Annotated in this window: 96 protein-coding genes and 3 pseudogenes (1 of these 99 running past the window's edge); 52 read left to right on the forward strand and 47 right to left on the reverse strand. The window is 65.5% G+C overall.

The features are described from left to right. Positions 1-78 precede the first annotated feature (78 nt). Positions 79-1,170, reverse strand: coding sequence for a HupE/UreJ family protein (locus tag P8R42_28460; protein ID MDG2308531.1), 1,092 nt, complete (start codon positions 1,168-1,170; stop codon positions 79-81). Next, the gene (locus P8R42_28465) at positions 1,167-4,181 is read right to left on the reverse strand and encodes a hypothetical protein (GenBank protein ID MDG2308532.1); all 3,015 of its coding nucleotides are present in this window, start codon (positions 4,179-4,181) and stop codon (positions 1,167-1,169) included. Before P8R42_28465 ends, P8R42_28460 begins: the two co-directional genes overlap by 4 nt. Positions 4,182-4,294: 113 nt before the next feature. Here P8R42_28465 and P8R42_28470 point away from each other — a divergent pair, with 113 nt between their 5' ends. The 3 genes from P8R42_28470 (at position 4,295) to P8R42_28480 (ending at position 8,167) form a co-directional block, all read left to right on the forward strand. Continuing rightward, complete coding sequence (locus P8R42_28470; protein MDG2308533.1) at positions 4,295-6,226, forward strand: acyltransferase family protein; 1,932 nt, start codon at positions 4,295-4,297, stop codon at positions 6,224-6,226. A gap of 70 nt (positions 6,227-6,296) precedes the next feature. Then, the gene (locus tag P8R42_28475; GenBank protein ID MDG2308534.1) at positions 6,297-7,169 is read left to right on the forward strand and encodes an SDR family NAD(P)-dependent oxidoreductase; all 873 of its coding nucleotides are present in this window, start codon (positions 6,297-6,299) and stop codon (positions 7,167-7,169) included. A gap of 437 nt (positions 7,170-7,606) precedes the next feature. Then, positions 7,607-8,167 carry a hypothetical protein gene (locus P8R42_28480; protein MDG2308535.1) on the forward strand — a complete coding sequence of 187 codons (561 nt, stop codon included), beginning with the start codon at positions 7,607-7,609 and terminating at the stop codon, positions 8,165-8,167. Positions 8,168-8,213: 46 nt separating this feature from the next. Here the strand turns inward: P8R42_28480 and P8R42_28485 are convergent, their stop codons facing one another. After that, positions 8,214-8,393 (reverse strand): hypothetical protein, encoded by a 180-nt coding sequence (locus P8R42_28485; GenBank protein ID MDG2308536.1) that lies wholly within the window; start codon positions 8,391-8,393, stop codon positions 8,214-8,216. Positions 8,394-8,898: 505 nt separating this feature from the next. Next, complete coding sequence (locus P8R42_28490) at positions 8,899-9,717, reverse strand: enoyl-CoA hydratase-related protein (GenBank protein MDG2308537.1); 819 nt, start codon at positions 9,715-9,717, stop codon at positions 8,899-8,901. A 72-nt stretch (positions 9,718-9,789) separates the two neighbouring features. Between P8R42_28490 and P8R42_28495 the strand changes: the two genes are divergently transcribed. The 6 genes from P8R42_28495 to P8R42_28520 all read left to right on the forward strand — a co-directional run bounded on the left by P8R42_28495 (position 9,790) and on the right by P8R42_28520 (position 19,562). Beyond that, complete coding sequence (locus P8R42_28495; protein MDG2308538.1) at positions 9,790-12,138, forward strand: CoA transferase; 2,349 nt, start codon at positions 9,790-9,792, stop codon at positions 12,136-12,138. Positions 12,139-12,165: 27 nt separating this feature from the next. Then, entirely contained in the window at positions 12,166-12,798 is a 633-nt protein-coding gene (locus P8R42_28500; protein MDG2308539.1) for an isochorismatase family protein, read from the forward strand. After that, complete coding sequence (locus tag P8R42_28505) at positions 12,795-14,426, forward strand: hypothetical protein (protein MDG2308540.1); 1,632 nt, start codon at positions 12,795-12,797, stop codon at positions 14,424-14,426. Before P8R42_28500 ends, P8R42_28505 begins: the two co-directional genes overlap by 4 nt. A 137-nt stretch (positions 14,427-14,563) precedes the next feature. Further along, on the forward strand, positions 14,564-16,918 hold the full coding sequence (locus P8R42_28510; protein ID MDG2308541.1) for a DUF3604 domain-containing protein: 2,355 nt from the start codon (positions 14,564-14,566) through the stop codon (positions 16,916-16,918). Beyond that, on the forward strand, positions 16,915-17,556 hold the full coding sequence (locus tag P8R42_28515; GenBank protein ID MDG2308542.1) for a TetR/AcrR family transcriptional regulator: 642 nt from the start codon (positions 16,915-16,917) through the stop codon (positions 17,554-17,556). Before P8R42_28510 ends, P8R42_28515 begins: the two co-directional genes overlap by 4 nt. 95 nt (positions 17,557-17,651) lie before the next feature. Continuing rightward, positions 17,652-19,562: a DUF3604 domain-containing protein gene (locus P8R42_28520; GenBank protein MDG2308543.1), complete on the forward strand. Its 1,911-nt coding sequence runs from the start codon at positions 17,652-17,654 to the stop codon at positions 19,560-19,562. 39 nt (positions 19,563-19,601) lie between these two features. On the opposite strand, the gene P8R42_28525 is transcribed toward P8R42_28520, so the two are convergent. Both P8R42_28525 and P8R42_28530 read right to left on the reverse strand, forming a co-directional pair. After that, the gene (locus tag P8R42_28525; protein MDG2308544.1) at positions 19,602-20,579 is read right to left on the reverse strand and encodes an LLM class flavin-dependent oxidoreductase; all 978 of its coding nucleotides are present in this window, start codon (positions 20,577-20,579) and stop codon (positions 19,602-19,604) included. A 4-nt stretch (positions 20,580-20,583) separates the two neighbouring features. Continuing rightward, positions 20,584-21,951 carry a DUF481 domain-containing protein gene (locus P8R42_28530; GenBank protein ID MDG2308545.1) on the reverse strand — a complete coding sequence of 456 codons (1,368 nt, stop codon included), beginning with the start codon at positions 21,949-21,951 and terminating at the stop codon, positions 20,584-20,586. Between the two features lie 57 nt (positions 21,952-22,008). Here P8R42_28530 and P8R42_28535 point away from each other — a divergent pair, with 57 nt between their 5' ends. Continuing rightward, the gene (locus P8R42_28535; protein ID MDG2308546.1) at positions 22,009-23,112 is read left to right on the forward strand and encodes an aminoglycoside phosphotransferase family protein; all 1,104 of its coding nucleotides are present in this window, start codon (positions 22,009-22,011) and stop codon (positions 23,110-23,112) included. Between the two features lie 342 nt (positions 23,113-23,454). Here the strand turns inward: P8R42_28535 and P8R42_28540 are convergent, their stop codons facing one another. The 4 genes from P8R42_28540 to P8R42_28555 all read right to left on the reverse strand — a co-directional run bounded on the left by P8R42_28540 (position 23,455) and on the right by P8R42_28555 (position 26,482). Further along, positions 23,455-23,820, reverse strand: a complete 366-nt coding sequence (locus P8R42_28540) for a TraR/DksA C4-type zinc finger protein (protein ID MDG2308547.1) — start codon at positions 23,818-23,820, stop codon at positions 23,455-23,457. A gap of 21 nt (positions 23,821-23,841) precedes the next feature. Continuing rightward, positions 23,842-23,985, reverse strand: a complete 144-nt coding sequence (locus tag P8R42_28545) for a hypothetical protein (GenBank protein ID MDG2308548.1) — start codon at positions 23,983-23,985, stop codon at positions 23,842-23,844. 482 nt (positions 23,986-24,467) lie between these two features. After that, a complete protein-coding gene (locus P8R42_28550) occupies positions 24,468-26,066 on the reverse strand; it encodes an FMN-binding glutamate synthase family protein (protein MDG2308549.1) in 1,599 nt (532 codons plus the stop codon). After that, positions 26,063-26,482, reverse strand: coding sequence for a thiamine pyrophosphate-binding protein (locus P8R42_28555; protein MDG2308550.1), 420 nt, complete (start codon positions 26,480-26,482; stop codon positions 26,063-26,065). The genes P8R42_28550 and P8R42_28555 overlap by 4 nt, the downstream gene beginning before the upstream one ends. Positions 26,483-26,637: 155 nt before the next feature. On the opposite strand from P8R42_28555, the gene P8R42_28560 reads away from it, so the two are divergent. Both P8R42_28560 and P8R42_28565 read left to right on the forward strand, forming a co-directional pair. Beyond that, a complete protein-coding gene (locus P8R42_28560) occupies positions 26,638-27,879 on the forward strand; it encodes a hypothetical protein (protein MDG2308551.1) in 1,242 nt (413 codons plus the stop codon). Positions 27,880-27,895: 16 nt separating this feature from the next. Next, the gene (locus P8R42_28565) at positions 27,896-29,563 is read left to right on the forward strand and encodes an NAD-dependent malic enzyme (GenBank protein MDG2308552.1); all 1,668 of its coding nucleotides are present in this window, start codon (positions 27,896-27,898) and stop codon (positions 29,561-29,563) included. Positions 29,564-29,606: 43 nt separating this feature from the next. Here the strand turns inward: P8R42_28565 and P8R42_28570 are convergent, their stop codons facing one another. After that, positions 29,607-30,566, reverse strand: coding sequence for an alpha/beta hydrolase (locus P8R42_28570; protein ID MDG2308553.1), 960 nt, complete (start codon positions 30,564-30,566; stop codon positions 29,607-29,609). A gap of 126 nt (positions 30,567-30,692) precedes the next feature. Here P8R42_28570 and P8R42_28575 point away from each other — a divergent pair, with 126 nt between their 5' ends. Continuing rightward, entirely contained in the window at positions 30,693-31,934 is a 1,242-nt protein-coding gene (locus P8R42_28575; GenBank protein MDG2308554.1) for an aminotransferase class I/II-fold pyridoxal phosphate-dependent enzyme, read from the forward strand. Positions 31,935-31,943: 9 nt separating this feature from the next. Beyond that, positions 31,944-33,389 carry a carotenoid oxygenase family protein gene (locus P8R42_28580; protein MDG2308555.1) on the forward strand — a complete coding sequence of 482 codons (1,446 nt, stop codon included), beginning with the start codon at positions 31,944-31,946 and terminating at the stop codon, positions 33,387-33,389. A gap of 177 nt (positions 33,390-33,566) precedes the next feature. Here the strand turns inward: P8R42_28580 and P8R42_28585 are convergent, their stop codons facing one another. From P8R42_28585 to P8R42_28595, 3 genes are all read right to left on the reverse strand, one after another. Further along, entirely contained in the window at positions 33,567-34,445 is an 879-nt protein-coding gene (locus P8R42_28585) for an SDR family oxidoreductase (GenBank protein ID MDG2308556.1), read from the reverse strand. Positions 34,446-34,449: 4 nt separating this feature from the next. Beyond that, the gene (locus tag P8R42_28590; protein MDG2308557.1) at positions 34,450-35,265 is read right to left on the reverse strand and encodes an enoyl-CoA hydratase/isomerase family protein; all 816 of its coding nucleotides are present in this window, start codon (positions 35,263-35,265) and stop codon (positions 34,450-34,452) included. Positions 35,266-35,327: 62 nt separating this feature from the next. After that, complete coding sequence (locus P8R42_28595) at positions 35,328-36,932, reverse strand: class I adenylate-forming enzyme family protein (GenBank protein MDG2308558.1); 1,605 nt, start codon at positions 36,930-36,932, stop codon at positions 35,328-35,330. Positions 36,933-37,162: 230 nt separating this feature from the next. Between P8R42_28595 and P8R42_28600 the strand changes: the two genes are divergently transcribed. Then, complete coding sequence (locus tag P8R42_28600) at positions 37,163-38,599, forward strand: coniferyl aldehyde dehydrogenase (protein MDG2308559.1); 1,437 nt, start codon at positions 37,163-37,165, stop codon at positions 38,597-38,599. Positions 38,600-38,883: 284 nt separating this feature from the next. Next, the gene (locus tag P8R42_28605; GenBank protein MDG2308560.1) at positions 38,884-39,441 is read left to right on the forward strand and encodes a hypothetical protein; all 558 of its coding nucleotides are present in this window, start codon (positions 38,884-38,886) and stop codon (positions 39,439-39,441) included. 4 nt (positions 39,442-39,445) lie between these two features. Here the strand turns inward: P8R42_28605 and P8R42_28610 are convergent, their stop codons facing one another. Further along, entirely contained in the window at positions 39,446-40,510 is a 1,065-nt protein-coding gene (locus P8R42_28610; protein MDG2308561.1) for an SGNH/GDSL hydrolase family protein, read from the reverse strand. 83 nt (positions 40,511-40,593) lie between these two features. On the opposite strand from P8R42_28610, the gene P8R42_28615 reads away from it, so the two are divergent. Continuing rightward, positions 40,594-41,634, forward strand: a complete 1,041-nt coding sequence (locus P8R42_28615; GenBank protein ID MDG2308562.1) for a hypothetical protein — start codon at positions 40,594-40,596, stop codon at positions 41,632-41,634. A 534-nt stretch (positions 41,635-42,168) separates the two neighbouring features. Here P8R42_28615 and npdG read toward each other — a convergent pair. Genes npdG through P8R42_28630 form a run of 3 tightly spaced genes read right to left on the reverse strand, consistent with a single transcriptional unit; the run spans position 42,169 to position 44,183 of the window. After that, positions 42,169-42,804: an NADPH-dependent F420 reductase gene (gene npdG, locus P8R42_28620; protein MDG2308563.1), complete on the reverse strand. Its 636-nt coding sequence runs from the start codon at positions 42,802-42,804 to the stop codon at positions 42,169-42,171. Continuing rightward, a complete protein-coding gene (locus tag P8R42_28625) occupies positions 42,805-43,197 on the reverse strand; it encodes a 5-(carboxyamino)imidazole ribonucleotide mutase (GenBank protein ID MDG2308564.1) in 393 nt (130 codons plus the stop codon). Beyond that, positions 43,194-44,183 carry a phosphoribosylaminoimidazolesuccinocarboxamide synthase gene (locus tag P8R42_28630; protein ID MDG2308565.1) on the reverse strand — a complete coding sequence of 330 codons (990 nt, stop codon included), beginning with the start codon at positions 44,181-44,183 and terminating at the stop codon, positions 43,194-43,196. The genes P8R42_28625 and P8R42_28630 overlap by 4 nt, the downstream gene beginning before the upstream one ends. Positions 44,184-44,281: 98 nt before the next feature. On the opposite strand from P8R42_28630, the gene P8R42_28635 reads away from it, so the two are divergent. Next, complete coding sequence (locus tag P8R42_28635) at positions 44,282-44,881, forward strand: DsbA family protein (protein MDG2308566.1); 600 nt, start codon at positions 44,282-44,284, stop codon at positions 44,879-44,881. Between the two features lie 16 nt (positions 44,882-44,897). Here P8R42_28635 and P8R42_28640 read toward each other — a convergent pair whose 3' ends face one another. Both P8R42_28640 and P8R42_28645 read right to left on the reverse strand, forming a co-directional pair. Continuing rightward, positions 44,898-45,530 (reverse strand): hypothetical protein, encoded by a 633-nt coding sequence (locus tag P8R42_28640; GenBank protein ID MDG2308567.1) that lies wholly within the window; start codon positions 45,528-45,530, stop codon positions 44,898-44,900. Between the two features lie 8 nt (positions 45,531-45,538). Then, on the reverse strand, positions 45,539-45,835 hold the full coding sequence (locus P8R42_28645) for a hypothetical protein (protein MDG2308568.1): 297 nt from the start codon (positions 45,833-45,835) through the stop codon (positions 45,539-45,541). A 79-nt stretch (positions 45,836-45,914) separates the two neighbouring features. Here P8R42_28645 and P8R42_28650 point away from each other — a divergent pair, with 79 nt between their 5' ends. From P8R42_28650 to P8R42_28675, 6 genes are all read left to right on the forward strand, one after another. Beyond that, positions 45,915-46,868 (forward strand): hypothetical protein, encoded by a 954-nt coding sequence (locus P8R42_28650; GenBank protein ID MDG2308569.1) that lies wholly within the window; start codon positions 45,915-45,917, stop codon positions 46,866-46,868. 68 nt (positions 46,869-46,936) lie between these two features. Next, a complete protein-coding gene (locus P8R42_28655; GenBank protein MDG2308570.1) occupies positions 46,937-48,574 on the forward strand; it encodes an acyl-CoA synthetase in 1,638 nt (545 codons plus the stop codon). Between the two features lie 7 nt (positions 48,575-48,581). After that, entirely contained in the window at positions 48,582-49,784 is a 1,203-nt protein-coding gene (locus P8R42_28660) for a thiolase family protein (protein ID MDG2308571.1), read from the forward strand. After that, the gene (locus P8R42_28665; protein MDG2308572.1) at positions 49,784-50,215 is read left to right on the forward strand and encodes an OB-fold domain-containing protein; all 432 of its coding nucleotides are present in this window, start codon (positions 49,784-49,786) and stop codon (positions 50,213-50,215) included. Before P8R42_28660 ends, P8R42_28665 begins: the two co-directional genes overlap by 1 nt. Before the next feature lie 109 nt (positions 50,216-50,324). Continuing rightward, entirely contained in the window at positions 50,325-51,527 is a 1,203-nt protein-coding gene (locus tag P8R42_28670; protein MDG2308573.1) for a hypothetical protein, read from the forward strand. A 65-nt stretch (positions 51,528-51,592) separates the two neighbouring features. Then, entirely contained in the window at positions 51,593-52,510 is a 918-nt protein-coding gene (locus tag P8R42_28675; GenBank protein ID MDG2308574.1) for an oxidoreductase, read from the forward strand. 15 nt (positions 52,511-52,525) lie between these two features. Here P8R42_28675 and P8R42_28680 read toward each other — a convergent pair whose 3' ends face one another. The 5 genes from P8R42_28680 to P8R42_28700 all read right to left on the reverse strand — a co-directional run bounded on the left by P8R42_28680 (position 52,526) and on the right by P8R42_28700 (position 59,103). Next, positions 52,526-54,004, reverse strand: a complete 1,479-nt coding sequence (locus tag P8R42_28680; protein ID MDG2308575.1) for a hypothetical protein — start codon at positions 54,002-54,004, stop codon at positions 52,526-52,528. Then, the gene (locus P8R42_28685) at positions 54,004-55,032 is read right to left on the reverse strand and encodes a glutathione S-transferase N-terminal domain-containing protein (protein ID MDG2308576.1); all 1,029 of its coding nucleotides are present in this window, start codon (positions 55,030-55,032) and stop codon (positions 54,004-54,006) included. Before P8R42_28685 ends, P8R42_28680 begins: the two co-directional genes overlap by 1 nt. A gap of 65 nt (positions 55,033-55,097) precedes the next feature. Next, positions 55,098-55,946 carry a phytanoyl-CoA dioxygenase family protein gene (locus P8R42_28690; protein MDG2308577.1) on the reverse strand — a complete coding sequence of 283 codons (849 nt, stop codon included), beginning with the start codon at positions 55,944-55,946 and terminating at the stop codon, positions 55,098-55,100. Further along, positions 55,943-56,842, reverse strand: coding sequence for a nucleoside hydrolase (locus P8R42_28695; protein ID MDG2308578.1), 900 nt, complete (start codon positions 56,840-56,842; stop codon positions 55,943-55,945). The genes P8R42_28690 and P8R42_28695 overlap by 4 nt, the downstream gene beginning before the upstream one ends. Before the next feature lie 11 nt (positions 56,843-56,853). Next, entirely contained in the window at positions 56,854-59,103 is a 2,250-nt protein-coding gene (locus P8R42_28700; GenBank protein ID MDG2308579.1) for a DUF3604 domain-containing protein, read from the reverse strand. An 85-nt stretch (positions 59,104-59,188) separates the two neighbouring features. On the opposite strand from P8R42_28700, the gene P8R42_28705 reads away from it, so the two are divergent. Next, on the forward strand, positions 59,189-60,436 hold the full coding sequence (locus P8R42_28705) for an alkyl sulfatase dimerization domain-containing protein (GenBank protein MDG2308580.1): 1,248 nt from the start codon (positions 59,189-59,191) through the stop codon (positions 60,434-60,436). A 4-nt stretch (positions 60,437-60,440) separates the two neighbouring features. On the opposite strand, the gene P8R42_28710 is transcribed toward P8R42_28705, so the two are convergent. After that, positions 60,441-61,511, reverse strand: coding sequence for a nitronate monooxygenase (locus P8R42_28710; protein ID MDG2308581.1), 1,071 nt, complete (start codon positions 61,509-61,511; stop codon positions 60,441-60,443). A 106-nt stretch (positions 61,512-61,617) separates the two neighbouring features. Here P8R42_28710 and P8R42_28715 point away from each other — a divergent pair, with 106 nt between their 5' ends. Both P8R42_28715 and P8R42_28720 read left to right on the forward strand, forming a co-directional pair. Next, the gene (locus P8R42_28715) at positions 61,618-64,608 is read left to right on the forward strand and encodes a hypothetical protein (GenBank protein ID MDG2308582.1); all 2,991 of its coding nucleotides are present in this window, start codon (positions 61,618-61,620) and stop codon (positions 64,606-64,608) included. Between the two features lie 217 nt (positions 64,609-64,825). Then, a complete protein-coding gene (locus P8R42_28720) occupies positions 64,826-65,614 on the forward strand; it encodes an SDR family oxidoreductase (protein ID MDG2308583.1) in 789 nt (262 codons plus the stop codon). A gap of 198 nt (positions 65,615-65,812) precedes the next feature. Here the strand turns inward: P8R42_28720 and P8R42_28725 are convergent, their stop codons facing one another. From P8R42_28725 to P8R42_28740, 4 genes and pseudogenes are all read right to left on the reverse strand, one after another. Further along, positions 65,813-68,182, reverse strand: a complete 2,370-nt coding sequence (locus P8R42_28725) for a CoA transferase (GenBank protein ID MDG2308584.1) — start codon at positions 68,180-68,182, stop codon at positions 65,813-65,815. 4 nt (positions 68,183-68,186) lie between these two features. After that, a complete protein-coding gene (locus P8R42_28730) occupies positions 68,187-68,726 on the reverse strand; it encodes a DUF4136 domain-containing protein (GenBank protein MDG2308585.1) in 540 nt (179 codons plus the stop codon). A gap of 62 nt (positions 68,727-68,788) precedes the next feature. Continuing rightward, positions 68,789-69,166, reverse strand: a pseudogene (locus P8R42_28735) (deiodinase-related protein). A 15-nt stretch (positions 69,167-69,181) separates the two neighbouring features. Beyond that, positions 69,182-69,445, reverse strand: coding sequence for a hypothetical protein (locus P8R42_28740; protein MDG2308586.1), 264 nt, complete (start codon positions 69,443-69,445; stop codon positions 69,182-69,184). A 101-nt stretch (positions 69,446-69,546) separates the two neighbouring features. Here P8R42_28740 and P8R42_28745 point away from each other — a divergent pair, with 101 nt between their 5' ends. Continuing rightward, positions 69,547-71,187 (forward strand): hypothetical protein, encoded by a 1,641-nt coding sequence (locus P8R42_28745; GenBank protein MDG2308587.1) that lies wholly within the window; start codon positions 69,547-69,549, stop codon positions 71,185-71,187. Between the two features lie 7 nt (positions 71,188-71,194). Here P8R42_28745 and P8R42_28750 read toward each other — a convergent pair whose 3' ends face one another. From P8R42_28750 to P8R42_28760, 3 genes are all read right to left on the reverse strand, one after another. Beyond that, entirely contained in the window at positions 71,195-71,599 is a 405-nt protein-coding gene (locus P8R42_28750) for a hypothetical protein (protein MDG2308588.1), read from the reverse strand. Continuing rightward, complete coding sequence (locus tag P8R42_28755; GenBank protein ID MDG2308589.1) at positions 71,596-71,802, reverse strand: hypothetical protein; 207 nt, start codon at positions 71,800-71,802, stop codon at positions 71,596-71,598. Before P8R42_28755 ends, P8R42_28750 begins: the two co-directional genes overlap by 4 nt. A gap of 121 nt (positions 71,803-71,923) precedes the next feature. Continuing rightward, the gene (locus P8R42_28760; GenBank protein ID MDG2308590.1) at positions 71,924-72,277 is read right to left on the reverse strand and encodes a hypothetical protein; all 354 of its coding nucleotides are present in this window, start codon (positions 72,275-72,277) and stop codon (positions 71,924-71,926) included. Between the two features lie 174 nt (positions 72,278-72,451). Here P8R42_28760 and P8R42_28765 point away from each other — a divergent pair, with 174 nt between their 5' ends. The 4 genes and pseudogenes from P8R42_28765 (at position 72,452) to P8R42_28780 (ending at position 78,345) form a co-directional block, all read left to right on the forward strand. Next, the gene (locus P8R42_28765; GenBank protein ID MDG2308591.1) at positions 72,452-73,918 is read left to right on the forward strand and encodes a wax ester/triacylglycerol synthase family O-acyltransferase; all 1,467 of its coding nucleotides are present in this window, start codon (positions 72,452-72,454) and stop codon (positions 73,916-73,918) included. A 543-nt stretch (positions 73,919-74,461) separates the two neighbouring features. After that, positions 74,462-74,713 (forward strand): annotated as a pseudogene (locus tag P8R42_28770) (hypothetical protein). 46 nt (positions 74,714-74,759) lie between these two features. After that, positions 74,760-75,491 (forward strand): SDR family oxidoreductase, encoded by a 732-nt coding sequence (locus tag P8R42_28775; protein ID MDG2308592.1) that lies wholly within the window; start codon positions 74,760-74,762, stop codon positions 75,489-75,491. Positions 75,492-75,915: 424 nt separating this feature from the next. Continuing rightward, positions 75,916-78,345 carry a TonB-dependent receptor gene (locus P8R42_28780; GenBank protein ID MDG2308593.1) on the forward strand — a complete coding sequence of 810 codons (2,430 nt, stop codon included), beginning with the start codon at positions 75,916-75,918 and terminating at the stop codon, positions 78,343-78,345. Positions 78,346-78,354: 9 nt separating this feature from the next. Here the strand turns inward: P8R42_28780 and P8R42_28785 are convergent, their stop codons facing one another. Next, a complete protein-coding gene (locus tag P8R42_28785) occupies positions 78,355-78,690 on the reverse strand; it encodes a hypothetical protein (GenBank protein MDG2308594.1) in 336 nt (111 codons plus the stop codon). Between the two features lie 135 nt (positions 78,691-78,825). After that, positions 78,826-78,969, reverse strand: a pseudogene (locus P8R42_28790) (TetR family transcriptional regulator). Positions 78,970-79,184: 215 nt separating this feature from the next. Here P8R42_28790 and P8R42_28795 point away from each other — a divergent pair. Further along, entirely contained in the window at positions 79,185-79,316 is a 132-nt protein-coding gene (locus P8R42_28795; protein MDG2308595.1) for a hypothetical protein, read from the forward strand. A gap of 3 nt (positions 79,317-79,319) precedes the next feature. Here P8R42_28795 and P8R42_28800 read toward each other — a convergent pair whose 3' ends face one another. After that, the gene (locus tag P8R42_28800; GenBank protein MDG2308596.1) at positions 79,320-82,277 is read right to left on the reverse strand and encodes a M4 family metallopeptidase; all 2,958 of its coding nucleotides are present in this window, start codon (positions 82,275-82,277) and stop codon (positions 79,320-79,322) included. Between the two features lie 144 nt (positions 82,278-82,421). Here P8R42_28800 and fbp point away from each other — a divergent pair, with 144 nt between their 5' ends. Next, entirely contained in the window at positions 82,422-83,447 is a 1,026-nt protein-coding gene (fbp, locus tag P8R42_28805; GenBank protein ID MDG2308597.1) for a class 1 fructose-bisphosphatase, read from the forward strand. A 28-nt stretch (positions 83,448-83,475) separates the two neighbouring features. Here the strand turns inward: fbp and P8R42_28810 are convergent, their stop codons facing one another. The 3 genes from P8R42_28810 to P8R42_28820 all read right to left on the reverse strand — a co-directional run bounded on the left by P8R42_28810 (position 83,476) and on the right by P8R42_28820 (position 85,712). Beyond that, positions 83,476-84,276, reverse strand: a complete 801-nt coding sequence (locus P8R42_28810; protein MDG2308598.1) for an SDR family oxidoreductase — start codon at positions 84,274-84,276, stop codon at positions 83,476-83,478. A gap of 50 nt (positions 84,277-84,326) precedes the next feature. Beyond that, the gene (locus P8R42_28815; protein ID MDG2308599.1) at positions 84,327-84,455 is read right to left on the reverse strand and encodes a hypothetical protein; all 129 of its coding nucleotides are present in this window, start codon (positions 84,453-84,455) and stop codon (positions 84,327-84,329) included. 138 nt (positions 84,456-84,593) lie between these two features. Continuing rightward, positions 84,594-85,712, reverse strand: coding sequence for a glutathione S-transferase family protein (locus P8R42_28820; protein MDG2308600.1), 1,119 nt, complete (start codon positions 85,710-85,712; stop codon positions 84,594-84,596). On the opposite strand from P8R42_28820, the gene P8R42_28825 reads away from it, so the two are divergent. From P8R42_28825 to P8R42_28835, 3 genes are read left to right on the forward strand one after another with little or no spacing between them, the layout of a single operon-like run. Continuing rightward, positions 85,711-86,241 (forward strand): nitroreductase/quinone reductase family protein, encoded by a 531-nt coding sequence (locus P8R42_28825; protein MDG2308601.1) that lies wholly within the window; start codon positions 85,711-85,713, stop codon positions 86,239-86,241. The genes P8R42_28820 and P8R42_28825 overlap by 2 nt on opposite strands. A gap of 49 nt (positions 86,242-86,290) precedes the next feature. After that, on the forward strand, positions 86,291-87,613 hold the full coding sequence (locus P8R42_28830) for a PAS domain S-box protein (protein MDG2308602.1): 1,323 nt from the start codon (positions 86,291-86,293) through the stop codon (positions 87,611-87,613). Next, a complete protein-coding gene (locus P8R42_28835) occupies positions 87,594-88,031 on the forward strand; it encodes a response regulator (protein ID MDG2308603.1) in 438 nt (145 codons plus the stop codon). Before P8R42_28830 ends, P8R42_28835 begins: the two co-directional genes overlap by 20 nt. A 4-nt stretch (positions 88,032-88,035) precedes the next feature. Here P8R42_28835 and P8R42_28840 read toward each other — a convergent pair whose 3' ends face one another. Then, a complete protein-coding gene (locus P8R42_28840) occupies positions 88,036-89,214 on the reverse strand; it encodes an amidohydrolase family protein (GenBank protein MDG2308604.1) in 1,179 nt (392 codons plus the stop codon). An 81-nt stretch (positions 89,215-89,295) separates the two neighbouring features. Between P8R42_28840 and P8R42_28845 the strand changes: the two genes are divergently transcribed. From P8R42_28845 to P8R42_28860, 4 genes are all read left to right on the forward strand, one after another. After that, complete coding sequence (locus P8R42_28845) at positions 89,296-90,474, forward strand: amidohydrolase family protein (GenBank protein ID MDG2308605.1); 1,179 nt, start codon at positions 89,296-89,298, stop codon at positions 90,472-90,474. Between the two features lie 104 nt (positions 90,475-90,578). Next, positions 90,579-91,313: an HAD family hydrolase gene (locus tag P8R42_28850; GenBank protein MDG2308606.1), complete on the forward strand. Its 735-nt coding sequence runs from the start codon at positions 90,579-90,581 to the stop codon at positions 91,311-91,313. Positions 91,314-91,347: 34 nt separating this feature from the next. Further along, complete coding sequence (locus P8R42_28855) at positions 91,348-91,911, forward strand: DUF4126 domain-containing protein (protein MDG2308607.1); 564 nt, start codon at positions 91,348-91,350, stop codon at positions 91,909-91,911. A gap of 60 nt (positions 91,912-91,971) precedes the next feature. Further along, entirely contained in the window at positions 91,972-92,202 is a 231-nt protein-coding gene (locus tag P8R42_28860; protein ID MDG2308608.1) for a hypothetical protein, read from the forward strand. Between the two features lie 128 nt (positions 92,203-92,330). Here the strand turns inward: P8R42_28860 and P8R42_28865 are convergent, their stop codons facing one another. Together P8R42_28865 and P8R42_28870 are read right to left on the reverse strand one after the other, a co-directional pair. Next, positions 92,331-93,260 carry a sterol desaturase family protein gene (locus P8R42_28865; GenBank protein ID MDG2308609.1) on the reverse strand — a complete coding sequence of 310 codons (930 nt, stop codon included), beginning with the start codon at positions 93,258-93,260 and terminating at the stop codon, positions 92,331-92,333. Between the two features lie 9 nt (positions 93,261-93,269). Further along, the gene (locus tag P8R42_28870) at positions 93,270-93,548 is read right to left on the reverse strand and encodes an efflux RND transporter permease subunit (protein MDG2308610.1); all 279 of its coding nucleotides are present in this window, start codon (positions 93,546-93,548) and stop codon (positions 93,270-93,272) included. 985 nt (positions 93,549-94,533) lie between these two features. Between P8R42_28870 and P8R42_28875 the strand changes: the two genes are divergently transcribed. Continuing rightward, entirely contained in the window at positions 94,534-96,045 is a 1,512-nt protein-coding gene (locus P8R42_28875; protein ID MDG2308611.1) for an acetyl-CoA acetyltransferase, read from the forward strand. 68 nt (positions 96,046-96,113) lie between these two features. Further along, entirely contained in the window at positions 96,114-96,797 is a 684-nt protein-coding gene (locus P8R42_28880) for an NnrU family protein (GenBank protein MDG2308612.1), read from the forward strand. Positions 96,798-96,821: 24 nt separating this feature from the next. On the opposite strand, the gene P8R42_28885 is transcribed toward P8R42_28880, so the two are convergent. Beyond that, positions 96,822-97,421 carry a DsbA family protein gene (locus tag P8R42_28885; GenBank protein MDG2308613.1) on the reverse strand — a complete coding sequence of 200 codons (600 nt, stop codon included), beginning with the start codon at positions 97,419-97,421 and terminating at the stop codon, positions 96,822-96,824. Between the two features lie 33 nt (positions 97,422-97,454). Further along, on the reverse strand, positions 97,455-97,883 hold the full coding sequence (locus tag P8R42_28890; protein ID MDG2308614.1) for a hypothetical protein: 429 nt from the start codon (positions 97,881-97,883) through the stop codon (positions 97,455-97,457). A gap of 268 nt (positions 97,884-98,151) precedes the next feature. Between P8R42_28890 and P8R42_28895 the strand changes: the two genes are divergently transcribed. Genes P8R42_28895 through P8R42_28910 form a run of 4 tightly spaced genes read left to right on the forward strand, consistent with a single transcriptional unit; the run spans position 98,152 to position 104,666 of the window. Next, entirely contained in the window at positions 98,152-99,546 is a 1,395-nt protein-coding gene (locus P8R42_28895) for an MATE family efflux transporter (GenBank protein MDG2308615.1), read from the forward strand. Between the two features lie 56 nt (positions 99,547-99,602). Then, positions 99,603-100,469 (forward strand): SDR family oxidoreductase, encoded by an 867-nt coding sequence (locus P8R42_28900; GenBank protein MDG2308616.1) that lies wholly within the window; start codon positions 99,603-99,605, stop codon positions 100,467-100,469. Then, positions 100,466-102,268: a trypsin-like peptidase domain-containing protein gene (locus P8R42_28905; protein ID MDG2308617.1), complete on the forward strand. Its 1,803-nt coding sequence runs from the start codon at positions 100,466-100,468 to the stop codon at positions 102,266-102,268. The genes P8R42_28900 and P8R42_28905 overlap by 4 nt, the downstream gene beginning before the upstream one ends. A gap of 43 nt (positions 102,269-102,311) precedes the next feature. Continuing rightward, on the forward strand, positions 102,312-104,666 hold the full coding sequence (locus P8R42_28910; protein MDG2308618.1) for an adenylate/guanylate cyclase domain-containing protein: 2,355 nt from the start codon (positions 102,312-102,314) through the stop codon (positions 104,664-104,666). A 163-nt stretch (positions 104,667-104,829) separates the two neighbouring features. Here the strand turns inward: P8R42_28910 and P8R42_28915 are convergent, their stop codons facing one another. Both P8R42_28915 and P8R42_28920 read right to left on the reverse strand, forming a co-directional pair. After that, positions 104,830-105,846, reverse strand: coding sequence for an alpha/beta hydrolase (locus tag P8R42_28915; protein MDG2308619.1), 1,017 nt, complete (start codon positions 105,844-105,846; stop codon positions 104,830-104,832). Between the two features lie 16 nt (positions 105,847-105,862). Beyond that, entirely contained in the window at positions 105,863-106,669 is an 807-nt protein-coding gene (locus P8R42_28920; protein MDG2308620.1) for a tetratricopeptide repeat protein, read from the reverse strand. A gap of 162 nt (positions 106,670-106,831) precedes the next feature. Between P8R42_28920 and ppk1 the strand changes: the two genes are divergently transcribed. From ppk1 to P8R42_28945, 5 genes are all read left to right on the forward strand, one after another. Beyond that, positions 106,832-109,075 carry a polyphosphate kinase 1 gene (gene ppk1 / locus P8R42_28925; GenBank protein MDG2308621.1) on the forward strand — a complete coding sequence of 748 codons (2,244 nt, stop codon included), beginning with the start codon at positions 106,832-106,834 and terminating at the stop codon, positions 109,073-109,075. A gap of 112 nt (positions 109,076-109,187) precedes the next feature. Continuing rightward, positions 109,188-110,567 (forward strand): magnesium transporter, encoded by a 1,380-nt coding sequence (gene mgtE, locus P8R42_28930; protein ID MDG2308622.1) that lies wholly within the window; start codon positions 109,188-109,190, stop codon positions 110,565-110,567. A 10-nt stretch (positions 110,568-110,577) separates the two neighbouring features. Then, positions 110,578-110,799 carry a hypothetical protein gene (locus P8R42_28935; GenBank protein ID MDG2308623.1) on the forward strand — a complete coding sequence of 74 codons (222 nt, stop codon included), beginning with the start codon at positions 110,578-110,580 and terminating at the stop codon, positions 110,797-110,799. Beyond that, positions 110,796-112,580, forward strand: a complete 1,785-nt coding sequence (locus P8R42_28940; protein MDG2308624.1) for a sulfatase — start codon at positions 110,796-110,798, stop codon at positions 112,578-112,580. Before P8R42_28935 ends, P8R42_28940 begins: the two co-directional genes overlap by 4 nt. A 62-nt stretch (positions 112,581-112,642) precedes the next feature. Next, positions 112,643-113,125, forward strand: a complete 483-nt coding sequence (locus P8R42_28945) for a cytochrome c (GenBank protein ID MDG2308625.1) — start codon at positions 112,643-112,645, stop codon at positions 113,123-113,125. A 7-nt stretch (positions 113,126-113,132) separates the two neighbouring features. Here the strand turns inward: P8R42_28945 and P8R42_28950 are convergent, their stop codons facing one another. Beyond that, on the reverse strand, positions 113,133-115,343 hold the 3' portion of the coding sequence (locus tag P8R42_28950; GenBank protein ID MDG2308626.1) for a response regulator. Its footprint extends 27 nt past the window's final position; 2,211 of the gene's 2,238 nt are visible here — the last part of the coding sequence; the start codon falls outside the window, past its right edge; its stop codon occupies positions 113,133-113,135.

Genomic DNA, 115,343 nt, shown 5'->3' on the forward strand with positions numbered 1-115,343 from the left:
GAACCAAGCTTAAGTACCACCCCCACAAAACAAAAATCGCGAGACTAACCAACGTCCCCGAGTGCACCGAGTGCATCGTCACGGCGCGAAGACGCGTTCGACGACCCAGACTACGCCGGCGACGCCGACGGCGGCGGAGACCCCTGCGATCGCCGGCTGACCGAACCGCGTTCGGGTCAGGAGGGCGAAGACGGGAAATAGGAGCGTGACGAGAGCGACTTGTCCGAGTTCGACGCCGATGTTGAATCCGGCGAGCGAGCGGAGAAGGCTGCTGGCGGGGAGTTCGAGTTCGCGGAGTACGCCGGCGAATCCGAAGCCGTGGACGAGGCCGAACGCAAACGTGAGGCGCCACCGATGAGCGCCTCCTCGGCCACGAAGGTTCTGGTATGCGACCCAGACGATCGTGGCGGCGATCCCGGCTTCGACCAATCGCGAAGGGACCTCGACGATCTCGAGCACCGCGAGGGCCAAGGTGATCGAGTGTGCGACGGTGAACGCGGTGATGATCTGCAGGAGTTGGGAGAGTCGGCTCATGACGAGCAGCGCGACGAGGAACAGCACGTGGTCCAGGCCGGCCCAGATGTGCTCGGCCCCTAGTCGAACGAATCGGCTGAACTGACTCCAGGGCGAGGCGGGCGCCTCGGTGAAGTAGTCGTAGTCGGGTTCGGTCTGCGAAAAGACGATCTCGAGCCGCTCATAGCCCGTCTGCTCGATGCTCGTGAGGTTGGTGTGGCTCGAACCGAGCTCCGGCCACGTAGAGTATGCGAGCGTGACCAGGTCCGGGTGGTCGTCGATCGCGCGAACGAAAGGGAAGTCGATCAGCGTTTGCGGCCAGTCGATGGCGTCGGCCGAGGAGATTTCGTCCGGCCACACCGGCGGCTGCGGGGTGCCGAGGTCCGGACGGCCGTCGTCGAGCGAGAGGCCAATCCGGTCTTGGAGATACGCCTGCGCCATCGGTGCCGCGGCGAGCAGCTCCTCGCGCGAGATGGCTTCGTCGCCGTCACGGTCGATCTCCACGATGCGGCTGAGGACGTGCAGATCGAAGGTCGCCTCTGTCGTCACCTGCTCCGCCTCGAGGTGGATGCGCGTGTAGCTCGTATCCTCTTGATGGGCGGCAGCCGGCGGCGCGCACAGGAGGACCACGGCCAGGGTGACGGGCCCGCACCTCATGTCTCACCTTCGTAGACGACCCAGATAGGAGAGGTCCAGACCAACTCGCCGTCCTCTTGTTCGCCGCGCACGTAGTAGTGGCTCGTCGTTCCGGGAGTGACCTCGGGGTCGGTCCACTCGTGCCGGACCGACGGGTCGTCGCCTGGTGTGTACGTGTGGACTTCCTTGCCGTCCTTCACCACCACGACCTTGGCGAACGGCCCGGTACCGTCGAGGCGAATGCGCAGCTTCGCGGGCTTGGCCGAAGTGAACTCCTCGCCCATGAAGTGCTCTTCGTCCCCGCTGCCGATGCGAACGTCGGCAATGATGTCGTCCGTCGCCGCATAGACGCGTCGTGCCTTCAGTGCGGCGAGGATGGCCTCACGGCTCGGCTCGTCGACCCAGAGCATCGCGTAACTGATGTGCGTGGAGTGATGGTCGCTGCTGGAGATGAATCCGAGTCGGTGCCCCTTTTCGAGGGCGACCGAGACGAATCCCTTCTTGCGCTCGGCCTTGGCCAGGCGGCCCGTGGCCGTGCGGGGGGCGCCTGGCATCTCGTACGAGTTTCGCGAGCCCTGGTAGATCTCGACGATGGGTTCGACTTCGCTGTCGTGATTGCGCCAGTCGGTGCCCATTCTCGTGCCGGTCGTGTGCGGGGCACTGATTCCGCCGAATTGCCGGAGGTAGCGGTACAGCATTGTGGTGTCGGCGGCTGGACCGGTGGCGTCTTCCTTTGCCAGCTTGAGGCGCGGCAATGGACGAATGCCACGCCGGCCGAAGATGACGTTGCGATGTCCCTCCGGGTACGGGCGACTTCGTTCGTACGAATACATCGTCGTGAGGCGGCCGGGGATGTAGTACGCGTCGGTCGTCTTTTGAATCAGCCACCAGGGGTATTCGCGATTGTGCCCGTTGTCGTGATCGCCGTTGCCGACCCAATCGAGAGCCGCAACGTCGATCGCGTAGCGCCACATGTCTTCGAGCGGGCCGTCGGAGCCGCCGTCGGAGCTGAGTTCCGTATGGCGGTGGAACTCGCCGCGCAGGAGCTTCCACTCTGACCCGCGCACCGTCGCGGTCGCATCGCGCGCTTTCTGGGCAGCGGCGCGTTCGCTCTTTGTGGCGTCTGACGGTTTGGGGGCGGCGCTGGGCTGGATGGCGGCCGGTTTGAACGTCGGGGCCTCGGGTGGCTTCGGCACATCCAGGCGAGCCATGAACAGATCGTTGACCCACGGGTTGCTGAGGCCGTGCGTGGCGTCGAGGTCGCCCTGGTAGGTGACCCGCCTGGCTTTTCGCTCCTGTCGGTGATCGCTCGCGTAAACCAGCCGGAGTCCGCCGCCTGGCGGTGCTACTACGGCGGGGAGGCTGTACAGCAGATTGCCGCTGTCCGGAATCAGGATGGGTCCGGTCCAGGATCCGTTTTCGTAGAACGCGGCATACTCGAACCACATCGAACCGACCGTCGGTCGGAAGTCGATCGCCCGACTGCGGAAGAGGAGCCAGACGCGTCCCGTGGAATCCAATGCGAGTCTCGAGAGGTTGTGATACGGCTTGTTCAGGTAGGGCAGGGCGGCGCGGGCGGCTTCCGACAGGGGCTCGCCAGATCCGCGCTTGGGGATGACGATGGCGCGGTTCGTCGGCATCACGGAGGCGAGAGCGCCGGACGGTTCGACCCAGCGCCCGTCCAATGTCCGGATGATGAGTCCGATCTTACGATTCTCGAGGAGGCCCGAGCCCTTTCCTTTCACGAGGGCGCCGGCGTCTTTGCCCCAGGTCGCGCTACCGTCTTCCCAGGCGATCCAGAGATTGCCTTCTCGGTCGTACGTCGACGACGCGCGCGCCTGGTACCTCGGGCTATTCGCCGCGGCTTCGGCGTCGCGCGTTTTGCCGTCGATCTCGTACTCCCGAAGCCAGACGTCGTAGTCGCCTTTCTCGTACGTATCCCACACGATCGCGACGCGGGCTGTGCCCTTTGCTCCCGTGGGTGTCGCTGAGATGGCGGGCGCCCAGCTGCTGCCGGCGTGCGTGCTCACGTCTTCTTCGTCACTGAACGAACCGTCGGGGGTCTGGTGTCGGGTGCGGACGCGGAACACACCGTCGTGAACGGCCTGCCACGCGACCCAGACGCGTCCGTTCGCATCGGTCGTGGCCACTGCGGAGTGTGCGTTGCCGGCTCCGGTCGACAGACGTATCGGCGCAGCGGCGACGCCGTCCTTCACCGGGCGCGCCCAGACCTCGAAAAATGGCCCCTGCTTTTCGGACCACACGACCCAGATCCGGCCGCTGCCGTCGATTGCAGTCGCGCACCGATAGACATCACGCCCCGGCTCGGTGATCGTGACGTACGTCGGGTCGCCGGTAGCCGTGTACGTTTCGAGGATTACCTGATCGCCGAGGGGTGGCTCGGCGAAGACCGCGAAGTCGGCCGGCGCTGTTTGCAGCTCGAACACGCGCGCTTTGCCTGGGCGGTAAGGGGTGAAGCGGACCCATGCCAGGTTCGTGCGGCCCCGCGCGTCGATCGCGGCGGCAGGGAAGTCGTCCTCGGACAACGCGGAGGTGAGTTGCTGGGCGCTGGCCGTTCGCTCGACTTCGACGGCGCCCTCGAGCTCCGTCCGGTAGGTGCCGAACGGCAGGTCGCGCAGAAGGAACTCGAAGTCCCCCTGCTTGGTGGTGACGGAGATCCGAGAGTCCGGCGTCACGTCGTGAAGGGTCACGATCACGCCGTTGTCGAGGGGCGGGCCCTCGACCGTGCGCTCCTTCTCGGGCTTGTTGGTGCGCCGCTTCCCGCCCATGTGTCTCGTGGCGGCCCGCCAACCGTTCGTTCCGAGCGTCTGATCTTTCTTATCGAAGCGCCATCCGCGGACGCCGGTGGTGATGCCCGGCTTGACCGTCAGTCTGCCGGTCCAGTTCGTCGGCTCCGTGTCCGTGATACCGAATCGGAGTTTGATGCCGACCGTCTCCGCGTGGGCGGGGCTGGTCGAGGCCCCTATGAGAAGAAGGCCGATCAGGAGGGCGTGCAGGGCTACCTTCCGCATGGAACCGCAGAGCCTACCCGACCAGGAGGAAGCGGGCGAGGCGGTGACTGCTCCCCGCGCATCTTCCATGGCAGCAGTGGCTTCGGGCATGCTGCTGCCGATATAGGCTAGGGATGGGCGTCGCCAAGAACGCAGCGGCCGGGGGGAACGAGTCGCGTGCCGGGGCGATCGGCTACCAGCCGGCTCTCGATGGCCTCCGAGGTGTCTGCCTCGTGGCGGTGCTGTTCTTCCACTCGGACTTCGCGTGGATGTCGGGGGGCTTCCTCGGTGTGTCGACGTTCTTCACGCTGTCTGGTTTCTTGATCACCTCGTTGCTCGTGGGCGAGCAGGAGCAGACCGGGGCCATCTCGCTCGGCGGGTTCTGGGAGCGGCGCCTTCGTCGCCTGATGCCCGCCGCGGTTCTCGCCGTCGGGCTGGTGGTTCTCACCGCGCCGGTCTGGCTTCCCCTCGCGCAACAGGAGCGGCTGGCCGGCGACGCGGTGGCCGCGATCACCTACCTCGTGAACTGGCGCTTCGTTCAGGCGGAGTACGCATACGAGCTGATCTTCACGGATCCGTCCCCACTGCAGCACTTCTGGTCGCTCGCAATCGAAGCCCAGTTCTATCTCTTCTTCCCCCTCCTTGTCGGGGCCCTTTTGCGTTTCGGGGTCGGTGTGCCGGGCCTGACCGCGGTGCTCGGTGCGCTCACGGCGGGCTCGACGCTCCTCGCGTTGGCGCCGGGCGTCGCGGACGAGGGCCAGCACCGAATCTACTACGGAAGCGATACACGTGCCGCCGAGATCCTACTGGGTGGAATGGCTGCCCTCGTGCGGAGGCGGTGGCAGACGGTGTTGAGACTTGCCGCATGGTTCGGAGTGCCGGCCCTGGCCGCGATCGTCGCCGCCTGGTCCTTCGCGGAAGTCGACGACCGTTGGTTGTACGGCGGCGGGTTTGCCGCGTACGCCGTCGCGTCGGCCGTACTCATTCTGTCGGCGACGACACCGGGTGCGGTGACGGCGCTTCTTTCGCCGGCGTGGCTTCGTTGGATGGGGCGCGTTTCGTACGGCGCGTACCTCTATCACTGGCCGGTCTTCGTACTGTTGTCCGCGGCGCGTACGGGGCTGGATGCCGGGGCGCTCCTTCTGTTGCGTGTCACCGTGACGCTGGCTGCCGCAGGGCTTTCCGCACGCTATATCGAAGAGCCCATTCGCAAACGGCGATGGCTTTCGGGTCGGTCGTTCGGTTTCGTCACCGCGTCGGCGGTTGGCGCCGTGGCACTGGTGGCGTTCGCGCTCAGCCCGGTTCCGTTCTCTCAGAGACTCGAGGCGCTGGCCGCGCCTGCCTCACCTGCGACGGTTGCGGAGGAGGCGGGTGCGCGCCCGCAGCGGTGGGCGCTCTTCGGCGACTCTACGGCGCTCTCGCTCGCACCGGGAGTCCGCACCTTCGCTCGTGCGACACCGGGGATCCGGTCGGTTCGAGGGGATACGCAGCTCGGCTGCGGCGTTCTCGGTTCCGGCGAACTCTACAACCGCGGAGGTTGGAAGAAGGTTCGTGAGGTGTGTCGAAACCCCCCGGAACGCTGGGCGAACGCGGCGGCGCGGCGCGGCGTCGATGTGGCGATCGTTCTGACGGGCGCGTGGGAGTCGCGTGATTGGCGGTTCACCGCGAACGGGCAGCGCTTGGCGCTGGGGGACCGGCCGCTGGACGATCGCATCACCGCTGGGATCGCGGATGCGATGGATGCGCTGACCGGAACGGGCGCGACGGTCGTCTGGCTGACGGCGCCCCACATAGGGGTCCGCCCAAGGCGAAGCCAGAGGACCGCTCAGCGTTCCGCGCGGCCTGCGCGGCAGGACCGTCTGAACGAACTCGTTCATGCCGCGGCGGCCGGGCGAGACCAGGTGATCGTCGTCGACCTCGCTCGCTTGGTCGAGGAGTGGCCCGGCGGGGAGTTCGATCTGAGCTTGCGGCCCGACTCGACGCATTTCGGAGCTGCAGGGGCATCGGCGATCGTCGCGGAGGCGCTCGGCCCAGAGATTCGACGACGAGTTTCCGCGGGCCGGTAGGACTTGCGTTCCCCTACGCCGAATCGTTCTCTGCAGTGGAACCCGAAACTCGAAAGCACGGAGGAACGACATGGGACTTCTCGACGGTAAGGTAGCAGTCATCACAGGCGCAGGGGGTGGACTCGGGCGCGCGCACGCTCTTCTCCTCGCGGGCGAAGGCGCGAAGATCGTCGTGAATGACCTGGGAGGGGCGCGGGACGGCCAGGGCAGTGGCTCGAATATGGCCGACGGCGTAGTCGAGGAGATCAAGGCCACGGGTGGCGAGGCCGTTGCGAACTACGACAATGTCGCGACGACGGAAGGCGGCGTGGGAATCCTCAAGACCGGAGTCGATGCGTTCGGCCAGGTCGATATCCTCATCAACAACGCGGGAATCCTGCGTGACAAGACTCTGGTGAAGCTCGAGGAGTCCGATTGGGACGCGGTGATCGCCGTGCACCTTCGCGGCACCTACTGCGTAACGCGGCCGATCTTCCAGCACATGAAGGAGCGCGGCGGTCCTGGCGTGATCGTCAACACCGCGTCGACGTCGGGCCTGATCGGGAACTTCGGTCAGTGCAACTACGGTGCGGCCAAGGCGGGTATCGCCGGGTTCACGCGCTGTCTGCACCTCGAAGGCACCAAGTACGGAATCCGCGCATGGGGTCTCGCTCCGGTGGCTTTCACGCGCCTCACAGAAGATCTCATGGGTGGCGACGCGGCGGAGAAGGCCAAGGCGTCGTTGGACCCGGCGAAGGTTTCGCAGGCCGTGCTCTACATGGTGAGTGAGCTCTCGGGTACGAAGAGTGGCAAGTTCCTCTTCGTGAGCGGGGGCCGCGTGGCCGAACTCAAAGTCGTGGGCCCGGCCGGCATGAGGAAGGACGGCTTCACCGCACAGGACATCGCGGACAATGAAGCGGCTGTCTTCCTGCCCGAGGATCAGGGCTTCGACATGTTGGGCTAGGAGCCATCTTGGGTCAGGCTCCTAGGTGCCCGAGGGCGTGTGGCCGAACGGGACTCAGGCCTTGACCGCCGCTGAGCCACGGTGGCGACGGTACTCGCCCAACCGCGAGCCGAGTTCCCAAGCTACTCCTGCTGCCGCGAGCGTCGCGGAAACCACCAAGATCGTCTGTAACATCATCCCAGCCTCCTTTTCCTTTTTCGGGAGGAGCAACGGCCGTGCCAATTACCATTGCCCGGAATAGGTGGGGTTGCGAGTCTTTTGTGCGGAAAAGTGTCTCTCTGCGTAGACACATTGTCATCTGCTGTCCGCGGGCGGCGGATCGTGTTGCGGCGCCTGCGCTGGCGCCGCAAACCCGGGACTTGCAAGGTTCGCGCGGCCCGGGCACCAAGGAGGAGGGGGCCGAACGCCACGCCCCCCAACCCACGGAGGACGGACTCGTGAATTGGAAGCTCTGTTCGGCGGTTTCGACCGCGCTGGTGCTCGGCAGCATCATCTCCGCTCACGCCGCGTTGGACGCGGTCTGGAAGCAGAACGAACTCACGATCGGCTACCAGGGACTCACGACGAGCTACTCGTGCGAGGGCCTGAAGGACAAGGTCGAGTCGCTGCTCGTTTACTTCGGCGCGCGCGAAGACGGGATGAAGGTCTCGGCGTACGGCTGCGCAGGTGGTCCGTATCGCCCCGTCCCGGCCGTGAACCTGAAGCTGAAGTTCGAGACGTTGATCCCAGCGGAGCCGGGGGCTGCGGATGTCGTGGCGGCGAAGTGGGTCGAGCGCGACCTCTCCCCGCAGAGGAAGGTGCAGCAGAAGGCGCCGCAACACATCACGCGCGGCGATTGCGAAGTGATCGAGCAATTTGTCGCGAAGGTTCTACCGTCGTTCTCGCATGAGACGTTGCAGAACCTGACGACCTGCATCCCGCATCGCCTGGGCGGGACGATCCCGAACTTGCGGGAGAAGGTTCTCGTTCCGGAGGACACAGCGCCGCCGCCCGCATAGCGGTACGGCGCCGCGGTTCCGGTGCACGGCGTCTCGTCGTCGATGGTCAGTTCGCAGTTGCCCGTGTGCGAGGCGTGCGGACGTAGGGAACCTCGACGCCGTTGATCAGCTGCATCGACGGGACCTCGTCGAGGTCGCTGTTGCTCCCGCCGCCCTCACCCGTGGACGCCGTCTCTTCGCACAGGCCCGGTGTGCATCCCTTGAGATAGATCTCGCAGGTGCTCACCGGGTCGGCGAGGAAAATCGAGCAGTTGCGCGGAGGCGTGATGCGCTGCGACGACCTGATGTCGCCCTCACCGCCCCAGCCGAGGTTGCCCGAGACGTTGGTCGCCGTGACTTCGATGGTTCCGTCGGAGGCTTGGGTCTTCGCGCTGTACTTGCTGACTGCGTCCGCCCGGTGGCACTCACCGCGGGGGTAGCAAGAAGGCCAAATGTAGCCAGGGTGGTCCGAGCGAGGACCGGGCTCCGCTTCAGGTATCGGAAGTTCAGGTTCATGGGCTACCTCAGGGACTGTGGGAACGGCGATATGTGGCCGTTCCGAAGTTGAGTGACCGCGAAGGAGCGGGTGCGGTCTCCTTAGACGTCCGCCCGTCGGTCGAGTCGGCTCGAGTCGGATGCCTGGAAAAACAGCGAGAAAGTACACGTTCAGCGCAGTCGCGACAGCGCACCGCAGGCCTCGATGTCGAGGCGCACATCGGGCGCGTGGTCATTCACTCTATGCTGCCCCCGTACTACTCTCCCGTGAAGTTCGGTTTGCGCTTCTCTTTGAACGCGCGCGGGCCTTCGCGGGCGTCTTTGGAGGTCATCACGACGGCGGAGACTTCGTCCTCGATCTTGAGCGCGTCGGCGAGCGGGAGTCCGCTCGAGCGGATGACGCCTTCCTTGATCTTCGCCACGGCGAGCGGCCCGTTCTCAGCGAGTTTGCCGGCGAGCTCACGTGCTTTCGGCAGCAGCTGCTCTTTCGCAACGACGTAGTTGAGGAGTCCCAGCTGCAAGGCCTCCTGTGCCGTGAAGTCATCCCCGATCATGAGGATCTCGAGTGCCTTGGCGTATGGGATCTGGCGCGGCAGTCGCGTCAGAGAACCGCCGCCCGGGAGCAGGCCGCGCTTCGCTTCCGGCGTTCCGAAAATCGCGTGCTCTGCCGCGACGCGAAGGTCGCAGGCGTTGGTCATCTCGGTGCCACCGCCGAGTGCGTAGCCGTTCACGGCGGCGATGATCGGCTTGTAGATGTAGAAGCCGCGCAGGATCGCGTCGGTGAACATGGTGAGGTTCCCCATGAGCCGCTCGTCCCAATCGGTTTCGATCTGGCGTGCGCCGGTGATCAGCGGCATCGTAAGCTTCAGGTCGCCGCCCGCGCAGAACGTCTCGTCGCCGACGCCGGTGAGGATCGCGACGCGTAGATCGCTCGTGTCGCGGAATTCGTACCAAGCCTCCGCCATACGGACGAGCATCTCCGGACTGAGCGAGTTCTTCGCGTCCGGCCGGTTCATCGTGAGTGTCATGATGCCGTCGGTCTTGTCGACGAGCAGGTGCGGCTGTTGTTCGGACATCGTGCCTCCCATGGTCTGCAAGTGCTTACAGAGCAGTCGTCTTCGGGGCCAGCCTGGGCTACGAATGACGGCATGAGGCTGCTCGCAGATGTGCGTGTCGTCGACCTTGCTGGCGAGCCGGCTGCGATGACCGGGAGGATTCTCGCCGATCTCGGAGCCGAGGTCGTCCGGATCGAGCCGCCCGACGGGGATCCCTTGCGGATCGTGGGGCCGCTTCTTGGGACGCACGGGGAGGGGGGCCGCTCGCTTCGCTTCGCGGCGTGGAGCGCCGGCAAGAAGAGCGTCGTCGCGTCGGCGGACTCCGCCGAGCTTCGGGCTCTGCTGCTCGGTGCCGATGTCGTTCTCGAAACGCCGGGTTGGCCTGGCGCGTTTACGCTGGATCCATCGAGCGCGCCCCAGGCGGTCTGGGTGCGGGTGACCGCCTTTGGTGCGACCGGTCCGCGCGCGGGCTGGCGCGGCTCGGACCTCGGCGTGATGGCTGCGTCAGGGAACATGTTTTCCACCGGAGATCCGGACCGCGCACCGGTGCGCAGCACCGAGCCCTCGGCCTACGCGCACGTCGGGCCGGAGGCCGCGTTCGCGGTTCTGTCGGGCTTGGCGTCGGGCCGACCACAGGTGATCGATCTCTCGATGCAGGAAGTGGTCGCGGTCGCGAACATGTCAGGCGTGGTGCAAGCCTCACGCGGTGGGCCTGCGGGTCGCCGCATGGGCGCACAGATGGGGCGCACGCGCGAGATCTGGCACACGAAGGATGGTTTTGTGAGCTTCGGGTTGCGCGGTGGGCGCGCACGGGTTGCGAGCCTACAGACCCTCACATCGATGCTCGTCGAGGAAGGTCTTGCGACGCCCGCGTGGACGGATCGAGATTGGGAGACGTTCGATCAGGTCAAGGCGACCGACGAGGAACTCGCCGCGCTTCAGGCGCCGCTTACGTCGCTGTTCGCCTCGAAGACAATGATCGAGTTGTACCAGAAGGCGTGCGATACGAATCTCATGCTCGCGCCGGTGAACTCTCCCCACGAGATCCTCGCATCGGTGCAGGCGAAGTCGCGCGGGATGTACCGGGAGTTCGATGGATTGAAGGGCTTCCCGATGCGCTTTGCCGCGGTGGAAAGTGTGGACGGTTCGGTCTCGAGCATCGACGCTGCGCACGGTGCGCCGGCCCCGGGCGCGAATGCTCCGGCGGCATGGCGCCCACGTCGGTCCGCCGGGACGCCTGCCGGTAAGGGCGGGGCATGGGATGGCGTCAAGATCGTCGAGTTCGGCGCTGGAGCGGCCGGCCCGATCGCAGCTCGCTACTTCGCCGAGCACGGCGCGACGGTCATCAAGGTCGAGTCGAAGACGCGCCCCGAGTTCTTGCGCGCGATGTGGGCCTCCTCGAGTCCGCACGGGCTCGACGGCTCACCGCTGTTCGATGCCCTCAACGCCGGGAAGCGGAGCGTGACGCTGAATCTGAAGAACGAGGACGGGGTGGACGTCGCTCGGCGCCTGATTCACTGGGCCGACGCGGTCCTGGAGAACTTCGCGCCGCGCGCGATGCGCGGGTTCGGACTCGACTACGAGACTCTCGCGAAGGACGCGCCCGACCTCGTGATGGTTTCCACCTGCCTCAACGGGCAGACCGGGCCTCACCGGAACTATCCTGGCTTCGGCGGGCAGGGGTCCGCCTTGTCGGGCTACAACGCGGTGACGGGATGGCCGGACCGCGAGCCGATGGGCCCGTACGGCACGATCACAGATTCCCTTGCGCCCCGGTTCGCTGCGACGGCGCTTGCGGCCGGGCTTCTGCATCGACGACGGACCGGTAGAGGGGTGCACTTCGACATCGCGCAGGTCGAGGCCGCGCAGTATACGCTCGCACCGTGGATTCTCGATTACGCGAACAACGGTCGCGTCGGCCCGCGTACGGGCAACCGATCGGACCGAGCCGCTCCCCATGGCTCGTTCCCGTGTCTTGGTGACGATCGCTGGGTCGCGATCGCGATCTGGACCGACGACGAGTGGGAGCGCCTCGCACGGCACATCGGGATTGATGAGCCTTCGTTGGCCCGCGCCGAGGCGCGGCTCGCGCGCGTCGCTGACGTCGAGGACCGCATCGCGGCGTGGACGGCGAGCAAGACGCGAGAGCAGGTCACTGAGGTCCTTCAGGCCGATGGGATTGAGGCGGTTCCGGTGCAGGACTTCGTCGACGTGGGGGTGGACCCGCAGCTCGTGGCGCGGGACCATTTCGAGAAGCTCGACCATGCGTGTTTCGGCGAGTCCCCATACGAGCGCAATGGGTTCCGGTTGAGTGATGCGCCAAGTGCGTATGGACGCCCGTCGCCGCTTCTGGGCGAGCACACGTATGAGGTTCTGCGGGAGATGCTCGGACTCTCCGAGGCGGAGATCTCGCGCCGCAGAGAATCCGGCGGAGTGGAGTGACGCGGATCGGGTGGTAGGGTCGGCGGGATGCCGATTGATCTCGAAGCTCTGTTCCGGCCGAGGGTGGCCGTTCTCACTACCGAATGTCAACGCGGCGTGATTGGCCCGAATGGGCCGTTGCCGGCGTTGGTCGAAGAGGTGCGAGCGAGTGGAATCGTGCCCAACGGGGCCCGGGTTCTCGCCGCGGCGCGCGCCGCGGGCGCTCCGGTCCTACACGGGACCGTGCACCGCCGCGAGGACGGCGGCGGGGTCATGATGAACTGCCGGTTGTTCACCGTCACGGCGAAGTCCGGTGCGCCGCCGCTTCTCGCGGGTAGCGAGCAGGCAAAGGTCATCGAGGAGTTCGGACCGGTGGAATCCGACTACGAGGTGCCGCGGTATCACGGCGTATCCCTCTTCCACGACACCGAGATGGACTCGATTCTCAGGAGTCTCGGCGTCACGACCGTCGTGCTTCTCGGTGTCAGTCTGAACATCGCGATCCTCGGGACGACCATCGAGGCGGTGAACCGTGGCTATCAGGTGGTGATTCCGCACGACGGCGTCATCGGAACGCCGGCGGAGTACGGCGAGGAGGTTTTGAAGAACAGCATGAGAATGCTCGCGACGGTCACGGATTGCGATGCGGTCGTGAAGGCGTTGGGCGCGGTGGCTTGTTGAGTCTGCGGGCGATCGTAGCGTTTGCGCTTCTCGGCGTGATGGGTTTCTGCGTTCCGGTCGCCGCCGCCGGTCATGCGGCGCTCCCGGCGCCCAATTCCTTTGCCGCGGATGGTCCGTACCCCATGTCGCACCACAACCCCGCCCAGACCGACGTAACGATCGTCGACGGGCCGACGAGGGGAAAGAATCTCGACCGGGCCGATGCGCAGTTCGTCCCCGTCGTCTGGTGCTCGGCGCCGATCGTAAAGAAGGTCGGCGAGCACACGACGGTGATCGCGGGCACGCCGCACGGCGCGGCGAAGATCAACGCGACCGGCGAGTCGCTCGAACTCGTCTCGTTCATGCCGTATCCGGGTCTCGAGACCGAGCACACCGACGTCACGAGTGAGGATCTGTCGTGGTTCGTCGACAAGATCGACGAGAAGCGTCGGAACAAGCAGGACCTGCGGCTGCTCCTGTACTCGGCCTACATGATGTTCGACCTCGAGATGAATTGGAGCAACGGCGGATCGGGCGCGTACGGCGTGATCGATCGAGACGGCTACTACTACACGTTTTTCGATCGGACCCGACTCCTGAAGGCCTTCGATGGCAACGACATCGGCGCACCGCTCGAGCCGGTGCGCGACGTGAAGATCACCGACGGCCTCCCCGAAGATGTGGCGGAGGGAATCACGAGGATCCTCGGGATCTCCATGACTTACGATGGTCACATCGTCGTCGCGGCGACCGGCGCACTCTTCGTCCTTGATCGCGACCTGAACCGGAAGGACTACCTGCTCTTCCCGGGCGAGCACGTCGAGAACTCCGTCGCCGTGGACGAGAAGAGCATCTATGTCGTCACGTCGAAGAACATGCGGCGCGTCGTCTGGACCGGGGAGAAGCTCTCCATGGACGACGAGGAGGGCGCCTGGGTCAGTCTGTATGACGTCATGCCCGAGGGCGAGGCGATCGATCTCGGCGCGGCTTCACACGGGTCCGGCACGACGCCGACTCTCATGGGTTTTGGTGATGACGAGGATAAGCTCGTTCTGATTTCGGACGGCAACCCGAACGGAGCCCAACTCGTTGCGTTCTGGCGCGAGGAGATCCCGGCGGACTTCGAGCAGAAGCCGGGGACCCGTTCGCGGCGAATCGCCGATCAGATCCCCATCCCGGCGGCCACGACGACCGTCGAGGCTTCACCGGCGGCCTACGGCACCGGCGTCGTCCTCTTGAACTCGACGTACCCGGAGTCGGCACCCTTTCCGCTCAACATCGTCGGCAACGCGTTCCTGGCGGGGACAACGAGGAAGGCCCCTCTCGGCGCCCAGAAGTTCGAGTGGGACGCCGATGAGAACCGGTTCAAAGCGACCTGGTTCCTCCCGGAGATCGACAACACCGACTGGGTGCCGCCCACCGTCTCGCCCCACAACGGCCTCGCCTACGTGGCGACCAAGGTCGACGGGACCTACGAGTATCGGGCCATCGACTGGGAGACTGGGGCGGAGGTCGCCCGGTGGTCCTTCCCTGACGACAGCGTGCTCTGGAACAACTGGGGAGGAATTACCACCCTCTTGGAGGACGGCGACCTGCTGCTCGGCGGGTTCTTCGGTGTGAAGCGCTACGACATCGGGCACCTCCGCTAGGGGTGCTTTCGGGGCTCTTGCGTCTCGCATTTCGAGACCGGAGGCATTTGGCCGTTGACAAACATCATCTCTGTGATGTTTCTTTATGGCCTGTAAAGACGGGGGTCTCTCTCCGTTCGACGCTGGAGGTCCTGCCCATGAGCTCGTGTTTGCCTTCTTCCGCCACTCGTCCCTCTCTCCTCTCGAGCGCCGTGCTGGCCCTCGCAGTGCTGTGCTTCGCGCTGCCCGCAGCCGCGGGGCAGGGGCCATGGGAACGAACCGAGACACGCGACGAGTGTCTGGATTACGATTCCTTGCGGCAGCCGTACTTCGGCGACACGCACGTGCACACGGCGTTATCCATGGACGCCGTAGTCAACAGCACACCGAACTACCCGAGCGACGCGTACGACTTCGCCAAGGGCGCAGCGCTGCCCTACACCCTGGGCAACCCGGTGGCGACGGCGCAGCTGAAGCGGCCGCTCGACTATGCGATAGCGACCGACCATGGCGAGTTCCTCGGCGAGACCCAGATCTGCCTGGACCCCGGCCACCCCCAGTACAATGCCCCGGAGTGTGTGCTCCTTCGCGCCGACATCGGTCAGAGCTTCAACGGACCGCTGGATGCGGCGAGCTTTCTTGCGTTCTACTTTCCCACCAATGCACCCACGCCGCGCTTTGCGTGGTGCGGCGCCGGGAGCGTGGACTGCCTCGCTGTCACGTCGACGGTGTGGGGCAGCATCCAGTCGGATGCCGAGGCGCACTACGATCGCAGTGATGCTTGCGGCTTCACGACATTCGTCGGCTACGAATGGTCGGGGAATCCCAACTTCAACAACCTGCATCGCAATGTGATCTTCCGGAACGAGAACGTCGTGCCGCTCCCCATCAGCTACTACGAAGAGCCCCATGCGCACGGTCTCTGGAACGCTCTCAAGACGCAGTGCGAAGACGCCGGCACTGGCTGTGACGTGTTGGCCATTCCGCACAACTCGAACATCTCCGGTGGCCAGATGTTCCTTCCGCAGAACGAAGACCTGTCGCCCCACACCGCTGCGGACGCGGCGCTTCGCTCGCGGATCGAGCCCATCGTCGAGGTGAATCAGCACAAGGCAGACTCGGAATGTCACACGTTGTTCTCGCCGAACGACGAGCTGTGCGGCTTCGAGAAGACGAACATCGGTTCGCAATTGCCGTCCAGCAGCCCTGAGCAGGCGAGCTTCGTTCGGGACGCGCTTCTCGTGGGCCTTCAGGAGGATCGTCGCATCGGCGTGAACCCGATGAACTACGGGATGATTAGCGCAACCGACGGCCACATGGGCATGTCGGGCCTCGTCCGCGAGGATGAGTACTACGGCCACGTTGGGGCCTTTGACCAAACGCCGGAGCAGCAGATCATCGACAACAGCCTGTTTCACGCAGGCACGAACCCCGGTGGCCTAGGGGTCATCTGGGCGGAAGAGAACTCCCGCGACGCCCTCTTCGCGGCGATGGATCGTCGTGAGGTGTACTCTACGACCGGCTCGCGGCCGATTGTCCGCTTCTTCGCAGGTCGTCTGCCCAAGGACATCTGCTCGAGCGGTGACTTCGCGCGCGAGGGCTACGTGAACGGTGTTCCCATGGGCGGCGAGTTCGGCCGTCGTGGTCCGAAATTTGCCGTTTTGGCGACCAAAGACCCGGGCCCCTCGGGTCTGCCGGGCAACGACCTGCAGCGGATTCAGGTCGTGAAGGGCTGGGTCGACAGCGCCGGCAACAAGCACGAAGAGACGTTTGACATCGGCGGAGACCCCGACAACGGCGCAGGTGTCGACACGGCGACCTGCACGACGACCGGCACGGGCTTCGACACGATTTGCGCGACCTGGACCGATCCGGCCTTCCACAAGGAAGAACGCGCCTTCTACTACGCTCGCGTCGTGGAGAACCCGTCCTGCCGCTGGTCGCAGTACTTGTGCAACACCGCGGCGGTCGACTGCAACGGCGTCGTCCCGCCCGAGTTCGCCCTCTGCTGCGACGGAAGCCTGCCGGAGACGATTCAGGAGCGCGCGGTTACCTCGCCGATCTTCTACCGCCCGGAGACCTTCTCCAAGATGCGAGCGAAGATCCTGAAGAAGAGCATCGCGCTGGGAGACGAAGAGCTTCGTGTTTTCGCGAAGATCGTCCAGGCCCACGCCGATCTCGACCCGGATGCGAACGATCTCACGCTGGAGATCCGGGACGCCGCGGTCGTGTACTCGGTCACCGTCCCGGCCGGCACGATGGTGAAGAAGGGCACGACGTGGCTTTTGAAGGATCCGCTCGGCACGCTCGGCGGCATCAAGCTCCTCAAGGTCAAGATCAAGGGCAACGGTGGTGCGACGATCAGCTTGAAGACCATCGGCATGCCGCTTTCATCCATCGGCTTCGACGAGCACATGGTTCACGTGGTCCTCACGAGCGGCAACATGCTGCTCCGGCATCGCCGCATGTGGGTCGAGATGAACGGCGGGAAGGCATTGGGTACCAGTCGGTGAGCAACGGCGCGGTAGGTGCGTGCACGGTCGTTCGGGGTAGGCGGACCCAGGCTGAACGAAGCGCGGAGAGCCGTTCGAAGATTCTCGAGGCTGCGGTCGCGTGTATCTCTGAGCTGGGCCCCTCGGAGACGACGACCCATCGCATTGCCCGACGTGCGGGCCTCACCTGGGGTGCGATCCAGCACCACTTCGGTGAGAAGAACGTGATTCTGGTGACGGTCGTCGAGAATTCGCTTGATGGGATCGTCGCCGAACTGCAGGAGATCTCCCAGGTCCGCGGAACGATTGCCGAGCGGGTTCACGCGTTGGTCGCGGGCTTGTGGCCGCACTACAGCGGCCCCCTCTACCGGGCGGGCGTAGAGATTCTCCTCTCTGCGCGTGGAGACGAGATCCTCAAGCCGCGTGCGGACGAGGTCCGGCGGCGGGCGATTTCGGCGGTCGGGCGGGCCTGGGCGACGTTGTTCGCGGACTTCGACATCCCCGCCGAGCGCCACGCGATCGCCCAACGAGTGGCGCTGGCGATGCTCTCGGGGTTTGCCCTCGAAGTCACAATGCGTGATGAGGAGGCCGATTTCACCGGCGAGCTCGCTGCTCTGGAAGGAACGCTCGAGCGGATCCTTCGCGAAGGGGAAGGCTGATTCGCGTTTCGAAAAGACTTTCCGCCCTGTTCCCCTTCCTTCCGCTCCTCCTTGTTCCCGGCCTAAACGGCTGCAGCGATGATCGCGCACCGAGTGTGTTGCCGGCGGCCGTCGAGTCGTCCGCCCAGCCGGTGGCGCGTCAGTGTGCCGATTGGAATCCGGATCGTGACGCGTTCTTCGGCGATCTCCACGTTCACACGGCGAACTCGAGTGACGCGTGGATGTTCGATGTCCGTGTGACGCCGAACGGCGCCTATCGATACGCCTTTGGTGAGACAATCGACCTTCCGCCGAACGATCAGAACGGCGACGGCACGCGGACGGTGCGGATCGACCGCCCCCTCGACTTTGCGGCGGTCACGGATCATGCGGAGTTTCTCGGTGAGGGGGTTCTTTGCACGGACTCCAAGGCCGAGGGCTACGATTCCGGTTTCTGCGAGACCTTCCGGGCAGGCGAAGGTCGCGCTCCGCAGCTTCTCTTCCACATCATGAGCCCCTGGAACTGGCGTGACGACGACGTGTGCGGGGAGGAAGGCGAGCGCTGCGCCCGAGAGTCTGCCGCGTTGTGGAAAGAGACCGTCGCCGCGGCGGAGCGTTGGAACGACACCAGCGAGGCGTGCGAGCACACGACGTTTCCAGCCTACGAGTATAGCTCCTTCCGGATGGGTTCGAACCTGCACCGGAACGTGATCTTCCGGAATGCGAGCGTGCCCGACGAGGTGACGAGCTATCTCGAGGCAACGCGCGAGTGGGAGCTCTGGGATGTGTTGCGCCGCGACTGCATCGAGGCGGGCACCGGTTGCGACGTGCTCGCGATTCCGCACAACTCCAACATCTCCAACGGTCGTATGTTCAAGGTCGACTACCCGGGCACGTGGTCGATTGACGAGCAGCGTGATCGGGCGCGACTCCGCGCGCAAATGGAGCCGCTGGTCGAGATCATGCAGCACAAAGGCGATTCGGAATGCCGTGATGGGATCGATGGGGTCCTCGGCGGTGCAGACGAGTTGTGCGGCTTCGAGAAGTTCGAGAATCTGGCGTTCAAGACCATTTCGGGCGCAGCCGATCCCGGCCCCTGCTACGACGGCCCGCTGGTGGACTGGGTGCCGCATCTGGGCCCGAGTTGCATTTCTCCGCGCAGCTACGTGCGCCACGCGCTGGTCGAGGGGTTGAAGGAAGAGCGGCGACTCGGCGTGAATCCGTTCAAGTTCGGGATCATGGCGAGCACCGACACCCATAATGGGATGGCCGGCGGAGTCGAGGAGCGGACGTATCCGGGCCATCTAGGTATAGGCGACTTCAGCGCGATCAATCGGACGACCTACTCGAGCGAGGTTCAGGGGAACGCGTCGAACAATCCCGGCGGCTTGATCGGTGTTTGGGCGGAAGAGAACTCCCGCGAGGCGATCTTCACGGCGATGCGCCGCAAGGAAGTGTTCGGCACGAGCGGCCCGCGGATGAAGGTGCGACTGTTCGGTGGTGCCGGCTATCCGGAGGATCTGTGCGGCACCCCCGATCTGGTTTCGCGGGCCTACGCAGGTGGGGTGCCGATGGGTAGCGATCTCGGTCCGATCGACGACGCGGGCCCGTCCTTTGTGACGGTCGGCATGCGAGATCCGGGGACCGATCGTGCGCCGGGCGGATTGCTGCAGCGCGTTCAGATCATCAAGGGGTGGGCCGACGACGAAGGGGGCATCCACCAGAACGTCTACGACGTCGCGGGCAGCGCCGAGAACGGGGCTTCGGTCGATCTCACGACGTGTGAGCCCAGCGGGCCGGGGCACGATGTTCTCTGCGGCGTGTGGCGTGATCCGGAGTTCGATCCTGATCGTCGCGCCGTCTACTACGCGCGCGTCGTAGAGAACCCAAGCTGCCGATATTCGACCTGGCAGTGTCTGGAAATTGATCCGGCCGAGCGGCCGGCCGCCTGTTCGAACGACGCCCTGCCGAAGACGATCCAGGAGCGCGCCTGGTCGTCACCAATCTGGTACACCCCGCCGAACTGAACGCCTAGCGTCGGCGGTCCACCTCGCGGACGGAGGCGCCTAGCCGAGCACGGCATTCGCGAACGCGTCGAGTTCGCGCGGCACGTCCGGGCCACTGGGTGAGTAGAGGATCTCGGTCGCGCCTGCTTCCTTCGCCTCGTCGAGCTTCGCGCGGATCGCGGAGCGGTCCCCGGTCCAGCTCCAGTCGAGGAGCGCGGGGCCGGCGGACTCGATGAGAGGACGGTCACGATCGGAGACGGCGACCACGTGGCCCTCGTGGAGGGCCAGGTGGCGCTCTCCCTCCGGACGTTCCGCTTCGATGCCGGCGCGCCATTCCGGTCCGCCGGGGAGGCTCTCCATCATGTCCGGGGCCATCTCGAAGATTCCGTGGTAGCTGGTCACGAACCACGGACCCGCGGCTTCGATCACGCGCGGCGTCGTGTGATCTTCGCCCGACTCCAGCACGGTCCCCGAGACGACGAGCGTCGACCAGTCGAAGTCGGGAATGGGCGTCGAGCCGCTCATGACACCGTCGCCGATCTCCTTCGCGATGCCCGTGCCCTTCGGTCCCATGGCGGCGACGAGCAAGGGGGTCTCGATGGGGCGGGTGGGTGCGAAGCCGGGCGAGTGGATCATCTGGCAGGCGCCGCCGTCGACCACGACCGTCTCGCCTCGGAGGAGGGCGCGGAGCTGCTCGATGTACCGCCGCGTGTACTTCCAGGTGAGAGCCTTTTGGCCCAGCGCGAGGCGCGCGGTGAAGCCGGTGCCGAATGCGCAAGCGAGCCGTCCGGGAGCGAGCTCCTCGACCGAGGCTATTGCCGACGCGGTCACGAGAACATGTCGGAGATTCGGTACCGCGACCGCGGTGCCGACGCCGATCCGTTTCGTGCCTTCGGCAACGCGTGCGACGGCGATCCACAGATCTCCGTACAGTGCCGGCGAGTCGAAGATCCAGGCCCGGTCGAAGCCGAGTCCTTCGGCCTGTCGCGCGTGTTCGACGACGTTCTTCGTCGGGGGAAATCCGCAGGAGATCTTCATCGCGTCACCATTGTGGGAACCAGTCGGTCTCGTCCCCACGGAAGTCATAGCCGATCTTGAGGATGTAGTAGGTGTCGGTCTTGAGAGTGTCGGGTGGTGGCTCCGCGTTATAGTCGTACCGGAGCTCGGCCGCGATGGTGAAGTCGGCGATCAGCTTCATCTTGACGCCGGTCGCCGTCTTTAGAACGAACTGCGTTTGGGAGACCCCGAAGGTCATTGTGTCGTTGTGGTAGAGGAGGAAATCCTCGCTCCAAAGGTCCTGCTCGAAGTTGAGTGCCCATCGTAGGCCGAGGAACGTTCGGTCGAGGTCGGTCGCGAAGTCCTCGTTGACGTAGGCGGGGCCGAGCGAGATCTTCAGAAGCGTGGGCCGTTGGTTGAAGAATTTGTAGCCGACACCGGCACCCGCCGTAATGCGAAGATTCAGGTCGGCCAGTTCGTCGTTTTGGTAGGTGTTGAAGACGGTGCCGAACCAGCGGCGGCGGACGCCGAACTCGCGGTCGTACTCGGCCTGGATGGTCCAATTCGACTTGTTTACGACCCCGTCCGCCTCGGACTTGTTGTAGTCGCCGCCGATCGCGATCGTGTTGCGGCCGAACGACGGCGCGATTTTGCCGTCGATGTGGACGTCGGTCGTGTCGGTGTTGCCTCGTGCGGCGTTGAGGCCGACATTGAAGCTGCCTTCGTAACGGTAGTACGGTTTGATCGGCTTGATCCAGTCGACCTTCGCCATGTTCACTTCGCCGACCTCGGATGCGACCGGCGTCGGCAAGCCCTTCTCTAATGCGTACTCGGTCGCCGCTGCAGTCGAAGCGGACGCGGCCTCCTTGGCTTCGGTGAGTTCCTCGTCCGGCGCATCGGTCGGTTCCAACTCGGCGAGGACGGTTTCGGCTTCCGCTTCCGCGGCGTCGGCGTCTTGCGTGAGCTCCGTCGGGGCGGCATTTTCGGTGGCCACCTCGGTTGAGTCCGTCGTCGGGGCGTCGGCGGCTAGTTTGGTCGGGTCCGTCTTCGGGGTGTCCGCGACGATCTCGTCCGTCGGTGGCGGTGCGTCGGTCGCGACGATGTCCGTCTTGCCTTCGGACTCCGCCAAGCGCCCGACCTTCTCGCTTCCGTCGTCCCAGCGGACGGTGAACGGTGCCTCCGTATCCACGGCGACGATGTGCTTGGTGTCGATGCTGAGCTCGCCGGCGTAGTCGGTCTTGATGACGAGCTTGCCCTCGGCGAGCTTTTTCACCTTCCCGGTGATGACGTCGCCGTTGGCCAGCTTCACCGTGTCGGCGTGAGCGGGCCACGGCGAGCCGAGCAGAGCAAGGCCGCAGATCAGGATCGCGGTGTTGATGAATCGAATGCGGGGCCTCCGGCGGATCGTGCGCATCCGGTTGGCTCTAGCGTTGCGGGCGCGCGGACGCCATTGTTCTGGTAGGCCCAGCCCATGGTGGAAGAGCCCGATTTGCGCGAGGTCGGGGCCGCGTTCGAGATCGACGGAACCTGGCTCCGCGCGACGCGTTACGGCAGCGGTCATATCAACCAGACCTACCTCTCGGAGTTCGACCAGGGGGGGGAGGTCGTGCGGTACGTCCACCAAGCCATCAACGAGGAGATCTTTCAGGACATCCCCGGGCTCATGCGGAACGTGGACCGAGTGACGACCCACCTCCGTGAGAAAGCGGTCGCGGCCGCGGACGGGCCACGCTGGGAAGTCCCCGTGTTGGTGCCCGCTGGAGACGGGGGGCTCGTGTCGCGCGACGCTGCGGGGCGCTGTTGGCGGACGCTGACCCACATCGAGAACGTGCGGACCTACGATGCCGCGCCGAGTCCGGAGGTCGCACGTGAGGCGGCGCGCGCGTTCGGGCGCTTCGCGCGGGAACTCGCGGATCTCGACCCTTCGTCGTTGGTCGAGTCGATTCCGCGTTTCCACGACCTCGATGGTCGACTCGCCCGCTTGCGAGGGGTCGTCGCCATGGATCCGGTCGGCCGCGTGGGGGGGGTCGAGGCGGAGCTCGAGGCCGTGTACGCGCGCGTTGCGATCGAAGAGGAGTTCCGAGCACTTCGCACGTCGGGACGTCTGCCCGTTCGGGTAGCCCACAATGATACGAAGGTGAACAACGCCCTCCTCGACGAAGAGACCGGGCGCGGTGTCGCCGTCATCGATCTCGATACCGTCATGCCGGGCACGCTGCTCTTCGACTACGGCGATCTCGTGCGTACGGCCAGTTGTGGTGCGGCGGAAGACGAGCGCGACCTTCGTCAGGTCGCGGTCGACGTCGAGATGTTTCGGGCCGTGACCGAGGGCTTCCTCTCTGAGGTGTCATCGATCGCGACGTCTTCGGAGATCGAGCACCTTCTTCTCGGCGGCCGCTTCATGACCTTCATCGTCGGGCTGCGGTTCCTCACGGACTACCTCGAGGGCGACTCCTACTTCCGAACGACGCGCCCGAGGCAGAATCTCGACCGAGCGCGCACGCAGCTCACTCTGCTCCACTCCATCGAGTCCAATTCCGAGATTCTGTCTCAATGCATCGAGGCGGTTCGCTAGGCCGCGCCGCGCCGCGGCCCTGAAAATCGGCCGGCCGGACTCCGCGACACGGGAGCTACTACCGGTTCCGCGAGGTCCTCGGCGAAGGCGGGTTTCTTGTCACGCAGGGAAGGGAGCCGCCTGCGGGATTCACGCTGACGCGACAGCGACTCCCGCAGCCAGCCTAGATCAGCAAAAACTCCAGTGCCCCCGCAAAGACCAAGACGAACTACCCAAGGCTCCCACGCCGAGGTGCGACGACGAAGCCGTCACAAGAGTGACAGCTAGAGAAACCGCCGAGATTAAGGAACGTCCCTGCCGATCCCGTTGCGAGAAAGATCGCCGCCTGAGACTTGCAGGGGGTCACCTCCGCTTGCCCTCGCGGGCCCCCTGGCACTCGAGGCAGAAAGGGGTCTCGGGCCGCGCCTTCAGGCGCGGGAAGCCGATGGGTTCCTCGCACGCGCGGCAGTCCCCGTACTCGTCACGAGAGATGCCGACGAGCGCGGCGCGGACCTGTTGCAACCGAAGTTCGAGGCTCCGGCGCCCGCTTTTGGCCACCGCCTGCCTCTGCATCTCGTCCATCCGAGAGAGCCGCCCGACGGACTGCTGATCGAGCTCCACCGTGGCCGTTCCCTCGGCGGCGAGCTCGAGCGCCTGTACGAGTTCTGCGTCGAGTGCGTGCAGAAGTTCCGCGAGTTCCTGCCGCTGCGCTGCCGTCAGCTCGTCCACGGGGGCGCGCCGTGAGGACCGTCAGAAGGTGTCGCCGACACGGCCGCAGAGTTCGCGTTCCTTGCTCGTGTCGATCTGGAGGGAGCCGAAGAGATCCGCAGTGTGCGCATTCGTGAGTTGCTGATGCTTGGGCTTACCCGGTGCACGCTTCGCCTGATAGCACATGAGGTGAGCATTCGGGTTCTGTGCAACCCCGCCGATCGCATCCGTGACCGAATAGCTCGCGACTGGGAAAAAGATTTGCGTGTCCTTGCTCGTTTTCGATTTGCAGCAGACGTAATCGTTGCCACAGGCCGCCGGTGAGGAGGGGCTCGCGGTGTAGGCGCCGACGGTCGAGCAGACGTCACCGTCCTCGCAGTTCGTGCCGTCGGGAATCAGCTCGCAGCTCGAACTGCAGCGGTCGCCCTCTTCGCATTCTTCCCCGCCTCGACGATGCCGCAGACCTGGGCCAGGGCGGAGGAGGGAGCGAGCAGGCGGGCGGCGGGCGCCACCCCCGCAAGGATCACAGCACGAGGATGCGGACGGAGTCGGACGAGCATGCAGATTCACTAGGTTCCGGAGTGCCGGGATGCGGGATTCCGGCCAACCTAGCGCAACTACACGCGGTAGGGATGCAGGAATTCTGACGCTCGAGTGTAAAATCGAATCTACCAGCTCGAGGCCTGGGCCCCTTCCCAGTAGGGCTGGAGGTTCTCGCTCACGGTCCCGTCCAGGAGCTGCCCTGGCTCGAAAAATTCGTAGATCCGGCTCACCGGGCGGACGTCGCTCAGGCTGAGCCGCCACCACAGGTGGTCCGGGGTCAGGCCCGAGGGGTGGTCGAGGCCGGCGGCCGCGGTGACCTCCGCCAGGGCCTCAACGGTATTTTGGTGAAAGTGGAAGGCCCGCTTGCCCTTGTCGTCGACGTCGATCGCGCGTTGGAGCTGCTGGTTCTGCGTCGTGACCCCCACGGGGCACTTGTTCGTGTGGCACGTCTGCGCCTGGATGCAGCCTACTGAGAACATGAAGCCGCGCGCCGAGTTACACCAGTCTGCCCCCATCGCCATCGCGGCTGCGATCTCGAACCCGCTCGTGCGTTTCCCGCTCGCGGCGATCCGAAGCTGGTCGCGAACGCCGATGCCGACGAGCGCGTTGTGAACCAGGATCAGGCCGTCTCGCAGCGGGGCTCCGAGGTGATCGGAGAACTCGATCGGTGCGGCGCCGGTACCGCCCTCACCGCCATCGACCGTAATGAAGTCGGGGAGCAGCTTCGTCTCGAGCATCGCCTTGCACATCGCGAACACCTGGCCCGGGTCACCGACACACAATTTGAAGCCGACCGGCTTCCCGCCCGAGAGCTCGCGCAGTTTCGTCACGTACTCGAGTAAGCCGATCGGCGTGTCGAACGCCGAGTGTCCGGGAGGCGAGATACACGTCTCTCCGACCGCGACGCGGCGCGCTTCTGCGATCTCTTCGGTGACCTTCGCCGCGGGCAGAATGCCGCCGTGGCCGGGCTTCGCGCCCTGCGAGAGTTTGATCTCGATCATCTTCACCTGGTCGAGACTCGCCTGCTCACGGAACGTCTCCTCGTCGAACGTGCCCTGGTTGGTGCGACAGCCGAAGTAGCCCGTGCCGATCTGCCAGATCAGGTCGCCGCCGTTCTGGCGGTGGTGGCGCGAACAACCGCCTTCGCCGGTGTTGTGGGCGAACCCGCCCTTCTTCGCGCCAGCGTTCATCGAGAGCACGGCGTTGGCGCTGAGTGCGCCGAAGCTCATGGCCGAGATGTTGTACACGGACGCGGAGTAGGGTTTCTCGCAGCGGCCTTCGCCCACGAGAGTACGCAGGCTCTCGGACGGGTTCTCGGCCAGGGGCTTCGGCGCGAGGGAGTGGGCGATCCAGCTGTAGCCCTCGGCGTAGACGTCGAGCTCGGTGCCGAACGGTTTCTTGTCGCCGACGTTCTTCGCCCGCTCGTACATGAGCGACCGTTGGTCTCGCGCGAAAGGTGTGCCCGACGTGTTGCTCTCTACGAGGTACTGATGAAGCTCGGGGCCGGCGTCTTCGAGCATGAAGCGGAGGTGTCCGAGGATCGGATAGTTCCGCAGAATGCTGTGACGCTTCTGGACGACGTCATGGATTCCGACCACCAGGAGGAGCGCCGTGAAGCCGGCGAACCACAGGTAGGCCGGGGACAGAAGAACCGACAGTAGGAGCGCGCCGACCAGCAGCACGCAGACGCCTGGAAGAATGAACCCTCGAATTTGGTGGATCATGCAGCCTCCTCCTCACCGCAGATTGGCCATGAACTCGTCGCGGCAACCTTTCCATTAATCGTGCTCGCCACGGAGCCCCAGGCCTCATCTATCGACAGATTTGGCGGCATCGTGAACTCGCCGGGGCTGACGACCGCGTCGATCAGGAAAGGGCCGCCGACGTCGGCCCCTTCCCTGTTTGCGTTGTAGAGCCCGTTGATCAGGTGCAGTGCGCCCGGGCCGGCGGAGACGCCGATGCCGCCGGTGAGTTCGGCCTGGGCGGGCGCCTCGTGTCTCACGCCGATCCAGCGGAAGCGGTCGTCGGTGCGGATCGCTTCGAGCAGGGTGTTCAGCGCGTCGCTCGTGACTACGAAGATGTCTCGGACGCCGGCCGTGGCGAGAATGTCGAGTAGGCTCGTACAGACGTTCTGACTCATCGGGACTCCACCATCTCGACCGGTCGAATCACACTTGCCGAGACCGAACAAGAACGGGGCACCTCGCGGGGCGTTGGACCTGCCACGGGGGCCGGTGTAGTGCTGGCCGACGGACGGCAGGACCGGGCCACCGGCCGATGAAGGGGAGTGGTGCAATGGATTTGATGACCTACGAGCCCGTGGGCGACAAGAAAAATTCCGACTTCTTCAACGAGTACCGCTTGAAGATATATGAGCGTCGACAGGCGTCGGGTGTTCAGGACCTCCTCGGCGCGATGCGTGCGATCGTGATCCAGGTCGAGACGGGGGACTCCCTCGGATACCTGGAGGAAGTCTATCACACGACGCCGTATCGCTTGGAGTCCGTCCGCCTGGGCGAGACGCACAAGGTTCACATGCTCCGCGCCCGACCGACGTCACCGATCCTCATGGTGCTGGAACCGCTCTCGGCGCAGTTCATCGATCCCATCACCCGGCTCAATCGCCTGTACCCGCTCGCCCGGGACAAGCGGAATGCCCGCTACGTCGGTGAGGTCTTCCACACGAAGGATCTCGGAGCGACGCGTGACACGCTCGAGTCGCACAACATTCGCTTCGAGTATGCGGGCGAAGTCGAGAATCCGTTCTATGCCGCTGGGCGGTTCCTGTGGACGTTCCCATCGGACAGCACGACGAATCGTGTGGGGTACACCGACTCGAACCTCGACGACCTTGCGGAACTCCCTCTCGGGGAGACGATTCAGATCACGGCGGAAGAGCAGGCCCGCCTCGATGCGGCCGATGCGTTCGCCGAGGAGAACGGGCTCAAGTCGCTCATTCTCGGCGTCGATCACATGGCGTCGCGGATTCTGGCTGGCGAGCGCGAGGACGCGATTCTCGAGTTCCTGACGATGTCTCCCTACTACCTCTGGGGCGCCTACAACATCGCCGAACAGAACTCGTCCACCAACGTGAGCCGCAATCCGAACGTGGAAGACGACAAGGACTCGCCCGCCAAGGTGTTTACGGCGAACAACACGCCGTCCTTCGTGAACTCCTTCGAGAATCTCCCGATGCCGACGGAGGATTTCGTCCGAAACTTCGGCCGCCGCATGCATCACATCGCGCAGGAGGTGAAGGACGGCGATCATGCGAGCGGCGTGAAGAACCTCGACTTCGTCGTCGATACGCTTCGCGACTCCGGGGTTCCCTTCCTGGCGCAGGTCGTCGGGGAGTGCACGGACAAGCCCAACCTGAAACAGATCTTCTCGAAGCACTCGGCTTACAGCCTGCTGATCACAGAGTACGTCGAGCGTTGTCTGGGCTACGAGGGGTTCTTCACCAAGGACAACGTAGCCGCTCTGACCCAGGCGGCGGGGCAGGACGAGCACTACAAACACGGCAACGTGTTCGACTGATCACGAAGGGGCAATGATGAAGACCTCCGGACAGAGCCTGCGCGGACGCGAGCTCATCGATGAGCCGCTGTGGAACAAGGGGACGGCGTTCTCGGAGGGCGAGCGCGCTGCACTCGGCCTTTACGGGCTCCTCCCCCCGCACGTCGAAACGCTCGAGGAGCAAGCCTCTCGGGCGTACGAGGCGTTCGGCGGATTCGAGACCGAGATCGAACGGCACGTGTACTTGCGTTCGGTTCAGGATACGAACGAGGTCCTCTTCTATCGACTCGTCATCGACCATCTCGCGGAGATGATGCCCATCATTTACACGCCCGTCGTCGGCGCGGCCTGCCAGCAGTTCAGTGAGATCTACAGGCGTCCTCGGGGGCTCTTCGTCCCGTATCCGCATCGGGATCGAATCGAAGAGATGCTGCGCAACTACGTTGCGGAGGATGTCGAAGCGATCGTGGTGACCGATGGCGAGCGGATCCTCGGTCTGGGCGATCAGGGCGCCGGCGGTATGGGGATCCCGATCGGGAAGCTTTCGCTCTACGTCGCATGCGGCGGGATCCATCCGAAGAACACCCTGCCGATCCTCCTCGATGTCGGAACGAACAACGAGGAACGGCTGAAAGATCCGCACTACATCGGTTGGCGACACGAGCGTGTCGCCGGCGACGAGTACATCGCCTTCGTCGATGCGTTCGTGGACGCTGTGAAAAAGGTCTGGCCGCATGTCCTCCTCCAATTCGAGGACTTCGCGTTCCAGCACGCCACGCCGCTGCTTGGTCGCTACCGTGACCAGCTCTGCATGTTCAACGACGACGTTCAGGGGACGGCCGCCGTGGCTCTCGGGACGTTGTTCTCGGCGGTGAACGCCGCCGGCAGCAACTTGTGCGACCAGACGGTTGCGATCCTCGGTGGCGGTTCGGCCGGTTGTGGCATCGCCGAGCAGATCGTGGCAGCGATGGGGGAGGAGGGCCTGTCCGACCGGGAGGCGCGCGACCGGATCTACATGGTCGACCGTCCCGGATTGCTCCACGACGGTATGACCGGACTTCCGTCCTTCCAAGAAGCGCTCGCGCAACCGCAGGCGCGGCTCGAGAGCTGGACGCGCAACGGGCCCGATGGTGGCATTTCGATGCTGGACGTCGCGCAGCAGGGGAAGCCAACGATTCTGATCGGCGTGTCCGGGCAACCCGGGCTCTTTACCGAAGAGATTCTCCGGGCGATGGCGGCCCATTCCGACCGGCCAATCGTGTTCCCGCTCTCCAACCCGACCTCCCGTATGGAGGCCGCGCCCGCCGACGTGATCAAGTGGACCGAGGGTCGCGCGCTCGTGGCGACCGGGAGTCCGATCGACCCCGTTTCGTACGACGGACGCACCTTCCCGATCGCGCAGTGCAACAACACGTATATCTTCCCGGCGGTTGGACTCGGCGTGATCGCGTCGGGTGCGAAGCGTGTGACCGATGAAATGATGCGTGCCGCGGCACGCGCCCTGGGGGCGGCCGCGCCCGCCAGCAAGGATCCGACGGCGGCGCTACTGCCGCCGCTGGCCGAAATCCGGAGGGTCACGCGCGACCTCGCCGAAGCGGTAGGAGCCGAGGCGCAGCGGCAGGGGCATGCAGAGAAGACGTCGCCCGAGGAGTTGCGTCGTCGGATCGATGAACGGTTCTGGGAGCCCGCGTATTCCGGCGGGTGAAACACGGGCGCCGGGTGGGAGTACTGGACCCGCGACGCTCGCCCTACGAGCCGAGGTGGTCCAAGAGCAGAGCCGAAACCTGGGGACCTGCGACTTCGGGCACCCAGTGATTCGCGCCTTCGATGACCTCGAACCGGTACGCTGCGTCGATGTAGTCGCCGGTGGCTTCCGCGCCCTCACGGCAAAGAGCGAAGTCCTCGTCGCTCCAGATGAACATCGTCGGGACTCGGATGGAGCCCGACAGGTTCGGGGTGAGGCTGGTCGATCGGCCGGTGAGGTTCGCCCGATACCAGTTGAGGCCGGCGCGCATCGCCTCACGGTTGCCGATGAGCTGCACGTGGACCTCGACGTCCTCAGCGGGCACGCCCTCGAAGATGGACCGTAAGATCGTATTGTCGTTGCCGACCAACACCTCCTCGAAACCGGGCTGGACGAACGTGTCGAAGTAGCTCGATGCTTCGTACTGACACGAGGTCGGGTCGGAGAGCTCCGACTGGAAGGCGTCGGGGTGAGGAACGGAGATCGGGTTCAGCGTGAGCAGGCGATCCGGGGCGGCGAGACCCACCGCCCAGGCGACGCTCGCGCCCCAGTCGTGCCCGACGAGGTGGAATCGATCGAAACCGAGCGCGTCTGCGATGTTCAGGACGTCGGCGAGGAGATTGGAGATCGCGTAGGCCTCGACCGCCGACGGTCGGGCGCCCGGTGAGTACCCACGCTGGTTCGGTGCTACGGCTCGGTAGCCGGCTTCGCCGAGCGCGCGGAGCTGGTCCTTCCACTCCCACGACGAGGACGGGAACCCATGGAGCAGTATGACGGGCACGCCGTTTTCGGGACCCGCCGCCCGTGCGTCGAATACGAATCCGCTCGCCTCGATCTGGATATCGTGGATTTCTCCGCTGCCGACGGGCGCTGCGGGGCTTGTACCGGAGCCGGTCGTGGCGTTGTCTCCACAAGCGGCGAAGAGGAGCAGCGCGGGAAGGGCGAGGCGGAGAAGTGTCGGCATGGCTTTTCGCTACCGAAGTAAATCGCCGGATGCACCTCCTTGTTCCAACGTGGAATCCGGTCGACCCTCCCTTTGGTAGATGGACTGTTATACGCCGAGGCGAACCGCAGCCGGTGGGAGTGGAAAATGAGTGATCTCGAAGCGCTTCGCGCACAGTACGAAGAGAAGAAGAGTCTCGGCCTCGCGCTGAACATTCAGCGGGGCCAGCCGTCGGATGAGGATTTCGACCTGTCGTCTGGAATTCTGACGTGCGTTGGCGTGGACGACATGACGTCGCCGAGCGGCGTGGCGTTGCGGAACTACCCGGGCGGGGTTGCTGGATTGAAGGAGGCGCGCGAGCTGTTCGGCGCGATCTTTGGTGCGACGGCCGAGGACACCATCGTCGGCAACAATTCGAGCCTCGCGATGTTCTCGAACACGCTGAAGTGGGCGCTCGTTCGGGGCCTCGCGGGAAGCCCCCGTCCGTGGGCCGACGGCACTCGGAAGGTGATCGTGACCGTGCCGGGGTACGACCGGCACTTCACGCTTCTCGACGCGCTCGGCTTCGAGATGGTGCCCGTACCGATGACAGCGGAGGGGCCGGACCTCGACGCGGTCGAGAAGCTCGCCGCGAGCGACGCCGCGATCCGCGGCGTCGTCTTCGTGCCGACCTACAGCAACCCCACTGGCGAGACGATCTCGGATGCGAACGTCGATCGGCTTGCGAGTATGAAGACGGCCGCGCCCGACTTCACAATTTTCGCAGACGACGCCTACGCGGTGCACCACCTCACGGAGACGCCGGCTCGACCGAAGTCGCTGCTCGCAGCGTGTCGTGAGGCCGGGAATCCGAATCGCGCGTACGTCTACGGTTCGACCTCGAAGGTCACGTTCTCGGGGGCGGGCGTCGGTTTTGTGTCGACGAGTACCGATAACGTATCGCTGATCTCCAAGTATCTTTCGTCGGAGTTCATCGGCCCCAACAAGATCGAACAGTATCGACACGTGAAGTTCCTGAGCAGCTATCCGGGTGGCATCGAGGGGTTGATGCGGGAGCACGCCAAGATTCTGCGTCCGAAGTTCGAGGCCGTGCAGCGGGTGCTGGCGCGGGAGCTCGGGGACACCGGTCTCGCGACGTGGACCGACCCCAAGGGGGGCTACTTCGTCAGCCTCGACACGGCAAAGCCCGTCGTCGAGCGGATCGTGGAACTCGCGAACGAGGCGGGGGTGTCTCTCACGCCGGCCGGCGCGAGCTACCCGTTTGGGAAAGACCCCACGGGTTCAAATCTCCGCATCGCGCCGAGCCGCCCGCCCCTCGAGGAGGTCGAGAAGGCGATGGAGGTCGTCGCTCTGTGCGTCAAGCTTGCCTCGGCGGAGCACTCGGAGTAGGCCCGATGCATGGCAAGCATCCCGCAGGAGACGCTCGATTTTTCGGATGACAGTCCGCGCGTAGCCGCAGAGTGGGCGGGGCTCTTCGACACGATCGAGGAAGCCGATGCTCCGGTCACACAGATCGAAGGCACGGTGCCCGCTGGCCTCGTCGGGACGCTCTATCGAAACGGTCCGGGGGTGCACGACTACGCCGAGTCGTTCTTCGACGGCGACGGCCTGATTCGCGCGCTGACGTTCCGGGAGGACGGAGGCGTCCACTTCAAGAGCCGGTACGTCCGCACGCCGAAGTATGAGAAGCAGACGAAGCTCGGCCGCGCGGTCTCGCGTGGCGTCGGTACGAATCTGCCGGGGGGCTGGTTTCGCAACGCATTCCGGACGCCGGCGCACGAGGCGAACACGAGCGTCCTCTGGCACGAGGGCGAGCTCTTCGCGCTCGAAGAAGGCGGCCATCCGTATCGGATTGGAGCCGACGATCTCTCGACGATCGGCATGACCGACTTCGACGGCGCACTTTCGATGCGCAACGCCTTCACTGCGCATCCGCACGTCGATCCGGAGACCGGCGACGCGATCTGCTTCGGGACCGTCTTCGGAATGAAAATGGGGCTCCGAGCGTTCCGTCTCGACCGCGGGGGTCGATTCCACGACATCGGGACTGTGCCGAAGCTGCGTGACTCGTTCGTGCACGATTTCGCCATCACGCCCAACTGGCTCGTGTTTTTCTTCACCCCGACGATCACGAATATTCTTCCGATTCTCTTGGGGACCAGCACGTACTTCGACGAGATCGAGTACAAGCCCGAACTCGGCACCGCGATCGCGCTGATGCCGCGCGGCGGCGGCGACATCATCGAACTGGAGACGGATCCCTTCCAGGTCGGGCACTTCGTCGGAGCCTTCGAGGAAGGCGGCGAGGTCATCGTCGATCTCTGCCAGCTCGACAACTGGAGCCAGATGGGGGACGCCGCAACCTCGTACCGAACGAGCGATTGGGAAGGCTACGGTGGGAGTACGGTGCGCCGACACCGGATCGATCCCAAAACGAAGAACCTGTCGAGCGAGACGATTTGCTCGTTGCCGGCCGAGTTTCCGCGGATTTGCGCCGACACGGAGACCCGCCGGGGCCGCTACGCGTACTTCGCAGCGAACACCCGCGAGAAAGAGGGCGGCTGGTTCCGCGCCACGATGAAGCTCGACCGGGAAACGGGCGCGACCGATCTACACGACTACGGCCGGTACAAGGTCGGACTCGAGCCGCTCTTCGTGCCTCGCCCGGGCGGGACCGACGAGGACGACGGGTGGCTGCTGACCTACGTCCACGACGGCAAGAACCGCGCGAGTCAGGTCGCGATCCTCGACGCGCGCAACGTGTCGGACGGCCCGGTCGCGACGCTGACTCTCCCCGGTAATACCGGGATCACGTTCCACGGCACCTGGCGTCCCGGCGCGTAGACGTCTGCCGACGGCAGTCGCAACTAGTCCGCGAGGTATCCCAGGGCGCGAAGGCGGTCTGTGAGGGCCGGGTCGGTGGCGAGTGTCCCCGCGTTTGTCTCCACCGCTAGGCCCGGCAGGGGACCTGCTTCGACGTGCCGCGGCGCCCCCGTTGCCTCGTTCGACTGACGGCTCGGTTCACCCCGCCGAAAACGGTCCTTTCCCCATCTGATCGCGCACGGACACCACCTCCGGGTTCGTCAGCGATCGGCGCTGCCAGTTGGCGCCGTCGACGACGAGGGTGTGGCCGGAGATAAATCGGCCGTACGGGGAGGCAAGGAAGGTCGCCGCCCAGCCCAGTTCGCGCGGGCGCCCGACACGGAGCGCCGGTTGGCAGGGGTCCTTGTCGTTCGTGCGGTCGAGGTTGCCGCGGATGTCGGCGGTCATGTCCTCGTGGGGCATGAGGCCCGGCACGAGGCCGTTCACCTGAATGCCGTACGGCCCCCACTCGACAGCGAGGGTCTCGACCATGTTTTTCACGCCCGCTTTCGCGGCGGCGGAGTGAGCGAAGCCGGGGCCGCCCGTCCACGCGTAAGACGCACCGACGTTGATGATCGAGCCCGGCGTTTCGGCGTTGAGGTGGCGGCGTCCAAATTCGCGGGCGCAAAAAAACGTCCCGTTGAGCGTGATGTCCACGACGGTGCGCCAGGCGTTCGGGCTCATGTCTTCTGCGGGGACCGGGAAGTTCGCGGCGGCGTTGTTCACCAACACGTTCGGTCGGCCGAGCGCGCCTTCGATAGCGTCGAACGCAGTCGCGATCGATTCGGGATCCCGAATGTCGCACGGTGTGACGAACACTTCGGCGCCGAGTTCTTGCATCGCCGCTCGGCCTGCGTCGAGATGCTCTTCTTTGCGGCTCGAGATCGCGATCTTCGCTCCGAGGCGCGCGAATTCGGATGCGATGGCCTTTCCGAGTCCCGTGCCGCCACCGGTCACGAGGACCGTCTGGCCGTCGAACGTGCCGGGTTGGAGCGCGCTGGCGCCGATTTCGGGAGCGTCGGGGATTCCGTTGGCCATCGGATCAGTCCTCCTCTGCGGGGGTGGCTGGCTTTACCCAGACGCCGGGGAATTTAGGGTCGCGTTCTTCGCCGCGCGCCGCTTTGAGCTCTTCAAAGTCCGGCGCTTTGTTGATGACGGTTTGCATCAGAAGCTCGTCGTTCATCGACGTCCGGATCTCGGGCTCGTGGAGATTTCGGATCACGCGACGGGCGAGCTTCACCGAGACCGGAGGAATCTTGGCGATCTTGTCGGCCATCTCGCGCACGGTCGTGTCGAGTTCTTCGCGGGGGACGATGCGCGAGATGACGCCGTAGCGCAGCGCCTCTTCGGCCAGGAGCGGACGCCCGGTGAGGACCATGTCGCTTACGACGCCGTGTCCGCACATCTGGAAGAGGCACGCCACGCCGCCGGTATCCGCGATCACGCCGTGCGTGAGTTCGGGAAGCATGAAGCGGGCTCCTTCCGCTGCGATGCGCACGTCGCAGAGCAGGGTTCGCTGGAAGGACCCACCGATCGTCCAGCCGTGGTTCGCGACCAGGATCGGGATGTCGAGATCGAACACTTGCTGGATGCCGCGGTGGCCGCGAGTCATGAGCTGGTGGTGGCTCATCTCCATCTGTTGGCGACCGATCTGGGAGACGTCGCGGCCGGAGGAGAACGACTTCCCTTCTGCCCTCCAGATCGCCACCCGGACGTCCGGGTTGTTGCGAAGCTCGGCCAGGATCTCGAACAATCGCGCATCCATCGAGTCGTCGAACGCGTTATGCTTGTCCTGGTTGTCGTTGGTGATGATGGCGACCGGCCCCTCGTACGAGAGGCGAACCCGATCTTCGCTCATGATGGCTCCTTGGTTCGTCCGCGTGGAATTCGCACGGCAGAGATTCGCCGCGCGCAGACGTTTTATCGCAGGGGGCTGGGCCCGTCCACGGCTCGCTTGGCGGCGTCGTCTCGCAGAACTTTCTTTGCGATCTTTCCGCCGGAGGAGCGCGGCAGTTCCTCGAGCACGACCAGCCGCTCGGGCAGCGATTCCTTGGAGGAGCCGGCTGCTTTGAGGTGGCTGACGAGCCCTTCGAGAGTGAGCTCGGTGGTCGATCGCAGCTCGACGTAGACGCATACCCGTTCCCCGAACGTCGGGTCGGGCATCGCGACCGCGGCGGCGACGCGGACGTTGGGGTGGGATTCCACGGCTTCCTCGACGGAGGGCGCGCTGATATTCTTGCCTCCCCGGATGATGAAGTCGCCGACGCGCCCTTCCACGGTGAGGTAGCCCTCTTCGTCGATGCAGACGATGTCGCCCACTAGAAACCACCCGTCGTCGCGAATCAGCTCGCGATTCGCTTCCTTGTCGTCGAAGTAGCCCAGGCTCAGCGTCCCACCTTTGCACCCCGGCTGACCCCGTCCCTCGTCCGTGATGTCGTTCCCCGCTTCGTCGAAGAGACGGACCTGCATCTCCTCCAGAACGCGCCCCGCGGTCGTGAGGCGTTTTTCCCGCGAGTCGCGTGTGGTCGTGCCGCAGAGCGCTCCGGTTTCGTTCGAGCCGTAGAACTGCAGCACGCTCGCGCCCGTGCGCTCCTCGAACTCTGCCGCGCGGGCGTAAGGAACTTTCTCTCCACCGGTGAACAAGGCGCGCAGGTGGCTCAAGTCCCGGCGGTCGGCCTCGGGCGAGTCGAGGAGCATCATGAACTGCGTGCTCACGGCGGCGAGGACCGTCACGCGATGTTCCTCGATCGCGGCCAGCGTGTCTTTAGCGGTGAAGCGCGGCATCACGATCGTGGGCGCTCCGAGCAGCGCCGGGCTGAAGTGGGCGGTCCAGAGTCCGAAGCCGAACGGCGCGGGCACGGCGGAGAGGAACACGTCGTGGGTGGAGAGGTCGCCGGATCGCACCGCGAGGTCGTGGAAGAAGAACCAACGTGCCTGATGATGCATCACGCACTTGGGCATGCCGGTCGTGCCGGACGTCGAATTGATGAGCCAGAGATCGTCCTCGCCCAGGCGGCGCTCGTCGATCCGACGCAGCAGCGTTGCGTCGTTCGCGGCCGAATCCGGAAGGACCGCCGCCGCACCGTCGACCGTGACGGTATCTCCCGGCTCGAGTTCTCCGTCGATCGTGACGTGGTGTCGCAGAGGAGTTCCGGTCGCGCGCAGGGCCGGCGCGAGTCCGTTCATGTCGAATTCCCGGTAGGTGGGGCGGCTGATCAGCGCGGTCGCCCCCGTGACCCGCAGGAGGTGCTCGACTTCCTTGCGTCCGGCACGTGGCCCAATCCCGACGGCGACGAGTCCGGCCTTCTCGGTCGCTACGAAGGCGACGTGTACGCCGGGACCGTCGGGCAGCAGCACCGCGACCCGCTCGCCCGGCGCCAGCCCGAGATCGAGGAGCAGACCTGCGAGCGCGTCGGAACGTCCCGCGTACTCGGCCCAACTCAGACGGTGACTTCCCGCCGCGAATGCGAGCCCCTCGGGTTGCTGGGAGGCATTTTTTTGGATCACCTGTGACAGCGTTCGCATCGGTGGAAGCTCTAACACGGTCGATTGAGAGCCACTTGCTGCAGCATCGGGACGCTCTCGCTACTTCCGGTTCTCACGCGCCCCGCCTTCGCGAAGCAATGGATGGTCACCTCCCGGCTCCGCCAGCAAGGGGCGTTACGGCATGGGGCGACGGAGGTTGAATTGCGGATCTGAGGGGGCCCTTGCAAAGGCCGCTTCCCGCGAGCGAAGAAGAGGGTAGGAGGACACCCATGGCACAGACTGCGCAGATCCGTCGTATCGGTACCGTCGAAAACGAGGCCCAACGAATCTTCAAGATTCAACGCGAGGCCTACCTCAAGAGCCCGTACCCGTCGCACGAGGAGCGGCTCGCGCGGCTGAGCAAAGTCGAGTCGATCCTCGTCGACAATGCCGACGCGATTGCCGCTGCGATCAACGAGGACTTCGGGCATCGGAGCGAGCAGGAAACCAAGATGCTCGAGCTCTTCGGTTGTGTGGACGGTCTGCGCCAGACCAAGAAGAAGCTCCGCAAGTGGATGAAGCCTCAGAAGCGGAAGGTCTCGGTCCTGTTTGCAACGGGTAAGAACCAGCTCATTCCGCAGCCAAAGGGCGTCGTCGGCATCGTGTCTCCCTGGAACTACCCTCTGTTCCTGACCATCAGCCCGCTCACGGGCATCCTCGCCGCCGGCAATCGCGCGATGATCAAGATGGCGACCAACTCTTCGACTCTGTGCCGCCTGCTGGCGGAGAAGTTCTCCGAGCAGTTCGACGAGTCGGAAGTTGCGATCCTACCCGGCGTGCGCGGATCGGACTTCTCGACGCTCCCGTACGACCACATCATCTTCACCGGCTCAGCCGACGCGGGACGCACCGTGATGCAGTCCGCGGCGGAGAACCTCACGCCGGTCACGCTCGAACTTGGCGGAAAATCCCCGACCGTCCTTTGCGACGACTTCGACGTGAAAGAGGCGGCTTCGCGCATCCTCTACGCCAAGCTCGTGAACGCCGGGCAGACCTGCCTTGCTCCGGACTATCTCTTCGTTCCGGAGGCCAAGAGGGATGCGTTCGTGGACGCGGCGAAGGGGCTCGTCGCGCACCGCTATCCCGACACGAATGATCGCAGCTACACCTCCGTGATCGATGAGAAGTCCTATCGTCGGCTGCGGGAGACCCTCGACGACGCCGAAGCGAAGGGTGCCACACTGGTGCCGCTCGTCCCTGGTGCCGAGTTCAACGACTCGAACCGGAAGCTTCCGCCCCATCTCGTGCTCGACGTCACCGAAGACATGCGGATCATGCAGGAGGAGATCTTCGGACCCCTCTTTCCGGTGAAGACCTACCAAACGCTCGACGAGGTGATCGAGTACGTGAACGAGCGGGACCGGCCCCTGGGCGCCTACTTCTTCACGAACGACAAGGCGGTCGAGCAGAAGCTCCTTTACAGCACGATCTCCGGTGGCGTGACCATCAACAACTGTGTTTTCCACATCGCTCAGCACGACCTGCCGTTTGGCGGCGTCGGCGCGAGCGGCATGGGGCACTACCACGGCCACGAGGGCTTCGTGGAGTTCAGTAAGATGCGTCCGGTCTTCACGAGTCCCAAGATCGACGGGCTCTCGATGTTCTACCCGCCGTACACGAAGAAGCACTCGCGGCTGGTGAATCTCTTGTTGAAGTTCAAACGTTGACGGCCGCGGGAGGCGCTTCGGTGCTTCTCCGCTCTCTCTCCCTGACTCATTGGATTCTCCTTCTCTTTGGGCCGGGAGTGTCTCTTATTTCAAACCCTTAGCTGGTCCAACTTCTGCTGAACCCGAACAAAGGCCGAAGCGGATGCTGAAGTCCGCGCGTCGCCCGGGAGCCCCAAGGGACTTCAATTCTGGATTGCGTCCGAGGCCGCTAGCAAGACAGTCCGCCGACGCCTACCCCGCCGGCGATCTGCATCGAGGATATCGATGCGCTTTGGACGCTCTGGGTGCTCGAGAACCCGGCGGTGCTTCCGCCGGCGTGCAGGACCCTGCATGCCGCGGTCGATGCCTCGGCCTCGGGTGGCGTGGTGTGCGTCTACGCGCGGGCGACCGAGAACGTCGTGATCAACAAGGGGCCCGATCTCGAGATCACGCAATGCACGGTCGCCGAGGCGGCCGCGCTGAACCTGGGTCTGCCCGTCGTCCAGATCCTGGGCGCCGGTCCGGTCCTCGTCATCGGCCTCGACGAGACTGGCGGCACGGCCGGCTGGCGTCTCGATGGCGATGGCTACGAGTTGCGCGGTGTTCGCTCCTACGACAACTCGGTCGATGGGATTCTCGTGAACGGAAACGACAACGAGATTTCGGTGAATCGTGTCGGGCACAACGGCGCCTGTGGTGTCTGCGGCACCGCGTCCGGCACGCTCGTGCGGGACAACAAGATGGATGACAGCGGTCTCTGCGAGCACGAGGTGCTCGGGGCCGGCACGACCGATGGCGGGGGTTCGAACCGCGCTAGCGGTGTGAAGTTCTTCGACATCGAAGCCGGCGGCTGTTTCGAGTAGCCGCTTACGTACGACGATCCGGCAAGAGCTTCTGTTCTTTCAGGAAGATCAGGAGCTCTCGCGCGGTGATCTCGTGCCCGCGATCCGTGAAGTGAAGTAGATCGCGGAAGAGGACGTCGGGCGCCGCGGCTCGGAACGCCGGGTGCAGGTCGAGCAGGGGGATCCCTTCGCGCTCCGCGAACGCCGCCAGGCGTCGCTGGGGTGCGAGTACGATGGCTTCGTTCCAGTCGAGCCACCGTGGTTCCAGCTGCTCGGCGATCGGTGGCACCAGGATCGCGAAGCCCGCGCCTTGGGCTTGGACCGCGTCGCGCATCGCGATCAGATGCTCTTCGACGGCGCGGAATGGCTCGTCTTGCCAGGCGGGCCCGAAGTGGTGGCTCTGTCGCGCGAGGAAGGCGTTTCCATCGATCTCGATCGGGGCACGGACGGCGAAGCGGAGCTGTCGGACGAGAGCGCTATGCCGTGTCAGGTAGGCCCCCCATCCGTCACCGTCCAACTGGAGTCGTTGTTTGGCTTCCTCGGTGACGAGCCAGTCTCCGCTGCCGTTCACGAAGTGCAGGAATCGATGGTGGTCGTTCAAGCAGTACTGGACGAGAACGAGATCGGGGTCGAATCCCAGTAGGTCTCGCTCGAGGAGCGTTCGTTCCTGGAAGGTGGTGTAGCCTGGAATCGCCGCGTTGATTACCTCGATGCTCATGCCCGGAGGTGCCTCGAGCCGGTCCGCGATCTGGGGGACGAAGCCCCGTTCGTCCCAGGCGACCGAGTCGCCCACCACGATGACTCGGAAGCGGCCCGGCGGCTTGGGCACCCGGACCTCCGGCGCGCGGATTCCGATCATGTTCACGGCGTCGGCGGCCGGGTTCAGCCGGTAGCCGAGGTCGGGGTCGGTGACGAGCCAGTCGCGTCGATTCTCCGTGCCGCCGAACCGCGAAGGCTCCGGCTGCAGGAGCGAGGAGAGCGCGTTGCGAACGCCGCCGTAGTCACGGGCGCGTGCCCCGATCTCGAGAAGACCGAGGCCGCCCGCGAGGAGCAGTAAGTTGACCGCGAGGATGTAGAGAGTGCGTCGCAACGCGCCGGGGATACCCTCGGTGGCGACCGTTTGGCAAGCGCCGTCGAATTGACTCCCGGGGCCAAGTCCCGAAGACTCGCTCCGTGTCGAGCAGGATGTGGGCGACCGCTTGTGTGTGGGCTTTCCTGGCCGTCCTCGTCTTCGGGGCGTTTGCATCCGCCGGAACTCTTCTCGTGGCGAACAAGAGTGAGGACACGGTGTCGGTTTTCGCGACTCCGGCTCATGAAGAGATCATTCGGCTTCCTACCGGCGCCGGCCCCCACGAAGTCGAGGTGGACCCGACCGGAACGTTCGCTGCAGTTTCCAACTACCACGAGGAGAAGAGCGGGACGCTGAGCATCGTCCACCTGGGCGACCTCTCGGTGCGCACGATTGGGTTGGGGGAGCACTCCGGCGTGCATGGACTGGGTTGGCTCCCGGGCTCGAAGCGGATCGCCGCCACGTCGGAGTCGGCGAACGCGCTTTTGTTGGTCGACGTTCCGACGGGGGTCGTACTCGGGGCGATCCCGGTGGAGGGAGAGTCTCCTCACATGTTGGTTCTCAGCGAAGACGGGCGTTTCGCGTGGACCGCGAACGTGGGAAGCGGATCCGTGTCGAAAGTCGACCTTCAGGAGCGCAGAACGGTGGCGACCGCCGCGACCGGAGACGGAGCTGAGGGGATTGCTCTCGCGCCGGATGGCGCCCGGCTCTGGGTGTCGAATAGGGACGAGGATGCGGTGGTGGTATTGGACCCGGAGGATCTGCGCGAGATCGGCCGGGTCGAGGTGGATGGAATGCCGATCCGCGTGGAACTCGCCCGTGACGGTGCGCTCGCGCTCGTGACGTCGGCGGTGGGGGCCAAGATCACCGTGATCGACGCGCAGAGCTTAGAAATCGTCGGCGAGGTGAGTACGCGAGGCGAGACGAACTGGTCGACCGGGCGCTTTCTCGCCGGCCTGTTCGGTCTGCTGCCCGTGCCGGTGGGCGCCCAGATCAGCGAGGCGGGCGACTCGTTCTACGTCGCGAACTCGTTCGGCGGGGTGGTCGTCGAGTACGGCCTCGACGATCTCGAGGTTCGTCGTCGGATCGTTGCCGGGGAGGAGCCCGACGGAATGGCGGTCACGACTACTCGAAGCGGTAGCTGAGCTCGCCGTCCACTAGGTTGTAGTCGCGTTGAATCGCTTGCGGGACTTCGGGTCCCAGGGCGTGGTTGCGGTCCCGGTACGCCCCGTCGACGCGGGACGTGATCCGGCCGTTCAGCCAGGTTGAACGATTCGCCGGTTCGATCGATGACGGAGCCGTCGAAATCCGTTTGGTTGCGGGTCGTGCGTTGGCGCCAGGAGGTCAGTGACTTCACGGACACGTCCTCGAAGATCGATAGACCCCCGAACTCGTATCGGATGACGTCCCAAGTGCCATAGTTCGCGTTGTTCGAAAGCGGCGCCGTGTCGCTCTGCGCGACGAGCGGCTCAGGCTTCTTCCCGCCTGGGGGCGAGCGACGTGAGGTCCTGATTCACCAGGAAGCGCACCGAGCCCACGAAGCTCAGCGAGTCGTTGTTGGACTGGCATTTGTCGCGTGTCGAGTTGTAGACGCACCTGCGGGACGTTGGCGTCGCTCTCCAGCCCGCCGTCTCGATGGGCTCTTGTTGCGCACCCTTCGGTCGAACCTCGGCGGGAGGCTAGATTCCCCGGATCTTGAGTCCCGTCCGGGACCGGTAGCGGAGGTTCAGACCGATCAAGACGGGCGTCAGTGTCTCGAGTGCGGCGGCGTTCACCAGCGGCCCAGCATCAATTGCCCGTAGTCCATCGATGGAGTCTAAGAGGCCCATGACTTGATCCAGCGCGGCGCGGTTATCGCCGCAGGTCAGCACGTCGAAGTCGAGCGCGGTTCTTCGCCTGGCCAGGAGCTTAGCCGGAACGTGATGGAGCGCGGCGACGACGTGACTTCGGGTTAGTTGCGCTTGCAGCCCGAGCGCGACTGACCCGGAGGGCGGCACGATGGGCTCGGGCTCGCCGTCGATGAAGACGACCGCGTTCACCATGGAGAGAACGATGCGACTCGCGAGCTCGTTCTCGACCTCGGCGGCCGTCCCGTGCGCGGATTCCCAGGGGACCGCGACCACGACCACGTCGCCGAAGGAGGCCGCGTCGCGATTGTCACCGCCGGATAGGTTGTCGTGGGTGAGTTCCGCGACGGCTTCGACGGCGCGCTCGGTGGAGCGAGAGCCGAGGCGTACCTCGTGTCCGGCCATCGCCAGACGGAGCCCGACGCCCCGCCCGGCTTCGCCGGTGCCCCCAAGGATGCCGACCCGCAACTACTTCCCCATGTCGAGGATGCGTTTGACGGCTTCGGCGCAGTTGCCCGGATCCAGCACGGTGAGGACCGGGGTCTTGCTCGGCATCTGGAGTGTCGACTGGATGTTCACCATCATGTCGACCTTGTCCGCGAACGGCGGGCAGGCCACCGTCGGATGGGTCGAGTTCGCAGCGACGAATCCGGACAGCGCGTTCGAGCGGCCCGCGATCGTAACGTACACGACGCCCTTCTCGTTCGCGTTCGCGTCGAGCACCTCGAGCACCTTGCGCGGTTGCTTGTGCGCGGACGCGGCGTGGGTCTCCGAGGTGACCCCGTACTCGTCGAGTCGGTCGGTGATCTTCTTTGCGTGGCTCGAGTCGGACTCCGAGCCCATCAGGATGACGACTTTCATGTTATGCCTTCGAGGTTGGCGCTCATGCGCTTCTGAATTGATTTTCCGGCTTCGGGGAACTCGAACGTGCGTCCGGTGATTCTCTCGTAGAGGTAGATGTATCGCCGCGAGAGTTCGACCACGAGTTCCTCCGGGGCGGCCGGAAGCGTTTCGTCTTTGTACGGGTCGCAGTTGTCCTTGAACCAGAGCCGCAGAAATTCTTTGTCGACGTTCTCCGGCTCCTCGCCGTTTTTCATGCGGCTCTCGTAGGAATCGGCGATCCAGTAGCGGCTCGAGTCGGGCGTGTGGATCTCGTCGATGAGGCAGACGTTGCCGTCCGGGTCGCGGCCCATTTCGTACTTCGTGTCGACCAGGATCAGTCCGTGCTGGGCCGCCTTCTCCTGCCCGAAAGAGAACAGCTGATGCGCGATGCGGGCACACTTCTCCCAGTCCTCGATCGACATCCACTCTTCGGAGATGATGTCGGCGGGGCTGATGGGTCGGTCGTGATCCTCTTCCTTGGTCGTCGGCGTGAGGAGGTTCAGCGCGAGCTTCTGGTTCTTGACCAGGTCCTCGGGCAGATCGTTCCCGCAGTAGTGGCGCTGGCCGCTGTCGTAGACCGTCCACAGCGACGTGCTGGTCGTCCCGGTGATGTACCCTCGCACGACGAACTCGATGGGGAAGACGTCGCATTTCTTCGCGATGGTCACGTTGGGGTCGGGGATCGAGATCACCTGGTTCGGGACGATGTGCTCCGTCTGCTCGAACCACCAGGCGCTGGTCGTGTTGAGTACCTGGCCCTTGAACGGGATCGCTGCGAGTACGCGATCGAAGGCGCTCTGTCGGTCCGTCGTAATGAGGGCCATCTTGTCGCCGAGATCGTACCGATCGCGGACCTTGCCCTCGTACTTCTCGCCGCTCGAGAGCGACGTCTCGACGAGACAGTTCTTCAGTTCACTTCGTATCCGGTCGGTGTACCCAGCCGGCGTGTTGATCGAATTTGCCATACTTTTTCCGAGATCCGTTTGGTGCGCCTCGCAGGGGCGAGGGGAAAGAAGGAAGCTATACAAGATGGTAGCGAGGGGTAAAGGTGGGGCTCACCCCGATGTCCGATCGATATCCGCTCCCGGTTTACTACGATTTCGCGTCGACCACTTGCTACGTGGCGCACCGCGTCTTGGGTCGATTGGCTCCGAAGATCGACGAGATCGGTGTGGAACTGGAATGGCGGCCGGTCGACCTGACCAGCCTGACGGGTTGGCGCCGCGGGGCGCGCGTCGTGGGGCCCGGAAGGGAAAACGCACTACGGGTCGCGGCGGAGCTGAATGTACCCGTGCGGATGCCGGGCTTCTGGATCGACTCCCGCCTGGCCCATGCCGTCGCCCTCGGCCCGAGTGAAGACCCGGCGAAGGAGGCTGTCTGGCGGGAGCGCATCTGGACCGCCGTTTTCGAGGAGGGCCGGGACATCGGCGAGAAGGAGGAAATCTCGGTCTTCCTCTCGGAGGTCCAGATCTCGACCGAATCGGGTTCGGGTCTCGCACGGCTCGAAGAAGAGACGGAGCGTGCGCGGCAGGCCGGCATCCAGGGGGTCCCGGCCTTCCTGATCGACGCCTGGCCGATGGCGGGCATCCAGGACGACCAGTCGATGGTCGCTTTCTTCGAACGATACGCGCGCAAGCGGCGCCGGGAGAACGCGGCGAGCTGAACGCCGGTCCGGCCGGTCAACTGGCGTAGTGCTCGGCCAGCCAGGAGAGCAGGGCCTCGTTGGTTGCCTGGGGCAGTTCCTGCTGGATCCAGTGGCCACACGGTAGGGTGAGGGTCGTCAGGCTGGGTACTCGCGTTCCGAGGGTCTCGGACTTCGGTACCGCGTCGTACTCGCCGTAGATCATCAGGGTTGGTTGCGTGATGCGCTGCTCATAGGCACCGATGATCTCCCAGTTGCGGGAGAAGTTTCGGTACCACTGGATGCCTCCGGTGAAGCCGGAGTGCTCGAACGTCTCGATGAATACCCCGAGCTCGGTATCGCTCATTAGTGGATCCCCCGAGGCGATGTCGGACTGCGCGACAGCGAGAAGCGGCATGCCGTCGGGGAGCCCGCGCGGCGGCGCGTTCCACTGGTTCGTGCGGTACATGTTGCGCAGGAATCGCGCGCAGTTGTCGTCGAGCACGCGGTCGGCGACACCCGGCTGGCGATTGAAGTGGACGATGTAGAAGTCCGGGCCCATCTGGTGTCGCCAGGAGTACGCGATCTCGGGCCAGCCATGGCACAGGACGATCGGCTTGCCACGACCGGAATCGAACACTTCCAGTTCGATTCCGTTCGTCGCGATTCGGATCGGTGTCGGAAACTCCATGGCCGCCGTCATAGCGCCGTCGTGTCAGTACGGCCACGACTCGACGCGCGTCGATCCGCCATCTCATCCTCGGGCCCGCTGAAGGAGGGCAGGGCGATCGCGCCGGCAAACACTGCGGGGCAGAAGCCGAGGAGCTGATTTTCGATCCCCTGCAGCCGCAAGACGATGAGGTCTCCCGGCTGGACGCCGGCTCGGGCGAGCCCGCGGGCGAGCTGCTCCGCCCGCGTCCTGAGGGATGCGTAGCTCCGTTCGACCTCGCGGCCGTCTCGCTCGAGGATCGAGACTCCGCGGGATGGTCGGCCCATCCGTTGCAACCGACGTGCGGTTCGCCCCGAAACTACGCAGGGTCGAAAGAATCGACTCGAACCGTCGTCGGTTCCCGACGTGTCGGGAATTGCACGCTTCTGGGCCTGGGTTCGCTACAAACACCTCCTCCCCTTCGCCGCGAAGAGTCGGCCGCGCGGTCGGTTCTACGCGCTGGTGGCGGGCACGGTCGACTACTGGCTCGATCGGCCGCGGCGGACGTCGGGTGCGGCGCGTGCCCGGCGCTGGTTATCCGTGCCGGCACCGGTCGCGTTCCCGATCTCGAGGGCCGTCGTCCGGAACAGTCTCGTGGTCGAGGCGCAGGAGGAGGCGGACTCGGTCTTCCTCATCCGGCATCCCGGGGAGTTCAGAGGTCATCTCCCCGGTGCGTCGGAGCTGCCGCCGTTGCCCGCGCGTACGGTGTTCGCAACGATTCACACGGGTGCCCACGTGTTCGCCTACGCGTACCTCCGCAAGGTGTGCCGTCTGAACGTACGGGCCATCGCCCGCCCTCTCGGGCCGGACAATCTCATGCCCGACGCGAAGCGGCGCTACGCCGAGAAGAAGCTCGCCTGGCTCCACATGCAGCTCGGAGTGGACTTCTTAGGGACGGATCTCGCATCGCTCGCGTTCGCACGTGAGCATCTCTTGGGCGGAAACCCGATCTTCGCGACGTTCGACGCCTCCGGCGACCTGGCGTCGCGCACGCAGGAGGTGTGCGACGAGCGACTGGTCGCCTCTTCGGGGGTCGCGACTCTCGCCCGCCTGACCGAGAGCATGATCGTACCGCTCGTGGCGATCTGGACTCCGCAAGGGGTTCGAGTCCACTTCGGGAACCCCGTGCCGCCCGGCGAGGCCGATCCGCTGCCCGCCGTCTTCCGCCAACTCGAGAATTTCATTCGGCGTTTCCCGGATCACTGGAGCTTATGGCCCTACGTCCAGGCGGCGCAGGGCCCGGCCGCGCCCGCTCGGTGGCCCGAGGTTGCGGCGGCCCCGCGGGTCACCAGTGCCGCGCCCTCCTTTGGCGGAGGCTGAGCCCGGACTGGCGCGCGACGATCCGACGATTATGGTTCCCACGGTAGTCTCAACCCCGAGGGAGCCCGATGGAATTCAATTTCGCTGACGTTCACGAGACGATTGCCGCTTCCATTCCCGACCGCGAGGCCTTCGTCTTCCGCGACCGTCGGTTCACGCATGCCCAATTCGCGGCCCGGACCCGGCGTCTCGCCAACTACCTTCTGAGCCGAGGCCTGACGGTCCACACGGAGCGGAGAGAGTTGGCCGGGCACGAGTCGGGTCAGGATCACGTCGCGCTCTATCTCTACAACGGCAACGAGTACCTCGAGGGGATGCTCGCGTCGTGGAAGGCGCGGCTGGCGTCGTTCAACGTCAACTATCGGTACGTCGAAGAGGAGCTTCTCTATCTCTTCGAGAACTCGCAGGCGCGCGCGGTGATCTATCACGCCGAGTTCGCGCCGCAGATCGCCGCCATCCGCGAGAAGCTCCCGAGGTTGGAGGTTCTGATTCAGGTCTCCGACGACTCTGGGAACGGGCTGCTTCCGGGCGCCGTCGACTACGAGGAGGCGCTTGCCGGTTCGTCGGACGGGAAGCCGGATGTCACGCCCTCCGGCGACGACCTCTATCTCCTCTACACCGGCGGGACCACGGGAATGCCGAAGGGCGTTTTGTGGCGTTCGGCCGACATCTTCATCGCCGCGATGGGCGGCCGAAAGCCCGACGGCGTGATCCTCGCGTCCTACGAGGAACTCGCGGAGCAGGTGAAGGCGATGGAAGGGATGCGGGGCCTCGTCGGTCCGCCGTTCATGCACGGTGCGGCGCAGTGGTCGAGCATGATCATGATGACCCTGGGGGCCTGTTTGGTTGTACCCGACATTGTGAAGAAGCTGGACCCGGACGACTTTCTAACCAAGATCGGCGAAGAGAAGATCACCAGCATCACGATGGTGGGAGACGCCTTCGCGCGGCCGTTGCTCGATCAACTCGAGAAGAAGACGTACGACCTTTCCACCCTCTTCGTTCTGGGTTCCGGGGGCGCACCTCTTTCCACCAAGAACAAAGAGGCGCTCCTCGAGAAGATTCCGCACGGGATGATCTTCGATGGGATCGGGTCGTCCGAGACCGGCGCGCAGGCGACCAACACCTCCACGAAGGCCACCGGCGCGACGACCGGCAAGTTCCAGCCCGGGCCCGGCGCCGGCGTCCTGTCCGAGGACCTCTCTCGAGTGCTCGAGCCGGGGAGTGAGGATATGGGTTGGTTTGCGCAGAGCGGCCGGGTCCCTCTCGGCTACTTCGGCGATCCGGAGAAGACTGCGCGCACCTTCCCGGTCGTGGACGGCGCGCGCTACTCGGTTCCGGGAGATAGGGCGAGGCACAAGGACGACGGTACGATCGAGGTGCTCGGTCGCGACTCGGTGACCATCAATTCCGGGGGAGAGAAGATCTTTGCCGAGGAGGTGGAGCAGGCGTTGAAGCAGCATCCGGATGTGTACGACACCGTCGTGACCGGCCGCGCCAGCGACCGTTGGGGGCAGGAGGTCGTAGCCGTCGTTCAGCTTCGAGCGGACGCGAAAACGGGTGCGGCGGAGCTTCTCGAAGAAGCCGCGAAACACATCGCGCGGTACAAGCTCCCGAAGTCGTTCGTCTTCCGGCCGAGTATCGTGCGGAGCCCGAGCGGCAAGGCCGACTATCGGTGGGCCAAAGAGCAGGCCGCGCAGAGTTGAGCTGACGATGACTCTTCCGGATTGGGGGCGCGCCGAGCCGTACGAGAACGTCTCGGGAGAGATCGGGATCGTCGGTGTAGGCGAGGCGGCCTACAGCAAGGCATCGGGTAGAACGAGCCGGGAGATCGCAGGGGATGCGGTCGCGCGTGCCCTCGAGGACGCGGGCCTCGAGCCGGGCGACGTCGACGGCATCACGCTCAGTCTCCTCGACACCGATTTCGACGCTGACGCGTTCCGAGAGCACTTCGGCACCTCCCAGGAGATCTGGGTGTCGCACTGCGGCGGCGGAATGACGTGGGCCGCCACCGCCGCCTACGATGCGGCCCTCGCCATTCGGCGGGGAGATGCGAAGACCGTGGTGAACGTTTTCTCGGTGGATTGGGCGAGCAAGCGGGGCGAGATGGTCGGGGGCCCGGGGAAATTCCACGCCGAAGAGCTCTTCAAGCAGAACGTGGAGGTGCCGTTCGGCTGGTTCCCCCAACCGGTCTATTTCGCCTCGATCGCCCGGCGACACATGGCGGAGTTCGGCACGACCCAGGAGCAGCTCGGAGCCATCGCCGTCGCGTGCCGCCGCCATGCGAATCTGTCGACGAACGCAGTCATGCGCGAGAAGCCGCTCACGCTTGAGAAGTACCTCGCGAGCCCGCCGATCGCGGATCCGTTTCGGAAGGAAGACTGCTGTCTCATTTCCGATGGCGGCGCCGCCTACGTGATGACTTCGATCGAGCGCGCTCGAGACCTGCGCCGGCCACTCGTCGAGGTCGCAGGCGTAGGCCTCGGGACTTCGAAGACCGGTCGGTACTGGGCGCAGCAGCCGGACTTCACCGCGACGCCGCAGGTGTTCTCCGCGCCCACCGCGTTCGGAATGGCCGGACTCTCGCCGGCTGATGTCGATGTCCTGACTTGTTACGATCCGTTCACGATTGTCTCGCTCATGCAGATCGAGGACATGGGGTTCTGTTCGAAGGGGGAGGGAGGGCCATTCGTCGAAGGTCAGGCGCTGCACTTCGACGGCGGGAAGCTGCCGTACAACACCCACGGCGGATTGCTCTCCCACGCGTACGTTCTCGGGATCGCCCACGTCGTCGAGGTCGTTCGGCAGCTCCGCGGGGAGTCGTCCGCGCAGGTGCCCGATGCTCGCGTCGGGATCTACGGCGGCTATACCGGCCCCCAGGCGTCGACCCTGATCCTGCGAACGGGAGATTCGTGATGCGTGAGGGATTCCCTCTGCCCGATGTCGACTGGGAGCCGACCCGCGAGTTCTGGGCGGCCGCCGCACGCGAGGAACTCCGTATGCCGCGTTGCACGGCATGTCGCAGGTTCCACTGGTACCCGCAGGGCGCTTGCTCCCATTGTGGCGAAGAGTCGGTCGCGTGGGAGCGCATGAGTGGCTGCGCGCGCCTCTTTACTTGGGTCGTGCTCGAGCATGCCTTCCTGCCTCAGTACGCCGGCAACCTGCCGTTCGTCAGTGCCCTGGTGACCCTCGACGAAGATGAGCGGGTTCGGCTCCCGACCCGCATCGTCGAGTGTGAGCCGGCGACGCTCGCGATCGACCAGCCGATGGAGGTCTGTTTCCGGACGCTTCGCTTCGATGGGGTGGAGGGAGAGGTCTTGGCGCCGTTCTTTCGTCCTGTCGGCTGATAGATTGTTGCCTGAGGCGGGAGAAACGGGGAAAACTAGCTTGCTTGGCGCATGTAAATGGGAATAATTCCCATTCACGAATCGACCCAGCATTCGGAGAAGAACCCGTATGAGCTTGTTGAAAATTGGAACCGGCGCCGGCGTCGTGGGGCTCGCGATTGCCACCGTCGTCGGTCTCGTACAGGCGCAGGATGTCCGTGAGTCTGGGTTGCAGATCACGGCGGATGAGAAGCGGACGCTCCTCAGCAAAGACGTGGGTACCGAGCGCTGGGCGATCACGCGCAACGCCGACGACATGTCGGTGACCGGGAATGTGTTCTTCCCGTCTGGCGGCGATCCGCTGTTCGTTTTCTGTGAGCAGACCGGCACCGCAGGCAGCGATCTCCTTCTGGACTGCTTTGGTGCGGACGTCTGCGCGGGAGCCCCGTGCGGTGGCGATCAGTGGTCAGCGCTCGCGGCGGTCACGCTGCCCGAGGCGTTCTTTCTGCCGACGCCGGCATCGACGGTTGAGCTCAGCGAGGTGTTTGCTGCGGTCGCCGCGGCCGCGCAAGAGGCGGTCGAGTCTCGAGCCGGCGGCGTTCGCCAGTCGGGGCTTCAGGTGACGCCTGACGGTAGGCGTACGGTTCTCAGTAAGGACGTTGGGACGGAGCGCTGGGCTATCACGCGCAATGCAGACGACAACTCGGTGACCGGCAACGTCTTCTTCCCGTCCGGCGGCGATCCGCTCTTCGTGTTCTGTAACCAAACGGGAACTTCGGGGGAGGACCTCCTCCTCGAGTGTTTTGGCGCGGATGTCTGTCTGGCTGCGCCGTGCCCGGGCGATCAGTGGTCATTCCTGGCTGACGTGACGTTGCCGGAGTCGTTCTTCCTGCCCGACGGCACCACGCCTTCGCCGACGCCCGCGCCGACGCCCGCGCCTACGAACGGCCCGCTACCCACGGCGACGCCCGCACCGACGCCGAGCGACGGCGGGGTCTGCGGCAACGGCATCGTCGAAGGCGCCGAGGAGTGCGACGGCGTTGATCTCAACGGGGAGTCGTGCGACGGCCTCGTCTCGATTTTCGAGAACTGCACCTCCGGCGCCCTGGCTTGCAACTCGGACTGCACCTACGATGCCACATCGTGCGTGTGTCCCTGCGTGGAGGATTTCGATTGCTTCTACGAGATCGATTGCGACGAGGCGGGCGACTTCTGCGGGTTCATCGAGGCGTGTGACGGCAGCAAGTGCATCACGACGCGGATCGGGTCGTCCGAGGTCTGTAATGGCTTCGATCCGGGGGACCCCGACCCGGACTTCCTCCGCTGCGACTAGGCTCGGCTTGGGATCGGGCGCCCCCCGGGATCGACGGGGGGCGCCACATCCCATACGAATCGGGCATGGCTGCCGAATTCACAGAGGAATCCGTCCCCGACCAAGGAGAACGCACGGCCTTCGTCACGGGAGCCAACAGCGGGATCGGTTTCGAAGCCGCACGGGTTCTCGCCGGCCGCGGCGCGCGGGTCCTGATCGGCTGTCGGTCGCCGGGACGTGCGGCCGGAGCGCGGGACCGGATTCTGTCCGCGCACCCGAGCGCCGACGTCGAAATCGTCGAACTCGATCTGGCGAGCCTCGCGTCCGTACGTGAGGCCGCGGAGCGCGTAAGCGAGGAGCCGCGTCTCGATCTTTTGATCAACAACGCGGGGATCATGATCCCGCCGCGTGAGGAGACGAGCGACGGGTTCGAGTCTCAGTTCGGCGTGAATCATCTCGGGCACTTTGCACTGACGGGGTTGTTGCTCGACAAGGTGCGGAGCACGGCAGGCTCGCGGATCGTCTCAGTGAGCAGCAACGCACACAAGGGTGGGGCGATCGACTTCGACGACCTCCAGGCGGAGAAGTCGTACAGCAGGGTCGGCCGCTACAACATGAGCAAGCTCGCGAACCTGCTCTTCATCTTCGAGTTGCAGCGGCGGCTCGAGGCGGCGGGAGGGAAGACGATCGCGGTGGCGTGTCATCCGGGCGTCTCGGATACCGAACTGAAGCGCTACATTCCGAGCTGGGTCATGTTGTTTTCTCCAATCATGAACCTGATGTCGCACGATCCGCCGGAGGCGGCCCTCCCGACGTTGCGGGCGGCGACCGATCCGGCCGCGGAAGGCGGACAGTACTTCGGGCCCTCGAACTTCTTCGAGTTCTACGGCCCGCCGATTCTCGTCGATCCGATCGCGGCGAGCCGCGACGAAGAGACCGCGCGTCGCCTGTGGGACGTCTCGATTGAGCTGACGGGCGTGGATCCCGGGCTCGCCGCCGGCTGACCACGCTCCGAACGTTCAGTCGGCGAAGCCGAGGAGCAGGCCGTCCTTAAGCCGGGCCCGACGTCCGCAACTTTCGCGTTCCAGCACCTCGCCGAGGAGGGCCGGGTCCTCCGACTTGGCCCATGTGCGTCGCCCGTCGTCGAGCAGGCACGCGAAGCCGGCTTTCGAGGGCGCAGCGTCGTCGTACCGTAGTACGTACGTCTCGACGGTGGCCTCGCCCTCGTGGCCCGACACCGACTCTCTGTGCGGCAGCTTCTCGGCCTCGGCATCGAGGTCCGCGTACTGAAAGCCCGACGGTGCCGGCTCAGTCGAGTAGATGCCGAAGGCGTGCTTGGAGAAGGCGCCGCCGACGGAACTCACGAAGCCGAGGCTGCCCGGATCCCCGCGCAGGCGTTCCATCATCGTCGCGATGGAGTGCAGCACGTAGCTGTTGAGCGGCGCACCGGCGTACGCAAGCCCGCCCGTCACGGTGAGGGGATCATCGAGTGAGAATCCGAGGGTTTCGGCGGCAACCTGCACTGCCGCCGGGAAGCAGCTGTAGAGATCCACGTGCGCAAAGTCGGCCGGCTCATGCCCGGACAGTTGGAGAGCGCGCTTGCCGGCAAGCTCGAGTGCCGGAACGCCCCGGAAGTCCATTCGGTGGGAGAGCAGAGGCGTCTCCATGCAGTCGGTCGCGGTTTGCAGGAAGACCCAGCGATCCCGAGGGACGCCGAGACGTTCGGCCAGCTCGGCCGAGCAGACGATCACCGCGGCGCCGAGGTCGACGACCATGTTGGCGCAGAGACGCTTCGTATATGGATACGAGATCATCCGGTTGTCGGTGGTCTCGTCCCGGATCGTCTCGATGCTCGGCGCCTCGCGAGTCCAGGCGCACGGATTGGTTTCGGCCACGCGGGCGAAGCCATGCCAGAGTCGCGCGATGCGGTCGCGGTTGTCCTCGAGGCTCTCGCCGCGCGCCTGTCGCATCGCGTTCTCGTAGAGGGTGAAGATCGCGGCGGGTTGGCCGATTCCCGCGTCGAACTCGTCGCGGGTCATGCCGGGATCGTCTTTGCCGAAGTTGCGGTCCGGTTCCGGGGCCTCCGGTTGGGTCCACGCGAGCTCCTGCCCGGCCTTTTTCGCCTGTCGCTTGCTTCGCTCGGCTTCCGCGCCGACGACGAGGACCGCGTCGCGGACCCCCGCCGCGATATCGCGCGCGCCGTCGCTGATCATCCTCTGCACCATGTTCCCACTGATTGGGGACAAGGCGGTTTCGGCGCCGGGCGCGCCCAGGCGCTCCCGAAGAGCGTGGCCCGGGTTCGTATAGGGCCACAGGCCCTTCGGCACCCGAATCGAGTCGAGGTGGGTGAGGAGGGCACGGCAGCGTGCGTCGGCGGCCGCGCGCCGAGCCGCCTGCTCCATGAGTCCTAGGGGGTCGAGGGATCCTTCGTGGGATTCGTTGCGTTGTAGGATCTGGCCGGCTCCGACGAGGATCGGTGCCCGCGGATCAATCGACATCAGGCGAACAGGGCTTCGCAGCCCGTTCCGGCGAGAATCGCATCCACCTTGGCGCGGTCGTCCGCCGACAGCGCGGCGTGGTGTTCGCGGAGCCACCGGAGGCACTTGGCCTGGTAGGGGAAGGGCTTCTGGGTCCAGGGGAGATCTTCGATCGTGGTCTCGACGCGCTCGGCGCCCTTCTGGATCGCTTCGGCATTTGCGAGGAGGAACGGGGTGTACACGCGGCCGACCTCGCAGAGCAGCGCCTTGATAGTCTCGGGTACGGCGTCGCTCTTGATCCAGTCGTCTTCGGTCGGCTCGAGCCCGGACAGTTCTTCGGCGCCCTCGACCCACGCGTAAACGCGCGGTGCCTCGGCGAGGGCAATCGCCGCGGGGGTGGGGTCGAACAGGACCAGACACGTGAGCTGCCCGAGGAACGCGAAGTCACTCGACCCGGGGCGGTTCCCCATGAGGAACGGCTGCGTCTGCAGGTGTGCGTCGAACAACTTCAGGATCCGTTTGTAGCTTCCCTCGATCACCGGTGCGGTGGTGTCGTTCGAGCCGACGACCCAGAGCCGATCGATCTGGCGCTTTGCGATGAAGTCGCAGAACGGCTTCACGTCTTCGTCGCTGACGTTGACCTGTCGCCAGAGCGGCAGGATCGAGGCCGCCTTGTCGACGTCCGCCTGGTAGTACCAGCGGTAGTGGAACATCGGCTTCGTGAGCCACTCGTCGGCGAAGTCCTCGAGGAGGGCATCGAGGAAGCCGATCACCGGATCGGTGGGGACGGCGTTGCGTCCCGCGAACTCTTTCTCGAAGCGCCGAATGAGCGGCGTCGAGTCGGTGACGGCGACCTCGTTCCCGGATTCATCGGGAAGGTAGAACGTCGGCAGGAGCTCGACCTTGGGCTTGGGGCGAGCGGCGTGCTGGGGTCCACCCTGCTGGATCATCCGATACGGGATGTGCCGGTAGCGCATGAGCGCTCTCATCTTGCGGGTGTACGGAGAGCCGGGTGCGCCCATCATCCAAAGCGGGGTCGGGATCGTCATGGGGCTGGATCATGGCCTATTGGCATGTCGCATGCCAGTAGAAGGTAGCCGGGCCGAACCGGGGCTCACGAGTAGCCGAGGCGGGGCGGGCGACCGCTGGTGGGGGTGGGGGGTAAGTCGTTGCTCCGGCGGGGCCACACGATGGGGGACACGTCGCCGGCGATTGGTTGGCCGACCTCAATTTTTTGGCGATCGGGCACGATGTGGGGGACCGCAGACCGGCGCAGGCAGCCGTCGGCGAAGTAGATCACGCAGTAGACCCTTCGCGTGCTGGTGTCCGTGTTGGGTTCGGCGAAGTGCACGGTGAGGGAGTGGTGGAACACGACCGAGCCCGGATCGACCTCGACCCACACGGGTTCGATGTCGGCGATCGCTGGGTCGTTCAGGATGTCGTACGGCTCCTGGAACAGGTGTGAGATGTCGCAGAAGCGCTCGAGGCCGGCGCGGTGTGAGCCGGGGACGTAGGCCATCGCACCTCGACCGCGACGCGAGCCGTCGAACGGAATCCACGCGGTCACCTGATTAGCGGGCTCGATCGGCCAGAAGGGACGATCCTGGTGGGCGTCCGTCTCGCGACCACCACCTTCCTTGTAAAGCGCTTGGTCGTGCCAGATTCGGACGGCGTCGGCGTCCAAGAGGCGCGTTGCCATCTCGCCGATGCGGGCGTCGAACGTGAGCGGTCGGACGTCGACGTTGTCCTCCCACAGGTTGATGCACTGGATGAAGCTCTGCTCGTAGATCGTCTTCTCGTCGAGCGAGCGAGTGTCGACCGATGCGCGTCCCGCCACGGCGGCGTCGACGGCTGTGCCGAACGTCGCTCGCTCGGCTTCGGAGAACACGTCGTCGACGACGAGGAAGCCATCGCGGCGGAACGTCTCGATCTGTTCGTCGGTCAGGATTGCCGGAGTGCTCACAGCCAGGTCTCCATCAGATGGTCGCGCAGCGCGTTTGCGTCGACGCTGGTCGCTACGGTGATGTTGGGGGCACCATCGATCGTCTCCGAAACGGCGTTGTCGTCGACATGGATACGGCGCTCTTCAAACGGGCAGAGCCCATCCTGTACGAGGACGGCGGCGGTGAGGGGGTCGTGCAACGCGACGCGGGGTTCGTCTCGTCCGAAGCGCTCGCGCAGGAAGCGCAGCCACTCGGCGCTCAGGGTCGAGATCTGGCGGGCGAGTGCGTCTCCGCCGGCGAGCTTCTCCACATCGCCGGGGGCGAGTGCGGTCCGAAACGTGACCTCGGCCGGCACGATCTTAGGCAGAGCGGGGTGGGACGCGCCGAGGACGTGTTGGACCGAGAGAGGGTCGCAGTACCAGTTCCACTCGGAGATGCCGGGAACCATCCCGTCGAGCATTACGTCGGCCAGCTTGCCGCCCATGATCGCGAGGGGCGGGAGGTCGACTCCGGCGCGCACGAGGGCTCCCAGGTTCGAGAGCGGCCCGATCGCCACGACGGCGTCCGGCTTCGCGGTTTCCAGCGCCGAGGCGAGCGCGTCGATACGGGCTTGGGCGTCACCGTCTTCGCGCGTTTGCATCTGCGGTTCGCGGCCCTCGAGGATGCCCCGACCCTCGTGCCCGAACATGAGCCCGATCCGGCCCTCGGTGAGGGGGACGCCCAGGCCGCTCTGCACCGGAACGTCCGAAGCTCCACCGGCGGCGAGGACGCCGCGTGCGATGTCGCTGCGCAGTTCGACGTCGCCGAAGACCGTCGAGACACCGACGAGCTCCAGCTCCGGATGGCGGAGCGCGTAGGCCAGGGTCAGCGCGTCGTCGACGTCGCTGCCGACGTCGGTATCGATCCAGATCCGCATTGGGTTCCAGACTAGCTAGGCGCCGGGATCGCGCCAACTCTTGTCGGCTGGTCGACCCAGATAGGGGAGGACCAGGCTCGTTCTTCGATGTCGCTCAGGCAATCGTCCTCGTAGTCGGTTTTCGCGTCCTCGCCGTGGCACGGGTCGAGCGCGATGCAGTTGCCGTCGCCGTCGTAGCTACACCGCAGGTTCTTCCCGTTCACGGCGGGGCTCGGTTCCTGGATGGCCCGGACATAGTAAATCGTGTCGCGGCCGGTGGCGACGAACTCTTGGTCGTCGAACTCGGCGACGCAGCCCGCGGCGCCGCCGTCGCAGGGGAGCGTTTGCCAAGGGTCCTCGATGAGACCTCCCACCGGTTCGTCGTCGTGGAGTTGCGGTCGCATGCGCACGACTTCGATGCGCGTGATCCGCTTCCGCTCGTCGGCCGGGTGATAGCACTCGTTGCGGCAGAGGTCGTGGAGCCTCTCTTCACTGAGAGCGGCCGTTACAAACTCGGGGCAGCCGGGGTTCTGCTCCAGGGCACCTACGGCCCGAACCCGGAACCGAGGCGTCTCCGAGAGGGTGACTTCCGACCCCATCGGCAGCGCGCCGCCTTGTGCGCTCAGCAGATCGAACCACAGGAGGATTCGGTCTCCGCTCGTCCCGTAGACCTCGCGCTGCTTCAGGCCTTGCCAGATGGCATCACGACCGCGACCGGCGGAGTGTACCGCGACCAGGCCTCCGGTCGTGAAGAACGAGGACATCCGCTCGACGTCGCGCGTGGCGAAGGGAACTTCGGGTTGCTCGTCGAGCGCGACCGAGTACGGGACCGGCGGGTTCTGGTTGTTCAGGAGGTCGGGGGCATCGGCGCGGGGCCCCTTGCCCTCGGTCATCTCGCTGCGATCGACTTCCTTGTAGCCGGTCCCCGGTCGCGCCGTGTGATTGTCGCTCGATGCGATGAAGCCCATCCGCGTAGCGACTGGGACTTCGCCCTCGAAGTTCTTTCGCACGAGCATGTATTGCGCCGACATGCGCGGCCGGTAGTCGAAGGCAGGGAGGAAGCAGTCGCGGCACTGGCCGGCATCGAGCCAGTCCTCGACAGCCGTCCCTGGCACTGTGCGGAAGCCGGTCTTGCCCCCGGCAACGTGGTTCGCGCGAGCGAGCGCGGCGCGTGTCTGACACTCGTCCTCGCTCTCGCCCGCCGCGAGGCAGCGATCCCGGATGATCTCGCCGGCCCGCCTGCAGTTGGGCAGGTACCCCGACGGTCCCGGCAGAGTCGGGGGACAGATCTCGTTTCCGTTTGCGTCGAGCTCCACGTCGAGGAAGTCGCGGTACTCTTCGGAGTTGCCGTGGCCGGAGTAGATCTCCACGAGCGTCTGTCGCTTCGGGTCATCGTTCGCGGGGCCGATCTGGGAGTCCCAGGTGGATCCGGGCGGTGACGTGTTCCCCCACGTCGTCCCGTGCGGGATGACGATCGACTCGACGCCCCATTCGTCGAGCTTCGCGAACAGCTCCCCCGGAGTGCGGGCGCTCTCCTTGCAAGAGTCGGGGAGCTCGCGGACCGGGACACCCGTGGGGCACGGCGGGACGGTCGACGTCTCCTCGAGAAAGCGCGTGAAGTCGAGGGTCCGCCGGTCGTGGATCAGGAGAGCCAGGCCGGCGCGGGCTATCGGAGGCATCGCGACGATGTCGCCGCCATCGGGGTAGATGGAAGCGATCGGCCGGGTCGGGACGCGCGCTTCGTCGAGATCCTTCAGCAAGATGTTCTTGTGCCCGAAGTGATTCTTCGCGGTCGCCCCGTCCTGCGTCCATTCCCAACCGAGAAAGGCGGTGACGTCGGGGTCTTCGGGTGTGGTGACGGCGTTGCATTGGCGGATGCTGTCGACGGTCTCCCGCCAATGCTCGGGGGTGAGCGACTCGGCGTGATCGTTGATGGACCAGAAATCGAGTGCCGAGCAGAAACGTGCGAAGTCGCAGGCGTCGGCCGGAGGATGCGCCCCTTCGCCGGACACGAGAGGCAGGCTCATCACGAAGGCATCGGACGAGAAGGTGGTGTGCACGTGGAGGTCGCCGAAGAGGATCTGCTTCTCGGCCTGGCCGAGGGCGGCCGCGGCCGCCTCTCTTTCTGCCGCACGTTGCGCGAGGGCGCCCGGGGGGAGCGCGACGGCTGTCACCTCTCCCGCAGGCTCGTGATTGCCGAAGGCACCTCGGCCGAGTGCGTAGAACCCGCCGGCGGCGAGAACCACGAGGACGATCAGGGCATAGACAAGGCGTCGCAGCACGGTCCACTGAAATAAGCCTCCGGGCGCTCGAGCGCCAGCGGCGCGGGACTCGCTGTCAGCGCGATCTTCGATTAACCATTACCCCATGGCCGCGCACAACAATCCCGTTCTCGTTCCCTCATTCATCGGTACCGCCGCCCCCGGAGTTCACGTGTTGGGAGGGATGGGGAATGCCCTTTCGGTGGAGATGGCGGAAGGGGTCCTGCAACTCGACACCGGAAATGCACCGAAGAAAGCGAAGAAGGCGCTCGCACGGCTGCGGGAGCTGACGGACGCTCCGGTGTTCGCGATCCTCTATTCCCACGGCCATCTCGGGTACAACGATGCGGTAGGCGTCTGGCTCGAGGACGCGGAAATGCGCGGTGATCCGCGACCTCGGATCATCGCCCACGAGAACCTGGTGACGCGGTGGACGCGCTACCGCGAGACCGAGGGCTTACAAAAGCACTTCGCCGAGCTGCAGCTCTGTCTCCCGATCGGCACCCTCGATGCTCATCGACTCCCCCTCGAGATGCCGAGCGAGACGTTCACGGACACGCTCGTCTTCGAAGACGGCGATCGGCGCGTCGAGGTCTTCTGGGCGCCCTCGGAGACAGACGACGCGGTTGCGCTGTGGCTGCCGAAGGAGAGGGTGCTCTACGGTGGCGCGGCCGTCACGCCGACCATCCCCAACATCGGCACGCCCCTGCGAACCCAACGGTATGCAATCCGTTGGGCAGAGACGCTGGAGCGCCTCGCCGCACTCGATCCGAAGTTGATGGTGATGGAGTTCGGCCCCTCCGTTGAAGGCGAGACGGACATCCAGAAGATGCTTCTCTCGATGGCCGAGGCCCTTCGGTGGATCCGCGGCCAGGTCGTCACGGGATTGAACGCGGGCAAAGGCGTCGAGCAGATCGTTGCGGAGATCGAGTATCCCGACGAGCTCTTCTCGTTGCCGTGGATGTCGCCGACCTACGGTCATCCGGACTTCATCACGCGTGACATCTTCCGTTCCGAGAACGGTTGGTGGGACCGCAACCCGACCCATCTGCACCCGGCGACACCCGAGGCCGCCGGTGCGGCCGTTCTCTCGGCGATCACGGATCGGGAAGCGGTGCTCACGAAGGCACGGGAGTTGTTCCGGACCGGCGACGGCGCGACCGCTCTGCACGTGGTTGACGTACTAGCGCTCGCGCCCGGCGACGACCCGGATGTCGTGCGAGCGCGCGCCCTGAAGGCCGAGATTTGCCGGTCCCTCGGTGAGAACGCGCCGAGTTTTGTCTCGCAGAGCCTCTACGGTTCGTGCGCCGACATCATCGAGCATGGGGCGAAGCGGCCTACCGGCGTGAGGTAGCCGCCTACGAGAGCTGGAGCCGCTGCAGGGCCTCGTCGGCCTCGCTCATGATTCGCGAGATGAGTTCGGCGCAGGTCGGCCGGTCGTCGATCACCCCGGCGACTGAACCGCTCGGCAGATAGCCGCCGACGGGGTCTCCGTCCTGCATGGCGCGTTTGGCGAGCATCGGGGCATTCGCGGCGAGGAGCATCTGAGATCGCGTGAGCTTTTCGTTCTGGCGCATGGCGAGTCCGGACTTGAGGAGATCGAAGAGCGAGGCGCCCGAGGTCTTTCGGAACTCGAGCGCGTTCCGCGCCGCGAATATCAATCGGCTCAAACCGCTCTTGGTCTCCAGTTCCCGGACGAGCTCGTTCACGATCACACGCTGGGGAAGGCCGTCGATCTCCGAGGTGACGATCACGTCGGTGAGGCTCGCGCCGATGTAGCGGTCCGTCGTGACTTCGGGGACGGGGCTCTCTGCGGTCATGAGGAAGCGCGTCCCCATCGCGATGCCGGCGGCGCCCCGTGCGACGGCCGCGACGAGTCCACGACCATCCTTGAAGCCGCCTGCCGCGATGACCGGGATCTTCACGGCATCCGAGCAGGCGGAAACCTGAAGGGACGTCGCGATCACCCCGGTGTGCCCGCCGCCCTCACCGCCCTGAACGATCACGGCATCGGCGCCGAGCTTCTCAGCTTTCTGCACGTGCCGGGGCGCACCGCATGTGGGGATGCATAGGACGCCTCCGTTCTTCAGCTTGTTGATTAGATCGGCACTGGGCGCGCGGTTGTATCCGGCGGCACGGACCCCGTGCGTGAGGATCATCTGCGCGATCTCCTCGGCGCCCGGAGCGTCCATGAGGAAGTTCACACCGAAGGGACGGTCGGTCAGTTCCTTCGTTCGGACGATGGCTTTCTCGACCTCGGGCAGCGGGAGTGCCGCTGCGGCGAGGAACCCGAATGCACCGGCGTTGCAGGCACCAGCCACGAGCTCGGGCGTCGCGACCCAGCCCATGCCGGTCTGGATGATGGGGGTCGGCATGCCGAGCAACTCGGTGAGGCGGGTCTTCAGCGGGTGTCCGTCCGGCAGGTTCATCCACCCCTTAGTAACAGCCAGAACGTCATCATGGGGTGACATTCCCCCGGTTCTGTCGCATTCTCCCGGTCGGATCCTGGACCCGTGAGGCCGGGCGGAGGCGCGCATGAAGAATTCGCTCTGTAAATTGGGAGTTTTAGCGACGGTTCTGGCCCTGGCAGTGGGACTGCCCGCGCCGGGTGCGGCCGCGGACAAGAAATCGGCGAGTCCGACCGAGGCCGATGCGGGCACGGGGAGGCCTGGGTCGAGCAAGCGCGTGCGCACGCCGAAGCCCGCTGCGGTGAACGTCACCAAGAAGTCGTTCCAGAGCCTGGAGAAGGAAGGTCAACTCACGCTCTCGAGCCCGAAGCTCAGCGCCGAAGGCGCGCGCGAGAACCGGAGCCTCGACGAGGCCATGGGTGCGATTCTGGCCGAGCAGCTCGGGAAGACCAAGCTCGTAGATCGGTACACCGAGGTTCCGGCCGCAGACGGGAAGAGATTCGCGCGGACCGAGGCCGGCAACTACGTCACGCGTCTCGGGACGCGCGACGGTCGCGTGGAGCAGGTCGTACTTCTGGGGCCGAGCTTTGCCACACGGGAGCTGTCGGAGACGCTCGCCGAGCTGGGGCGGCCGATGAACGCGGAGTCCAACTACGCCGCCCTCTACGAAGGCTTCCAGGGTGCGCTCGCGGCGGACCCGGCCGGACTCGGGGTCCTGCTGAAGGGAATGCCGGCTCCGGGAAAGCTCGGCAAGAAGGATCCGAAGAAGCTGCTGCGAGACCTCGCAAAACGTTGGACCAAGGCTCCCCCGACGAAGATCCCGCCGACCAAGGGCAAGCAGGACTGCGGGCTGAGCTGCGGGAAGCTCGCATCGCCGCGTACGCTCGTCGCCGGGAGTGACGGAGGTGCGTGTTACGAGAAGTCGAAGACCGGCCTATGGGCAACCGCGGATTGGCAGATGAAGGGATCCTCGACCTGCGTGAAGGACCAAGGGGAGACGCGAGGCGCCAGCGTCGCGTTCGCGATCAACGCAGCGGTGGAGACTTCCATCCGGCGGGAGCACGATCTTTGCGCGGATCTCTCGGAGCAGCATCTCCACTATCAGCAGAAGAACCATTGGTTCCCGATCCCGCCGAACTTCGGTGATGATCTGAATTCGCCGAGTTCCGTGTTCGGGATGATGGTGGGCGACTACGAGTTTCGCGGCGAGGCGCAGTGGAAATACAACCTCTCCCCGCAGCGAACCGAGGTTACGTCGAAGACCAAGGCCTTGGGCATTCTGCAGGGGTACCAGGGCTCTTGTGCGGGCTACGCCGACAAGCCGTGCTCCGACACGAATCACCAGGGCCAGTACGTCTGTGCGAAGGGAACTCGCTCTTGTGGCTATAGCGCGCAGATTCCGCCTGCGAAGGGCGAAATCAAGGTGCTCTCGTACAACACGTTCTTCGACGTAACGAACAGCAATCAGACCATCGATGTCGCACCGATGTTCCTTGGGATAGGCCTGCCGGTCGTCGCGTCATTCCAGGTCACGCAGAGCTTCCTCGACGCGGCGGACGACGGCTGGGTGAAGTCCGTGCCGAAGCCGAACAAGTCGAAGAAGGGAGCGCTCGATCCGCTTCGCGGGTGGCACGTCGCAATGATCGAGGGGTACGTGCGCAATCAGGACCTTGCCAAGAACACGCCGCCGGCGGCAGGTGGTGGTTACTTCATCGTTAAGAACTCCTGGGGCCCGTGCGTCGGGGACGGGGGCTACTGGTACGTCCCGAAGAGATGGATGGCGGACCACGCGCTCTCGATGACGGCGCTCACGGGGGTCCAGGCTTACGGGAAGAGCAGCGTGATCAGCGGTGCATTCAACTCCGCGCTGCAGCCGCCCGAGCCGCCCAGCCTGTTGGTTAGCCCGGCCTACATGCCGGTTTATCCGCGGTACTCGGCGCTTCGGTGGAGCGACACGAACCCGACTACGACCAGCTACAGCGTTTGTCTTCGTGAGGCCGTCGAATCGAGCCAGGGCAATGTAGACTGCACGCTCTTTCCGGTACCGCCTGCAGTCGCCGCGCAGAAGAAGTTCATGATCGACTCCTTCGCGTACGAGGAGCCTTACCGCGGCGAGTCCTATTACTGGACCGTTCTCGCCTGCAACGCGGCGGGCTGCCAGTACTCCGACATGAACCGAGTGATTCGGTTCACGCTCCCCAACCCGCGCCTGCAATCGCCTGTTCCTGGCTTCACCGCGACGACCCGAAGTCCGAACTTCCAGTGGTACCGCCTGACGAAGGGCTTCGACGGGCAGGGTAACCCGATCTACGACGAAGAAGTCGAGTCGTACCGCATCACGGTGGGGCCGACGCCGCTTCCCGCGCCGGAACCGCCGTGGGAAGACGAGATGTTCAAGCACTACTCCTCGCCGGGCATTCCGGCAGGAAGCGCCGGAGGAGTGCAGACCCTGCGCTTCCCGGTGCCGGTAACCGATGAGATTCCAGCGAACCTCGGCAGTACCGTCCACTGGTACGTGGAGGCCTGCAAGACCATTGACGGGACGCTAGAGTGTAGTCGGTTCCCGCACTTCCAGAACCGGCCGATGCAGCACGAAGGGGTGTTCTACTTCGGCACCCTGAATCTGCCGGGCGGCGAGGACCCGATGACGTTTGCCCAGGCCTGCGATGTCATCGGTGACGTGGTCGATTCGCCACGTTGTCGGAACTGCCACGCGTCCATCACCGAGGTCACGCGGTACGACACGATGCAGAACCACGGACTGTCGCCGGGTGAGACGTGTTCGAACTGTCACAACCCGAACGGAGGCAACACGCCGTGGCCCGGCCAGGGCGAGCCCGTATGGCACCAGCCCACCGACGCGGGCATGCAGTGGACGGGGCTCTCCACGGGCGAGGTCATCAGTCGAATGGCCGACGAGAACACGAATGGGGACCGCTCGCTGAACCAGATCGCGAGCCACGTCGTGATGGACCACCTGGTTCTGTGGGCCTTCGACCCCGCGGGCGGAAACGGGAACACGGGTGACCGCACCCCGGCTCCCTATGCGGACTCCTATTCCCAGGCGTTCCTCGTGTGGGCGGCGAACTGGGTCGCAAACGGCTCGAGCTGTGATTGAGGGGGGGGCTCTCCGCACTCCTGCAAGTCGCCGGTGGGCACGGGAGCCTTTCGTGATTTCGGCCGGGCGCGGGAGTCGCTGGCGGGTCGCCGAGGACCATGCGGAACCGGTAGTGGCTCCCGTGCCCAGGTCGTGCGCATCAGCCCGCGTCTCGGAGTCGGGCTGGCCGAGTTGGGGGGCGGTGGAGGGTCACCTCGTGATGGGATAGTGCGAACCCATGGCGACATTTCAACAGGACCTCGTGAAGAACAGGGTGGCCCTCGTAACCGGCGGAGCGACGGGGATTGGCAAGGGCATCTCGATCTCGCTCGGAGAACACGGAGCGAAGGTGGTGATCGCAAGTCGCAAGCAGGAGAACCTGGATGCGGCGCGCGCGGAGTTCGAAGGTCGTCAGATCGATTGCCTCGCCATCGTTTGCGACATTCGCGAGCCCGAGCAGGTCGAGAGCTTGATGGCAGAGATCCTCGCCAAGTACGGGAGGCTCGACATCTTGGTGAACTGCGCGGCAGGAAACTTTCCCGCGAAGATCGAAGGGCTGTCCTACAACGGGTTTCGCACGGTCGTCGCGATCGATCTTCTGGGGACCTACAACGTTTCGAAGGCGGCGTTCGAGGCGTACTTGAAGGACAATGGGGGCAGTGTCGTCAACATCACCGCGCCATTCGCGGGCATGGGTGTTCCGTTCCAGGCGCACGCGGCATCGGCGAAGGCCGGTGTCGACTCCCTCACGCGAACCTGCGCCGCCGAGTGGGGGCCACTCGGGATTCGGGTGAATGCGATCGCCCCCGGGGCGATCGACAACACAGAAGGGCTCGATCGGCTTTCCGACATCGGAGGCGGAGGCGGAGGCGGAGGGGACCCCGGTAGCGGCAACCCGCTGCGTCGGGTCGGAACGCGTGAGGACATCGCGAACGCGATCCTCTTTCTGGTGAGCGACGCCTCGTCGTACGTCACCGGTCAAATTCTGAACGTCGATGGCGGCGGCTCGATGGCGATGTCGTCTTGAGATCTACTCGGCGCGGTCCGTGTCCGTCAGCACTCCGGTCACATAGTCGACGGCTGATACTTCGGAGAGGACGTCGTCGTGGCCCATCGCGAAGCCGCGTTCCCCGGTTGCTTCCATCTGTGCTCGTGCCCCGAACTTCCGCGCGCCAGGATCGCGTCGCGCGATCCTCAGGTCATCGCGCGCGGGATTGAACATACGTCAGGCGCCGGCGGGTCGCGTACCGATGACGTCCTGCTCAACGAGGGCGTCGTACTCCTCACCGCTGAGTCCGAGCAGGTCGCACAGGATCTCACGATTGTTCTGGCCGAGGGTCGGCGCAGGCGTTCGGATCCACCTCTCGAGGCTTTCGTACCGGAAGGGAAGGGTTGGTGTGGGGTGCGTCCCCGCGACGGAGTGGGTTACGGTCTCGAAAAAGCCTCGCGCCTGCAGTTGCGGATGATCGGTTCCTCGTCGGGTGTCCCACACGCGCCCGGCAGGCACGCCGGCTGCGACGAGCTCCTCCACGGTCGAATCGAGGTCGCGGTCGGCGAAGAATGTGCGGAGCTCCGCATCGATCCGGTCGTGCGCGGCCCGACGTCCGGGCTCGCTCGCGAGAGCGGCCTCACGCGTCCAGGGTGCGTCGCCGAGCACACGGATGAGCGCTGTCCACTGCTCGTCGCTCGCCACGGAAAGCGCGAGCCATTGCTCGAGTTCCGGAGCGTGTCCCCGGCAAGGATAGATCCCCTGCGGCGCGGCCATCGGGGACCGGTTCCCCATTCGCTGCGGGACGTTGCCGTACGCGGTGTACTCGATCACCTGCTCGGCGGCGGCGTTCAGTGCGCCTTCCACCATCGGGCATTCGACGTGGACGCCGCGGCCGGTGTGGTCGCGTTCCGCAAGTGCGACCATCGATGCGAAGGCGGCGTTCATTCCGGCGAGCGGGTCACACGGCCCCCGTTGTATTCGCGGCTGATCGTCCGCGTGGCCGGTGACCCACGCGAGACCGGAGATCTGATCCATCGTTTGGGCGAACCCGACGTTGTCGCGCCACGGGCCGTCGAGCCCGAACGCCGGCATGCGAACGAGTGAGAGTCGTGGATTCAGTTCCTGCAGCCGCTCCCAGCCGAGTCCGAAGCCGTCGAGGACGCGGGGGCTGTAGTTCTCCACGAGCAGGTCGCACTTCGCGGCGAGTCGCTCGATGACTTCCTTGCCGCGGTCGCCACTGAGATCGATGCAGAGGTCGCGCTTGTTCGAGTCGGCTGCGAGAAAGAAAGCGGAGCATTCCCACCACTCCTCGACCGTTCCTTTGAGAATACCGCCGGTGTAGCGAACGCCGTCCGGTCGGCGGGCGGACTCGACGTGGATGACGTCCGCGCCGAGCGATGCGAGGACGTGGGTTCCGGCCGGGCCGGCCCACCAGTTCGTCATGTCGAGAACGCGCAGGCCCGCGAAGGGGAGGGGCGGCGTCCCTTGGGCAGGGGGGCGGTCCGCGGCGCCCGTCGATGTCTGGTTGGTGTGTTGGCCGAGTGTCGGAGCCGGCCGAGGGGCCTCGGCCGCATTGCCGCCGACGAGATAGGGGCGGCGCGGGTGCTGGAAGCTGCCGTCGGCCGAGTCGACGAAGATGCCGCGGGCGACGAAGTGTTCGTGGAGGAGCGCGTTCTTGCCGTCATTCACGGGTGCGACCGGGATGCGCAGCGCGCTCGCACGCTCCACGATCTCGGCCGTCGTGTGCTTCGTCGTCCAGGCACGAACGGCGTCCTGCCATTCGTCGAATCGCATGGTGCGTCCCGCGACGGTCTCGAGTCCCTCGCCCTCCAAGTCCGGGCGCTCGATCAAGACCAGGAAGTCGGCGAATTGTTGAGCCGAGTTTGTGTTGAAGCCGACCCATCCATCGGCGGTTGGCTCGATCGACGGCGTCTCCGTCGTTCGGGAGGGCCACGGAGCCTCGCGCAGACCCATCAGCCGATAGATCAGATCCATGAAGATGCTGCCAGACAGATTGATGGCGTCGAGCATTGCGAGGTCGACGTGTTCGCCGTGTCCGGTGCTTCGTGCGCGCAGCACCGCGGCGAGAGCGCCCACCGCGCCGAAGGCACCGGCGACCCACTCCGCGATGCGGCCGCCGGCCTGGTAGGGCTCCTGTTCCGGTCGTCCTCGAAGGGCGACGGATCCGCCTTCGGCTTGAACGATGAACTCCGTCCACGGGCGGTGGGCGTAGGGGCCCGACTGTCCGTAGGGGGTGATGGACAGCACGACGGCGCCGGGATGGGCCGAACGCACCCCGGCGACGTCGAAGGCGCCGGGAGTGAAGTCCTCGACGATGAGATCGGCCCCGGTCAGGAGCTCTCGTACGTGCGCGTCCGAGGCGTCGCCGACGATGGATTGCTTCCCCGCGTTCAGAAACCGGAAGAGCGCACCGTCGGTGCCGCCGAGGTCTGCGCCCGTAGACGAGCTGCGCCGAAGGGGGTCTCCGGCCGGGCTCTCGATCTTGAGAACGTCGGCTCCGGCGTCGACGAACAGCTTCGTTGCGTACGGCCCGGCGATCTCCGATGTGAAGTCGACGATGCGGACGCCTTTGAGTCCGTGCATGTCGTCAGCCTCCCGCCGAGCGGGCCGGCCACTGCGCGAAGATTTCGGCGATTGCTTCGGGGATTCGTTTCTTTCGGAGCTCTGGGTTCACCACGGCAGTGGCGCTGCCGTACCACAGCAGGGCTCGGTTGCGGCTATCGCGTGCCTCGATGACGAGCGAGCCCTCTTCGTATCCGTCCATCCAGGCATCGGCGGGGCCCTCGGTCCCACCCTCGGCTTTGTATTGCGCGAAGTCGCCCCACGTATCCTGGATCTGCTTGTGCTGCGTCGAAATGTGCCACGAGAACAACATCTGCGGCTTGGCTGCGCGGACGTAGCCGCGCGCGGCCAGCTCGGCATCGGCGCGCCCACGGATCTCCTGGTCGGTGCGCTCGACGGCCCAGTTGCCGGCCCCCGCGGGATGTAGGGTACCTCTCGAACCGGTGGCGGGCGGTGCGAAGTCGTCGCGATAGCCCACGCGCTGGGGCGGCCCCGGCTGTGTCCATTCGTATGTGCGGTACAACGAGAGGTCCACGCGCGGGTTCGTTTCGACATGGATTCGCATCGGGGGCTGCTTGCCCGCGCACCCGACCGCAGCGACCAACGACAACAAGACGACGAGGTTTTTCAGCTCTCTAGCTCCTGCGTGATGGCGGCGGCGAGTTTCTCGGGATCGAAACCCCACGGCCCGGGTTCTCCCTGGAAGGCGATCCTTCCTCCGCGCCCGATGAGGTAGAGCGGATCGGGCAGGCCGCCGTAGGCGCTCGCGAGTCGGTCGCCGATGGGGTCGATCACGACCGGCATGCGAATTTGGAGACGAAGGGCGCACGAAGTGGCGACGTCTTCCCGCTCGGCGTCGCTCGTGGGGTCGTTTACGCGGATGTCCTGATCGCGATTCATCGTGATGACCCACCCCTCTTCCGGATGCGCTTCTCGGATGTGCACGACGAGGAAGTCGACCTGGTTTCGATGGGCTTCATGGAGATCGTGGAGGCGCCCCAACTGGACACGGAACGGAGGTCAAGTATGGGAGCCGAAGATCAGGGCGACTGGGCGGTTCTTGGACACTTCTGAGAGGTGGAAGGTCTTGCCGGTCTCTTGCTTCGTGCCGCCGCTGTAGTCGAACAGCGGGAGCTCGAAATCGAATGCTGGTCCGTCGGCCTCGACGGTGGCGGTCGAGAGGTCGATCATCTTCGCATCCGCGTGCAGATCGTCGGGGGTGAGAGGCGAGTCGTCCGGCGTGAGCGACTTCCAGTCCAGTCCTTCGGGCATTTTGGTAGCCATGATGGCGCCCATCCTTGCACCCCAGGCGGGGTGGTTCCACTCCCGGCGGCTTCAGCTGCTACGGAGGGAGCGGCATGAGCGCGGAGAGTAGCGGAGAACCGGTGTCGCTCCGGCAAGTGATCCCCGCGGCCCTCGCGGGGATCGCCGTGCTCGCCGTCGTGGTCGGTAGCTTCGTCGCCTCCGAGCGCTTCATCTACTACTGGGATTTCTCGGGCTACTGGCTCGCCACGATCCAGCTGGGGGAGCTGCTCGGTGATCCCAGTGCGGCGCTCGAGCTTCTGGTCGAATCCGTCCGCCACGAGAAGTACAACCTGTTGGCGGCCGTACCGCTCGCTCCGCTCAGTCGGGTCTTTGACTACGACCGCACGGCCTGGGTTCTCGTCGTGCTCGCCGTATACGGCCTGCCCGCCGTGATCGCCCTCGCCATGGTCTCGTTGCGGATGGCCGATGCGGCACGGGTCCGGTGGGCTCCGCTCGTCGCTGTTGCGACGGTGGTCCTTCTTCCCGCCTTGTGGGCGCCACTCCTGCGCGGGTCGATCGGGATCGGAGGAGTCTGGCTCGCCGTCGTCGTGTGGCTGGTCTCCCCGTTTCCGGTGCGGGAGATGTCGATCCGGCGTGCGGTTGGAATCGGCGCGATGCTGGCCGGCCTGATTCTCTTCCGACGTTGGTACGGCTTCTGGGTTCTCTGCTGGGTCCTGGCGCTTGGGATTGAGGCGATGATCGCGCGTGGCGCGTGGCGCGACCGGCTCTCCGGCCTTCGGAAGGTCGCGGTGCAGGCCGCGTCTGCGGGCGTCTTGCTGCTGCTCATCGCGACGCCGATCGCTCTGCAGATGCTCACGACGGATCCGGCCGCGAGCCGCGCAGCGTATCGTGCACTCGACTTCTATGCCGATGGCCTGGGTCGTGCGTCGAATCGGTTCGGCTTCGTGCCACTCGCGTTCGCAGCCGCCGGGTTGGCCGTCGCGTGGCGCAGCCCGGCGCATCGCAGCCTCGCGCGGGTGATGGCCCTGCAAACCTTTCTCATCCTGGTGATCTTCCTGCGGGCACAGCCGTTCGATCGCCACCACTACTATCTGATCGCCCCGCAGATCGGCGTGCTCGCCGCGGTGTTTCTCGTCGATCTCGCGCGCCGTGCCGGCGAGGCGGTCCTGCCGCGCGTCGGTCTCGCCGCGGGCCTGGCCGTTCTGGCGCTCGGGTCGGTCCTCGCGTTCGGTGCTCCGGTGGGACAGGGGTTGAGCGACCCGTGGGGCGTGCTCGCTACCCCGCGGTATCAGCCGCAGGTTCGATACGATCTGCCGGAGATCGTCCGTCTCTCCCGGACACTCGAGGCGCTCGCGGACGAGCCGAAGGACAAGATCTACGTTCTGTCGAGCTACTGGCTGCTCAACGAGGACATCCTGAAGAACGCGCACCTGACGACGGAGGCTCCGAACATCGCGGCCCACGTGGAACTCTCGGCGCATCTCGATCGCAAGGAGCGATTCCCGACGCGGCTCCTTACGGCCGACTATGCGGTGGTGACGGATCCGCCGCGGGTGCACGTGCGAGCGGAGGAACAGGACGTCATCCTCGTGCCGGCCGCGCAGATTCTCGCCGGCACCGGGATCGGTCGCTCCTTCCAGCGCTTGCCCGGCGAGTTCACGCTTCAGGACGGGACGACGGTTTCGATCTACGAGCGTACCGGACCTGTCCGGTCGATGGCGAAGCGACGTCTGCGCGAGCGCCTGGAGCGGGATCTCTAGTGCGGGGCTACTGAACGAGGCGCTCGTATCGCCGCGCGAGGGGCGCGCCGCAGCCGAGACACATCGCGATCGGGATCGCCGAGTACGCCAGTTCCGCGTCGACCGGCACGGGAACCCCGGCGGCCCGAAGCTTTGCTGCGCTCGCCCAACCCCGGAGGAGCCCGAGATAGATCCAGTACCAGGGGTTCCACCACAGGGCCCACTGCGAACCGGTCGGGAGAAGGAATATTAGGATGGGCGCCGTGGTGATCGAGCCGGCGACCTTCTGCATCGCGAGTGCCTCGATCTTGTTGGATGCATACGCCCCGAAAAACAGGACGAACACGGGCGAGCCCATTGAAGCAGCGGCGAGGGCACCGAAGAACGCTCCCGGGTGCACGAGGGGGCGCCCGTACACGACGCGTATCTTCATGCCCTTGGAATAGTGATCCACCCGGGCGGGTCGTTCGCGGGCAGGTCGAGTTGGGCGAGCAGGTCGGCGCTCGTCTCGCACGAGCCCTGGAAGAACGAGGTGGAGAAATCGAGGTTCTCGACCGCTGTGAGCTTCCCGTACAGGTTCGGGATCTCGAACGAGACGCCGATCCGTTGGTGATAGTCGGGGCCTTGCGCAGACAAGTCTTCGCCGAAGACCTCTCCCTCCTCGGTCGAGAAGTCGAGACTGTGCGAAACTCCGCCGGAGGAACCGGGGCAGGCGCACGAGAGGCCTGCGACTCCCGCGACAATGGGGGTCCCAGCCCTACGCCAGTGGGACGAAGATGGAAACGCGCGGCTCGTCGTCGATCGCACGGCTGATGTGGCCGCGGCCGGTCGTGTCTTCGGCGAGCAGCACGTCCCCGGCGTAGAGGCGGCGTTTGGTGCCATTGCCGACCTCGATCTCGACACCGCCGCCCGAGAGCATGATCACGAACTGGCGCTGTGGGGCATTGTGCCACTGGTAGTCGTAGTCGCGCTCGGTCTGGCGAAACATCACGCTTTTGGCGGCGAGCGGCTTCGAGATCGCGCCGATGGTGCCCCGATCGATCAGGTCGATCTCGACGTCGTCGAAATGGGACTCGCCGTCTTCGCCCGTGTAGATCCGTGTGACGTTCATGGTCGCTCCTTGGTCGCCGCAGTATGACGGTTTTTTCAGCGCTCGCCCACGGAATGGGCAGATCGCGCCGCCTTTGTGCTGAATGAATCACCGGAATCCGCCGTCCGTCCGTGGCACGCGCACTGCTTTGACGGTGAGGGCGCTGCGCGCCATCGCGTGGGAGAGGAGCGACCGATGCCCAAATACATGTACGAGCGCCTTTCGGCGCAGGACAATAGTTTTCTTGTCTCCGAGCAGCCGAACGTGCCTCTGCACGTCGCGGCGGTCGGAATCTACCAGCTTGGCGATCTGGCCTCCGAGGCCGGCGGCGTCGATGTCCGGAAGTTCAAGCGGGCTCTCGAGGCGCAGCTCCACCGGATCCCGCGGTACCGGGAGAAGCTCCAGTACGTTCCGGTCGAGGGGCGTCCCGTGTGGGTCGACGACGCCCACTTCAACATCGACTATCACGTCCGCCACGCGGCGCTGCCGAAGCCGGGTGACGTCGAAGAGCTGAAGAAGCTGACAGCCCGAATCACCACGCGAGCCCTGGATCGTACTCGGCCGCTCTGGGAGATGTGGATCATCGAGGGGCTGTCTGACGATCGATTCGCAATCGTGAACAAGATCCATCACTGCATGGTCGACGGCTCGTCGGGTGCGGATGTAGCCCAGATCCTCATGTCGCCGACTCCCGAACACGAGATCGGGACTCCGCGGCCCTTCATGCCGCGACCGGCGCCGACGAGTTCAGAGCTCGCGCTCGATGCGGCAAAGCGCCTGGTCCTATCGCCCGTCGAAGTCATCGGGGGTCTAGGGGCATTTGCGCGTGGGTCGTCCGATGTCGCGGGTGAGCTCGGAGCGCGGGCGCGGGCCGTCGTCGACTTCACGAAGAACGCGCTCGCGCCGTCGTCCGATACACCGATCAACGGCCCTCTCGGCCCGCACCGTCGAATCGATTGGCTGAGCCTGCCACTCGACGACGTGAAGGCCGTTCGCCGTGCGCTCGGGTGTACTGTGAACGACGTGGTGCTGGCGACCGTTACGGGAGCGGTCCGGCAGTACCTGCTTCGTCGCGGCGTCTCTCCCGCCGGCATGGACTTCCGGATTTCGGCGCCGGTGAGCGTGCGTCGCGACGACGAGCAGGGTCGGCTCGGCAATCGCGTTTCGGCGTGGATCCTTCGTCTCCCGATCGGCGAGAGCGATCCGCTCGAGTGGGTTCGCCAGGTTAGCCAGGAAACTCGTGACCTGAAGGATTCGCGTCAGGCGCTAGCATTCGACCTGATGATGAAAGCCGCCGAGTACGCTCCGTCGTCCGTCCTGGCCCTCGGCTCTCGCCTCGCATCGGGACCGATCAACATGATCGTCACGAACGTGCCCGGCCCCCAGTTCCCCCTCTACATTCTGGGGGCGCGGCTTCTGGAGATGCACCCGCTGGTGCCGCTACTCGACGGCACCGGCCTCGGGATCGCGCTCTTCAGCTACGATGGCATGCTTCACGTCGGCCTGAACGCGGACTACGAGATGATCCCGGACCTGAGCGCTTTCATGGCCTTCTTCGCACAGTCGTTCATGACTCTCTTCGATGCGGCAGGGCTGGGTGCGCCCGCGGAGTCCGAGCAGCCCGTCGACGCCGCGGCGTCGACGCTCGCGAAGACCGCGTAGTCTTCTTGGGTGGCGAGTTCGACGAATCGGGCATCGTCCCTCGATGAGAGTTTTGTGGGGCGCCCTCGCGTAGGGACTCGCACGGCTGCGTCGAGATCTGATACGTCGGCACTCGATGGCCGACCAACAGGAGCTGGTCGATCGCGCGGTCGCGTTGGAGTCCCTTGCCAAGGAGGCGGCGTCCGAGGGCGGAGGCCGGTTTGTATCGGCTGGCGGTGCCGGAGGCGCTCGGAGGTTTAGAGGCGAGCCCGGCGATGCAGATTCGCGCGATCGAGGCGATCTCGCAGGGCGATGGGGCGGCGGGGTGGAACCTCATGATCGGAATCGAGACGACGAGTCTCGTCTCATTCGCGCCGGACTGCGTGGTGGAGGTCTCCACCGATCCCACCGCGATTCTCTGCGGGTCGACCGCGGCCGTCGGCCAGGCGACGATCGAGGAAGGAGGCGTTCGGGTGACCGGCCGGGCTTGCAGGTTCTGGACGACGAACGTCTCGGGGCCGCTCGGAGAATCCGGACTGGTTCACGGCTCGCGTACAACAAGACCGGTGTCGCGTTGGGAAGCGCGCCCGTCTGGAGATCGCGTGCAGTCACGCCGTGGCTGCGTTGGCCCGTGCCGTTGCGGAGGTGCATCGAGCCGCAGGGACGGATACGAACCGTGCGGGCTCGGTTCTCGACCGATGTCAGCGGGACGTTCTGGTGGTGGGCCAGCACTTGACCGTCGCGCAGCCGCTAATCGAAGATGCGGCGCGGATGCTCTTCGGCTTGGAGCCGACTTCGTTCGTTCTCGCGACCTGAGCGCCCGGGGGTTGCCCGCCGGCGAGAGGGGTGAGAGTACGCAGGCATGGGTGATTCGCGCGCAGCGCTCGTCATTGGTGCGGGTCCTGGTCTCGGCGCGTCGATTTGTCGCCGTTTCGGCCGCGAGGGGTTCACGATCTGTGGGGTCCGTCGTCGCCACGCCGATGAGCTCGACGATCTGTGCCGAGAGATCGGAGATGCGGGCGGCGAGGCGCACGGCTTCACGACCGACATGCGCAACGAAGAAGAGGTCGTCGCGCTCTTCGACAAAATCGAAAAGGACATCGGCCCCCTCAGGGTCGTCGTGTTCAACCCCGGGGCGAACGTCAGCTTCTCGATCGAGGAGACGACCACGCGCGTGTTCACGAAGGTCTGGGAGATGGCCTGCTTCGCGGGCTTCCTCGTCGGCCGCGAGGCCGCGCGTCGCATGTTGCCGCGCGCCGAAGGGACGATTCTCTTCACCGGAGCGACCGCGAGTGTGCGCGGCGGCGCCGGCTTCTCCGCCTTTGCCAGCGCGAAAGCGGGGCTCCGTTCCGTCGCGCAGAGCATGGCGCGTGAACTCGGCCCGAAGGGGATCCACGTCGGACACGTCGTGATCGACGGGGGGATCGACGGTGCTTTCATTCGCGAGATGATGGGCGACCGACTGAAGGAGATGCCGCCGGACGCGATCCTCGATCCGGAAGATATCGCGGAGACCTATTGGGCTCTGCACGCACAGCGGCGCAGCGCGTGGACGTTCGAGGCGGACGTTCGACCGTGGACCGAGCGCTGGTGATTGACTAGCTCCGCATCGGTGAGGTCGCCAAGCGGGCCGGGGCCGCGTCGTCCGCGATACGCTACTACGAGATCGAAGGTCTGATTTCGCGACCGGCGCTACGCGGTGGGAGACGGATCTACGACGAGGGTGTCGTCTCTCGCCTTGCGCTGATTGATCTCGCAAAAGCGCGGGGTTCACGGTGGCGGAAGTGAAGCTTCTGCGCGGCGACTTCAGGGGCCGGGCCTCGACCGGTGAGCGCTCGCGGACGAGAAGGTCGGCGAACTCGATCGCCCCATCGAAGAGGCGGAGCAGATGAAGCGTGTTCTGAAGGTCATGATGAGTTGCGAATGCCCGCCGTTCGAGGACTGCTCCCGGGCGATCGGGGTGTGTGATTGACCGGCTTTTGCGTTCCGGGCACGGTCGTGGGAACACGATCCCGGCCATGCATCCCATTCGATTGATCCCCATCGCCTTGATTCTCCTGACACTTCTCTCGCCGGGCTCCGCAGCCGGACAGGTAGAGGCTCCGTCCGATCTCCAAAAGTCGCTCGACACGGGTGTCGAGACGGTGGGGGAGGAGGACGAGGTCGATGCCGGCGCGGCGCAGGCCGAGGCGGCGGAGCGCGGTGACCCGACACCTGGGCTGGACCGGGGGGCGCGGCAGCGAATCGAGGAGATCGTGGTGAGCGCACGGAAGCGTGCAGAGCTGCTCGAGGATACTCCGGTGGCCGTCACCGTCCTCGGCGAGACCGCGCTGCGCCAGTCCGGGATCACGCGGATCGATCAGATTCAGGATCTAGTGCCGAACATGACGTTCGCCCAGGGGCTCGCTGGGCAGGCACCGCAGATTCGCATTCGCGGGGTCGGGACCACGACCGTCGAGGTGGCGTTCGATCCCGGCGTCGGGGTGTACGTGGACGGAGTTTTCCTTGCCCGCGCGGTGGGGCAGCTGCTCGACACCGTCGATATCGAGCAGGTGGAAGTGTTGCGAGGTCCGCAGGGGACCCTCTTCGGGAAGAACACCGTCGGCGGAGCGGTGAGTGTGACGACCGTGAAGCCGAAGCCCGAGCTCGAGGGCTTCGTGTTCGTGCGCCCGGGCAACTTCGGGTCCGTCATGACGCGCGCGATGGTGAATCTGCCGGTCTACGAAGACAAGGTGATGACACGCTTCGCACTCTCGTCGAGGAACAGCGCCGGTTACGTCTACAATCAGTATCGTGACGAGTACATGTCCGGGCTCAGCTCGATCGACACGCTGGGCTCTATCCGTCTCGCGCTGATCGATGATCTCACGATCGACGTGAGCGGCCAGTACTCGACCGCGCACACCAACGCACGGGGTGGGGAGTGTGTCTTCTCGGCCCCGGGTGCTCTCGAGGGCCTCGTTCCCGGCTTCAAGCCGGGGTGCGAGGCAGTGTCGGGACCCTTCCTCACGAACGAAGCCGTCGCGCAGATCAACAGTGTAACGAGCAGTGGCACCTGGGGTGTCATCGAGTACGCACCGGGCGGCTTCGCTTTTCTCGACGACCTGCTTGTGAAATCGATCTCGTCGTGGCGCCAGCAGGCGTCGGCACAGCGCTTCGATCTGGACGGCAGTTCCTACCCGGCGATTCAGCTCTCGAATGCCGGCGGAGGAGCGTTGTTCGATGGCGAGCCGACCGAGCAAGAGCAGGTCCAGCAGGAACTGCAGTTCAACGCGTCTGCTTGGGACGGCCGAATCAACTTTATCACGGGCCTCTTTGCTTACTGGGAGAACGCCACCGCGCCGAACACCGTGCGGGCCGAGACCGCGACGTTCGTGACCGCGACGGCCAATCGGATCACGACCGACAATTTCACGTGGGCGCTGTACGGGCAGGGGACGGCGGACGTCACGGACTGGCTCTCGCTCACGGCCGGCCTCCGGTACACCGCGGACCGAAAATCGTTCACGCAGGAGGCCTATGACCCTCGCGCGCCCGACGTGCCGCCGGAGATGGGCGCGGATTCCAACACGTTCACGTCGTGGACGCCCGCGGCGACGCTGGCGCTGCTGACCCCGCAGGAGTGGCTCGACGGAACTCCGGTCGATCACCTGATGGGCTACTTCACGTACTCGCGGGGCTTCAAGGGCGGAGGGTTCAACGCCGTTCTGCAATCTCAGGTCGGTTCGTTGAGCCCGGTACCGTTCGACCCGGAGACGCTCGACAACTTCGAACTCGGTGTGAAGACGACCGCACTGGAGCAGCGTCTCACGCTCAACTTGGCGGTCTTCCGCGGGAAGTATGACGACATTCAGGTCTCGCAGTTCGTGACCTCGCTGGATGATCAGGGAATGGTCGTTTCGCAGCGCGTGACGCAGAACGCGGCGAAGGCGACGATCCAGGGGTTCGAGGCGGAGGCTTGGGTGCAGCCGATCGACGGACTCGTCTTCACGGGGTCGTTCGGCTACCTCGACGCGCGCTACGACGAGTACTCCGGCTCGGAGTCGCAGATGACGTCCGCGCCTATCGATCGGGCCGGCGAGACCTTCGATCAGTCGCCGCAGCTTCAGTCGTTCGTGTCCGCCCAGTATTCCTTCGGGATCGACATCGCCGCGGACTCGCTGCTCAACGGATGGCTCACGCCACGGCTCGAGTGGGCGTACCGCGATCGGTTCCACACGGTGGCGCCGGAGGTCCGGCAGGGCTTTCAGGCGGGATACAACCTCCTGAACGCGCGGCTCTCGTACGACTTCCTAGACGACCGCGCGCAGGTCGCCGTGTGGGCGAAGAACTTGCTCGACGAGGCGTACTTCAACCAGACGTTCGCCTACGTGACGACGTTTGGGGGCGTCTCGCGGTTCTATGAGCCGCCTCTGACGTTCGGCGGCGAGCTCAGCTACGTTTTCTAGTGCACCGGTTTACTGCGGGTTCCGCGCGAGCCGATACGGGTCGGTGTCCTCGAACTCTCCCTCGTTTCCCCGGGTTGGGTGCATTCCTAGCCGAAAGACGCCGCTGAGAGACAGGTAGGCGCGGAGAGCGAAGATCGGGCTGCCGAGGAGAATCCGAGTCCACGTCCCGAAGACGAAACTGTTCCAACCGGGGAACGACAGCGCGAAGAGCGGGAAGTTGATGAACGGCCCCGTGAAGGCGTTGAGCCGGTAGGCGATCCCCGACCGGCACGGTGGCGGCCACGTGCGCCTCTCGGGTTTCCTTCGAATCGAGCTTGCGCCCGGCGGCGGCTTCGAAGAGCCCACCGCTCGCATAGAAGCCGAGCACGACGTGGTAGATCGCCAGGACCGCCAGCGTGAGCTCCGGCTCCCCGATGCGGCGGTCCCCGGGGGTCTTCTTCCTCCAGCCGCGGGTTCGCGTGAGCGCGGCTGCGAGGCGACATCGCGCATCGATGTGCCGTCGTACCCTTGGTCGGCAAAGAGGCGTTCGGCGGCATCGAGGATGCTTGTGGCGGTGGCGTTGCCGCTTCCGGTGGCCGCGCGGCGACTGCGAGTGGTTTTCTTGGATCTTCGGGCTCTCGACATGACCAGCGGTTGCTAGTCCATTGGTCGCCGGCTTAGGCTAGCAAGTGCTAGTTTCAAGAAATCCGCAATGGAGGATCTCTACGCCACGTGCGAGAGGGTCGTTTCGGGCGGCTCGATCGCCCTCCTCATGTTCGGGATGGGGCGACCCTTCGGGCGGCTGATTCCGTAGACCTGGCGCGACGCCCGCGGGCGTTCATCGACCTGCGCAGTTCGAGATGCCGGTTGGCCAGATCGCGTTCGACGTGGTCGTGTATCTGTTCGTGTTCCTGGTCTACGGTTGGCTCAGCTTTGTAGTGGTCGTCGCGGCGGTGCTCTGGCGCCGCGCGGAGCCGGTGCCGGAGTCGTAGCCGCTACGGACCCTTGGACTTGAACTTCGACCCGTCGTTCACGAGCGACAGCGGGAAGGTGCTCTGCCAGCAGTCCTGCGTCACGCCGTCGTCGATGACGAGCTGCGTCGTCACCGTGGTCGTGAGCGGAAGACTGGGGATCGTGAGGAAGCTGCCCTGGCCCTTCGCAAGGACCTTCGTCTTTCCGGCGTCGCCTTCCTTGAACTTCATGAGCGTCACGCCGTCTGAGCTCTGGCCGGTCTTGTTCTTGTATTTGAAGCCCTTGCCGTTGAGGCTCTTCCAGCAGTCCTTGCCGCTGCACTGGCCGGCGCTCCCGATGGTTGCCTCATAGATGGGCTGGCTGGCCCCCGAGTCGTCGTAGAAGCAGACGCTCAGGTTGCGTCCCGTCTGGGTCGGGTCGAGGAAGTCGGCCGTCGCAGTAGCGTCGCCGCGGTTCATCTTCCAGACGAACTTGTCTTTGCTCCCGTCGATGATGGTGAGGATCGAGCCGAACGGCTGGCTCAGTCGGCAGCCGGTGGCGGGCGTCTCCTGACAGAGGATCTCGTCGGCGCACGAGAAGAGGTGGACGTCGTCGACGTACCAGCCGATTTGCCCGTTGCAGCCGTCGAGGCCCATCTCGAAGCGGAGCTGAATCGTGTCGCCATCGTCAGCGAAGTCGGACAGGTCTACCTGGGACTGTCCCCAGCTGCCGGTGAGGCTGCCGCCGTCGGCGCCGGTGAAGGCCTCTTGGCCCGCGAGCGGGTTGTCGTTGCCCTGGCCGGAGGAGTTGAGCGTGTCGTTGTACGGATTGAAGTCATACGCGGAGGCCGGAACGAGGGTGTACCCGCCGCCGTTCACGCTGATCTTCACGTTGGCACCGTCCCATCCCTCCTCGGTCGACACCCAATGGTCGAACGCGAGTCGCACCTTCTTGACTCCGGAGGGAATGACGATCTCCGGGCTTTGGAGGAACAAGACGCCGGCTTCGGTGTCCGCTTGGCAGTTGCCCAGGGCCGGGTCGTCCGCCACGAAGGCGGCGGAGCCCGCGACGCTATCCGGCAGGCTTCCGACGACAGCCCAATCGAGCGTGTCGAAGGTACCGAGATTCGCGACGCTGCGGGTGCCCACGGTCCAGGAGCCGAGCCCGCTCTCCCAGTCCTGGAGGTGAATCGTGTCGACGGTGCTACCGCCACAGAGCGCGGGCGGGCTCGCGTCGAGCATTGGCGTGAAGCTGCACTGCGTCGGGGCGGTGCGGAGCTCGACCGCGGCGATCGCGTCGGAGACCTCGGTGCAGTCGGCCGCGCTGATCGTGGAGCCGAGCGTGCCCCCCCACGTACCCGACCCTGTCGTGAGAGGGGTGTACAGGGCGGCGCCGAGGAGGTCGGTGCAGCTAGCCTCCAGCGCATTCGCGTGATCTTCGAAGTCGCTCGCCGCTACCTGATAGACGGTCGCGGCGCGCCAGTAGATGTGGGCGGCCTTCTCGAGGCCGATTCCGGTGATAGTCTGTCCGTTGTAGGTGCCACCGTCGACGAGAAGAGCGAAGGCGTGATTCGGAACGCCGGAGTTGGTGTGGACGCCGCCGTTGTCCGCACTGCTGCAGACGTAGCTCCCGGAGGAGACCTTGTCGGGGTCGCCGTAGCAGAGAGGCTGCCACATATCGCGAATGGCGCCGCCGAATCCGGGGTCGTCCTCGCCCGACAGCCAGCGATACGTCGCGTCGGTCGATGGAGAGCCGTTGCCGAACGTGGAGCAGGCGGAGCCGTCGGAGGCGCGAAGGCCGAGGGGCGAGTCCGTGCCGCGACCGTTCAGGAAGTCGACGACCTCGCCGAAGATGTCCGAGTAGGACTCATTCAGCGCGCCAGCCTGCCAAGCGTAGATCAAGTTGTGCGTGTACTCGGTGTAGGCGTGCATCCATTCGTGCGCGACCGTGTCGTCCCCGGTCACGCCGTCGCAGTAGTTCGTGGAGACGCCGTTCCAGGTCGCGTTCGGACAGCTGATCCCGGGATCGTTGTTGACCGTGTACATGATCGCGTCGAGCCCATCGTAGGAGAGGTACGCGCCGTTCGTCATGCTGCCGAACAGATTGTAGGACTCCTTTGCGCCGTCGTTCGCACCATTCCACGCAGTGACCTGCGCCGCGGTACCACTGGCCCAGCCGGCGGTGATCGGATCGGGGTGGCCGAGTCCTTCGTCCCAGATGATGTTGCCCAAACTGGTTTCGCCGACGCGGCGATGAAGCGTTTCGTGAACGCCGGAGATGCGCTCGAGGATGCCGCCCGATGCGGCGTCGACGAAGACCCACTCGTGGACCGTCAGATCGGCGTTGCCGATCTCGACTTCCCACGCGAGGTGCGCCGTCCCGGGTATGCCGCGAAGGAGTCCCGTGTCGTAGATGACCAGGCGGCGACCGATCGCTTCGGCCGCGCTCTTGGCGGTAGCAATGGCGTCCGCTTCTGGTCCGGGGAGCGCAGGAGTAGTGGAGAGGGGGCCTCGCACCGCGACGACCGAGCCGCCGATGGACGTGAGGTCGAGGCCGGGGCCGAAGTGGGCACGGAGCTCGCCGCCGAACACTTCGATGCCATCGACGACCTGGCGGTAGCGCACGCGGCGGGTGCCGAGCGCGTCGCTCGATTCCCCGATGACCTCGAGCTGATCGCCGGGCTCCGAGAGACCGAACAGATCAGCGTGGTCTCGAAGGAACTCGTTGGCCTTCGCCCGAGCCGAGCCCGCCCGGCTGCCGGGCAGAAGATCGCGGCCGCTGTCGGCGCGCACGAAGCCCGCCACTGAGGTGCCCCGGCGCGCTCGCACCCGGGCGCCGGGGCCGGCGTCTCGTTCGAGGCGCTCGACGGCACCCGGATCGACCTCGCGAGCCTGCCGGTCGGGGCCCGCGGCCGCCGCTGGGAGGGCCAGGGCTGTGGCGAGGGCCACCCAAAGGCCGAGGAAGAAAGGTCGGCCGGTCCAGGGGCGTCCAGGCGAGCTCATCTGTTGTTTGTATCGGGCCCCGGCGGCGAGGTCGAGCCACTTTCCCTTCCTCCATAGGGGTCGCGATACCGCCGCCGACCGTTTCGGGGCGACTGGGGCGGGGGAGTGGCTCCAGCCAGACCAGAGTAGTAGGGTTTCCGGTTCATGGAAAAGTCACAAGTCGGCACGACGCTCACCCACCACGCCCTCGTCAGCCAGCGCGCTCACGCCAAGCGCACGGGAGAGCAGCCTGCCGGCGACTTCAGCGAATTGCTGAATCAGCTGGCCGTGGCGGGCAAGATCATCTCCGCCGAGGTCAACATGGCCGGGCTCGCGGATATCCTGGGCGTCGCCGGCCGGACGAACGTGCAGGGCGAAGAGGTGATGAAGCTCGACGTGTTCGCGAACAACACCATCGTCGAGATTCTGCGCCGCTCGGGTCACGTCTGCATCATGGCGTCCGAAGAGGTGGATGATCCCATCGACGTTCCGGAGCCACACTACCCCGGGAAGTATGCCGTCGCCTTCGATCCTCTCGACGGATCTTCCAACATCGACGTCAACGTTAGCATCGGCACGATCTTCTCCATTCACCGCCGCCGCGATCCCTACGGGGTACCGGGCAGGGCCGAAGATCTGCTCCGCCCCGGCAGCGAGCTCGCCGCCGCGGGTTACATCATCTTCGGTTCCTCGACGATGTTCGTCTACACGACCGGGCACGGCGTTCACGGTTTCACGCTCGATCCGTCCATTGGCGAGTTCCTGCTCTCGCACGAGAACATCGTGATCCCCGAGAAGTGCGGCACCTACAGCGTCAACGAGGGGAACAGCAGCAAGTGGACTCCGGCGACGCAGAAGTTCGTCGAGTACGTGAAGTCCCCGGACGCGAGTCCTCTGGGCGGAATGAAGTCGCGTTACATCGGCTCACTCGTGGCCGACTTCCATCGCAACCTTCTGAAGGGCGGGATCTTCCTGTATCCGGCGGACGCCGCAACCGGGAAGGGAAAGCTGCGGTTGCTCTACGAGGCGGCGCCGCTGGGCTTCATCGCGAAGCACGCCGGTGGGTACGCGTCGACCGGGACCCAGGGAATCCTCGACGTCGAGCCCGACGGTCTTCATCAGAGGGTGCCGCTCATCATCGGCAATCGTGACGCGGTCGAGATGTACGAGCGGAGTGTGGCCGGGGAGTAGCTGCCGCGCCCGGCGGGCTCTGCGTGGCCTATACGCAGTCCGCGGCTCCGCCGTCGATTCGCAGGTCGGCTCCGTTGATCGAGGCCGCCCAGCCGCTGCAGACGAATGCGACCAGAGCGCCGACCTCGTCCGGTCGGGCTATGCGCCCACTCGGGGTCGGCATGAAGTCGCTCGCGGCGCGTTTCTCAAGCTCTTCCCAACTGCCGGTCCAGCCCTTCTTCTCCGCTCGCCGCTCTACCATGGCGCGCACCTCTGCGGTTGCGATGAGTCCCGGACTGATGAGGTTGACGGTGACGCCGGAGCCGGAGAGTTCCTTGCTCAGGCTGACCGTCATCGCAGGCAGAGAGGCTTTGGCCGCGTAGTAGCCCGGTGTCTGTTTGCGCGGGCGCACGCTCCCGACCGTGCCGACGAACACGATCCGCCCCCAGCCGCGCGACTTCATGTCGCCGGCGAGGCGTCGGACGAGCCGGACGCCGGAGAGCACGTTGGTCTCGAACATCGACGTCCAGTCTTCGGAGGAGCCGTCCAGCCAGCCACCGCCGGCGGCGGCGCCGTAGTTGTTCACGAGGATGTCAATCGGGTGCCCGTGTGTCGCGAGCCCGCGGGCGATCTCGTCCGCGCCCTCCTCGCTTCTTGGGTCGCCGGTGACTGACGAGGCATTGCCGCCCGCCTCGCGAATGGCAGCGACGATCGGGTCTGGCTGGCCCGCTTCGAGTCCGTGAACCACGACCGATGCACCCTCGGCAGCGAGCACCTGTGCGATCCCGGCCCCGGTACCGCGATGGCTCCCGGTGACCAGCGCCGTCTTGCTCGTGAGATTCAAGTCCATGGGGACTCTTCTCACGGCAGCCGGAGTGGGGCCAATCGGTCGCGCTCTCGTCAGCTGAGGATCGTGGCCAGGAGGCCGGGCGCTTCGATTGGTTTGCGAACGGCGTCCACGGTCGACAGCCACGCGGCGAGATTCACGGCCAGAACGGCGATCGTTTCTACACGGCACAACGTCTTCATTCCCATCTCTCCTCCGGGGCAGACGTGTTGTAACTCGGGTGCCGCGCACGCCACAGGCAGGCCGGGTTCGCGAAATCCTCCAGAGTTTTCGGTATCCTTCCAGGCGGCGCCGACACAATGCGTGCGCCGGGCTCGGCTCTACGCGACCTTCGCGAGTCGCATGAATCCTCGTTTCTCGAGGCGCCAGCCGGGCTCGGTCCGGCACAAGGAAAGGAGGCCCGCCGGTTCGAGGATACGGTCGGCATCCGCGCGGTCCGACTCGGGGATGGCCCGGTAGCAGTCGAGGACGCGTTGGAGTTTCCATGCGACGTAGCTGGATACGGGAAATGTGGTGGGGACGCCGGCGAGAGTCGTCTCGTGAGCCCCGAGGAACTGTCGCGGCTCTGCGTCCGGCTCGAGCGTCGCGAATTTGGCCTCGGCCACGGCGAGCGTGGTCGCCGCGTACGCACCGTATGTGGTCCCAAACGTTTCGAGCACGGGGGCCAAGCTGTCGGAGAAGAAGAGGTCGCCCCGGTCGGACTCCCCGGCCGCCGCGAGCATGTGATCGATCCATAGGGAGAGGCTGATGCACTTCCAATGGATGTGGTCACACATCGCCCCCGGGTCGCGGTACAGATGCCCGAACAGAGCGTTCATCATGCCCAGATCCGCTAGGCTCGGTCGGTCGCCGAGGAGGAAGGGTGTGTTCTCCAAATGCGCGTCGAGTCGGTCGCAGATTTCGCGGGTCTGCCGCTCACAGACTGCGACGATTTCGGGGGACTGCGTCATCTGCCCCTTGAATCTCTTCTGGATCGATCGAGCGATTCGAACCGCATTCTCGCGGGTCGCTGCGCGCGGCTTGGGCTCGGGCATGCGCTCCGTGCAGATCTGTTGAAACATCCGTACGGCCCACGCCGAGGTGTCCTCCGGCACCCAGCGATAGCGAATGCTCGTGAGGATCATGAAGTCGTCCGCAATGGTCTCGAACAACGTAGCCAACAATCGGAGCACGGGGTCGTAGGGGATCACGGGTCGTGCGGGGTGGCGTTGCTCGAGTGCGTCGACGATGTCGCAGCTGTCCTGTAGGACCGTGCCGTCGGGGCAGAGCACGACCGGATACATGTGGCTGCCCGTCTTTTCCTTTGCGCGGCGGATCGTGTCGCCGTTGGCGCAGACCTCGCTGTAGGGGAGGCGTTTGTACTGGAGGCAGGCTCTCACCTTGGCGGAGTAGTAGGAGTTCTTCGATCCGATGAATTCGTAGTCCGCGGACGCCGTCATGGCGTCTTGGAATAGACCCCGCCGGGCCGGTTGTCGATTGCAGCACCGCATCGTACTCGAAGGTGTGGACTTCGATCGCTTCATGACCAGAGTGAATCCCCTGATCGTCGGGATTCTGCGATCGCCGCTGCACGGGCTCATGAGTTCGGGGTTGCTCGCCCTCACCGTGACGGGCCGCCGGACCGGCCGTCGGTACACGATCCCGGTGGGCTACCAGCGCGACGGAGATCGGTTCGTCATCCTGGTTTCGAAGGCGCGGCGGAAGAACTGGTGGCGGAACTATCTGGAGCCGGCGCCGGTTGAGATGCTCATTGCGGGGCAGAAGGTGCCTGGAATGGGCTGGGTCGTGCAGCCGGAGTCGTTCGAGTTCCGGAAGAACGCCGAGCGGACCTTCCGGCGGATGCCGTGGCTCGGGAAGCAGTTCGCGATCGAGTACGACACAAGGACCGGCCTGACCGAAGCCCAAGTGGCCCACCTCGGCGTCGAAGGTGCGATGGTACAGATCGAATCCGCGCCCGCGGGAAGTTGACTGAAGTCCGGATTCTGGAGACTCTCGCCCCGTTCCGCCGGACCGAACGTTGTTCTCGAGATTGACCGAAGGCGTGCGTGGTTTTCGGGCCGCCTGGGCCCGAGCCCCGGAGGATTCGGACGCGGGCGAGGTCGCCCACGAGGGGCAGCTCCGAGACAGCGAGGAACTGCACCGAATCGTCTCGGAGTTGGGCTACGAGTTCAGCTTTCGTGCTCGCGTGAAGGGCGACGAGATGGACTTCTACACGCCGGACCCCAAGACGCTCGAGCGTCTTCTGGGACCCGGTGTCGGAGCCGGCCTGGACTGGTCGGGAATCATCGACCCGCGCGATGCCGGGAAGGTGGAAGAGTCGATCCAAGTGCTCCTGCGCGATGGCATCTGTCGAACCGAGTTCCGTACCCGAGCCGGAGCCGATGACGTGCGCTGGCGCGAGATGGTCGAGCGGTGCACTCGCGACCCCGAGTCCGGGGAGCGGACGATCTACGGCGCCGTTCGCGACGTGACCGTGGCGCGAGAGGCGGACGTTCATCTGAAGGAGAGCGAGGGGCGGCTCCGCGCGATCCTCGATTCCGAGCCGGAGTGCGTGATGACCGTCGACGAAGAGCACCGGCTTCTCCACATGAACCCGGCGGGGCTGCGGATGATCGAGGCCGACTCGTTCGATGAAGTCTCCAAGGCGGACTTGCTGAAGATCGTCGAGCCGGAGTATCGCGAGGTGTTTCGCGACTTGAACCGTCGGGCTTTCGCCGGCGAGACCGTCACGGCCGAATTCCAGATCCGTGGGCTCAAGGGGACGCGTAGGTGGATGGAGACCCACGCCGTGCCCCTCCGGAACGCGACCGGCAAGGTGATCGCACAGCTCTCGATCACGCGCGACATGGGCGAGCAGCGACGAATTCAGGAGGGCCTGCTCCGTGCGCAGCGCCGCGAGGCGTTGGGCGTCATGGCAGGCGGTATCGCGCACGATTTCAACAACATGCTGTACGTCATCCTCGGTCGGGCGGAGTTGGCGCTGCGGCGGCCGGGCATCGGCGACGATGTGAAGCGCGATCTCACCGAGCTCGAATCTGCAGCGCGGCGTGCGGCCGCCATCACGCAGCAGATCCTCACGTTCAGCCGTGGGCCGACGGGCGAGGAGCAGAGCGTCGATCTCTCGGGTGTCGTGGCCGACGCCGTTCAACTCCTGCGGGCGACGGTTCCGGCGACGCGCTCTCGAGCCGTACTTCACGACGAAGGCGGCCGGGGAGGGCAGCGGCCTCGGGCTGGCCGTCGTCGACGGCATCGTCCGAAGAGCGCGGGGCGCGGTTTCGGTTCACAGCGAGCTGGGCAGCGGGACGACGGTGGAGGTCCTGTTGCCCGAGCATCTCGGTGATGCTCCGCGTCCGAATGATGCTACCTCGGTCCTGCCGCGTGGCCACGAGAAGATTCTCCTGATCGACGACGAGCCCCTCGTAGGCCGGACGGCTCAAGGTCTGCTCGAAGCCCTGGGTTACGCAGTCGAGTCGACGACCCGCAGCGGCGAGGCGCTTGCGAGCGTTCGGGAGGATCCGACCCAGTTTGATCTAGTCGTGACGGATCAGACCATGCCCGAGATGACCGGGGACACCCTGGCGCGAGAGATCCTGCGGATCCGCGCAGACATGCCGATCACCCTGTGTAGCGGGCATGCCGACGGGGCGGTCGCACAGCGCGCGATCGACCACGGGATCCGGGAGTACCTGACGAAGCCCGTAGAGTTGGTGCAGTTGGCCGAGAGCGTCCGGCGCGTGCTCGACAACGGCACCGGCTAGGCCGCTAGGGCCGCAGGGCGTTCAGCTCGCTTGCGTTGTCGCGCATGATTCGCTGGCGCGCGGCATCGTCGAAGGCTGAGAGCTCGGACGCGTAGTCGAGAGGCTGCGGCATGCCCTCGATATGCGGCCAGTCTGAGCCAAAGATCACGCGCTCGGCGCCCATCAACGCCACGACCTCGTTCACGTCGTCTTCCCAGAAGGGATTCATCCAGACGTGTTCTTTGAAGCTCTCGGCGGGGTCGACCTTGTAGTAGCCCGGCGTGCGTCTCGCGCTCGAGCGCAGCTTGTTGAAGAGATCGCGCAAGAACTCCGAGCCGTTCTCGACCGAGGCGATTCGCAGGTTGGGAAAGCGTTCGAAGAGCTTTCCGAACGCGAGTGTGATGAGGAAGTCGTACGCGGCACGCTCGATGTTGAACGCCTTGATCGAGGGCTGCCATCCACCGTCGAACTTCGCGCCGAAGCCGTCGTTCGCATACCCGTGCGTCGTATACCCGCTATCGCCGGCGTGGACGACGACGGTGATTCCCGCTTCGTCCGCGCGCGCCCAGAACGGGTCGAACATCGGGTCGGTCGGGGCTTTCGGGCCGGTTTCCGTCCAGATGGCGGCGGGTCGCATGCAGACGACCCGCGCGCCGCGCTCGATCGCCCACTCCAATTCGGCCACGGCGTCCTCGACCTTGCCGAGTGCCATGTATGGCGCGGCGAAGATGCGGTCCTTGTAGGCGAAGCCCCAGTCCTCCTCGAGCCACCGATTGAACGCGCGGAACGTAATCTGGACGCCCTCGGGGTCTTCCTTGAGGAGTTCTTCGTACAGGACGCCGAGGGTCGGGAAGAGCCAGATGGCTTCGAGGTTCTGTTGGTCCATGACCTCGATTCGCGCGTCGCGGTTGCGATACTCGGGGCGGATCGGCTCGCGGTCGCGCAGGAACTCGATCGGGCTCTTTTGGTCCGGGTTTCCCCGGAAGTAGTCGTGCAACGCACCTGCGCGAGCAATCGGATCGAACGTCGGGTTCACGACGGCCCGGCTGACCTTTCCGCCGACGACGTGGTAACGCCGCCCGTCGATCTCCGCCCACTGGACCGTCCGCGGCCCCACCTTCGGCGGAAGATGACGGGTGAAGGCGTCGAGGGCCTCGTAGTAGTGATTGTCTGCGTCGAAGACGGGAAGGTTCGCGTTGCTCATGACGTTTCCCCTAGCGCAGGCGCACGCCGATTTCCTATTTAATATTCCCATCCGAGATCTGGCGCGATAGGAATGGATCCCATGAGCTACGCCGGAGATCGATTCTGCTGGGACGCCGACAGCCACCTCATGCCGGACGCGGATTTTCTCGCGAAGCACGCCGATCCGGCCTTTCGCGACGAGATGTGGATTCTCGGCGGAAAGAACGGCGGCGAGAAGTTCGAGAAGCAGTTCGGACGGATGCTCGAGAACGTGCGCGCGCGCCTGGCGGACCCCGAGAAGACCGCTGAACTCGAAACCCGGGTGATCTCGACCGCAAAGGGCTGGGACGCACACGGGGCGGTCGACCCGGGAGAGCGGTCCCGGACCTTGGATCTTCTCGGATTCCAGGGGCAGCTCATCTTCTCGACGTTCGCCGGCCGCTACCGCTTCGCGCGCGAACCGGAGTTGATGTACGCGGGCGCCCGAGCGCATACGCGCGCGATGGCGGCGTTCTGTGAAGCGGACGAGCGCATGATGGCGGTCACGATGATCCCACTCGACGATCCGCAGCGTGCGCTCGTCGAGTTGAAGGAGGCACTGAGTCTCGGCGTGGGCGCCGTGCAGGTGCCGTCAGATGCGCCGGGCGGCGTAAACGAGGGGTTCTCTCCCGCGCACGTCGATCTCGAACCGTTCTGGGCGTGTCTCGCCGAAGCGCGGGTGCCGTTGGTGCTCCACGTTGGAGGCGGCCACCTGGCGCCGCGGGCGTACCATGAGAACGGGCGACCGCGGCCGAGCGATTGGCTCGGCGGTGGAGAGAACCTGCGCGGGAAGGACTACCCGTCGCTGCATCATTCCCCGGCGAACTTCCTCACTGCGCTCGTGCTCGACGGGGTCTTCGAGCGCCACCCGGAGCTGCGCTGCGGCGTGATCGAGCTCGGTGCTTCGTGGGTACCGTCCCTCCTGGTGAATTTGGATCACGCGCAGAAGTCCTTCAGCCGCAGCGAGCCGCTGCTGAAGGATCTTCCGATGAAGCCGTCCGACTATCTACGGCGTCAGGTGCGCTTTACACCGTTCCCGTTCGAGGACGTCGGGTGGCTGGTGCAACACTGCGGGGAAGAGCTCTTCCTCTTCTCATCCGACTACCCACACCCCGAAGGCGGTCGCGACCCGATCAAGAAGTTCGAAACGTCCTTCGAAGAGGCCGGCACCCAGGCGACCGCCCGCGAGCGGTTCTACCGCACCAACTTCGAAGAGCTCATGCGCATCGGCGGCGCCTGACAGGGGCACACTCAAGCTCGTCCCACGCGGTCTCGCGCACCGGCTTCCCCTCGCTATCGGCCCGGGCGGCGCATCCGGTTGGCGGCTCTGCTAGCCTCCGCGCCATGCCGAGCCCCTACAAAGCAGCATTTTTCGATTTCGGCGGGACACTCTACAGCTACCGGAACAAGGGATTGGGGCTGCGGGACGTTCTGACGGCTCTTGTGCAGGAACTCGGTGCCACGCCGGACGCAGGTAGCGTCCGCGATGCGTTCCGGGCGGCCAGTCGAGACGCCTACGCAGCGCACCTGCCTCGGGACTTCTACCTGCACCGCGATCTCTTCGAGGATACGTACCGCCGCTTCGCCGTCACGATCACCGGTGACGAGCCCGGGCCGGAGCTTCTGCGTTGGTGTCACGAGCAGCAGTGCGCCCGCGTCATCGCCAACTTCGAGTTGCGCGCGGATTGCCTCGAGACGCTCCGCGCGCTTCGGGCCGCTGGCCTTCACGTCGCCATCGTCTCGAACATCGACGACGACTACCTACACCCCATGATCGACCGGGCCGCCCTTCACGAGGTTCTGGATGCGTGGACCAGCTCGGAAGAGGCCGGTTCGTGTAAGCCGCACGATGCGATCTTCCGCACGGCGCTCGGCAAGGCGGGATGTGGACCGACGGAAGCGCTCTTCGTCGGAGATGCGCTCGAAGCCGACGTCGCCGGAGCAAATCCCCTCGGCATGACGAGCGTCTATCTCCGCGCGGATGGCCTGCCCGAGGCGCCGGCGGAGGGGCCCCAGCCCGCGCACACCGTGTCGGCGCTTTCGGAGATCCTCGGCCTAGTGAGCGTCGCGTCTAGTTGACGAGCCCGGGCAACGCAGGGAATCCTGTACGAGCGTGAACGAGTTCTTGAGCATCTGCCTCGGTGTGGGGCTGGCGGCCGCGTGCGGGTTCCGGGTCTTCGTGCCGTTTCTCGCTGTGAGCCTCGCGGCGCGCGGCGGCCTGGTCGCTCTCGCGCCCGACTTTCACTGGATCACGACCGATCCCGCGCTCGTCGCGTTCGGCGTGGCGACGACGCTCGAGCTCCTCGCCTATCAAATCCCGTGGGTCGACAACGTGCTGGACACGGTGGCCTCGCCGGCGGCGGTCGTGGCGGGTGTTCTTCTGAGTGCCTCGACGATCTCGGGCATGGATCCGAGTCTGCGATGGGGGTTGGCGCTCGTCGCAGGGGGCGGCATAGCCGGAATCTTCCAAGGGGCGACCGCGCTCGCGCGCGTCGGGTCGACGCTCGGAACCGGCGGCCTCGCGAATCCTCTGCTGGGTCTGTTCGAGTCCGGAACCGCGATCCTCATGGTGCTGGTTGCGTTGTTCCTACCGGTCGTCGCTCTCGTGGGCGTGATCGCCGGAACTGTCTTTGCCGTTCGTCGCCTGCTTGCACGGCGACGCGCCGTCGCGGCCTGACGCCGGGCTCCTCGCTACGACGTCGGGGCCCTCGACCGGTGTCATGAAGCTCGCGACGAGTTGCGCAAAAAGACGCCCGTCGTGCTGCACTTCGACGCGGCGGTGAGCGATTCGTCGCCCTTCGCGTGTCCGGTCGACGGCGAAAGTGATCGGTGTGTCGGCCGGGGCCGGCCGCAGGAAGTGCATGTGAAGCGAATGGGCAGGGCGGTCCGGGCACGTGCGGGCGGCGGCAAGAGTCGCCAAGCCGAAGGTCTCGCCCCCGAACACGTGACCGTCGTGGTTGTTGGGTGAGGCGACGAAGCGGTCGTCGTCTTCGGCTCTTAGCTGAAGGAAGTCGTCCAAGGCCCTCGATCGGAGCGCGCACATGCGCAGGAAGTAGCGCGCCTTCGGCACCAGTGTTCAGTCAGGAACGCGTTTCTTCATTCGTTGGACGCGGCTGACCGTGATGCGGCCGGTGCCGCCTCGTGAACGACCTTCGCCCATCGGAAAGGCGAGGCCATGATCGAGGCGTAGCCCTTCGGGAAGTTGGGCAGGTCGGCGATGCCGATGTCGGTCGGCGGTTCGCGGTCGGCCGGGAGCCAGCGCGTCCCGAACACGATGTCCCAGAAGATCAGGTTGCCGCCGTAGTTGTGGTTCGCCTCCTCGACGCTCGGAGAGTGATGCCACCGGTGTAGCTCGGCCATGCTGAACACCCAGTTGAGGGGACCGATGCGACACGGGATGTTCGCGTGCTGATAGACGCCGTGGATGGCTGAGAACAGGCCGACCAAGGCGATCACAGGCCCGTCGGCACCGAGAACCACGAGTGGAACCAGTTTCCCGGGCCCGACGGCGAGAATGTCGATCGGATGAAAGCGGAGGGCGTTGAACCAGTACAGTCGCGTCGCGCTGTGGTGTGGGGCGTGGAAGCGCCACAGCCACGGAACCTCATGCATGGTGCGATGGGCCGTGTACTCGACGAGTTCGCCGAGCAGGAGCGCGGGCACCAGTTGCACGAGGAGCGGCCATTGGTCGGGCCAGACCTGGGCTCCGTAGGTAGCAGAAAGCCAGGTGGCCACGCTGATCGCGACGACGATGAACAGCGGCTGCGCGATCCCGTTCACGACCGCGTTGGTCAGGCCCAGGGCGATGTCCGCCTTGAGATCGCCGGTATCATGGCGCCACTCGGGATGGAGGGGGACGAGGCGCTCGAGAACGCCAATGAAGGCGTAGGAGGCGAGGATGATCAGGCCCGCGACGAGATCGGGCTCCGCACCGCGGTTCATGAAGAAGATCCCGCTGCCGATCCCGACGGTGATCGCCAAGGGAAACGCGGTCCGGGCTACCAGCCGGCTGATGTTCTCTCGCACACGCGAAGTCTAGCGAATGGCCTCGGCTTCGCCACCGCGCCATTCGACCCACTTCAGGTCCAGCACGAAGATCGTGTACAGGATCGGGACCAACAGAAGTTCGATGAAAGTCGCGAGCGAGAGGCCGCCGATCTGCGCGTAACAAAGCGGCTGCCACAGCGGCCCGCCGTGGGAGGCGAGGCAAATCCGCGCGAGAACGCTTGCGCCGACCGTGATCATCACTGGGCACAAGCGTTCGAGCCCGGCGTCGAGAAGTGCTTGGCGGACCGGCGCGATCGAGATCGCCATGATGCCGGCGAGCTGCCGAAATCCCTGACGCTGTTGCGCGAGTTCTCCGGCGAGTTGGATCTTGTAGCCGGGCGGTAAGGAGTTCTGCAGCTCCGTGATCTGGTCGAGGACAACGCGCCGGGCTGCGGGTAGGCGATCGCGGCGATCGTGCGGAACTGTTCGCGACGCCGGGAGCGCTTCTCAGGATCGCTTTGGTGTTCTCGCACAGGGCGCGCAGCGTCTGAGTGTCGACCTCTTCGCCGATGGCGTTGAGGTCGGCATGGCCCGAGATCTGGAAGGCGGTCGGGTGGGCGACTGGATTCGTTTCGAGCTGGCGGATTTGGACGATGGCGTCCGGGACGCGTGCCGAGACCGCTTCTTGCAGGGGCCCCACCAAGGGAGGCGTGAACTTCTTGTCGAACACCTCGAGTAGGAGTTCTGCGTAGTTGTTCTGCGAAAGCTGTGGGGTGACCGCGCTCCAGAACCGAGGCCCGCCGCCGCCGACGAAGCTCGTAATGGATTTGAGAACCGGGGCTGCGTTTCCGTTCTCAGCGTTCTGCTTCCCGCAGCCCACCGCGATCTCGCGAACGATCTTCTCGACCTCGGTCGGAGCCGTGTTCGTCGCGGAAACCGGCGCGTCGCTGGGGGGAAGATGTCGACGTATGAGAGGTACTGCACGTCCTGCGGAAAGAACGCCGTCGGGAGCGTCTTCCCGATCTCGAGGTCGACGGCATTCTCGAGTGTCAAGATCGGAGCGCTCGGCTCGAGCTGCGCCCCGGCGATTGCCGGGACGGCGACCAACAGAAAGACCAAGGCCGGACGACACATCCTACACCACCTGCCCGGCGGCCAGATTGGCCCGCGGCCACGTAGAGTCCAAAGCCTCGCAAATCAACCACGCAGATGTTTCCGGGGGCTGCACCGCTGCCCTTTAATGGTTAGGGACAGTGTTCTTCCGGGGCGGTCTCTCGCGATGCCTTTGCCCCCATCTCAAGGAGATTCTGACGTGAGTGACGATCGTACACCCGTTCTGGTTGGCACCGGGCAACTCGTAGAGCGCAACGTAGATCCGAAGGAGGCGATCGAGCCCCTCCTTATGCTCGAACAGTGCGCGAAGGCAGCGGCCGCGGATGCCGGTGCCGGAGAAAACCTCTTGCGCTCGATCGACACCCTCGCGGTCCTGAACGTCGCCGGTTGGCAGGCCCGAAACCCGGCGCAGATCGTCGGCGAGAAGCTGGGCTCGAATCCCACCCATACCTTCACGAGCGAGATGGGTGGTCAGATCGGCGTCACGGCGACGAACCTCATCGCCGAGCGCATCACAAAGGGCGAGACCAAGATCTCCTACATCTGCGGTGCGAACAACATGCGCACGCTGATGAAGGCTGGCGGTCTCGGCATCGATCTGAACTGGACGGTTGGCGGCACTTCGGATCCCGAGATGATCGGTATTGCGAAGAACGGCAGCTCGGACCTCGAGGGCAAGTACGGCATGGTCATGCCGCCGGACATCTATCCGATGTTCGAGAACGCGATGCGAGCTTCGCGGGGCCTGGACCTCGAGACGCACAAGAAGTCGATGGGCGATCTCTTCACGAAGTTCACGGACGTCGCCGCCGCGAACCCGTATGCGTGGTTCCCGACGGCGCGCAGCTCCGAGGAGCTGACGACCGCCACGCCGACCAATCGCATGATCGCGTTCCCCTACACGAAGTACCTGAACGCCGTGCTCAATACGGACCAGGCGGCCGGCTATTTCCTGATGTCCGTCGAAGCGGCGAAGTCGCTCGGCATCTCGCCGGATCGTTGGCTGTACTGGTGGGGCGGAGCGAAGTCGCAGGAAGAGGCGTGGTATCCCACGTCGCGTCCCAACTTCGCTGAGTGTCCCGCAATGCTCGATACGCACACGGCGGCCCTCGGCAACGCGGGTGTAACCGTCAACGACATCGACCGTTTCGATTTCTACAGCTGCTTCCCTGTCGCGGTCGAGATGGCCCTCAAGAACCTGAACATCTCCGAGGACGACCCGCGTGGCTTCACAGTGACGGGCGGACTTCCCTACGGCGGCGGCCCGGCCAGCGGCTACACCTTGCACTCGGTCGCGACGATGGCGGATCGCCTCCGCGAGACGCCGGGTAAGAAGGGGTTGGTCACGGGGAATGGCTGGTACCTGACGAAGCACTCCGCGAGTGTCTGGTCGACGGAGCCGAAGCCCGGTGCCCTTCCGACCGCGCAGATGCCGGAGAAGCGCGCCTCGGCCGACGTGGCCACGACGCCTCTCGAAGTCGCCGAGGATTGCACCGGCGGCGGCACGATCGAGACGTACACCGCGGTCTACGATCGCGCAGGTGCTCCCGAGCGAGGGATCATCGCGGGTCGCAGCGACGACGGGCGACGGTTCGTAGCCAACACGCCCGGGGACAAGGATCTTCTTCTCGATCTCGTCTCGAAGGAGGGCGTCGGTCGCAAGGGCTCCCTTTCGGTCGACGGCGGGATGCAGATCTTCACGCCGAGTTGAGCGCGCGCGTGGCAGCGCAGTGACCGGCCTGCGCTGACGAGCAAACTGAATCGTAGTACAAGGGCCGCATGGCGTACCTAGCGCTTGCGGCCCTTTACTTTCTCGGAATCCACATCTTCGTGTCCGGCAGTCGCCTGCGCGACACGATCACGGCACGTACGGGAGAGCAGGGCTTCCTCGGCCTGTTTTCCTCGCTCTCGCTCGTCGGGATCGTCTGGGTCGGATGGGCTTACGCGGCCGCGCCGGCGATCACGCTCTGGGCTTCGCCGTTGTGGTTCCGGCCCCTCGCGTTGGTTCTCGTTCTGGTGGCCGGGATTCTGGTGGTGGTCGGCGTCACGACGCCCAGCCCGACCGCCACCGGGTTCGACTTCGTGTGGGATCAAGAGGAGCCGGCCACCGGGATTCTGCGGATCACCCGGCATCCGTTCCTAGTCGGCGTGGCACTGTGGGGCGCGACGCATCTGATCGCATCCGGGGATGCGGCCGGCACCACCCTCTTCGGAACCATGCTCCTGCTCGGACTGGTCGGCCCGGGCCTGATCGACCGGAAGCGGTCGCGCCGACTCGGTGCGCAGTGGGAGTCGGTCGCCGCGGTGACGTCGGTCGTGCCGTTCGCAGCGATCCTGCAGGGCCGCAATCGCTTCGTCGCATCCGAGATCGGCGTGTGGCGTCCAGCGGCGGCGTGCGCGGCCTACGCGATCCTGCTCGGCGCGCATGCCTGGCTGTTCGGCGTGAACCCGCTTTCGTTCTGAGCCGGAGCGCTTTGCGATGGGGCGCTACGTCGTCGCCAAGCCGAATTCGGTCAGGCGTTCTTCCAGGAGCGGGATCCGGTCGTGGCCCCAGAACGGTTCCCCGCGGACGACGAAGATCGGGACGCCGAAGATGTGATCCTCCTCGGCCTCTCTCGCCGCCGCCTCGAGCCGAGCGGGGCCGTCGCCGGTCATGAATTGCCGGTATCCGTCCGCGGAGCCACCGACCTCGGCGATCAGTACGGCGATCTCGTCTTCGACGTCGAGTTCGAGACGATGCTCGAAGAACCGCTTGAAGGCTTGCTCGCTGTAGGCGCGGAAGTAGCCTTCCTGTATCGCGTAGAAGCCGCCGATCAACGCGGGCGTCGTGTCGTAGATCTTCCGCGGCCCGCGGATCATGAAGCCACCGCGGCGGTTCGCCCAGCGACGGACGTCCATGTACGAGTAGCGCGCCTTCCACTCGGAGTTTTGGCTGCGCTCGCCCTTCCCCTTGATGCGAAGCTGGTACGGGAGCCAGCGAAGATCGACGGCGTACTTCTCCTCCAACGCAAAAGCCGGCTCGACCGCGATGTAGGCGTAAGGGCTCTTGTAGTCGATGTAGACCTTGACTTCTTCGCAGTCAGGCATGCGCTGGAGCCTAGCAGGAGGCGCCGCGTTCGCTTACCGGCCCGGCGGACGATGCTGGGCGTGCGGGCCGAACCGCGCGACGGCGTCGTTCTTCTCCACGATCTCAGCGCAGAGAGTGAGCACGGCTTCGTCGGACAGGCTGTCGGCCTGTTCGGAGTACGTCGGATCGCCGGCGAAGACAGCGGCGGCGCGCACCGCGTGGCGCGCTTCGTCGGGCGAGCGCGCATGACGAAGTCGTGCCAGGACCTCGGCCCGCGTGCCGTCTACGAGCGCGCGAATCCGCGTCGAAGCCTGGAACGCGACGAGGCCCCCGACGGTCATCCCGAGGACGGCCAGTCCGAGGAGCTGGCCGTTTGGCTCGTCCCCGCCGAACGCGAGGAGCAGGGCGAACGCGAGGAGTGGGAACCCCAGACCGGCCGTCCAGGCGAGGCCTGTGATCGCCGCGGCGAGGCCGGGGCTCATGCGGTCGCCTCCATTGCCTCCGAGGTATCATCCGTGCCCGGGCGAGCCATAGTCACGATTCGGCCTTCGACCGAGAACGGTGGGACGCTCGTTCGACTTTGCAGCGGCTCCTGACGTCGGGGTTAAAAGGGAGGCACCAGACCCGAATGAAAGTGGATCCCGCTACGATTCTCGAGTTCCTGAAAGGGTCCGATTCGAGCTTCTGACATTCCATGCTGTTGGAGAACCAGTATCGATCGGGTCGGCGAATCGATAGAGTAGCTGCCCCGTGCCGACTCCAAGCGCCGCAACCGCCCGAGCCTTGCCGCGCCTGACTGTGGCGGCGCTTCGTGCGGAGTTGCGCCCGTTGCTGACGCTGGCCGGGCCGGTGATTGTCTCCGAGCTCGGCTGGATGGCGATGGGGCTCGTCGACACCGCGATGGTCGGTCGCGTGAGCCCCGAGGCGATCGGCGCGGTCTCCGTCGGCTCCCACACCTACTTCGTTGCCGCGATGTTCGGGATGGGAATCCTGCTCGGCCTCGACCCGCTCGTGTCCCAGGCTTGGGGCGCCGGGCGGAAGGGGGAGGCCCATCGGGGCCTTGTCCAGGGCGTGTATCTGAGCGTCGCGGTGGGTGTGGCCCTGATGATCTTGTTGTGGGAGGGCAACCGGCACCTCGCGCTCCTCGGGATCGACGCGGCGGTCTTGCCCGATGCGATGGCCTACATGGAGGTCGTTACGTGGGGCCTCGTGCCTCTTCTGCTGTTCGCGGCGGTGCGGCGGTACCTGCAGGGCATGGGCATCGTGCGTCCGGTCATGGGAGTCGTGCTGGTCGCGAACGTCGTGAACGCGTTTGCGAACTGGGTGCTGATCTTCGGTCACCTCGGTTCGCCGGCGATGGGTGCGGTGGGCTCGGCCTGGGCGACGACGATTTCGCGGTTCTTCATGGTGGCGGTGCTCGCGGGATTTACCTACGTCCACGCGCGTCGGAGCGGATCGGGACTCGTGCACGTCTCGTGGCGTCCCGACTTGAGGATCCTGCGGTACATCGTGACCCTGGGTATCCCCGCGGCGCTGCAACTCACGCTCGAAGGCGGAGTGTTCACCGCGGCCACGCTCCTCGCCGCTCGCCTGGATCCGGTCGCGCTCGCCGCGCATCAGATTGCCCTCGGCGCCGCGGCCTTCGCGTTCATGGTCCCACTCGCGGTCTCCTCGGCCGGGGCCGTGCGCGTTGGGCAATCCCTTGGGGCGTCTGATCCGGACGGGGCCGGGGTGGCGGGGTGGTCGGCGTTGCTCGCCGGCGGGGCGTTCATGTCGCTCTCCGCCATCGCGTTCCTCGTTGTGCCGCGATCGATCATGGCTGTGTTCACTAATGAGTCCGCCGTGATTGCCGTCGGTGTGGGCCTGCTGCGGATCGCGGCCGCATTCCAACTCTTCGACGGTGTTCAGATCGTCGCGACCGGCGTTCTGCGCGGTTCGGGCGATACGCGCACGTCCATGCTCACGTCCGTGGTCGCCTACTGGGTGATCGGCCTGCCACTCGCATGGGTTCTCTGCTTCACTCTGGATTTCGGCGTCGACGGGCTGTGGATGGGGCTGACAAGCGGTCTCGTCTTCGCCGCCTTTGCGCTCGTGACGGCCTGGACGCGTCGCACGCGCAGGCTGCCCGAACTCGCCGGGGTCTGATCCCTCGTCGGGGCGGCGCGCGGCGTGGTAGGCTCGGCGGCGGCAAGGAGGAATATGTGACCACTTCGAGTGACAAGGTCGCGTCCGTCGTCGTGACGGGGGCGTCCACGGGAATCGGACGTGCGACGGTGACCCGGCTCGATGGGGAGGGCTTCCGTGTGTTCGCCGGGGTTCGCAAGGTCGCCGATGGTGAGGCGCTGCGCGAGAGCGCCTCGTCGCGGCTGACCCCCCTCCTGGTCGACGTGACGGACGCGAGCAGCATCGGCTCGGCGGCGGAGCACGTCTCGGAGCAGGTCGGAGCCGGCGGGCTCGCGGGTCTCGTCAACAACGCCGGGGTTGGAGTGGGCGGCGTCCTCGAGTTTCTCGACATCGAGCAGTTCCGCGATCAGCTCGAGGTGAACCTAGTCGGCCCCGTCGCGGTCACAAAGGCGTTCTTGCCGGCGATTCGGCGAGGTCGCGGCCGCATCGTCAACATCAGCTCGGACAGCGGCTTCCTGTCGACACCCTTCGCGGGTGCGTACTGCGCGTCGAAGTTCGGGCTCGAAGCCGTGAGCGACGCGCTTCGTCGGGAGCTGCGGCCCTGGAATATTCCGGTCGTCATCGTGGAGCCCGGTGTCATCGCCACGCCGATCTGGGACAAGGTCCGCCTCGACGCGAAGGGGTTGCGCGCCGGGCTGCCGGACGAAGCGGTTGGGTTGTACGGAGCGATGCTCGACAAAGTCGAGTCCTTCGTCGAGCAACAAGTGTCGGCCGCGATTCCGCCCGACGCCGTCGCCGACGCGGTGCACAGAGGACTCACTGCTCGCCGGCCGAAGCTGCGGTACCCGGTCGGGAACGATGCGAAGATGATGCGCTGGGTGACGCGGCTCCTGCCCGCGCGTGCGGTGGATGGGCTCGTCGCAGGAATGATCTCGCGCGCGTGAAGCGAACGCGCGACGCGTTGCGGGGAAGGTTTTCGAACGTCGTCTTTGCGGCGCTTCTTTGCCTGGCGCTGCCGTGCTCGGCGACGGGAGCACGGGCCGCGATGCCGTCCGACCAAGTCGTCTTTCTGCTCGAGTACATCGGCTCCGACTACGCGCTCGCCGTGGAGGGAGGCCGTGTGGTGAACGCGTTCGAGTACGCCGAGATGCTCGATTTCACGAAGGTCGTGGCCGAGGAGTACGCCGCCGTCAGGCCGGGTGGTGAGGGAGAGCTGCCGCTTCGCCTCACGCAGCTCGGGGAGCTGGTTCGGAGGAAGTCGCCGGCTCACGAGGTGCGAGCGCTCGTCGGTGCGGTCGTGCCGATGCTCGCGGAGGCGCTCGGCGTTTCTTCCTGGCCGGACCGCACGCCGGACGTTGCGCGTGGGCGCGCTCTCTACGCAGGCGACTGTGGCCCGTGTCATGGCAGCGCTGGTCGCGGCGACGGCTGGGCGGCGCCGGGGCTCGATCCGCCGCCGACGTCGTTCCATGAGCCGCGGATGGAGGGGGTCTCTCCCCACCAGATTTCAGGCGCGATCCGGTACGGTATCCCGGGAACGGCGATGCCGTCTTACGGGCACGCACGGGGCGTGGATGAGATCTGGGACCTCGCGTTCTTCGTCGCTTCTCTCGGTCGAGCGGGCAGTGTCGTCCGACCGGCCGACGGGGGAAACGCAGGGGAGGCGCCTGCGGCGGAGTCGGCCGGGATCAACCTCGCGGGCGCACGGGACCTCGAGCGTGCGTTCACCTCGGTTGCCGAGCGGGTCTTTCCCTCGGTCGTCGGTGTCACCGCGCTCGCCGCGGACGACGCGGGCTCGGCGCCGGATGTGGGGCGACCGACGAAGTCAGGTGGTTGGTCCCGGGCGCGCGGCGTACGTGCGCGGAATCCCGGCTTCGCTCCGGTCGGCGCGGGCAGTGGTTTCTTCGTCGCGAACGACGGTACCCTTCTGACCGATCTCCACTTCCTGGTGGATCCGGCGACCGGTCGGCCGGCAGAACGCATTGAAGTCGAATTCGGTGATGACCGCCGGGGGCTCGCGCGCGTGCTCGGCGTCGAGCCGATGATCAATCTGGCCGTCCTGAAGGTCGGTCTGCCGATCGAGACGCCGGTCGCGCCGGTCGGGGACAGTGCGGGGGCGCGTGTCGGGCAATGGGTCATCGCCCTCGGTGATCCTCCCGGAGTGGAGCGTACGTTTGTCGCCGGCTCGCTCTCCGCGACCCCCCGGCGCGAGTGCTACCAGGAGGAACCCGCGGAGACGCTGTTCCAGACGTCGATCTGGATTGAGGCGGGCGGCTTCGGTGGTCCGGTCGTCGATCTTGCGGGAAGAGTGATCGGGGTCGCACAGCCGAAGCCCGGCGTGGAACCCCAGGCCGGGATGCCGAGTGCGCTTCGCGTTCTGCCGATCGAGCTCGCGCTCACGATCTACGAGGCGCTCGCGACCGAAGCGAGCGAGATCTCCCCGTGGCTCGGCTTTGCCATCCTGGAGCTGAGCCGCGACTTGCGCCGCCGGATCACGAAGGCGCCGCGTACGGGTGTGTACATCGACGACGTCTTCGATCCGAGCCCCGCCTCGCGCGCCGGAATCCGGGCGGGCGACGTCCTGACGTCGATGAACGGCAACCGGTTGCTCAGCGTCGCCGATTTCCAGCGCTGGCTGTACCTCTCGGGCGTTGGCGCGACCGTCACGCTCGAGCTCTACCGCGACGGGCGCCTCATCGAGAAGCAGGTGCCGATTGAACAACGCCCCGCGCACCTGGTGCCGTAGGGGCCTTCCCCCAGAATGTGATACCTCTGTCCGGCAGGCGCAGATGCAACTCCGCGACGGTACCTTCGGGCAAAAGGCCCTTTTCGCGCTCCTGGTCGGGATCTACGCCGTAGGTGTCGCCCTCGCAGTAGCGGACAAGTTCGAGCGGGTTGGTGCGCCTACGCCGGGATGGCGGATGGACGGAGCGACCGTGTCGCCGACCACACCGGAAGCATCGGGGGCGGGCCTGCGCGGTGGGGGGCGCCTCGTTGCGATCAACGGCGCGTCGGCCGCCAGGATCAACGAGCCCGGCGTCGTCCGGGAGATGCTCGGCGAGACGAACACGCTCGACTTCGTCCGGCCTGGCGGGGCGCCGGCGGCCGTGACGATCTCAGTCGATCGTTGGAGCTGGCGCGGTGTCGCGTTCACCGAGGGCGGCACCGACCTCATCGCCCTGCTGTTCATGGTGCTCGGGCTCACGACTTTCGCTCTGCGGCCCTACGAGCCCGAGAGCTGGGCGCTTTTGGTCGTATCTTCCGTTGCGGGAGGCCTGCTCACCACGCAGCTCATCCCGGGGTTGGAAGACGACGCGCTGCAGTACCTTTATGCCGCGACGGTGCTCGGCATCGCCGACGCGGCGCCGATCCACGTGGCGCTGGCGTTCCCCGTCGTTCATTCGATCCTACGCGAACGCGTGGCGGTCTTGTGGGGGCTCTACGGCTTTGCCACGGCGAAGGTCGTCTTCGGGTGGGCCGCCTGGTTCGCGCAAGATCCGGAGTTGATGGGCCTGTCGAGCGGTCTCGGTACGTTTCTCTTCCTGGGTGCCACCGGGTTCTGGATCGTTCGGAGCGCCGCCCTTGCCCTAAAGGGCGACGCCGCTGTGGCCCAGCGTGCGCGCATCTGCCTCTTGGGTGCGTTTTCCGGTCTCGCGCCGGTTGGTCTCTTCGGGCTCGGTCGCGACGTCTTCGATGGCGCGACGTTCGATAGCCGATACGCCTACTGGGCCCTCGGGTTCCTACTGGTCGCTCTCTCTCGCATCACGTTGCGCCACGAGATCATGAACGCGCGGACTGCTGTTCAGCAGGCGGTGCTCTACACGTTTGCGGTCGTCGCGCTGACCACTGTTGGCGTGGTCCTCATGGCGGGCAACCCGTTGCTGGTCGTCGGGCTGATGTTTCCGGTGCTCTACTTCTGGCCGCGCTTCGACGCGTACCTCCGGGCGCGCCTCTATCCGAAGCGGGCACGTTTCCCGGAGATCATCCGAGAGATCGGCGGCGAGATCGAGGGTTCGACCACCATCGAAGAGGTGCTCGACATCCTCGCGCAGGCGCCCAAGCGTCTCTGTGACGCCGAGGGGGGTGTCGTCATGATCTTCCCCGGTGCGCCACTCGCCCCGGCCGGTGTTCTGCGCACCAACGGTGTCGCGGTCTCCGCGGACATGGCCTCCTTCGAGCACGAGCCGCTGATCGAGCTTTTGAAGGCCACCAGGCGGGAGGTCGCGCGAGATCGCATCGCAGTCGAGCCGCAGTACGCGAGTTTGCAAGGCGAATGCCATGCCGGCTTCGACCTTCTGGGGGTCGATGTGCTCCTGCCGATCTATCACCATCAGCGCGTGATCGGCGCGTTGGGGCCCGGCCCCCGGGTCCGCGGCGACGTCTACGAAGCGCCGGAGATCGACGCGCTGTTCTCCGTGACGCAGCAAGCCTCGCAGGCGATGCTGCGCGTGCAGGCGACGGAGATGCTTCACGCGCGCGAGATGGAGTTCGCGGACCTGAAACGCTTCTTCCCGCCGCAGATCATCGATCAGGTGATGGCGCGCGGCGGTGCCGCGGAACTTCGCAGTCAGCGCAAGATCGTAACCGTGTTCTTTGCCGACCTGCGGGGCTTCACGTCGTTCTCCGACAGAGTCGAGCCCGAAGAAGTGATGGCCACCTTGAGCCAGTTTCACGAGGCGATGGGCCGACGTATCGCGGAGTTCGCCGGCACCGTCGAGCGATTCACCGGGGATGGCATCATGGTCTTCTTCAACGATCCGGTGGACCAGCCCGACCACGCGCAGCGCGCGGTGAGCATGGCTCTCGGCATCGAAGAGGATGTGGGGCGCTTGCGCGAAGAATGGACGAGGAAGGGATACGAGATCGACGTCGGCATGGGGATTCATACCGGCTACGCGACGTGCGGTTTCATCGGTTACGAAGGCCGCCGTGACTACGGCGTGATCGGCAACGTGACGAATCTGGCGGCGCGGCTGAGTGATGCGGCCGGCCCCGGGGAGATACTCATCACCGCGGGCGTTCGGAATGAGCTTTCAGGCGGTCACGGCCTGGAGCCTGCTGGGGAACTCTCGTTGAAGGGCTTCCATCAGTCGCAGCTCGCGTTCCGCCTTTTGCCGGGCGACCCCGCCGTCACGCGGTCTTGAATCGCCGCTCCGTCCGGCGCGTCCCGTGTTCCAGCTGTGGGGGCCCGCCGCCCGAGGACGGTTGCGCGAACTGCGGCGGAACGGGTCTGCTCTGGATTGGCGTCGGGACGGGAACCTTGTCGGACCGGGGATTGCGTCGGCTCGATGGCGGGTCCGGCGAGGCTCAGCCGGTGGGCGTCGGTGGGCCGCTGGGCTGCGGTGCGAGCAGCTTCGTGCGCTCGAGGAATCGCAGAGCGGCCGCCCGGATCTGTTCGAGCTCGCTGGGCTCGAACCAGCCGTGGGCGGCGCCGTGAATCGTTAACAAGTCGACTCGGTCGCCGGCCGCCTCGAGCGCCCGGGCTAGTCGTTTCGATTGGTCGTACGGGACGACGGCGTCCGCGTCTCCATGGATGATGAGGATGGGCGGGGCACCGGAGTGGACGTAGGTGAGCGGCGACAGGCGCCGTGCGCGAGAGACGCTACCGTTTGGGATCCACTGTGAAGTGAACGGGCGAGCGTTGGGCCCCACCAAGAGGTCGGCGACGTCACTCACCCCGTAGAAGTCCATCACGCCCCGAATCGTTGGGCGTGGTTCGCCGAGATCCTTCGGTGGGAAGAAGATGCCGCTTGTCTCGGTGAGTCCGACGAGTAGGGCCAGGTGCCCGCCGGCCGACACGCCGGCGAGCCCTACGCGGGTTGGATCGAGGCCGTGGTCACGGCCCTCCCGGCCGATCCAGGCGAGGGCTCGGAACGCATCTTCAATCGCTGCGGGCTCCGGGGCCTTCGGGGCCAGTCGGTAGTCGGCCGTGACCAGGGTCAGGCCCCGGCGCACGTATGGCAACATGCTGGGCCAGACTTTGTTCCATTCGCGACTGCGCCCGCGCATCCGGGCGTCGTCTTCGGGGACGGCGTCCCGCCTCCCTCCCGAGACCCAACCGCCGCCGTGGTAGAAGAGGAGAACCGGTTGTGGCTCGTCGCCTGCGTCGCTGCGTCGGTAGACGTCGAGGTGCAGGGCTTCACCTTCGACCGTTGCGTATGCGATGTCGCGCAGGACGGTGATGCCGGCCATCGGGTCCGGCGTCACGGTGGGTGCGGCGGACGCCGAGGGGTCGGTCGTCGCCCGTGCGTCGCCGGTGAGCGCGAGCGCCGCGAGCACGAGTGCGATGAGGGGCGCGCGCTGGGTTCTCTTCGTATTCGTCACCGGCTGGGGACGCGCGTCAGAGGGGCGGTCCGAGTCGGATCCGACGTCGTAGCGAGTCCGCCTTCACCGGGTCGAGCATCTCGAGCGTCTCGAGCTGAATCGCGGCGTCGTTCGTTCGACCCATGCGCGCGTAAGTTGTTCCGAGGTTGTAGTGCGTGTTGGCGTCGTCGCCGTTCAGCAGAAGCGCCTTTCGGTACGCTTCGACGGCTTCGGGATACAGCTGCTGGACCGTGTAGGTGTTGCCGAGGTTCGTGTACGCGTCGGCCGACTCCGGGTTGATCCGAAGGGCTTCTTTGAAGGTCATGGCGGCCTTCGGGTATTGCTCGACCGCGTAGTACGCGAGCCCGAGGCTGATCCATGCTTTCACGTAGCCGGGGTCGATCGCGGTCACGCGAGTGAGGACCTTGATCGCTTTGTTGGGCTGACCGATTTCGGTGAGCACGATACCGAGGTTGTTGTACGACTTGCGATGCGTCGGGTCGGTCTTTATCGCGTTCTCGAACGCCTTCGCAGCGCGGTCGTAGTCCCGCGTGCGGTAGAACTCGTTGCCGACGTTGTACCAGGCCTCGACCAGGTCCGGCTGGAGTTGGAGCACCTTGCGGTACTCCGCGATCGCTTCGTGGTGCCGGCCCGCGTACGAGTGGGATTCGGCCGCCAAGAAGTGCGTTTCGACCGGGTCAGGGCCGCTGTCGACCTCGGGCGGAGGCTTCTTGGCCGAGCAGCCGGCGACGGCCAGCGAGGCTGTCAGGAAGAAGGCTAGGAAGGCCCATCCGCGCCGCCGTGGGCGACGTGGCTCGTAGGAGCGCGTGCGAATACCGATCACCGTCCGGACATCTTACGGTCCGAGGCTGGATTGTCGAGTGTCGGCGGTAGTTTCCGGCTTCCCATGATCGGCGATTCCGTCCCGCTCGACTTCGCTCGGCCGGGCCCCGATACTGGCGGGTGCCGGCCCTGGGCCCTGGCCGGCATTCGGAGGACATTGCGAATGACTACGGTGGAACTGTTGGCAAAAGCTCGCGAATCGGGTCAGGAGAAGGCCAAGGGGGGCGCGGAGAGCGCTGCCGCGAAGCCCGACGTGCCGCCGACGGGCACGGCGGACGGCGGCGAGGTCGATCTTTCGGCGCCCGAGTTCTACCTGAACCGCGAGCTCACCTGGCTCTCGTTCTGTTCAAGGGTGTTGCACGAGGCAGAGGATGAGCGGAATCCGCCGCTCGAGCGCCTGAAGTTCCTCGCGATCGTGAGCTCGAACCTCGACGAGTTCTACATGAAGCGCATCGGTGGGTTGAAGCAGCAGGTCGCCGCCGGAGTTCGCCGGACGACGGTCGATGGCCTGAATCCGGCGGAGCAGATCGATGCCTGTCAAAGCGTCGTTCGCGCGATCGACCGACGACGTTCGAAGATCCTCGTCGAGCTGCGCCGAGTTCTGCGCGACCACGGAATCCGCCTCACGTCGATCGACAAGCTCAGCGATAAGGAGCGCTCGGTCCTCCGCGAGCACTACCTCCGCGAGATCTACCCGCTCGTGACGCCGCAGGCGATGGACCCGGCGCACCCGTTTCCGTTTGTGTCGAACCTGTCGCTGAATCTCCTCGTGACTCTGCGCTACCAAAAGGAGCCGCTGCACTCCCTGGCGCGGGTAAAGGTCCCGGTCGGGGCGGGTATCCCGCGCATGTTGCGGGTCGGGGGGCTGGACGTTTTCGTTCCGCTCGAGGACGTGATCGCGGACAATCTCGATCTCCTCTTCCCGGGGATGGAGGCCGAGCAATCGGAGCTCTTCCGCGTCACCCGAAACGCGAACACCGAGCGCGACGAAGAAGAGGCCGACGACCTCCTCGCCCTGATCGAATCCGAGCTGCGGGATCGGAAGTTCGCACCGGTCGTCCGGATGCAGGTGGGCGAGGGGATGTCGCCCCAGCATACGAGCATGCTGGCGAACGAGCTGGGCCTGGATCTTTCGGACGTCAGCGAGGGGAAGGGCCGGCTCGGCGTGGCCGATATGTTCGAGATCGCACGGCTCGACCGCCCGGAGTTGCGCGATCCTCCGCACCATCCGATCGATCATCCCGAGCTCACGCGCGATCGGAACATCTTCCACGTCATCCGTGATGCCGGGTCGATCCTCCTGCAGCACCCGTACGAGTCGTTCACGTCGTCCGTCGAGCGGTTTCTCTACGAGGCCGCGCACGACCCGAAGGTTCGCGCGATCAAGATGACCCTCTATCGCACCTCGGCCGAGACGCGCGTGATCGATCATTTGATCGAAGCGGCTCGCAACGGGAAGCAGGTCGCGGTGGTCGTGGAGCTGAAGGCTCGGTTCGACGAGTCCTCCAACATCCAGTGGGCCAGTCGCATGGAGGAGTTCGGAATTCACGTCACGTACGGCGTGGTTGGACTCAAGACGCACTGCAAGACGATCCTCGTCGTTCGCCAGGACTACACCGGGCTGCGCCGATACGCGCACATCGGCACGGGCAACTATCACTCCGGGACGGCGCGCATGTACGCCGACCTCGGTCTGCTCACCTGCGACGAGTCCATCGGCGAGGATCTGACCGAGCTCTTCAACTACCTCACCACCGGCTACAAGCCGCGACGTCGCTACAAGCGCTTGCTACTCGCCCCAACGACCCTGAAGCAGGGCCTCATCTCCCGGATCGAGAAGGAGGTCGAGCATCACCGCGCCGGACGCAAAGCCGGGGTCCAGATGAAGATGAACGCTCTGGAGGACGCAGACGTCACGCGGGCGCTTTACGACGCAGCCCACGCCGGGGTGAAGATCGATCTAATCGTCCGTGACACGTGTCGCCTGCGACCCGGGATTCCCGGGGTGACCGAGAACGTCCGCGTCGTGAGCATCGTCGGACGCTTCCTCGAGCACACCCGCATCGTGCACTTCGAGGGAGGTGGCGAGCCCGAATACTGGATCGGCTCGGCCGACTGCATGCAGCGCAATCTAGAAAGTCGCGTCGAGGTCTTGTGTCCGGTGGACGATCCTCGACATCGCGAAGAGATCCAGTCGATCCTCGATCTGCAGCTGGCCGACCAGCGCAGCGGTTGGGTGATGGACGCAAACGGAAGCTACACCCAGCGCCAGCCGAAGAAAGATCGGAACGAGCCCGGCTCGCAGGACGTTCTGATCGAGCGTGCGGAGAAGCGGTTGCGCTCGGCGACCCGGTTGCGCAAACGAAAGCCCAAGGGCATCGCCCGCCGGACCTTTAGTCCGTCCTGACGCTGCCGATCCCGCCTTTTTGGCCCCTTCCTCTCGAATGTGAGGCCCCGCTCTCGTATCAGGGGGAGATCGTACCGCGCTCCGGCGCGGCCTCATTCAACTGAGAAGAGACATGCTTGGTCAGCTGCTTTCGCCCGAAATCGAAGAGTACCTGACGCGCCGCGACTTCGCGGGGTTGCGTGAGGCACTGTCTCGTCTCGAGACGCCGGAGATCGCAGACATCGTCGGAGAGCTTCCCGCGGAGCAGCAGGCGCTCGTCTTCCGGATCCTGCCCCGAGAGCTGGCCACGGAAACGTTCGAGTACCTGGAGCAGGAGCCGCAGAAGGAGCTCGTGGAGCGGCTCGCCCAGGAGCAAGTCACCGCGATCCTGAACGACATGTCTCCCGACGATCGTACCGCGCTTCTCGAGGAGCTCCCGGCGACCGTCACGCGGCGGCTTCTGAACAATCTGACGACCGAAGAGCGGAAGATCGCTTCCTGGCTGCTCGGCTATCCGGAGGATTCGATCGGTCGTCTCATGACGCCCGACTACGTCTCGATCGAACCGCATTGGTCAGTCGAACAAGTTCTCGAGCACATCCGCCGTTTCGGTCAGGACAAGGAGACCCTGAACGTCATCTTCGTGACCGACGACAACGGTCATCTGGTCGACGATCTGCGGATTCGCGAGCTGCTCCTCGCCCAGAAAGATACGAAGATCAGTGACCTGACGGACAGCTCGTTCGTGGCGCTGAAGGCGACTGACGATCAGGAGACAGCGATCGAGCTCTTCCGGGAGTACGATCGGATTGCTCTCCCCGTGACCGATACCGAGGGCAACCTGATCGGCATCGTGACCGTCGATGACGTTCTCGACGTGGCGGAGGAAGAGGCGACCGAGGACATCCAGAAGATGGGTGGTTCGGAGCCTCTCGACGATCGCTACCTGGATGTGCCGGTCTGGGGTCTCATCCAGAAGCGTGGTCGTTGGCTGGTCCTGCTCTTCCTCGGGGAGATGCTGACCGCTTCCGCGATCGCCGCTTACGAGGCGCAGCTGGCGCAGGCGGTCGTGCTGGCGCTGTTCATCCCGCTCATCATCTCGAGCGGTGGGAACAGCGGCTCGCAGACCGCCACGTTCGTCATCCGGGCCATGGCGCTCGGTGAGGTGGAGCTGCGCGATTGGAAGCGAGTGTTTTGGCGGGAGCTTCAGTCGGGGCTCGCGCTCGGTAGCCTGCTGGGCACAATTGGCCTCGCCCGGATCTTCTTGTGGCAGCAGATCTTCGGGTCGTACGGCGAGCATTGGTTTCCGCTCGGCATGACGATCGGAATTGCGCTGGTCGGGGTGGTGCTGACCGGCACGTTGTCGGGCTCGATGCTGCCATTCCTCCTGCGCTGGCTCGGTCAGGATCCTGCGGCTTCTTCGACGCCTTTCGTCGCCACGCTGGTCGATGTGACCGGCATCCTGATCTACTTCACCGTGGCGTCGTTTCTGTTGGCGGGCACGTTGCTCTAAGTTCGTTCCCATGACGAAGGGAATGCAGACTTTGGCGTCTCTTGCGCTCGCGGTTGCTCTGACTGGTTGTCCCGGCAATGCGGCGGAGGAGATGCTCGACACGGCGCAGCTCGAGGAGGTTCAGGACAACCCCAAGAACGCGCGCAAGATCTACAGCGACATCATCCAGCGGTATCCGGATTCGCCGCAGGCCGACACGGCTCGCGCCCGGCTCGCCGCTCTCGAGGAATGAGCGTCCGCGCGATCGCCGGCGCGCTGGTCGGTTTGGCGCTGGCCGCCCCTGCTCTCGCGGCCGGCCGCGCGCGGACCGAGCCCTTCCTGGTCTCGACGACACCGTACGAGCTGAACGACGACACGAGGCCGGTCGCCCGTGACGTGAAGCGACAGGAAGATGGGGCGGCGCGCGTGAGCGTCGCAGGGGTTCGTGTGCCCGAGGGGGCCGAGCTGGAGGCGTGGTTCGCCCTCCCCGGCGAGTCCCGGGGGACCTGGCGCGTCACGTTGTCCGCTTCGTCGGAGTCCGAGACGGTCGAGAGCGTTCAGATTGTCGAGGAGTCCGCGCGAAGCGGCTGGCGACGTGTGGGGATGGGCGTCGCTTCGCTCGAGCAGGAAGAGGTCCGGGTGGAACTTCGAGCCGACCCGGTGGCTGGGGCGGTGGGGCGGCCGGTCTTGGGCGCACCGCGCTTCGTGGTGCGGCGGCCCGAGGTGAAGGTGCCTCGGAACGTCATCGTCGTCTCCCTCGACACGCTGCGCGCGGACCGCATGTCGTCGTACGGCGCGCAGCGAGAGACGAGCCCGCAGATGGATGCGCTCGCAGCTGCAGGCGTGCGCTTCGAGACGGCGCTCGCTCCTGCCAGTTCGACGCCGCCGTCCCACATGTCGATGCTCACCGGCACGAGTCCCTGCCGGCACGGCGTCTGGGGCGTGCACCTCGAAGACACCATGTCCGACGAGATCGACACTCTGGCCGAGATCCTCGGGCGGGACGGTTACGCGACGGCCGCCATCACCGAGAACGCGTACATGTCTCCGCCGTACGGCTTTGCTCGTGGGTTCGATTCGTACGTCGAGTTGAAGCAGATGGTCGCCGACCGCAACTCGCCGTCGCCGGGCGTCATCACGCCGACGGGATACGGCCCAAAGACGTTCCGGGCCGCGGGGGAGTGGCTGCGCGACAACGCTGCGCGTCAGTTCTTCCTGTTCGTGCACACCTATCAGGTGCACGGCCCACGCCGGCCATCCGGCGCATATGCAAAGCTCTTTGCGGAAACGCCCGAGACCGGTGTGCGGAACCCGGGATATGATCCAGACTTTCACGACCTTCGGCGGTACGACCAACTGGTGCGCCAACTCGACGATCTGGTCGGAGGGTTGGCGCAGCAGATCATGGCGCTCGGTTTGGCCGACGAGACGCTCCTCGTGCTGACGTCGGACCACGGGGAGGCGTTCTTCGAGCACGGGGACCACGGCCACGGCTGGTCGGTCTACGGTGAGGTTCTCCGCGTCCCGTTGATCTTCTGGGCGCCGGGTCTCGCGTCCCCCGGGGTGGTTCAGGAGCCGACGGGCCTCGTTGACCTCGTGCCGACGGTGCTCGACCTGGTCGGCCTTCCCGTGCCCACGGGGCTCGACGGCAAGAGCCGCGCCGCCTCCGTGCGAAATTCCGGTACTGCGTCGGCGGCTTCCCAGACGTATTACGCCGAGACGGCGCCCGGGAACGTGCGCGCGGTCCGCACCGCGCGGTTCAAGATCATTCGCGGCGAGGATTCGAGCGACGAGACCCTCTTCGATCTGCGCACGGACGGTTCCGAGAGCGCCCCGATCGCCCTCGGCGCGAGTGCGCTGCCCGCGAACCTTCAGGCCGACGCCGCTGAGATCGAGAGCTTGCGGACGGAGCTCGACCTGTTCGCGGCACAGTGCCGGGACCAGAGGGCTGCCGCGGCCGCGCGGCGGGGCACCGCCGCCGAGCTCGATCCGGTCCGTCACGAGAAACTCAAAGCGCTAGGCTATGTCGAGTGAGTTTGCTAGCGAAGACCTAGCAGGGCCGAATGGTTCAGCGATTCACTGGCAAGGAGCAACGGATGACCAACCCGACCCGATCAACTGCGTGTTTCTTGGTGGCTTTGTTTCTCTCGGCTGCCGCTGTCGACTCCGTCGCGCTTGCCGACGACGATGAGGCGTGGAAGAAGCTTCCGCCCGGCCCGATCCGCGATCGGATCGAGTTGATGGAGAAGATCGGCGCCGACGCCAAGGCGATCAACGATGCGATCAAAGCCGGCACGCCGGCCGAGGCGGCTGCGCCGGCCGACAACATCGTTTCTCTGATGCCGAAGTTCGATGCGCTCTTCCCCGAGGGCAGCACGGCGGAAGAGTCGCGGGCCAAGAAGAACATCTGGGCCGCCTGGGACGAGTTCGAAGCGTTTTCGAGCTATCTGAAAGACGCTGCGAGCGAGGTAGCCACCGCAGCGCGCGATGGCGGCGACGTGAAGGCGGCGAGCCGCAAGATGTTCAAGAGCTGCAAGTCCTGCCACAAGAAGTTCCGTCTTCCGAAAGACGACGAGTAGGTCGTTCTCAGGCGGGGGCCGGACTCGGTTCGGGTTTCCCTCCCCCGCTAGGTGTCGCGGAGTCGCCGCGCCGCGTGCACTTTTTGAGGGCCTCGATCAACGCGGGTACGGCGAGTGGCTTGTTTAGGAAGTCGTCCATCCCGGCTGCCATGCAGGCGGCCCGTTCCTCTTCGAGGACGTTCGCGGTGAGCGCGATCACGCGAGGGCGCAGCTCGGCCGGCGATTGTGCGCAGAGCTGCCGCGTTGCCTCCACGCCGTCGAGTTCGGGCATCTGGAGATCCATCAGCACGACGTCGAACGTCTGCGCTTCGATCGCGGCCAGCGCGAGTGCTCCGTTCTCGGCAACCTCGGCGGCGTAGCCGAGGCGTTCGAGGATCTTCAGCGCCACCTTCTGGTTCACGCGGTTGTCTTCCGCCAGGAGAATACGCAGCGGGTGCTTCTCGCCCATGTCGGCAGGGAGGTTCGCGCCCGTCTTCTTCTTGCGCGTCTTCTCGCCGAAGATACCGCAGAGGACCGTCGCCAGCTGTCGGGCCTTGGCCGGCTTAGAGAGCGCCGCGGCGAAGTGGGCGCGGCTTTCGGTGTCGCCCGACTCTTCGAGAATCGCACCGGAGGAGCTCAGAAGGACCAGCGGCAACTTCGCCCGGCTCTTCATCGCGTGGATCTTTCGTGCCAGCTCGGCGCCGTCCATCCCGGGCATCAGCATGTCGAGGATGGCGACGTCGTACTCGGCTGGCGTCAGCAGCTTCTGCATCGCCTCGGGGCCGCTTTTGCAGAGAGTTGGTTTCATCTCCCAGGCCTCGGTGACCCGCTCGAGAATCTGGCGATTCGTCGCGTTGTCGTCGACGATCAGGACCTTCTTGTCGCGGAGAACCTTCACCGCCTGCTTCTCGGTTTGTGGGCTGATGTTCGCGGCGCGCTTCGCGAGTACGGTGAAGTGGAAGGTCGAACCCTTGCCTTCCTCAGTCTCCACCCACATCCGTCCACCCATGAGTTCTGCGAGCCGGTTGGAGATGGCGAGGCCGAGGCCCGTGCCGCCGTATTTCCGGGTCGTCGAGGCGTCGACCTGCGTGAACGACTCGAAGAGGTGGTCGACGCGGTCCTTGGGAATCCCGAGTCCGGTGTCGCGAATCGCGAAGTGGATCTCATACGGTCCCGCTTCGAGGCGCTCGGCTTCGACCGAAAGGTGGATTTCTCCACTTTCGGTAAACTTCGTGGCGTTGGAGAGCAGGTTCAGGAGAATCTGTCGGACTCGCATGGAGTCGCCGACGATGTTCCTCGGTACGTCGGACGCGGACTCGTGCAAGAGCTCGACGCCGGTCTCCTTGGTCTTGAGAGCGAGCACGTCGATCGCTTCTTCGATGGTCGTCTGGAGGTCGAACGGCGCCGACTCGACGGAGACCATGCCCGACTCGATCTTGGAGAAGTCGAGGATGTCGTTCAGCACGGTCAGGAGCCCATCGCCGCTCTGGCGAATCGTCACCGCGAACTCGCGCTGCTCGTCGGTGAGCTCGGTGTCTTCGAGAAGGCTCGCCATGCCGATCACCGCGTTCATCGGTGTCCGGATCTCGTGGCTCATCGTGGCGAGGAATGCGGACCGTGCCCGGCTCGCCTCCTCGGCGACGCCTGTGGCCGCTTGGGCGACGTCGCGGGCCTTCGCGAGGTTCTGGTTGGCCCCCTCGAAGTGCCGGAGGGCGGTGTTCTTCAGTGACTCGTAGATCACCCCGAGTACGATCACCATCAGGAACAGCATGAGGGTCAGGACGAGATTGATGCGGTTCAGCATCTCGGCTGGGGGCGGATTCGGGAACGCGAAGTCATCCATGTGCAGCCAGAAGAGTGCGACCGCTTCTGCGCACGCCAGCACGGTCCAGAAGATCCCCGAGCGTACGCCGGAGACCAGGAACGCCATCAGCGGAACCAACGCTTGGATCCCCATGATGGGGCGGCCGAGGCCGCCGCTCTGAAACGCGACGAGGCCGATCGAGCAGAACGCCATTGTCGTACCGACGTTGCTGGCCCACGCGAGCGATCCGGTGTAGCGCAGAACGAGCGGGATCGCGCCGGCGAAGGCGGTGGGAACGACGACCGCCAGCATCCGTGTGGAGATGGGCTCGATCGTGAGCAGGAAGATGGCGCCGGTCGTGCCCAGGACGAACATGACGCCGGTGAACGTCAGGAGGAGGCGGGCACGCCGGACGGTGTCCGGGCCCTCACGTCG

This window comes from Candidatus Binatia bacterium, assembly GCA_029243485.1.
Lineage (GTDB): Bacteria > Desulfobacterota > Binatia > UBA12015 > UBA12015 > VGTG01.

Coding starts and splice junctions, on each gene's coding strand:
- P8R42_28525 (MDG2308544.1), bottom strand. CDS start 20,579: ATGAAGATCTCCTGCGGATTTCCCCCGACGAAGAACGTCGTCGAACAC.
- ppk1 (MDG2308621.1), top strand. CDS start 106,832: ATGACTACGGTGGAACTGTTGGCAAAAGCTCGCGAATCGGGTCAGGAG.
- P8R42_28850 (MDG2308606.1), top strand. CDS start 90,579: ATGCCGAGCCCCTACAAAGCAGCATTTTTCGATTTCGGCGGGACACTC.
- P8R42_28545 (MDG2308548.1), bottom strand. CDS start 23,985: ATGTGCTATCAGGCGAAGCGTGCACCGGGTAAGCCCAAGCATCAGCAA.
- P8R42_28760 (MDG2308590.1), bottom strand. CDS start 72,277: ATGAACGTCACACGGATCTACACGGGCGAAGACGGCGAGTCCCATTTC.
- P8R42_28845 (MDG2308605.1), top strand. CDS start 89,296: ATGAGCTACGCCGGAGATCGATTCTGCTGGGACGCCGACAGCCACCTC.
- P8R42_28665 (MDG2308572.1), top strand. CDS start 49,784: ATGCGTGAGGGATTCCCTCTGCCCGATGTCGACTGGGAGCCGACCCGC.
- P8R42_28565 (MDG2308552.1), top strand. CDS start 27,896: ATGAAGACCTCCGGACAGAGCCTGCGCGGACGCGAGCTCATCGATGAG.
- P8R42_28575 (MDG2308554.1), top strand. CDS start 30,693: ATGAGTGATCTCGAAGCGCTTCGCGCACAGTACGAAGAGAAGAAGAGT.
- P8R42_28600 (MDG2308559.1), top strand. CDS start 37,163: ATGGCACAGACTGCGCAGATCCGTCGTATCGGTACCGTCGAAAACGAG.
- P8R42_28630 (MDG2308565.1), bottom strand. CDS start 44,183: ATGGCAAATTCGATCAACACGCCGGCTGGGTACACCGACCGGATACGA.
- P8R42_28685 (MDG2308576.1), bottom strand. CDS start 55,032: ATGACGATCCCGACCCCGCTTTGGATGATGGGCGCACCCGGCTCTCCG.
- P8R42_28935 (MDG2308623.1), top strand. CDS start 110,578: ATGACGAAGGGAATGCAGACTTTGGCGTCTCTTGCGCTCGCGGTTGCT.
- P8R42_28870 (MDG2308610.1), bottom strand. CDS start 93,548: ATGGCGATCTCGATCGCGCCGGTCCGCCAAGCACTTCTCGACGCCGGG.
- P8R42_28460 (MDG2308531.1), bottom strand. CDS start 1,170: ATGAGGTGCGGGCCCGTCACCCTGGCCGTGGTCCTCCTGTGCGCGCCG.
- P8R42_28470 (MDG2308533.1), top strand. CDS start 4,295: ATGGGCGTCGCCAAGAACGCAGCGGCCGGGGGGAACGAGTCGCGTGCC.
- P8R42_28880 (MDG2308612.1), top strand. CDS start 96,114: ATGGCGTACCTAGCGCTTGCGGCCCTTTACTTTCTCGGAATCCACATC.
- P8R42_28490 (MDG2308537.1), bottom strand. CDS start 9,717: ATGTCCGAACAACAGCCGCACCTGCTCGTCGACAAGACCGACGGCATC.
- P8R42_28695 (MDG2308578.1), bottom strand. CDS start 56,842: ATGCGGATCTGGATCGATACCGACGTCGGCAGCGACGTCGACGACGCG.
- P8R42_28795 (MDG2308595.1), top strand. CDS start 79,185: ATGCCGGTTGGCCAGATCGCGTTCGACGTGGTCGTGTATCTGTTCGTG.
- P8R42_28885 (MDG2308613.1), bottom strand. CDS start 97,421: ATGCCTGACTGCGAAGAAGTCAAGGTCTACATCGACTACAAGAGCCCT.
- P8R42_28910 (MDG2308618.1), top strand. CDS start 102,312: ATGCAACTCCGCGACGGTACCTTCGGGCAAAAGGCCCTTTTCGCGCTC.
- P8R42_28780 (MDG2308593.1), top strand. CDS start 75,916: ATGCATCCCATTCGATTGATCCCCATCGCCTTGATTCTCCTGACACTT.
- P8R42_28580 (MDG2308555.1), top strand. CDS start 31,944: ATGGCAAGCATCCCGCAGGAGACGCTCGATTTTTCGGATGACAGTCCG.
- P8R42_28810 (MDG2308598.1), bottom strand. CDS start 84,276: ATGGACTTGAATCTCACGAGCAAGACGGCGCTGGTCACCGGGAGCCAT.
- P8R42_28890 (MDG2308614.1), bottom strand. CDS start 97,883: ATGAGCCCCGGCCTCGCCGCGGCGATCACAGGCCTCGCCTGGACGGCC.
- P8R42_28720 (MDG2308583.1), top strand. CDS start 64,826: ATGGCGACATTTCAACAGGACCTCGTGAAGAACAGGGTGGCCCTCGTA.
- P8R42_28475 (MDG2308534.1), top strand. CDS start 6,297: ATGGGACTTCTCGACGGTAAGGTAGCAGTCATCACAGGCGCAGGGGGT.
- P8R42_28815 (MDG2308599.1), bottom strand. CDS start 84,455: ATGAAGACGTTGTGCCGTGTAGAAACGATCGCCGTTCTGGCCGTGAAT.
- P8R42_28825 (MDG2308601.1), top strand. CDS start 85,711: ATGGCGTCTTGGAATAGACCCCGCCGGGCCGGTTGTCGATTGCAGCAC.
- fbp (MDG2308597.1), top strand. CDS start 82,422: ATGGAAAAGTCACAAGTCGGCACGACGCTCACCCACCACGCCCTCGTC.
- P8R42_28625 (MDG2308564.1), bottom strand. CDS start 43,197: ATGAAAGTCGTCATCCTGATGGGCTCGGAGTCCGACTCGAGCCACGCA.
- P8R42_28495 (MDG2308538.1), top strand. CDS start 9,790: ATGAGGCTGCTCGCAGATGTGCGTGTCGTCGACCTTGCTGGCGAGCCG.
- P8R42_28570 (MDG2308553.1), bottom strand. CDS start 30,566: ATGCCGACACTTCTCCGCCTCGCCCTTCCCGCGCTGCTCCTCTTCGCC.
- P8R42_28555 (MDG2308550.1), bottom strand. CDS start 26,482: ATGAGTCAGAACGTCTGTACGAGCCTACTCGACATTCTCGCCACGGCC.
- P8R42_28675 (MDG2308574.1), top strand. CDS start 51,593: ATGGCTGCCGAATTCACAGAGGAATCCGTCCCCGACCAAGGAGAACGC.
- P8R42_28590 (MDG2308557.1), bottom strand. CDS start 35,265: ATGAGCGAAGATCGGGTTCGCCTCTCGTACGAGGGGCCGGTCGCCATC.
- P8R42_28705 (MDG2308580.1), top strand. CDS start 59,189: ATGGCCGCGCACAACAATCCCGTTCTCGTTCCCTCATTCATCGGTACC.
- P8R42_28670 (MDG2308573.1), top strand. CDS start 50,325: ATGAGCTTGTTGAAAATTGGAACCGGCGCCGGCGTCGTGGGGCTCGCG.
- P8R42_28940 (MDG2308624.1), top strand. CDS start 110,796: ATGAGCGTCCGCGCGATCGCCGGCGCGCTGGTCGGTTTGGCGCTGGCC.
- P8R42_28750 (MDG2308588.1), bottom strand. CDS start 71,599: ATGAAGATACGCGTCGTGTACGGGCGCCCCCTCGTGCACCCGGGAGCG.
- P8R42_28500 (MDG2308539.1), top strand. CDS start 12,166: ATGCCGATTGATCTCGAAGCTCTGTTCCGGCCGAGGGTGGCCGTTCTC.
- P8R42_28465 (MDG2308532.1), bottom strand. CDS start 4,181: ATGCGGAAGGTAGCCCTGCACGCCCTCCTGATCGGCCTTCTTCTCATA.
- P8R42_28730 (MDG2308585.1), bottom strand. CDS start 68,726: ATGCGAATCCATGTCGAAACGAACCCGCGCGTGGACCTCTCGTTGTAC.
- P8R42_28585 (MDG2308556.1), bottom strand. CDS start 34,445: ATGGCCAACGGAATCCCCGACGCTCCCGAAATCGGCGCCAGCGCGCTC.
- P8R42_28660 (MDG2308571.1), top strand. CDS start 48,582: ATGACTCTTCCGGATTGGGGGCGCGCCGAGCCGTACGAGAACGTCTCG.
- P8R42_28640 (MDG2308567.1), bottom strand. CDS start 45,530: ATGGAGTTTCCGACACCGATCCGAATCGCGACGAACGGAATCGAACTG.
- P8R42_28945 (MDG2308625.1), top strand. CDS start 112,643: ATGACCAACCCGACCCGATCAACTGCGTGTTTCTTGGTGGCTTTGTTT.
- P8R42_28800 (MDG2308596.1), bottom strand. CDS start 82,277: ATGAGCTCGCCTGGACGCCCCTGGACCGGCCGACCTTTCTTCCTCGGC.
- P8R42_28560 (MDG2308551.1), top strand. CDS start 26,638: ATGGATTTGATGACCTACGAGCCCGTGGGCGACAAGAAAAATTCCGAC.
- P8R42_28530 (MDG2308545.1), bottom strand. CDS start 21,951: ATGCGCACGATCCGCCGGAGGCCCCGCATTCGATTCATCAACACCGCG.
- P8R42_28715 (MDG2308582.1), top strand. CDS start 61,618: ATGAAGAATTCGCTCTGTAAATTGGGAGTTTTAGCGACGGTTCTGGCC.
- P8R42_28535 (MDG2308546.1), top strand. CDS start 22,009: ATGGTGGAAGAGCCCGATTTGCGCGAGGTCGGGGCCGCGTTCGAGATC.
- P8R42_28820 (MDG2308600.1), bottom strand. CDS start 85,712: ATGACGGCGTCCGCGGACTACGAATTCATCGGATCGAAGAACTCCTAC.
- P8R42_28765 (MDG2308591.1), top strand. CDS start 72,452: ATGCCCAAATACATGTACGAGCGCCTTTCGGCGCAGGACAATAGTTTT.
- mgtE (MDG2308622.1), top strand. CDS start 109,188: ATGCTTGGTCAGCTGCTTTCGCCCGAAATCGAAGAGTACCTGACGCGC.
- P8R42_28655 (MDG2308570.1), top strand. CDS start 46,937: ATGGAATTCAATTTCGCTGACGTTCACGAGACGATTGCCGCTTCCATT.
- P8R42_28550 (MDG2308549.1), bottom strand. CDS start 26,066: ATGATCCACCAAATTCGAGGGTTCATTCTTCCAGGCGTCTGCGTGCTG.
- P8R42_28740 (MDG2308586.1), bottom strand. CDS start 69,445: ATGGCTACCAAAATGCCCGAAGGACTGGACTGGAAGTCGCTCACGCCG.
- P8R42_28710 (MDG2308581.1), bottom strand. CDS start 61,511: ATGAACCTGCCGGACGGACACCCGCTGAAGACCCGCCTCACCGAGTTG.
- P8R42_28775 (MDG2308592.1), top strand. CDS start 74,760: ATGGGTGATTCGCGCGCAGCGCTCGTCATTGGTGCGGGTCCTGGTCTC.
- P8R42_28595 (MDG2308558.1), bottom strand. CDS start 36,932: ATGCGAACGCTGTCACAGGTGATCCAAAAAAATGCCTCCCAGCAACCC.
- P8R42_28680 (MDG2308575.1), bottom strand. CDS start 54,004: ATGTCGATTGATCCGCGGGCACCGATCCTCGTCGGAGCCGGCCAGATC.
- P8R42_28725 (MDG2308584.1), bottom strand. CDS start 68,182: ATGCACGGACTCAAAGGCGTCCGCATCGTCGACTTCACATCGGAGATC.
- P8R42_28645 (MDG2308568.1), bottom strand. CDS start 45,835: ATGGGCCGACCATCCCGCGGAGTCTCGATCCTCGAGCGAGACGGCCGC.
- P8R42_28635 (MDG2308566.1), top strand. CDS start 44,282: ATGTCCGATCGATATCCGCTCCCGGTTTACTACGATTTCGCGTCGACC.
- P8R42_28840 (MDG2308604.1), bottom strand. CDS start 89,214: ATGAGCAACGCGAACCTTCCCGTCTTCGACGCAGACAATCACTACTAC.
- P8R42_28510 (MDG2308541.1), top strand. CDS start 14,564: ATGAGCTCGTGTTTGCCTTCTTCCGCCACTCGTCCCTCTCTCCTCTCG.